Origin of the sequence: Solibacillus isronensis (assembly GCF_900168685.1) — a bacterium.
In the GTDB taxonomy this organism is placed as follows: domain Bacteria; phylum Bacillota; class Bacilli; order Bacillales_A; family Planococcaceae; genus Solibacillus; species Solibacillus isronensis_A.
The window spans coordinates 1-115,343 of the sequence record NZ_FVZN01000014.1 but is presented as its reverse complement, the minus strand read 5'-3'; the positions used below and the strand labels follow the sequence as shown (position 1 = coordinate 115,343).

General features: G+C 39.6%; 109 protein-coding genes, 7 tRNA genes, 1 pseudogene, 2 riboswitches and 1 other annotated feature (1 of these 120 running past the window's edge). Of the genes and pseudogenes, 46 read left to right on the top strand and 71 right to left on the bottom strand.

Annotated features, from left to right (window positions below; genetic code table 11):
* The 6 genes from B5473_RS09335 to B5473_RS09310 form a co-directional block, all read right to left on the bottom strand.
* A protein-coding gene (locus tag B5473_RS09335) for an adenosylcobinamide amidohydrolase (RefSeq protein ID WP_079524614.1) crosses the window boundary here: on the bottom strand, positions 1–1,365 show its 5' portion. Its footprint begins 102 nt before the window's first position; the window shows 1,365 of its 1,467 coding nt (coding positions 1–1,365); its start codon is at positions 1,363–1,365; its stop codon lies beyond the left edge, outside the window.
* Complete coding sequence (locus tag B5473_RS09330; protein WP_079524613.1) at positions 1,365–2,363, bottom strand: FecCD family ABC transporter permease; 999 nt, start codon at positions 2,361–2,363, stop codon at positions 1,365–1,367. The genes B5473_RS09335 and B5473_RS09330 overlap by 1 nt, the downstream gene beginning before the upstream one ends.
* Complete coding sequence (locus B5473_RS09325; RefSeq protein ID WP_079528644.1) at positions 2,356–3,303, bottom strand: ABC transporter substrate-binding protein; 948 nt, start codon at positions 3,301–3,303, stop codon at positions 2,356–2,358. The genes B5473_RS09330 and B5473_RS09325 overlap by 8 nt, the downstream gene beginning before the upstream one ends.
* Positions 3,304–3,443: 140 nt before the next feature.
* A riboswitch (cobalamin riboswitch) is annotated at positions 3,444–3,634 on the bottom strand.
* Positions 3,635–3,738: 104 nt separating this feature from the next.
* Positions 3,739–4,908 carry an acyl-CoA dehydrogenase family protein gene (locus B5473_RS09320; RefSeq protein WP_079524612.1) on the bottom strand — a complete coding sequence of 390 codons (1,170 nt, stop codon included), beginning with the start codon at positions 4,906–4,908 and terminating at the stop codon, positions 3,739–3,741.
* Positions 4,909–5,243: 335 nt separating this feature from the next.
* Positions 5,244–6,911, bottom strand: coding sequence for an arginine--tRNA ligase (gene argS, locus B5473_RS09315; RefSeq protein WP_079524611.1), 1,668 nt, complete (start codon positions 6,909–6,911; stop codon positions 5,244–5,246).
* 2 nt (positions 6,912–6,913) lie between these two features.
* Entirely contained in the window at positions 6,914–7,351 is a 438-nt protein-coding gene (locus tag B5473_RS09310) for a DUF1934 domain-containing protein (protein WP_079524610.1), read from the bottom strand.
* A gap of 194 nt (positions 7,352–7,545) precedes the next feature.
* Between B5473_RS09310 and B5473_RS09305 the strand changes: the two genes are divergently transcribed.
* From B5473_RS09305 to B5473_RS09295, 3 genes are all read left to right on the top strand, one after another.
* A complete protein-coding gene (locus B5473_RS09305; RefSeq protein WP_079524609.1) occupies positions 7,546–8,625 on the top strand; it encodes a GGDEF domain-containing protein in 1,080 nt (359 codons plus the stop codon).
* Positions 8,626–8,659: 34 nt separating this feature from the next.
* Positions 8,660–9,739 carry a GGDEF domain-containing protein gene (locus B5473_RS09300; protein ID WP_079524608.1) on the top strand — a complete coding sequence of 360 codons (1,080 nt, stop codon included), beginning with the start codon at positions 8,660–8,662 and terminating at the stop codon, positions 9,737–9,739.
* 533 nt (positions 9,740–10,272) lie between these two features.
* Complete coding sequence (locus B5473_RS09295; protein WP_254865283.1) at positions 10,273–11,304, top strand: acyltransferase family protein; 1,032 nt, start codon at positions 10,273–10,275, stop codon at positions 11,302–11,304.
* Between the two features lie 45 nt (positions 11,305–11,349).
* Here the strand turns inward: B5473_RS09295 and B5473_RS09290 are convergent, their stop codons facing one another.
* Positions 11,350–12,060 (bottom strand): GDSL-type esterase/lipase family protein, encoded by a 711-nt coding sequence (locus tag B5473_RS09290; RefSeq protein WP_079524606.1) that lies wholly within the window; start codon positions 12,058–12,060, stop codon positions 11,350–11,352.
* Positions 12,061–12,578: 518 nt separating this feature from the next.
* Positions 12,579–13,451 (bottom strand): agmatinase, encoded by an 873-nt coding sequence (gene speB, locus B5473_RS09285; protein WP_079524605.1) that lies wholly within the window; start codon positions 13,449–13,451, stop codon positions 12,579–12,581.
* A 327-nt stretch (positions 13,452–13,778) separates the two neighbouring features.
* On the opposite strand from speB, the gene B5473_RS09280 reads away from it, so the two are divergent.
* A complete protein-coding gene (locus tag B5473_RS09280; protein ID WP_079524604.1) occupies positions 13,779–15,836 on the top strand; it encodes a transglycosylase domain-containing protein in 2,058 nt (685 codons plus the stop codon).
* A gap of 308 nt (positions 15,837–16,144) precedes the next feature.
* Here B5473_RS09280 and B5473_RS09275 read toward each other — a convergent pair whose 3' ends face one another.
* On the bottom strand, positions 16,145–16,657 hold the full coding sequence (locus B5473_RS09275) for a YwhD family protein (RefSeq protein ID WP_079524603.1): 513 nt from the start codon (positions 16,655–16,657) through the stop codon (positions 16,145–16,147).
* Positions 16,658–16,722: 65 nt separating this feature from the next.
* On the opposite strand from B5473_RS09275, the gene B5473_RS09270 reads away from it, so the two are divergent.
* Positions 16,723–16,908, top strand: a complete 186-nt coding sequence (locus B5473_RS09270; RefSeq protein ID WP_079524602.1) for a 2-hydroxymuconate tautomerase — start codon at positions 16,723–16,725, stop codon at positions 16,906–16,908.
* 142 nt (positions 16,909–17,050) lie between these two features.
* Here B5473_RS09270 and B5473_RS09265 read toward each other — a convergent pair whose 3' ends face one another.
* Both B5473_RS09265 and B5473_RS09260 read right to left on the bottom strand, forming a co-directional pair.
* The gene (locus B5473_RS09265) at positions 17,051–18,358 is read right to left on the bottom strand and encodes an HD domain-containing protein (protein WP_079524601.1); all 1,308 of its coding nucleotides are present in this window, start codon (positions 18,356–18,358) and stop codon (positions 17,051–17,053) included.
* Between the two features lie 122 nt (positions 18,359–18,480).
* Positions 18,481–18,705 carry a DUF1450 domain-containing protein gene (locus B5473_RS09260; protein ID WP_008404549.1) on the bottom strand — a complete coding sequence of 75 codons (225 nt, stop codon included), beginning with the start codon at positions 18,703–18,705 and terminating at the stop codon, positions 18,481–18,483.
* A gap of 232 nt (positions 18,706–18,937) precedes the next feature.
* On the opposite strand from B5473_RS09260, the gene B5473_RS09255 reads away from it, so the two are divergent.
* The gene (locus B5473_RS09255; protein ID WP_079524600.1) at positions 18,938–19,579 is read left to right on the top strand and encodes an RsfA family transcriptional regulator; all 642 of its coding nucleotides are present in this window, start codon (positions 18,938–18,940) and stop codon (positions 19,577–19,579) included.
* A gap of 27 nt (positions 19,580–19,606) precedes the next feature.
* Here B5473_RS09255 and B5473_RS09250 read toward each other — a convergent pair whose 3' ends face one another.
* The gene (locus B5473_RS09250; protein WP_079524599.1) at positions 19,607–20,434 is read right to left on the bottom strand and encodes a lipoate--protein ligase family protein; all 828 of its coding nucleotides are present in this window, start codon (positions 20,432–20,434) and stop codon (positions 19,607–19,609) included.
* Positions 20,435–20,599: 165 nt separating this feature from the next.
* Here B5473_RS09250 and hemQ point away from each other — a divergent pair, with 165 nt between their 5' ends.
* Complete coding sequence (gene hemQ / locus B5473_RS09245) at positions 20,600–21,337, top strand: hydrogen peroxide-dependent heme synthase (RefSeq protein WP_079524598.1); 738 nt, start codon at positions 20,600–20,602, stop codon at positions 21,335–21,337.
* 113 nt (positions 21,338–21,450) lie between these two features.
* Here hemQ and B5473_RS20645 read toward each other — a convergent pair whose 3' ends face one another.
* Positions 21,451–21,621: a hypothetical protein gene (locus B5473_RS20645; RefSeq protein WP_176142061.1), complete on the bottom strand. Its 171-nt coding sequence runs from the start codon at positions 21,619–21,621 to the stop codon at positions 21,451–21,453.
* Positions 21,622–21,855: 234 nt separating this feature from the next.
* Here B5473_RS20645 and B5473_RS21075 point away from each other — a divergent pair, with 234 nt between their 5' ends.
* The gene (locus B5473_RS21075; RefSeq protein ID WP_303047313.1) at positions 21,856–21,984 is read left to right on the top strand and encodes a hypothetical protein; all 129 of its coding nucleotides are present in this window, start codon (positions 21,856–21,858) and stop codon (positions 21,982–21,984) included.
* Between the two features lie 48 nt (positions 21,985–22,032).
* Positions 22,033–22,353: a spore coat protein GerQ gene (gerQ, locus tag B5473_RS09240; protein ID WP_079524597.1), complete on the top strand. Its 321-nt coding sequence runs from the start codon at positions 22,033–22,035 to the stop codon at positions 22,351–22,353.
* 933 nt (positions 22,354–23,286) lie between these two features.
* Here the strand turns inward: gerQ and B5473_RS09235 are convergent.
* The 6 genes from B5473_RS09235 to B5473_RS09210 all read right to left on the bottom strand — a co-directional run bounded on the left by B5473_RS09235 (position 23,287) and on the right by B5473_RS09210 (position 27,951).
* Positions 23,287–24,972: a methyl-accepting chemotaxis protein gene (locus B5473_RS09235; protein ID WP_079524596.1), complete on the bottom strand. Its 1,686-nt coding sequence runs from the start codon at positions 24,970–24,972 to the stop codon at positions 23,287–23,289.
* A complete protein-coding gene (locus tag B5473_RS09230; protein WP_079524595.1) occupies positions 24,969–26,165 on the bottom strand; it encodes an amidohydrolase in 1,197 nt (398 codons plus the stop codon). The genes B5473_RS09235 and B5473_RS09230 overlap by 4 nt, the downstream gene beginning before the upstream one ends.
* Before the next feature lie 134 nt (positions 26,166–26,299).
* Positions 26,300–26,680, bottom strand: a complete 381-nt coding sequence (locus B5473_RS09225) for a DUF423 domain-containing protein (protein ID WP_079524594.1) — start codon at positions 26,678–26,680, stop codon at positions 26,300–26,302.
* Between the two features lie 70 nt (positions 26,681–26,750).
* Positions 26,751–27,023, bottom strand: coding sequence for a YwdI family protein (locus B5473_RS09220; protein WP_079524593.1), 273 nt, complete (start codon positions 27,021–27,023; stop codon positions 26,751–26,753).
* The gene (locus B5473_RS09215) at positions 27,020–27,202 is read right to left on the bottom strand and encodes a uracil-DNA glycosylase (RefSeq protein ID WP_079524592.1); all 183 of its coding nucleotides are present in this window, start codon (positions 27,200–27,202) and stop codon (positions 27,020–27,022) included. The genes B5473_RS09220 and B5473_RS09215 overlap by 4 nt, the downstream gene beginning before the upstream one ends.
* Before the next feature lie 65 nt (positions 27,203–27,267).
* Positions 27,268–27,951 (bottom strand): uracil-DNA glycosylase, encoded by a 684-nt coding sequence (locus B5473_RS09210; RefSeq protein ID WP_079524591.1) that lies wholly within the window; start codon positions 27,949–27,951, stop codon positions 27,268–27,270.
* A 162-nt stretch (positions 27,952–28,113) separates the two neighbouring features.
* Here B5473_RS09210 and thiD point away from each other — a divergent pair, with 162 nt between their 5' ends.
* The 4 genes from thiD to B5473_RS09190 all read left to right on the top strand — a co-directional run bounded on the left by thiD (position 28,114) and on the right by B5473_RS09190 (position 31,869).
* Positions 28,114–28,962, top strand: a complete 849-nt coding sequence (gene thiD / locus B5473_RS09205; RefSeq protein ID WP_079524590.1) for a bifunctional hydroxymethylpyrimidine kinase/phosphomethylpyrimidine kinase — start codon at positions 28,114–28,116, stop codon at positions 28,960–28,962.
* Between the two features lie 228 nt (positions 28,963–29,190).
* Positions 29,191–29,541 (top strand): YojF family protein, encoded by a 351-nt coding sequence (locus B5473_RS09200; RefSeq protein WP_008404569.1) that lies wholly within the window; start codon positions 29,191–29,193, stop codon positions 29,539–29,541.
* Positions 29,542–29,554: 13 nt separating this feature from the next.
* The gene (gene bshB2 / locus B5473_RS09195; protein WP_079524589.1) at positions 29,555–30,232 is read left to right on the top strand and encodes a bacillithiol biosynthesis deacetylase BshB2; all 678 of its coding nucleotides are present in this window, start codon (positions 29,555–29,557) and stop codon (positions 30,230–30,232) included.
* A 281-nt stretch (positions 30,233–30,513) separates the two neighbouring features.
* A complete protein-coding gene (locus B5473_RS09190) occupies positions 30,514–31,869 on the top strand; it encodes a YjiH family protein (RefSeq protein ID WP_079524588.1) in 1,356 nt (451 codons plus the stop codon).
* Between the two features lie 67 nt (positions 31,870–31,936).
* Here B5473_RS09190 and B5473_RS09185 read toward each other — a convergent pair whose 3' ends face one another.
* On the bottom strand, positions 31,937–32,686 hold the full coding sequence (locus tag B5473_RS09185; protein ID WP_079524587.1) for an SDR family NAD(P)-dependent oxidoreductase: 750 nt from the start codon (positions 32,684–32,686) through the stop codon (positions 31,937–31,939).
* A gap of 359 nt (positions 32,687–33,045) precedes the next feature.
* Here B5473_RS09185 and ilvA point away from each other — a divergent pair, with 359 nt between their 5' ends.
* Positions 33,046–34,314, top strand: coding sequence for a threonine ammonia-lyase IlvA (ilvA, locus tag B5473_RS09180; protein WP_176142060.1), 1,269 nt, complete (start codon positions 33,046–33,048; stop codon positions 34,312–34,314).
* A gap of 82 nt (positions 34,315–34,396) precedes the next feature.
* Here the strand turns inward: ilvA and B5473_RS09175 are convergent, their stop codons facing one another.
* The 3 genes from B5473_RS09175 to B5473_RS09165 form a co-directional block, all read right to left on the bottom strand.
* Positions 34,397–35,191, bottom strand: coding sequence for an ABC transporter ATP-binding protein (locus B5473_RS09175; RefSeq protein WP_079524586.1), 795 nt, complete (start codon positions 35,189–35,191; stop codon positions 34,397–34,399).
* Positions 35,184–36,224, bottom strand: a complete 1,041-nt coding sequence (locus B5473_RS09170) for an ABC transporter permease (protein WP_079524585.1) — start codon at positions 36,222–36,224, stop codon at positions 35,184–35,186. Before B5473_RS09170 ends, B5473_RS09175 begins: the two co-directional genes overlap by 8 nt.
* Before the next feature lie 100 nt (positions 36,225–36,324).
* Positions 36,325–37,341 (bottom strand): ABC transporter substrate-binding protein, encoded by a 1,017-nt coding sequence (locus B5473_RS09165; protein ID WP_079524584.1) that lies wholly within the window; start codon positions 37,339–37,341, stop codon positions 36,325–36,327.
* A gap of 287 nt (positions 37,342–37,628) precedes the next feature.
* Positions 37,629–37,673, top strand: a riboswitch (PreQ1 riboswitch).
* Between the two features lie 6 nt (positions 37,674–37,679).
* Here B5473_RS09165 and B5473_RS09160 point away from each other — a divergent pair.
* The 8 genes from B5473_RS09160 (at position 37,680) to B5473_RS09125 (ending at position 44,443) form a co-directional block, all read left to right on the top strand.
* Positions 37,680–38,165: a QueT transporter family protein gene (locus B5473_RS09160; protein ID WP_079524583.1), complete on the top strand. Its 486-nt coding sequence runs from the start codon at positions 37,680–37,682 to the stop codon at positions 38,163–38,165.
* 178 nt (positions 38,166–38,343) lie between these two features.
* Positions 38,344–38,558: a binding site (T-box leader), on the top strand.
* 118 nt (positions 38,559–38,676) lie between these two features.
* Positions 38,677–39,660 carry a metal ABC transporter ATP-binding protein gene (locus B5473_RS09155; protein ID WP_079524582.1) on the top strand — a complete coding sequence of 328 codons (984 nt, stop codon included), beginning with the start codon at positions 38,677–38,679 and terminating at the stop codon, positions 39,658–39,660.
* Between the two features lie 5 nt (positions 39,661–39,665).
* A complete protein-coding gene (gene trpD / locus B5473_RS09150) occupies positions 39,666–40,703 on the top strand; it encodes an anthranilate phosphoribosyltransferase (RefSeq protein ID WP_079524581.1) in 1,038 nt (345 codons plus the stop codon).
* A complete protein-coding gene (gene trpC / locus B5473_RS09145) occupies positions 40,700–41,494 on the top strand; it encodes an indole-3-glycerol phosphate synthase TrpC (RefSeq protein ID WP_079524580.1) in 795 nt (264 codons plus the stop codon). Before trpD ends, trpC begins: the two co-directional genes overlap by 4 nt.
* Positions 41,491–42,108, top strand: coding sequence for a phosphoribosylanthranilate isomerase (locus B5473_RS09140; protein ID WP_079524579.1), 618 nt, complete (start codon positions 41,491–41,493; stop codon positions 42,106–42,108). Before trpC ends, B5473_RS09140 begins: the two co-directional genes overlap by 4 nt.
* A complete protein-coding gene (gene trpB / locus B5473_RS09135) occupies positions 42,105–43,292 on the top strand; it encodes a tryptophan synthase subunit beta (protein WP_079524578.1) in 1,188 nt (395 codons plus the stop codon). Before B5473_RS09140 ends, trpB begins: the two co-directional genes overlap by 4 nt.
* Complete coding sequence (gene trpA / locus B5473_RS09130; RefSeq protein WP_079524577.1) at positions 43,289–44,068, top strand: tryptophan synthase subunit alpha; 780 nt, start codon at positions 43,289–43,291, stop codon at positions 44,066–44,068. The genes trpB and trpA overlap by 4 nt, the downstream gene beginning before the upstream one ends.
* Before the next feature lie 144 nt (positions 44,069–44,212).
* On the top strand, positions 44,213–44,443 hold the full coding sequence (locus B5473_RS09125; RefSeq protein WP_079524576.1) for a sulfate permease: 231 nt from the start codon (positions 44,213–44,215) through the stop codon (positions 44,441–44,443).
* 26 nt (positions 44,444–44,469) lie between these two features.
* Here B5473_RS09125 and B5473_RS09120 read toward each other — a convergent pair whose 3' ends face one another.
* From B5473_RS09120 to B5473_RS09070, 11 genes are all read right to left on the bottom strand, one after another.
* Positions 44,470–45,333 (bottom strand): peptidylprolyl isomerase, encoded by an 864-nt coding sequence (locus B5473_RS09120; RefSeq protein WP_079524575.1) that lies wholly within the window; start codon positions 45,331–45,333, stop codon positions 44,470–44,472.
* Positions 45,334–45,350: 17 nt separating this feature from the next.
* Entirely contained in the window at positions 45,351–46,055 is a 705-nt protein-coding gene (locus B5473_RS09115) for a DUF4956 domain-containing protein (RefSeq protein WP_079524574.1), read from the bottom strand.
* An 18-nt stretch (positions 46,056–46,073) separates the two neighbouring features.
* Positions 46,074–46,775, bottom strand: a complete 702-nt coding sequence (locus tag B5473_RS09110; protein ID WP_139377723.1) for a polyphosphate polymerase domain-containing protein — start codon at positions 46,773–46,775, stop codon at positions 46,074–46,076.
* Positions 46,753–48,657, bottom strand: coding sequence for a CotH kinase family protein (locus B5473_RS09105; RefSeq protein ID WP_254865379.1), 1,905 nt, complete (start codon positions 48,655–48,657; stop codon positions 46,753–46,755). Before B5473_RS09105 ends, B5473_RS09110 begins: the two co-directional genes overlap by 23 nt.
* A gap of 170 nt (positions 48,658–48,827) precedes the next feature.
* Positions 48,828–50,072 (bottom strand): sensor histidine kinase, encoded by a 1,245-nt coding sequence (locus B5473_RS09100; protein ID WP_079524572.1) that lies wholly within the window; start codon positions 50,070–50,072, stop codon positions 48,828–48,830.
* Positions 50,065–50,751, bottom strand: a complete 687-nt coding sequence (locus B5473_RS09095) for a response regulator transcription factor (RefSeq protein ID WP_254865282.1) — start codon at positions 50,749–50,751, stop codon at positions 50,065–50,067. The genes B5473_RS09100 and B5473_RS09095 overlap by 8 nt, the downstream gene beginning before the upstream one ends.
* A 110-nt stretch (positions 50,752–50,861) precedes the next feature.
* Positions 50,862–52,475: a long-chain fatty acid--CoA ligase gene (locus B5473_RS09090; protein WP_176142111.1), complete on the bottom strand. Its 1,614-nt coding sequence runs from the start codon at positions 52,473–52,475 to the stop codon at positions 50,862–50,864.
* Positions 52,476–52,748: 273 nt separating this feature from the next.
* Positions 52,749–53,699, bottom strand: coding sequence for an L-threonine 3-dehydrogenase (locus tag B5473_RS09085; RefSeq protein ID WP_079524569.1), 951 nt, complete (start codon positions 53,697–53,699; stop codon positions 52,749–52,751).
* A 395-nt stretch (positions 53,700–54,094) separates the two neighbouring features.
* A complete protein-coding gene (locus B5473_RS09080; protein WP_079524568.1) occupies positions 54,095–54,415 on the bottom strand; it encodes a YolD-like family protein in 321 nt (106 codons plus the stop codon).
* 12 nt (positions 54,416–54,427) lie between these two features.
* The gene (locus B5473_RS09075; RefSeq protein ID WP_079524567.1) at positions 54,428–55,681 is read right to left on the bottom strand and encodes a Y-family DNA polymerase; all 1,254 of its coding nucleotides are present in this window, start codon (positions 55,679–55,681) and stop codon (positions 54,428–54,430) included.
* Positions 55,682–55,858: 177 nt separating this feature from the next.
* Entirely contained in the window at positions 55,859–56,650 is a 792-nt protein-coding gene (locus B5473_RS09070; protein WP_079524566.1) for a carbon-nitrogen family hydrolase, read from the bottom strand.
* 150 nt (positions 56,651–56,800) lie between these two features.
* On the opposite strand from B5473_RS09070, the gene B5473_RS09065 reads away from it, so the two are divergent.
* Positions 56,801–57,985, top strand: coding sequence for a pyridoxal phosphate-dependent aminotransferase (locus B5473_RS09065; RefSeq protein ID WP_079524565.1), 1,185 nt, complete (start codon positions 56,801–56,803; stop codon positions 57,983–57,985).
* A 216-nt stretch (positions 57,986–58,201) separates the two neighbouring features.
* Here the strand turns inward: B5473_RS09065 and B5473_RS09060 are convergent, their stop codons facing one another.
* From B5473_RS09060 to B5473_RS09045, 4 genes are all read right to left on the bottom strand, one after another.
* Positions 58,202–59,392 carry a glycine C-acetyltransferase gene (locus tag B5473_RS09060; protein ID WP_014824784.1) on the bottom strand — a complete coding sequence of 397 codons (1,191 nt, stop codon included), beginning with the start codon at positions 59,390–59,392 and terminating at the stop codon, positions 58,202–58,204.
* Between the two features lie 58 nt (positions 59,393–59,450).
* Positions 59,451–60,068 (bottom strand): YczE/YyaS/YitT family protein, encoded by a 618-nt coding sequence (locus tag B5473_RS09055; RefSeq protein WP_014824785.1) that lies wholly within the window; start codon positions 60,066–60,068, stop codon positions 59,451–59,453.
* A gap of 17 nt (positions 60,069–60,085) precedes the next feature.
* Entirely contained in the window at positions 60,086–60,571 is a 486-nt protein-coding gene (ybaK, locus tag B5473_RS09050; RefSeq protein WP_014824786.1) for a Cys-tRNA(Pro) deacylase, read from the bottom strand.
* A gap of 126 nt (positions 60,572–60,697) precedes the next feature.
* On the bottom strand, positions 60,698–61,312 hold the full coding sequence (locus B5473_RS09045; RefSeq protein WP_079524564.1) for a hypothetical protein: 615 nt from the start codon (positions 61,310–61,312) through the stop codon (positions 60,698–60,700).
* Between the two features lie 275 nt (positions 61,313–61,587).
* Between B5473_RS09045 and B5473_RS09040 the strand changes: the two genes are divergently transcribed.
* A complete protein-coding gene (locus B5473_RS09040; RefSeq protein WP_079524563.1) occupies positions 61,588–62,448 on the top strand; it encodes an EAL domain-containing protein in 861 nt (286 codons plus the stop codon).
* A 67-nt stretch (positions 62,449–62,515) separates the two neighbouring features.
* On the opposite strand, the gene B5473_RS09035 is transcribed toward B5473_RS09040, so the two are convergent.
* Positions 62,516–63,148, bottom strand: a complete 633-nt coding sequence (locus B5473_RS09035; RefSeq protein WP_079524562.1) for a nitroreductase family protein — start codon at positions 63,146–63,148, stop codon at positions 62,516–62,518.
* Between the two features lie 194 nt (positions 63,149–63,342).
* Between B5473_RS09035 and B5473_RS09030 the strand changes: the two genes are divergently transcribed.
* Positions 63,343–64,113 carry an SDR family NAD(P)-dependent oxidoreductase gene (locus B5473_RS09030; protein ID WP_079524561.1) on the top strand — a complete coding sequence of 257 codons (771 nt, stop codon included), beginning with the start codon at positions 63,343–63,345 and terminating at the stop codon, positions 64,111–64,113.
* Positions 64,114–64,276: 163 nt separating this feature from the next.
* Positions 64,277–65,197: an EamA family transporter gene (locus B5473_RS09025; RefSeq protein WP_139377722.1), complete on the top strand. Its 921-nt coding sequence runs from the start codon at positions 64,277–64,279 to the stop codon at positions 65,195–65,197.
* 133 nt (positions 65,198–65,330) lie between these two features.
* On the opposite strand, the gene B5473_RS09020 is transcribed toward B5473_RS09025, so the two are convergent.
* Positions 65,331–65,696, bottom strand: a complete 366-nt coding sequence (locus tag B5473_RS09020; protein ID WP_079524560.1) for a hypothetical protein — start codon at positions 65,694–65,696, stop codon at positions 65,331–65,333.
* Between the two features lie 170 nt (positions 65,697–65,866).
* Here B5473_RS09020 and B5473_RS09015 point away from each other — a divergent pair, with 170 nt between their 5' ends.
* The 3 genes from B5473_RS09015 (at position 65,867) to B5473_RS09005 (ending at position 67,712) form a co-directional block, all read left to right on the top strand.
* Positions 65,867–66,328, top strand: coding sequence for a staygreen family protein (locus B5473_RS09015; protein WP_079524559.1), 462 nt, complete (start codon positions 65,867–65,869; stop codon positions 66,326–66,328).
* A gap of 107 nt (positions 66,329–66,435) precedes the next feature.
* Positions 66,436–66,879, top strand: a complete 444-nt coding sequence (locus B5473_RS09010) for a GNAT family N-acetyltransferase (protein ID WP_079524558.1) — start codon at positions 66,436–66,438, stop codon at positions 66,877–66,879.
* Positions 66,880–66,896: 17 nt separating this feature from the next.
* Positions 66,897–67,712: a murein transglycosylase gene (locus B5473_RS09005; protein WP_254865281.1), complete on the top strand. Its 816-nt coding sequence runs from the start codon at positions 66,897–66,899 to the stop codon at positions 67,710–67,712.
* Positions 67,713–67,759: 47 nt separating this feature from the next.
* Here the strand turns inward: B5473_RS09005 and B5473_RS09000 are convergent, their stop codons facing one another.
* The gene (locus B5473_RS09000; RefSeq protein ID WP_079524557.1) at positions 67,760–68,722 is read right to left on the bottom strand and encodes a helix-turn-helix transcriptional regulator; all 963 of its coding nucleotides are present in this window, start codon (positions 68,720–68,722) and stop codon (positions 67,760–67,762) included.
* Between the two features lie 110 nt (positions 68,723–68,832).
* Here B5473_RS09000 and B5473_RS08995 point away from each other — a divergent pair, with 110 nt between their 5' ends.
* The gene (locus tag B5473_RS08995) at positions 68,833–69,312 is read left to right on the top strand and encodes a GyrI-like domain-containing protein (protein WP_079524556.1); all 480 of its coding nucleotides are present in this window, start codon (positions 68,833–68,835) and stop codon (positions 69,310–69,312) included.
* Positions 69,313–69,403: 91 nt separating this feature from the next.
* Here the strand turns inward: B5473_RS08995 and helD (B5473_RS08990) are convergent, their stop codons facing one another.
* Together helD (B5473_RS08990) and B5473_RS08985 are read right to left on the bottom strand one after the other, a co-directional pair.
* A complete protein-coding gene (gene helD / locus B5473_RS08990) occupies positions 69,404–71,764 on the bottom strand; it encodes an RNA polymerase recycling motor HelD (RefSeq protein WP_079524555.1) in 2,361 nt (786 codons plus the stop codon).
* 306 nt (positions 71,765–72,070) lie between these two features.
* Positions 72,071–72,919: an MBL fold metallo-hydrolase gene (locus B5473_RS08985; protein ID WP_079524554.1), complete on the bottom strand. Its 849-nt coding sequence runs from the start codon at positions 72,917–72,919 to the stop codon at positions 72,071–72,073.
* A 342-nt stretch (positions 72,920–73,261) separates the two neighbouring features.
* On the opposite strand from B5473_RS08985, the gene B5473_RS08980 reads away from it, so the two are divergent.
* The gene (locus B5473_RS08980) at positions 73,262–74,242 is read left to right on the top strand and encodes an SMP-30/gluconolactonase/LRE family protein (protein ID WP_079524553.1); all 981 of its coding nucleotides are present in this window, start codon (positions 73,262–73,264) and stop codon (positions 74,240–74,242) included.
* 154 nt (positions 74,243–74,396) lie between these two features.
* On the opposite strand, the gene B5473_RS08975 is transcribed toward B5473_RS08980, so the two are convergent.
* Both B5473_RS08975 and B5473_RS08970 read right to left on the bottom strand, forming a co-directional pair.
* A complete protein-coding gene (locus tag B5473_RS08975) occupies positions 74,397–75,827 on the bottom strand; it encodes an alanine/glycine:cation symporter family protein (RefSeq protein WP_079524552.1) in 1,431 nt (476 codons plus the stop codon).
* Between the two features lie 264 nt (positions 75,828–76,091).
* A complete protein-coding gene (locus B5473_RS08970; protein WP_079524551.1) occupies positions 76,092–77,909 on the bottom strand; it encodes a helix-turn-helix domain-containing protein in 1,818 nt (605 codons plus the stop codon).
* 145 nt (positions 77,910–78,054) lie between these two features.
* Here B5473_RS08970 and B5473_RS08965 point away from each other — a divergent pair, with 145 nt between their 5' ends.
* From B5473_RS08965 to B5473_RS08950, 4 genes are all read left to right on the top strand, one after another.
* On the top strand, positions 78,055–78,765 hold the full coding sequence (locus B5473_RS08965; RefSeq protein WP_079524550.1) for a DUF5058 family protein: 711 nt from the start codon (positions 78,055–78,057) through the stop codon (positions 78,763–78,765).
* Between the two features lie 19 nt (positions 78,766–78,784).
* Positions 78,785–79,492: a small-conductance mechanosensitive channel gene (locus tag B5473_RS08960; protein ID WP_079524547.1), complete on the top strand. Its 708-nt coding sequence runs from the start codon at positions 78,785–78,787 to the stop codon at positions 79,490–79,492.
* Positions 79,489–80,679 carry an amidohydrolase gene (locus B5473_RS08955; protein WP_079524545.1) on the top strand — a complete coding sequence of 397 codons (1,191 nt, stop codon included), beginning with the start codon at positions 79,489–79,491 and terminating at the stop codon, positions 80,677–80,679. The genes B5473_RS08960 and B5473_RS08955 overlap by 4 nt, the downstream gene beginning before the upstream one ends.
* A 313-nt stretch (positions 80,680–80,992) precedes the next feature.
* Positions 80,993–81,571 (top strand): SET domain-containing protein, encoded by a 579-nt coding sequence (locus B5473_RS08950; protein ID WP_079524544.1) that lies wholly within the window; start codon positions 80,993–80,995, stop codon positions 81,569–81,571.
* Between the two features lie 94 nt (positions 81,572–81,665).
* Here the strand turns inward: B5473_RS08950 and B5473_RS08945 are convergent, their stop codons facing one another.
* Complete coding sequence (locus B5473_RS08945; RefSeq protein ID WP_041865800.1) at positions 81,666–83,855, bottom strand: DNA topoisomerase III; 2,190 nt, start codon at positions 83,853–83,855, stop codon at positions 81,666–81,668.
* A 546-nt stretch (positions 83,856–84,401) separates the two neighbouring features.
* On the opposite strand from B5473_RS08945, the gene B5473_RS08940 reads away from it, so the two are divergent.
* Positions 84,402–84,602: a cold-shock protein gene (locus tag B5473_RS08940; RefSeq protein ID WP_008404655.1), complete on the top strand. Its 201-nt coding sequence runs from the start codon at positions 84,402–84,404 to the stop codon at positions 84,600–84,602.
* 471 nt (positions 84,603–85,073) lie between these two features.
* Here the strand turns inward: B5473_RS08940 and B5473_RS21205 are convergent.
* The 8 genes and pseudogenes from B5473_RS21205 to B5473_RS08905 all read right to left on the bottom strand — a co-directional run.
* Positions 85,074–85,191: pseudogene (locus tag B5473_RS21205) on the bottom strand (LytTR family transcriptional regulator DNA-binding domain-containing protein); the annotation flags it as partial.
* Between the two features lie 128 nt (positions 85,192–85,319).
* On the bottom strand, positions 85,320–86,486 hold the full coding sequence (locus B5473_RS08935) for an aminotransferase-like domain-containing protein (protein WP_008404656.1): 1,167 nt from the start codon (positions 86,484–86,486) through the stop codon (positions 85,320–85,322).
* A 162-nt stretch (positions 86,487–86,648) separates the two neighbouring features.
* The gene (locus tag B5473_RS08930; RefSeq protein WP_079524543.1) at positions 86,649–87,836 is read right to left on the bottom strand and encodes an MFS transporter; all 1,188 of its coding nucleotides are present in this window, start codon (positions 87,834–87,836) and stop codon (positions 86,649–86,651) included.
* Positions 87,833–88,249 (bottom strand): MarR family winged helix-turn-helix transcriptional regulator, encoded by a 417-nt coding sequence (locus tag B5473_RS08925; RefSeq protein WP_008404661.1) that lies wholly within the window; start codon positions 88,247–88,249, stop codon positions 87,833–87,835. Before B5473_RS08925 ends, B5473_RS08930 begins: the two co-directional genes overlap by 4 nt.
* 231 nt (positions 88,250–88,480) lie before the next feature.
* Positions 88,481–89,296 (bottom strand): undecaprenyl-diphosphate phosphatase, encoded by an 816-nt coding sequence (locus B5473_RS08920; RefSeq protein WP_008404662.1) that lies wholly within the window; start codon positions 89,294–89,296, stop codon positions 88,481–88,483.
* Positions 89,297–89,344: 48 nt separating this feature from the next.
* Positions 89,345–91,537, bottom strand: a complete 2,193-nt coding sequence (gene helD, locus B5473_RS08915; protein ID WP_079524542.1) for an RNA polymerase recycling motor HelD — start codon at positions 91,535–91,537, stop codon at positions 89,345–89,347.
* Positions 91,538–91,817: 280 nt separating this feature from the next.
* Positions 91,818–92,372 (bottom strand): NADPH-dependent FMN reductase, encoded by a 555-nt coding sequence (locus B5473_RS08910; protein ID WP_008404666.1) that lies wholly within the window; start codon positions 92,370–92,372, stop codon positions 91,818–91,820.
* Between the two features lie 222 nt (positions 92,373–92,594).
* Entirely contained in the window at positions 92,595–93,401 is an 807-nt protein-coding gene (locus tag B5473_RS08905; RefSeq protein WP_079524541.1) for an NAD(P)H-binding protein, read from the bottom strand.
* Positions 93,402–93,512: 111 nt separating this feature from the next.
* On the opposite strand from B5473_RS08905, the gene B5473_RS08900 reads away from it, so the two are divergent.
* From B5473_RS08900 to B5473_RS08880, 5 genes are all read left to right on the top strand, one after another.
* Positions 93,513–94,547 (top strand): PseG/SpsG family protein, encoded by a 1,035-nt coding sequence (locus B5473_RS08900; protein WP_079524540.1) that lies wholly within the window; start codon positions 93,513–93,515, stop codon positions 94,545–94,547.
* Positions 94,548–94,635: 88 nt separating this feature from the next.
* Positions 94,636–94,824 carry an SE1832 family protein gene (locus B5473_RS08895; protein ID WP_008404672.1) on the top strand — a complete coding sequence of 63 codons (189 nt, stop codon included), beginning with the start codon at positions 94,636–94,638 and terminating at the stop codon, positions 94,822–94,824.
* A 133-nt stretch (positions 94,825–94,957) separates the two neighbouring features.
* Complete coding sequence (abc-f, locus tag B5473_RS08890; RefSeq protein WP_079524539.1) at positions 94,958–96,538, top strand: ribosomal protection-like ABC-F family protein; 1,581 nt, start codon at positions 94,958–94,960, stop codon at positions 96,536–96,538.
* A gap of 620 nt (positions 96,539–97,158) precedes the next feature.
* Positions 97,159–97,560 (top strand): transcriptional regulator SpxA, encoded by a 402-nt coding sequence (spxA, locus tag B5473_RS08885; protein ID WP_008404676.1) that lies wholly within the window; start codon positions 97,159–97,161, stop codon positions 97,558–97,560.
* Between the two features lie 24 nt (positions 97,561–97,584).
* Complete coding sequence (locus B5473_RS08880; protein WP_008404678.1) at positions 97,585–98,010, top strand: MarR family winged helix-turn-helix transcriptional regulator; 426 nt, start codon at positions 97,585–97,587, stop codon at positions 98,008–98,010.
* A gap of 138 nt (positions 98,011–98,148) precedes the next feature.
* Here the strand turns inward: B5473_RS08880 and B5473_RS08875 are convergent, their stop codons facing one another.
* The 6 genes from B5473_RS08875 to B5473_RS08850 all read right to left on the bottom strand — a co-directional run bounded on the left by B5473_RS08875 (position 98,149) and on the right by B5473_RS08850 (position 102,445).
* A complete protein-coding gene (locus B5473_RS08875) occupies positions 98,149–98,715 on the bottom strand; it encodes a TetR family transcriptional regulator (RefSeq protein WP_014824811.1) in 567 nt (188 codons plus the stop codon).
* 101 nt (positions 98,716–98,816) lie between these two features.
* The gene (locus tag B5473_RS08870; protein ID WP_008404681.1) at positions 98,817–99,131 is read right to left on the bottom strand and encodes a DMT family transporter; all 315 of its coding nucleotides are present in this window, start codon (positions 99,129–99,131) and stop codon (positions 98,817–98,819) included.
* Positions 99,132–99,479, bottom strand: coding sequence for a DMT family transporter (locus B5473_RS08865; protein WP_008404683.1), 348 nt, complete (start codon positions 99,477–99,479; stop codon positions 99,132–99,134).
* Between the two features lie 151 nt (positions 99,480–99,630).
* On the bottom strand, positions 99,631–100,176 hold the full coding sequence (locus tag B5473_RS08860) for an RNA polymerase sigma factor (RefSeq protein WP_008404685.1): 546 nt from the start codon (positions 100,174–100,176) through the stop codon (positions 99,631–99,633).
* 210 nt (positions 100,177–100,386) lie between these two features.
* Positions 100,387–101,904: an aminotransferase class V-fold PLP-dependent enzyme gene (locus tag B5473_RS08855; RefSeq protein ID WP_079524538.1), complete on the bottom strand. Its 1,518-nt coding sequence runs from the start codon at positions 101,902–101,904 to the stop codon at positions 100,387–100,389.
* Positions 101,891–102,445, bottom strand: a complete 555-nt coding sequence (locus B5473_RS08850) for a glycerol-3-phosphate acyltransferase (protein ID WP_079524537.1) — start codon at positions 102,443–102,445, stop codon at positions 101,891–101,893. The genes B5473_RS08855 and B5473_RS08850 overlap by 14 nt, the downstream gene beginning before the upstream one ends.
* 272 nt (positions 102,446–102,717) lie before the next feature.
* On the opposite strand from B5473_RS08850, the gene B5473_RS08845 reads away from it, so the two are divergent.
* Both B5473_RS08845 and B5473_RS08840 read left to right on the top strand, forming a co-directional pair.
* Positions 102,718–103,119 carry a YrvL family regulatory protein gene (locus B5473_RS08845; protein WP_079524536.1) on the top strand — a complete coding sequence of 134 codons (402 nt, stop codon included), beginning with the start codon at positions 102,718–102,720 and terminating at the stop codon, positions 103,117–103,119.
* Between the two features lie 62 nt (positions 103,120–103,181).
* Positions 103,182–104,564, top strand: a complete 1,383-nt coding sequence (locus B5473_RS08840; protein WP_008404693.1) for a dipeptidase — start codon at positions 103,182–103,184, stop codon at positions 104,562–104,564.
* Between the two features lie 612 nt (positions 104,565–105,176).
* Here the strand turns inward: B5473_RS08840 and cyoE are convergent.
* Together cyoE and B5473_RS08830 are read right to left on the bottom strand one after the other, a co-directional pair.
* A complete protein-coding gene (gene cyoE / locus B5473_RS08835; protein WP_065216677.1) occupies positions 105,177–106,073 on the bottom strand; it encodes a heme o synthase in 897 nt (298 codons plus the stop codon).
* Positions 106,074–106,244: 171 nt separating this feature from the next.
* The gene (locus B5473_RS08830) at positions 106,245–107,267 is read right to left on the bottom strand and encodes an AbrB family transcriptional regulator (protein WP_065216678.1); all 1,023 of its coding nucleotides are present in this window, start codon (positions 107,265–107,267) and stop codon (positions 106,245–106,247) included.
* Positions 107,268–107,726: 459 nt separating this feature from the next.
* Between B5473_RS08830 and exaC the strand changes: the two genes are divergently transcribed.
* Both exaC and B5473_RS08820 read left to right on the top strand, forming a co-directional pair.
* Positions 107,727–109,247: an acetaldehyde dehydrogenase ExaC gene (gene exaC, locus B5473_RS08825; RefSeq protein WP_014824816.1), complete on the top strand. Its 1,521-nt coding sequence runs from the start codon at positions 107,727–107,729 to the stop codon at positions 109,245–109,247.
* A gap of 65 nt (positions 109,248–109,312) precedes the next feature.
* A complete protein-coding gene (locus B5473_RS08820) occupies positions 109,313–109,639 on the top strand; it encodes a DUF779 domain-containing protein (RefSeq protein WP_079524535.1) in 327 nt (108 codons plus the stop codon).
* 161 nt (positions 109,640–109,800) lie between these two features.
* Here the strand turns inward: B5473_RS08820 and B5473_RS08815 are convergent, their stop codons facing one another.
* Positions 109,801–111,015, bottom strand: coding sequence for a helix-turn-helix domain-containing protein (locus B5473_RS08815; RefSeq protein WP_079524534.1), 1,215 nt, complete (start codon positions 111,013–111,015; stop codon positions 109,801–109,803).
* 134 nt (positions 111,016–111,149) lie between these two features.
* Between B5473_RS08815 and B5473_RS08810 the strand changes: the two genes are divergently transcribed.
* Positions 111,150–112,451 (top strand): S8 family peptidase, encoded by a 1,302-nt coding sequence (locus tag B5473_RS08810; protein ID WP_079524533.1) that lies wholly within the window; start codon positions 111,150–111,152, stop codon positions 112,449–112,451.
* 489 nt (positions 112,452–112,940) lie between these two features.
* Here B5473_RS08810 and B5473_RS21070 read toward each other — a convergent pair whose 3' ends face one another.
* From B5473_RS21070 to B5473_RS08765, 8 genes are all read right to left on the bottom strand, one after another.
* Positions 112,941–114,509 (bottom strand): S-layer homology domain-containing protein, encoded by a 1,569-nt coding sequence (locus B5473_RS21070; RefSeq protein ID WP_079524531.1) that lies wholly within the window; start codon positions 114,507–114,509, stop codon positions 112,941–112,943.
* Positions 114,510–114,782: 273 nt separating this feature from the next.
* A tRNA-Glu gene (locus B5473_RS08795) sits at positions 114,783–114,854 on the bottom strand.
* A gap of 1 nt (position 114,855) precedes the next feature.
* Positions 114,856–114,931: transfer RNA gene (locus B5473_RS08790), tRNA-Asn, on the bottom strand.
* Positions 114,932–114,942: 11 nt separating this feature from the next.
* Positions 114,943–115,019, bottom strand: a tRNA-Ile gene (locus B5473_RS08785).
* Between the two features lie 11 nt (positions 115,020–115,030).
* A tRNA-Gly gene (locus tag B5473_RS08780) sits at positions 115,031–115,104 on the bottom strand.
* 3 nt (positions 115,105–115,107) lie between these two features.
* Positions 115,108–115,183, bottom strand: a tRNA-Phe gene (locus B5473_RS08775).
* Between the two features lie 5 nt (positions 115,184–115,188).
* Positions 115,189–115,264 (bottom strand) — tRNA-Asp (locus B5473_RS08770).
* A gap of 3 nt (positions 115,265–115,267) precedes the next feature.
* A tRNA-Met gene (locus tag B5473_RS08765) sits at positions 115,268–115,342 on the bottom strand.
* Position 115,343: the final 1 nt, after the last annotated feature.

Below are 115,343 nucleotides of genomic sequence, written 5' to 3'. Positions count from 1 at the left end.
CGGCATTTCTTCCCCTTGTTGGGTAGCGGCGATCAATAGACTGTCAGTTGCAGTACTTGTTGCAATCGTATTTGTTACTGAATCTTTTATTTGCTGATCTGCCAATGCTTTCGTTTTTGCTTCTGTTGCCGTAATCATTGCCTGAATAAATGCTTCATCTGTCAGCTTACCATTAATGATTACCCATGTATTAATCGTACCAACATGTGGCTCTTCTTCCCGCAAATATGTTTTCGTAACGTCTACACTGTTTCCTACCCCTGCTGTTACCATGACTAGAATTTCTACATTATTTTTCGAGAAATGCCGAATTACTGCGCAGCTTGTTTCTACTGCTGTCAGCATAACGACCGTATTTGTTGGAGAAAATTTACGCTCTTTTAAAAATTGCTCCGTTTCCTCTTTCACATTATAAATATCGTATTCCGGAGCAATGGAACGATTGAGTAATGTGTCATACCAGCCTATGCCGGCATTATGCACAGCAGAAGAAATTACTTTCAGCGGTGCCTGTGCCTGATATTCGATATAGTCTTCTGTTATTTGAAACTGTTCCATCTGAATTGTCGCAGCTTTTCGTTCCATTTCATTCGTCGGCAGCATCGTAATTTGCGGTTTAGGCAGCTCCGGGTGAGGGTATGTCGCAATTCTAGCCTGATATACATCGGCAATCTGTTCTTGCAACACGACTTCATGCGGCTCACCAAACGCCCGTACTTCACCATTCTCCAATAGAAGGAGTTCATCACAATAAAGTGATGCCAAGTTAATATCATGAAAAATCGAGACAACCGTCAGCCCCTGCAATTCTACTTGCATCCGTATCATATCCAGAATCTGCTTTTGATGGGCGATATCCAAATGGTTTGTCGGTTCATCCAATAGAAGCAGTTCCGAATTTTGTGCAAGCGCCTGGGCGATAAATACCCGTTGCTGCTCGCCCCCCGATAAAAACTCCAAATACTGATTTTTATATTGCGACACACCTGTGCTTTCCATTGCCCGCTGAACTGTCTTTTCATCTTCTTCGTTCCAGGAAGAAAAGAAGCCACTTTGATGGGGGTAACGGCCTAACGAAACCGCATCATATACACTGTTCGTAAATGCACTTGCATTTAATTGAGGCAGAACCGCCATCTTTTTCGCCAATTGCTTGTTATCATAGCTTTTAAGTGGCTTCTCTTCGATAAAAATTTCACCTGTTTCAGGCTTCAGCACACCACTGATCATTTTCAGTAATGTCGATTTCCCGCTACCGTTCGGACCAAGAATCCCGAGAATTCTTCCTTTTTCCACGTGAAACGTCATATTTTTTATAATCGTTTTCCCGCCGTAACCACCTGATAAATTATTTACTTTTAACATTATGCAACAACCTTTCTACGTTGCTTGAAGAAAATATAGGCAAAGACAGGCGCGCCAATAAAGGAAGTAATAACACCAATCGGCAGTTCGATAGGAGCAATAATTGTACGTGAGACTAAGTCGCAAATGACGAGCAGGCTTGCACCGTTCAAAAACGACAATGTCAATAAATGTCGATGGTCTGCTCCGATTAGCAGGCGAATCATATGTGGTACTACTAATCCGACAAATCCAATTGTCCCGGATGCTGCAACAGCCGCTCCTGTTAAAATGGAGCCGCCCGCTAAAATCATGTACTTGCTGCGCTTAACATTTACACCTAAATACTGGGCACGCTCTTCCCCATAAACCATCGCATTCAGTTCACGGCGAGTGAGCCAAATAATTGCAGTACCGATCACCATAAATGGCAACACCATCTGAACATATGGCCACCCTCGCATCGACACACTCCCTAAAAGCCAGCCAATAATTTCTCTAAGCTGTTCACCAGTTAGTGCAACCATTAAGGAAATACAGGACCCTAAAAACGAGCTGAAAATAATCCCCGTCAAAATCAGTGTTTCCATTTTCATCGAACGGTCAACTAGACGGGCAAATGTCAGGACGATGATCATCGTACATGCGGCTCCGGCCATACTGAATACAGGCAATGTGAAGACACCGAGCACCGGTATTGAAATTCCTAAAAAAATTGTCATTACCGCACCTACAGAGGCTCCTGATGAAATTCCTAATGTATACGGATCCGCCAAAGGATTTTTAAGTAATCCTTGAAATGCGGCTCCGGCTATAGCTAATGATGCTCCGATTAATGCGGCTAAGATGACCCGGGGCATTCGGATTTTCCACAAAATACTGTATGCAACCGGATCCGTTGTTTTATCCCATAATGTTGAGAACGGGATATCTACAGATCCGAATGAAATGCCGATCCATATACTGCTTAAAAGCAATCCAATCGATAGTACATAGGCGATTGAATATTTTTTATTCATTAAATACCTCTGGATAAATCGCTGCACCTATTGATTCAATACCTTCTACAATACGAGGACCTTGTCGACTTGTCGTATCGCCATCGACCAATTTCACATTGCCGTTTTTCACTGCATCCATTTCGGCATATGCATCGTTTTTCTCGATTGCCGCCATATCGTTTTCATACGTTACTAAAATGACGTCCGGATTGCTGTTTACAAATTGCTCAGAGCTGTACATCGGCCACCCTAGTTCAGGAACAGCATTTTCTGCATTTAACACGTCCAGCATTTCACTGATGAATGTCTCTTCTCCTGCTGCATAAAGATCCGGATCTGTTCCCACAACGATGAACACGGACTTCTCTTCAAGGTCGGCTACTTTCACTTCAATTTCTTCGATGCCCTCTTTGATTGAGGCAACCATTTTTTCGGCTTCTTGTTCTTTATTTGTCAGCTGGCCGATTTGTTCAATCGTTTCATACGTTTCTTCAAATGTTTTCGCATCTTTTACAACAAATACGGGAATTCCTACTGATTCAAGCTGTGCAATTGCCTGTTCATTGAAGCTGTACATTCCGGATTCATGTGCTAAGACTAAATCGGGTTGCAGGCTGATTATTTGTTCTAAATTGAACTCCATGCCGCCAACCGATTCTTTTGTTAATGCTTCTTCAGGGTATGTATCATTGTCGTTCACAGCGATAATTTCATCGTTCAATCCTAAGCCGAATAAAATTTCCGTATTCGATGGAGCTAATGTAATGATGCGCTCTGGTGCTTTTTCAAGCGTAATTTCTTTGTCCAAAGCATCTTTTAATGTAACCGGAAATTGTGCTGCTTCAGTTACTTCTGTGCTTCCCTTTGATGATTGTTCATCTGTTGCTTTTTCCGAATTACATGCAGTCAATGTTAATGTGAGTAATGCTGCGGAAGAAAGCAGTTGCCATTTTTTCAAAATAAAAACCTCCTGAGATTTCGTTGTATAATTTTCTACAAAAATAAAAAGCTCCCTACCATAAATGAAGGAAGCTTTATATACGCAAATAATATTCAATAAAAAGAATTTATCCGCCATATCCTATCCTCGTAGGTTTAATTTAGGGCATTATAAAGGCAGGTCTCCTGGCTTATGCATAAACGTTGAAAAGCGCCTTCCCGAAAGTTTTTCAGTGGCCTGTTGCTCCCAACTAGCAATTACAGTGGCGGGACCGCATCGGAATTGAACCGATTTCCCTTTTACTTCTTACTCAATCCAACGAGTAAGAACCTTTATCGTCCATATAAAGTTAATAGCTCTATTATAGCGGATATGCGGGAAAAATGTATGCTCATTCGCTAAAATTTCAGATAATTTGTCTTAATTTGTTGAAATCACGAATAAAAGAACTGCTTATTCTATTTCTTTCAAGTTTCGTTCAATTGCCGTTTCGGCTAAACGTTTAATCGTAATGTCATCCATCGGCGGATTGTGCAGACCTGCACGTACATCACGGTAATAGCGTTGAAGCGGGTTTGATCTTTGCAGGCTTTTTGCCCCTACTAGACGCATTGCTTTATCAACAACTTCGATTGCTGTATTTGTCACTACATGTTTCGCAATATTGATTTCATTGACTAATGTCGCCTTTTTAATCGGATCATTATAAAGCCCCGCAACACCGTAAATTGTAAAGCGTGCTTTCGTCAACGCCAAATCCATTTCTCCGATCAGCGTTTGGACATTTGGCAACTGGGCAATTGTTCCTTGAATACTGTTTGGCGAATGGCTATTCGCAAAATCAACCGCGTAATCGCGTGCAGCCTGGGCAATCCCTAAATATGTTGCCGGGATGAGCAGCAGCCAGCCGTTCAGCTTAAATCCGGTTGAATAGTTCGGGATTTCCACTAAGTTTGTTTTATCAACACTTACATGATCGAGCACTAAATCATCGCTTCCCGTACCTCGCATTGATGCAACATCCCACGTATTTTCAACCGATACTCCTTCAGCCGTTTTCGGTACGAGGAAAAATCCTAATTGGCCATCATCCTCAATCCATGCCGATACTAAAAAATAATCGAGGTCCGGTGCACCGCTCGTATAATTTTTACGTCCATTAATTACATAGTAATCATCATCAAGTTTTGCCAAAGTCCCCGGACGTCCGCCTCGTACCGGGCTTCCCATCGCAAACTCGCTTACCGCACGATTAACCGTCGCACCATTTGCGATTTCTTTGCCAAACCAGTCGAGCTTTTGTTCATCCCAATAGCGATTTTCAAAAATTTCGCCTACATTTTGAATTGTCCATGAAACAGCCAGCCCCGTGCTTCCGCAATAACTCGCCAAAGTTTCCTGCAATAGTAGCGCATCATATACTGTGAAGCCATCTCCGCCATATTCCTTTGGCAGCGTTATTTTCGTATAGCCGATTTCTCTCAGCTTTCGGAAATTTTCAAATGGAAATGTCGCTTGTTCGTCTGTTTGCTTAGCATGTTCTTTCACGCTCTCTGATATTGTTTCGAGCTTTTTCAGCCATTGTTGCTGCTCGTCGGTTTGAATAAATAATTCCTTGCTCATGAAAAGCACCACCTCATATTTATTGTCCTGTACTGTATATAGAAGTCAAATTTAATAGTACGTTTCGGAAAATTACAAGTCAATAAATATCCCCAGTTCCTTTATAGGGATTCCATGCGCTTTCTGTCTTATTAATTAGAAGAATTGCTGGTGAATGTAGAATGGTTGCGAAAGAAAAGAGAACTTATTCACCTTAATGTAGAAAACAGCACTGTAAAAGGAGAACCATTACGTTGAAATGTAGAACAAAGCGCTCATTAAGTAGAAACCCCTTCCTCAAAGAAAAAAACACCCTATTTCCTTATATAGAAAATAGAGTGCTTAAAAATATTGAATTACATTTTTTCCGGTGCGCTTACGCCGATTAGTTTCAGTGCATTCGCTAATGTAGTTTTTACCGCTGTAATTAATGCTAAACGAGCTTCTGTCAGCTCTTTGTTATCTTGGTTCAATACTTTTTCTGCATTGTAGAAGCTGTGGAATGCAGCTGCCAAGTCTTGAATATAGTTTGCGATACGGTGTGGTGTGCGGTGTTTCGCTGCATCTGCCACAATTTGCGGGAATGCGCCCACTTTTTTAAGCACATCTTCTTCTTTTTCTGCTACTAGCAAGTTCAGGTTTTCCAATGATGCTTCGAAACCTTGCTCGTTTGCTGCACGTAAAATTGATGAAATACGCGCATGTGCATACTGTGCATAATAAACCGGGTTTTCGTTCGATTGTGATACCGCTAAGTCTAAATCGAAGTCCATATGTGAATCCCCTGCTGTTTTAACGAAGAAATAACGAACAGCATCCAAGCCTACTTCTTCTACTAATTCACGCATCGTTACAGCATTACCTGTACGTTTACTCATCTTGAATTTCTCGCCGTTTTTGTACAGCTGAACCATTTGGATAATATCTACTTCCAATGTACCGCGGTCATAACCAAGTGCTTCGATCGCCGCTTTCATACGTGGAATATAGCCGTGGTGGTCAGCACCCCAAATATTGATCAGCTTATCAAAGCCGCGACGTAATTTATCTTCATGGTAAGCAATATCCGGAGTTAAATATGTGTATGAACCATCGTTTTTAATTAATACGCGGTCTTTGTCATCACCGAATGTTGTTGAACGGAACCAAGTCGCGCCTTCTTCATCAAATACATGGCCATTTGCTTTTAGTTTGTCTAATGCTACATCGATTTTACCGTTTTCATATAAAGATGTTTCTGAATACCAAACATCAAATTCAACACGGAAGTTTTTAAGGTCATTTTGCAGTTTCGCCAATTCCAGTTTCAAGCCATGCTCACGGAAAAATTTAAAGCGTTCTTCATCAGACTTGTCCAAAATTGTTGCACCGAATTCTTCAGCAAGCTTACCGGCAATTCCGATAATATCAGGACCGTGGTATCCGTCTTCCGGCATTTCTGCATCCATTCCTAATGCTTGCTTATAACGTGCTTCCAAAGAATACGCCAGATTATTAATTTGGTTACCGGCATCATTAATATAATATTCACGTGATACGTCAAAACCGGCAAAATCCAATACATTACATAATGAATCCCCTACAGATGCACCGCGCGCATGACCTAAATGCAAGTCGCCAGTCGGGTTAGCTGAAACGAACTCGACCTGTACTTTTTCTCCTGCACCTGCAGTTGAACGACCATAGTTTTCACCTTGTTCAAATGCTGCTGTAACAACACTCGCCAAGAAGTCTTTACGAACTGTAATATTCATGAAACCTGGTCCTGCAATTTCAATCTTCTCGATGTCTGTGCCTTCAGTCGTTAAGTGTTCTAAAATCGCTTCTGCAATTGCACGTGGCGGCTTTTTCGCCAGTTTAGTTAATTGCATTGCGATATTTGTTGCAAAGTCACCGTTTGCTTTATCCTTTGGTGTTTCTAAATGGATGTTGATTTCCGTGCCCGCTTCTACCAGGCCTGCTTGATCGATTGCTGCTTTTAATGCCGCTTTAATCGATTGCTGTAATTGTTCTACTGCATTCATAGTTATACCTCCGTAAATTCAATGTCTAATTTGTAATGGCCAACTGAATTGCCACCTATGATAAGGTCATATTGCGTTTTAAATTGCCCTGACACTTTTTCGCTTTGTACTACTTCAATGGCTAACTGATGTGTATCGGTAACAAGAGGTAATGAACCGAATGGACTGTCATAATGACCATTCTCGCGTAAGTCCGGATTTAAAGGCAATCGCATGTTCACACCGCCTTTTCGCATAATAAACGAATTCGCTTCATTGAGTTTGATCGTCGTTTGAATTTGCAGATCCTCCTGAACTTCCTCATAGCGCAAATAATGACTGTTCCCTTTTTCTACACAATTGCCTTCAAGCCACATTTCATATTGTTCAAGCTCGCCCTCGGTTGGAATGATTGAGGAAACTAGTTTGATTTTGACTGTTTTCCCGCTCTCGTTCGCCATAGCAGTCAGCTCCTATACATATATTTCTATAACCTTTTTATTATAGGATAAGTAACTATCTTTAAGCAACAACGAACTTAACTTTGCGCTTACTCCTTCAATCAACTTGATTTGAACGATTTTTATTTAATTCCACTATTTTTATAGTAATTTTCGTTCAGAACTGTAATGATTAAAGTATAAAGGAGCTTATTATGTTAATCGAAATATTATCTTACTTCTGTATATTATTTACGTTTACACTTTTAATTTATTGGCCATTTATCAACCACTTTAAACAAACACCATTCATCCATCGCACACGCCCTTATGTAATCGGAGTGAAATTTGGTATAACAGGCATTGTGCTGACATTCTCGGCTGTTCACCTTACGAATGATTTCATGATGTACATTCAGTATATTCCGGTATTGTACAGTGGTCTATTAGGCGGGTCATTTGCTATTCTGATCAGTGGTCTGATCATAGGAATCGCACTGTTTTTCCTGCCATATCTGGAATTGGTACCGATGATCCTGAATATTAATTTTCTTGTTCTTGTTGTGACTCTTTTCTTTGTCACAAGAAAATATAAAATGACTAATAAAAATATATTTATATTTTTTTGGGCATGCTTTATTGAAACATTTATCGCATTATTTCTCGGGCTTTGCTTCCATACTAAAAGCTTTGAATATTTATTGCTTTACGGCATATTTACGATTTTTTCATTTTATTTCATTTACATCGTCATTCGCCAAGTAAAACTTGCCAATGATACGGTAAAACAGACAACTTATTTAAAGAAGATCGATTTTTTAACACAGTTGCCGAACAATAATGAGAATGAAAAATATATTAAAAACCTGATTAAAAAGAAATCAGCTTTCAATTTATTGCTCGTAGATATTAAGGATTTTAAAATGCTTAATTTGCAGTATGGTTTTTCTACAGGCGATCTCGTTATTAAACAACTTGCCCAACACTTGATGGAATATGCCAAAAAAAATGGTGCTTATGTTGGCCGATTAGGCGGTGAGGAGTTTCTTGTCGTTTTAAAGGATGTGCCTCCTGCTGTTGCAATTGTAGAGGCCAATAATCTAATTAATATGATTGCCCAACAGCCGTTCGAAGTATCCAAAGATTTATCTTTTCATATTTCCGTTACAGTAGGAATTAGTTCCTATCCAGATAATGGGCAAACATCTTTGGAGCTTCTTGAAAGTTTAGTTATAGCAAAACAGCAGGCAAAAACAAAACTATCTTCTTATTTCCATATAAATAATTTAAAATAACGGGTAGTGATATATTACCAAGGTGGGTGATGCCATGTTTTTTGAGCTGACAATCAACTTTTCGATTCTGTTCTGCTTTACGATTTTAATTTTCTGGCCTTTCATTCAATATGAAGATAATCCTTTCATCCATAAATATAAGTCCATCATCGTCGGTGTGACATTCGGATGTGCAGCCTTTATATTGACTGCATTGGCTACTCCCTATGCTCACGGCATGCTAATAAACAATCGGATTATTTTTGTGCTATTCAGTGGTGTGCTTGGGGGACCTGTTTCAATTTTCATTACAGGTTTTATGATTGTAATTAGTCGGTATGTTTTATTGTACACATCATTATTGTCCTTTATTATCATGCTGAATACTTTAGTAGTGACCGTCGTTGCATGCTATTTTGCATTAAAACGTCCGATTACGTTTCAAAATTTACCGATCTATTTTTTCGTCATAACAATCGAACACATTATCATCCTACTTATTTATGACCGATTTGAAGTAAATAATCTATTCTATTTAATACTTTACTTTGTTGTTTCAACCTTCACTTTTTATGCTGTCCGAAAAATATTAATGCAGCTTGACGATAAAAATAAACAAATTAAACAAATCTATGCACTAAAGAAAACGGATTTGCTCACACAACTACCTAATAATATCGCGATTGAACAGAAGTTATTGTCTTATGTGAATGCAAAAATACCTTTTGAACTGCTTCATATCGATATTCGCCAGTTTCGCGAATTAAATTATATGTATCACTATAAAGCCGGCGATGAAATACTCGTACAAATCTCTCAACTAATAAAAGACCAGCTTCCGGAAAAGACACTTATCGGACGAATAGATAGTGATGAGTTTTATGTTGTGCTGCCACAGATGGCACCTGCAGAAGCGATTACTTTAGCCTATTCAATTAATAAGTCTGTGCAGCAGCTTACTTTTGAAAACTATCCATCCTGTCAACTGACTCTTGCGATTGGAATCTGCTCATTTCCTCAAAATGGACAAACTGTTAAAGAGCTTTACCGCTTTTCAAATAAAGCCTTATTGAAAGCAAAACAACAGGCAAATGTTCCGATCTGCCACTATAATCAAATTAAACAGCGATATTAAAAAGAGTGCGGGACATAAGTGGAATGACCGTTAAATAACAGGAAAGCCTTTGTTAAGAAACGGATATTTTGCAAAATTGATTGGAATGCAGGGCGAGTGTAGCTGACGGCTAGCGCCTTTCGCTACAAGCAAAGCTTCCTGCGGGAATAGCGAAATTTATTTTGCGACGAAAGCGAAGCGTCAGGAGCACTGACGCCTGAGACTACAGGCTCAGGCCACGCCCGCGGAAAGCGTCCCGGAATGGAAATCAATTTTAACGCTCAGCAAAAAAAAGCTATTTTTCTCTCAGAGAAAAATAGCTTTTTTGGGTTATGTCCCAGCATCTTTTTTCTTATTTATCCATTCCTAAGATTTCCACTTTATAAAATTTATGATTTCAAACACACAAGAATCCTTTATATCCGTGATTTCCCGTTTATATAACAATTACATATCTTTACTGTTACATTCCACTATTAACACTAATAAAGGGTATATAATAGCAGCATATTTTTTTAGAGGTGTTATTGATGAACAAAAAACGGATAACGTGGGTGGATATTACGAAGGGATTCCTAATGATCCTTGTCGTCATCGGGCATTTTCCAGGAGAGCTTGAATTTCCACTCGCGAAATATATTTATTGGTTTCATATGCCTGCATTTTTCATATTAAGCGGTTTGTTTTTTAAACAGGTTTTAGATAAAAAGGATATAAAGCTGACAATTTACAAGCGTTTCATGCAATTAATCTTCCCTTACCTATTTTTCCTTGCCAGTATTACACTAGTCCGTTATGGAATGGAGATTTTTTCAGGCAATTGGGATTTAGAATGGTACCTTAATGACTTATGGACACTTGCGATAGGCGGACGTTTTATTCGTGGAGCATATGGTGTTTTCTGGTTTGTAACAACTTTATTCTTCACATATTTATTATTCATGTGGTTGACGACCTACTTCAATCGGGTGAAACAGTTTATAATTCTAGGAGTCTTTTATGTAATCGCACATTTTGAGAGCATTTTCGCTATGAAAGTCATCAGCGGCAAGCCTTCCGAAGCAGCGCAATCGATTCCAATGATTTGGAACATCGATGTTGCGATGATGGCAATCGTCTATTTTGCAATCGGGTATTATTTTAAAGACTTTTGGATGGACATTTCAAAACGATGGATGGGTACGGCCGTGTTGCTGAGTGCGACGGCGTTGTTGCTTGATAGGTTTAATATCATCGATTATCGACTGAGTATGAAGTTTTTACGGTATGACCATTTGATATTGGATTTGGTCATTCCTATATCATTTACCATCGTATTAGTAGGATGCTTCCAGTTGCTTGCAGCAAAACTGTCGCTCAACTGGCTGCAGAAAATAGAAAATCACTCGCTTACCATTATGTATTTGCATATATTTGCAGATATAATTTTAAATGATTATTTCACTTACGGGCTTATTGGTTACACAACGATTGGGATATTCATTCCTATCATTGTTTCGATTTTAATAAAAAAATGGCTACCGAACGGGACAATTCTACTTGGCGGGTTTTCAATCAAGAAAGAAAAGACACCTATTCCGACGTGAAAAAAGCTGGATCTCATTTTTGAGGTTCAGCTTTTTTAATTTATTTTATTTTGAAAGAATCCTATCGACCCAAACTTCATACCCTTTCCCGTTTAAATGAAGCCCATCAACTGTGAATTGCTTATCGAGTTGCCCGTTTTTATCAATTAAGCTTGAATGCAGATCGATATACTCAATCCCCTTATCAGCCGCAATCTGTTTCAAAATTACATTAAACCGCTTCACTTTGTCATTTGTCACTTCATTTCCCAATAACCCGTTATTCACAGGCAGGATTGATTGAATAGCGAGCCTTGTATCTTTTCCTTCGAACGAATCCACGATTTTCTCGACGTTACTTTTAAATACTTCGGCTTCTGTTCCATAACGGATATCATTGACCCCGATCATTAAATACGCCTCTTTCGGATTTCGTTCGACTACTTCCTGTATACGGTTCAAAACACCTTCTGTCCAATCATTTCGTATTCCTCGATTCAGCACAACTTCATAGGGAAAGTACTCCTGGAATTCTCCGTAATCGGAAATACTGTCACCAATAAATACTTTATCTATATTACTGATTGACGAATGTTCAAAGACGCTTTTTTTCGTAAAGTAATAGGCGGAATCCTTATTGGGAGAAGGTGTTGACTGCATTTTTGTTTTAACAAATTCAAGCCCACCGATATTTCTCACCACATAGCTCCCTGTTCCTAACAACAGTACATTTACTAGTAATGAAATTATTAATACAATATGACCCTTTTCCAACATAAACACTCCTATTTCTAACTTGGCTCTATGATGCTACTCCCGCTGAGGTGCCGAACAAAATGCAAAGTTTATTTCGTACTGTTGCAACGCCCTATTTCCACATTTCCTCCAGACCGATTTTACTGGCAGTTGAACCCTGTATTGATGCAATACTCTATGTATAATTTGGGGTTTTCTCGAAGTAATATACGCTTCTTGATTAAGGGGTGCCTCGAAATACGAGATTAACCGATCACTTGTCATGACAGCAGCATACCGTTCTTTACCCGATTAAAATTGAACTGTAACATGGCATATGCTTAAGCATTTGTCTAAATGAAACTTTATGTATTAAGCTGGCTTTGTTTTCTCCCTAAAGAGATGCAATGCTTTTAATTAAACCTTTTTACTTTTCTCCCAGTTAACGATGCATGCTACCTCCAAAATTCAATAAAAAAAGGTACTCCGTCGAGTACCTTTTAATTAACATTAACGGTTAACCCGCAATGTCTTACTATATTTACGTTTATAAATCTCTGCTATTTCACCCAGCCTAAAATCATTTCGCGAATTAATTTTGCAGCTGTATTTACTGTAATTTCTGAGTGGTCATAAATTGGTGCCACTTCTACTAAGTCAAAGCCGACAACATTTACTTCAGAGCGTGCAATTTCATGAATTGATGCTAATAGTTCCTTAGGTGTAATACCGCCAGCATCTACAGTGCCTGTCCCAGGTGCATGTGCAGGATCCAATACATCAATATCGATTGTTACATAAACATTGCGTCCTTTTAATGTAGGCAGCACTTGCTTTAACGGCTCGAATACTTCAAACAATGAAATATGCATACCGTTTTCTTTTGCCCATTGCAGCTCTTCTTTTAAGCCTGAACGAATTCCGAATGAATAAACATTTTCAGGTCCGATTGTATCCGCAATTTTACGAATCGGTGTTGCGTGTGAGTATTGCTCCCCTTCGTAATCTGTACGTAAATCTGTATGTGCATCAAAGTGGATGATTGCTAAATCTTCATACTTTTCATATACAGCTTCCATTACCGGCAGTGATACTAAATGCTCCCCGCCCATACCTACTGGAATTTTATCGTCTGCCAGTACTTGACGGACAAACGTCTTAATTTCTGCTAATGATTTTTCCGGATTACCGAATGGCAGTGGAATATCACCCGCATCAAAAAACGGTACATCTGCCAGCTCACGATCTAAGTAAAAACTGTATTCCTCTAGACCAACTGATACTTCACGAATTCGGGCAGGACCAAAACGTTGGCCTGGACGGTAACTTACTGTCCAGTCCATTGGCATGCCGTATAAAACAGCTTTACTTTCTTCATAGTTTTTGTGGCTTTTAATAAACATATTTCCTGCGTAAGTTTCATCAAATCTCATTTACAGTCACCTATACCTTTCTCTATTTTAAATTGCGTATTATAAATCGATTTCTTAATTTAGAATGCATAGCGATAGAAGATTTTGCTCATACTAAATCTAACATATGAAACTTTTGATTCGCTATTTTCGTATAATTAAGTGCAACTGACATAATTCGACATTATGGATTGCTTTTGTAATAGCTGCATATACGACTAAATTCGTAAGATGCGCTACGAAAAAGTATAGTTGTTTTCATTAAAAGTGCAATAGAATTTTCATTACTTTTTGTAATTCATTAAATTTATATTGCTCTCTATTAAATAAGAAATGAGGTGGAAAAACTTGAAAAGACAGCAATATAAAAAACGAAAAAAGCGAAAAAATTTCGCAAAAAAAATCGGACTCTTTATGATTGCCCTTTTATGTTTTTTCGCTGTTATGTTCCTTTCATTACGTATATATGCACAAGTTGCCGGAGCACCGCCACTTACCGTTCCGAAAGCTTCAATTTTTTTAGATAGCGACCATAATCAGATTGGTGACTATTTTACAAAGGAGCGTCGTTATTGGACAGACCTTGATGAAATTTCACCTTACTTAATTGATGCTACTGTTGCGGTAGAGGATAAAGATTTCTTCGAGCATAGCGGTTTTGACTTTTCCCGGATTGCAGGTGCCATTTTGGCAGATATTAAAGCCGGAAGTAAAGTGCAAGGTGCCAGTACGCTGACACAGCAATATGCACGTAACCTATATTTAACCCATGAAAAAACGTGGAACCGGAAATTAAACGAAGCCCTATTTGCATATCGGTTGGAGTTATTTTACTCAAAAGAAGAAATTTTAGAAGGCTATTTAAATACGGTTTATTACGGACACGGAATGTACGGTGCCGAAGCAGCAAGCCGTTACTTCTACGGCAAATCTGCAAAGGATCTGACATTGGCCGAAGCTTCAATGCTTGCGGGCGTGCCAAAAGGACCGACGTATTATTCACCGCTTAATAACTTGGAAAAGGCGACAAATCGCCAGCAAGTTATTTTGCATTTAATGAATGAACAAGGGAAAATTACAGACGACGAAAAAACTCGTGCTACATCAGAGCAGGTTGCCCTGAAAAGCGATGAGTGGATTGCGACAAAATCAATTGCACCTTACTTCTTGGATGTTGTATGGGAAGAAGCAAGCGATATTTTAGAAGAGAAAAACTTGAGTATTAGTGAAGGTGGCTGGACGATTCAAACAACACTCAACCAGGCACATCAACGCGCAGCAGAAAATGCGATCAAAACGAATATGCCAAACAGCGAATTGCAAGTTGGCTTTGTAAGCATGGAAGCTGATACTGGTTTTGTAACAGCACTTGTCGGCGGGCGTGATTACAGTGTAAGTTCGTTTAACCGTGTTGCTTTAGGTAACCGTCAGCCGGGTTCTGCCATTAAGCCAATACTGTATGCGGCAGCACTGGAAAAGGATTTCAATCCGATGTCCTTCCTGGATGTGAGTGAAACAACCTTTACGTATGATAGTGGACGAGCAACTTATACACCGCAAAATGTCAATAAAAAATACGCTGATCACGAGCTTTCCATGGCACAGGCATTGGCGATTTCCGATAATATTTATGCGGTAAAAGCACTGGAAAACATCGGCTACCGATCTTTCCGGGATGTGCAAAAACGTTTCGGACTTAACTATTCCGAAAAAGATATACCGTCCATAGCACTCGGAACTGCAGAAAACTCGCTGTATGATTTAACAAACGCCTATAACATCATTGCTGCGGGCGGAGAAAAACGACAACCTACTACTGTATTGTCGATTACAGATGCAAAAGGAAAAGTCGTTTACAAATATAAGAAACCTGAAAAAGAACAAGTTATTTCCAAACAGGATGCATTCATTTTAACGCAAATGATGACAGGTATGTTCGACCCTGTATTCAGTGATTATTCTCCGGCAACCGGGTTATCATTGCGTTCACGTATGAGTCACACATATGCAGCCAAATCAGGAACGACAAACAGTGACCAATGGATGATCGGCTTTACACCGAGCTTAACAGCAGGTGTATGGAATGGCTATGACCAAGGCAAAACATTATCTGTTCAGGCAGATATGGCCGCATCGAAGCAAGTGTGGATTGATTTTATGGAAACAGCACTTGATGGAAAGTCGAACGAAACATTTACAATGCCAAGCGGTGTAGAGCCCGTAACTGTCGATATTCGTACGGGTAAACTGGCGCACGAGTCATGTTCAAGCCAGCGTGTTATTTACATGAAGACCGAAGATGTACCAAAAGAATCTTGTGCATCATTTGATCTCTTCAATCAGGATTCATGGGGCAATTTCTTTGAATCATTGCCTTTTGAAGCGTTGCGCAACTTTTGGGAATAAATATAATTAAAAAAGCTCTTTTGTATCCGGTACTAGTCCGTGACACGAAAGAGCTTTTCTATTGTGGTGAATGAAAGGTTGAGAACCATGGGGCATTCGGCTTGGGAAGGTTCAAATGCCGCATACTGCTCAACCTGTTTCATTTCCCACATGTCCTAGCCTACTATTTCGCAAGCTTTAAAATCAGTTTACTTTCTTTTAGAACCAGTTTCAACCACGGATTTTTGTAGTTTTTGAATTGTCACATACTGTTCACTGAATTGCGTGATATTTCTTATAAAATATAGATCCTGTTAAAGAATGCAGTATTATGCTAAATCCCGTCTCAATTTCTCTTCACTGTTGTTCCACATTTCTTCATTGTGACTTTTCAGGAAGTCTGCCAGTATCTGCTTTGATGGCTCATCCATATGGTCCACAATAATGTGGCGCTTCATCGATTTATCCATTTTGTTCACATGGTCAGCCAAAATTTTGTAGCCACGGCGTTTTTCACGGTTTACAACCATTTCACAAGCCGTTACACCAGCAAAATAAGCACCGGACTCTTTATGGTCAATCGTTACCCATACAAGCCAGTAATCTTTTCCGCCTGCTGAGTCTTCACGGTTCATCGTAAACTTAATGCCGCGCTCTACTTCACTTTTCGCATGCATTGCTCCGATGTCAACAACTGCAGTTCCTTCCGCGACATCAACCATGACCGGCGAAACGTTTTCCAAAGAAAGCGAACCAATTCCGAATCCTTTATGCCCATCGGTAGGATCATTTTTTATTATTGTAAAACCCATTTTTGGTTTCGGTTTTTCTTCATTTGCCATTGTAAATCCCTCCAAATACGCTAATATAAATACTATACACTATATTTTAACTAGGAGGCGACTATATGCCAATCGTTACAATTAAAATGGTTGAGGGCCGTACAGATGAACAAAAACGCGCGCTCGTAGAAGAAGTTACACAAGCTGTTTCTAAAACAGTAGACGCACCAGTAGAAAATGTATCAATCATCATTGAAGAAATGTCTAAAAACCACTTCGCAAAAGGTGGCGTACGCTATAGCGACCAATAATGGTTGAGTAGCACAGAATTTCAGTAAATTAATAAATATGAAACACCTCAATTTTCTCCAAATTGAGGTGTTTTTAATTTTGTCAGTATTTTATTTCTGTAAACAAAGCGGAATCTTCCCCGCTATGACTCCTCTGCTTACATTAAACTTCTTCAATGAGCTGCTTAATTTCGTTACGCAATGCGGCTGGAATCCGCTCGTCTGTAAAAAGCTCTTCCGGATAATACACTTTATGGTCAACCTTAATACGACCGGCAATTGCTTCAACGATTTGACTTTCCTCTGATAGTTCACGCTGCTTTCCGTCCTGCATAAGCAGATAAATCGGCTTCTTCGTCCCTTCAATACCTGGGCGGTAAAAGTCATATGGTAAATCCGATGTAGAATCATGGACTAAATAATACTCCGGGTCAATCCCCGCCTGTAAAAATAGACGTTGCAGTTGTGCATATACTTCCGGCTGCTTGTAAGGATTCAAATTCGTATATTGGAACAGTTTCCGGTTGACGAATCTTCTGCATAGATCCCGTAAAATCTCATCGTCTTCTTCCATCCAAAATTGGAAATATGCCATCATGATATTTTCATCGAGTGCTATATAGTCTTCCAATGTGACATTCCCTCTGAAAAAAGATACGAAAGGCGTCGGCTCATATTTAAATGGATAATCGTTTTTGCACAGCACTTTCACCCGTTTTAAAATATGATTCAGCACGACTTCCGCACTTCTTGATACCGGGTGGAAATATATTTGCAAATACATTTGGTAGCGGCTCATGATGTAGTGCTCGACCGCATGCATTCCGCTTTCTTTTATCACGACGCCATTATCACGCGGACGCATAACACGCATGATGCGCTCCATATCAAAATGGCCGTAACTGACACCTGTATAATACGCATCCCGTTGCAGATAGTCCATACGGTCAGCATCGATCTGACTGGAAATCAGGCTGACAACCAATTCATTTGGATATGTTTTTTCGATTACTTGCGCAACTTTTTCCGGGAAGTCCTCTGCCACTCGACGGAGTACGGCATTGACCTCTGTATCCCCCAACAGAATCTGGCGCGTAAAATATTCATGGTCTGTTTCAAACACATTTTCAAATGCATGGGAGAACGGACCGTGCCCTAAATCATGCAGTAATGCGGCACATAATACGAGTAACCGCTCGGATTCATCCCATTCTTTTCTTCCTTTAAATACATCATCCACAATACGACGGACAATTTCATAAACTCCTAATGAGTGATTGAATCGGCTATGTTCAGCTCCGTGGAACACTAAATACGTCGTACCAAGCTGCTTGATACGGCGCAGTCTTTGAAATTCTCTTGTTTTGACCAAATCCCAGATGACTTGATCCCGAACGTGAATATAGCGATGGACAGGGTCTTTAAAAACTTTTTCCTCTTGCAGTTTTGTTTTTGCATATGTCATCAACATAGCCCACCTCCTTATCTCTTAACATCATTATAAGTGAGTTGTCATTGAAATAGAAATGAATCCGCCGAAAACGCAAAAAGGACGTGTTCTGAAATATTTCAGAACGCGTCCTTTTTACGCTGTTACTTTTTCAATTTGTCGAGTACCTTTACCATTAACTCCTCTTCAGTTAATGCGGCAACTGGACGGTTATTTACAAAGGTAAATGTTTTTTTGCGGCCGGGGCCACAATATGAATGACAGCCAATTTCAATCGTTGCTTCTGGATCAATTTCCTTTAATTTTGGAATTAACGTCTTTAAATTAACGGCCTGACATTCATCGCAAACGTGGAATAAGTTTGCCATAGTGTCAACACCTCTCTATGAGCTATTTTCGCTGTTTTAACCTATTTGCTATTGTATCTCATTTTGCTTATTTCATTCAAGCATTATCCTAGCAATTCCGGTCAAAGTTCTGCTAGGAACATATTTCTCATCATTCTAGCAACAATTTACGATATATTGAATAAATGTTTTCCCCTTTGGACATGATAGATTTACAACAACAAAACTATTATTAATTCAGGGGGAGTTTTTGATGACAAAAACAAGACAAGATGCATGGGTGAAAGAGAATGATGAGCTGTTAGCAGAGGCTGTTTTACGCCATGTAAAAGAAGGAAGTACACAATTAAATGCATTTGAAGAAGCTGGAGATTTACTGAATCGAACAGCAGCAGCTTGCGGCTTTCGATGGAATGCTGTAGTCCGACGCATTTATGAAGAAGATTTGGCACAAGCGAAAAAGGAACGCAAAGAACGTATGCGCATGATGAATACGGCTACAAAACGCAGAACAACACCAGTATACTTACTGCCTTCAAATGAAAATCAGCCAACATCGATTCCATTATCGGCATTATCACTCGATATCGTCATTGCATACTTAGTACAACTGCAGCATACGAATTCAAATGAGCAGGATCTATTGAAATGGCGCAAATTGACATCACTATTAACAGAACAGAAAAACCAGCTCGAGCAACAGCTTGCAGCATTGCAAAAAGAGAATAAAGCGATTAAAGAAGATTACGAGCAGTTTGTTTCTATTATGAACCGCGCAAGACGACTTGTAGCACTAGAAACAGATACTGAAGCCACGCCAACATTCAAAATGGAGCGTAACGGCAACTTGATTTCCCAAACATCGTTAAATGATTCAGGCGAAGCGCTATATTAGCACCTCGCCTTCTTTTTATTTATTTACTTATTTACTTAACATCGATTCATTGCGCTTGAACACGCGGTCTAAATAGTAGGTATACAATTCCGTTTCCTCTTCTTGCAATGGAAGTTCAAACAGCTGGCCATTCTTTTGGCTCAATAGATTGCGAAGTCTTTCATTCACTTCGGTTACTGTCACGTTTTGTCCTGTCAATTGTTGAAGTGAAGCCATGACTTCCGGCTTGATATCCGGATACTCGAATTTCGTTTTCTCGCCTTGCAGACCATTTTCATAAAAACGTTTAATCAGTTCCGCACGCTCACTGCCGCTGCCTTCCACACATAAATAAATTTGAACAGCAATCCCGTTTTTCATGCGACGCTGTGAAATACCGGCAAACTTCTGACCACCTATACTTAAATCATATGAACCTGGACAATAAGATCCAACAATTTCATATGCTTCTATTTTCGTTGCAATTTCAGGGAATAACTGACGAATCAATGCAACCATCATTTCAAACGCATTATTAATACTTAGTGGCTTGTCCTCATTTAGTACAATCGAAATATTTAAAACTCCCGCATCCAATACAACCGCCAGCCCTCCAGAATTGCGGACAATCGGCTCATAACCACTGTTCTTCAATGTATCCATCCCTTGCTCAATATAAGGTAAGCGGTGATCTTGGATTCCGAGAACGACTGCGTCATGATGAACCCAAGTACGGATTGTCGGATTGGTCATTTTCTGTCCGACAAGATGACATAGTGTATCATCCATCGCAAAGGATTCTAATGGCGAGCGTTTATTCGCGCTGATTGACTGATCGATAAAACGCCACATTGTTTGCTGCAAAATATCATTCATATTTTTTACTCCTAGCCTAATTTTTCCTCACTTTAGCATACCGTATTTTAAAGTCATGTCAAATTGGTGAATTGACGGAATTTGCAGCTTTGAAATGATATTTTTTCCTAAAACTATGCTACACTAATTGTGAATCATTTTCATTTACAAGGAGTGTTTGAACAGATGAATGAAGCAGCAATTACATTAGACGGCTGGTACGCATTACATGATTTCCGCTCAATGGACTGGGCATCATGGAAATTGGTTTCGGCTGAAGAACGCGAAGCCGCTACAAAAGAATTTATCGCATTTTTAGAAGATTTAAATAAAGATACAGGTTCGAATGCTTTTTACTCAATTATTGGCCAAAAAGCAGATTTCATGATTATGACTTTACGTGAAACTCCTGAAGAACTAAATGAAATCGAAACAAAATTTGCGAAATTGGCGATTGCCGACTTTACAATTCCAACGTATTCTTACGTTTCTGTAGTCGAATTATCGAACTATTTAGCAGGTAAATCAGATGAAGATCCATATCAAAACCCGCATGTTCGTGCGCGTTTATATCCTGAACTGCCAAAATCAAAATACGTATGCTTCTATCCTATGGACAAAAAACGTGAAGGCAATGACAACTGGTACATGCTTTCAATGGAAGATCGTAAAAAATTGATGTATGATCACGGTCTAATCGGCCGCAGCTATGCAGGTAAAATCAAACAAATCATTACAGGTTCTGTTGGTTTAGATGATCATGAGTGGGGCGTTACATTATTCTCTGATGATATGCTTCAATTCAAGAAGATCGTTTACGAAATGCGTTTTGACGAAGTTTCAGCTCGTTACGGTGAATTTGGCGAGTTCCTAGTAGGAAACTTGCTGGACAATGAAAAACTAGAAAAACTGTTAGCGATTTAATGACTTATAAACCCGTTCCTCCTTGTGATTCGATTACCCAATCATCCAAGGTTGAACGGGTTTATTTTTCCCTAAAACGTAAAAAGATGAGTCGTTATATTTCGACCCATCCTTCACGTATGATCATCCTGCATTTTTAAAATTATTATGACTGTATTAATGAATAAACCGATGACGATTAGAAGTACCAATAAATACCAATGTATCGGCTGTTCGTAAAAAATTGCAACCGCATAGGACAATAATGCGCTAATTATTATGCCTAACCAAACCCCTATTTTCATGATGTTCCACTCCCGCGCTTTTCGTCAACACCGGCAACAATCTCTTATTTATTTACTTTATCTTACCCATTTCATTGAAATTTATTACATATAACTAAACTAGATATCCTATTGTATGTTGCATGGTCAAAAAACAACACTGCTTTTTTTGGTGTTCATTTTTTTTATTTATGCATATACTAAATCGAAAAAGGAGGTCACATCGAACGCCTAAACTTCAAATAAAAGGTTTACATGCCGCCCTTCTTTCTCGGTTACAGTGCGGCAGAAGGTGATGCAAGTGCCCTGCTTAATGTGAAAACAGAGAAACAGCAGCCATTTCTTCGTTTACTGTTTCTTGTGCCGATGACTGCAGTATATTAAATTTCTTTATGAAAGGATGCAAAATTGACTTATTATTGGACGTCTCCAATGCAACAGATGAATCCTGCGACGGTTCCGATGCCTACAACTATGCAAGGCATGCAAGGAGTAGGCTTTCCACGTGAGGAATCCTATATCGAGAATATTTTACGATTAAACAGAGGGAAACCGGGTACGTTTTATTTTTCATTTGATAATGCGGTAGCTGGCAGTAATACACGGGCGGTTCGTGGGGTTGTAGAAGCAGCCGGCCGGGACCATGTAATTTTACGCGATTTAAAAAATAACCATCGCTTCCTGTTCCCGATGATTTACTTCGACTATGCGGAGTTCGATGAAGAATTAAGTTACTTTACACAGCAACCATAAAAAAACTAAGGCGCCTTCATCAAGCGCCTTTTTTTGTTGCAGAAAAACGACATAATATCAGTTGAGACCTAATCCCAAAATAGGTTGCCAGAAATAGAGGCGGGAAAAAGTCTTGCCGTAATTTTATTAGAACAATTGAGTAGTTTATTAGAACATTCGAGCGTGATATTAGAAGAAATTAGTGTGTTATTAGAAGAACCGAAGCGGATATTAGAAGATGGCTGAATTAGCATTGTACTGGAGCAGGGGTTGCCCGAAATTGAGGCACGAAAAAAGTCTTGCCTTAATTTTATTAGAACAAATGAACAGCTTATTAGAACAAGTTGGTGTGATATTAGAAGATTGAGCACCGATATTCGAACATTTCAAAATGATATTAGAACAACTGCACGATATATTAGAAAATCGCAATTTTATTAGAACAAATCAGTTTTTATTAGAAGAAAAAATTTTTTATTAGAAGAAGTACTCTTTTATTGGACGAAACAGCCTTCACCAGTACAGATCAGCTTTTATTAGAACACCCCCCGGCAATTCGCCCTTCTCCACAGCGCTTTTTTGTTATAGATTTACAGCACACATAACAAGAGACCTAATCCAAAAAACGTCATTTTTCTCTAAGAGAAAAATGACGTTTTTTTGCTGTACGTTAAAATTGATTTCCATTCCGGGTCGGACGCTTTCCGCGGGCGTGAGGCCAACAGGATGTTGGTCACAAAAGCGTTGCCACAGGACGTGGCGTTCTTAGCTTTTGTTCCAAGTCTCAGGCGTCAGTGCTCCTGACGCTTCGCTTTCGTCGCAAAATAAATTTCGCTATTCCCGCTGGAGTCGCCTCCCCTCCATTCCAATCAATTTCACAAGATATCCGTTTCTTACTAAGAGTCATTAACTTTTCCAATCAGTTTTCCACTGATTTCAACCTTACTGAATAAGTTATACCTTAAACTGCTGAATTTCCTGTTGGAGTGTTTGTGCATTGTCGCTTAGTGATACGGCTACTGCATTTACTTGTTGCATTGTAGCGGTTTGCTCCTCTACTGCTGCCGCAATCATTTCCAAATTGCCGCTTGATTCATTTGAACTTAGGGCAATTTCATTAACCGATGCTGTCACCTGCTCTGCACTTGCAGAAAGCTCTTCGGAAGTAGCTGAAATTTCCTGAATTTGCATCGACATTTGTGTCACTGCATCTACAATCGTTGTAAATGATTCCCCGGCATTTGAAATAATCTTCACGCCGTCTTCCACAGAAACTAACGAATCTGATACGGCACGTTCAACATTTTCCGTATCTGCTTTAATTTCAAGTGTTAAGTTAACAATTGAGTTGGCGGATGATTTCGATTGCTCGGCCAGCTTCCGCACTTCATCTGCTACAACAGCGAACCCTTTTCCATGTTCTCCGGCGCGGGCGGCTTCAATCGCTGCATTTAATGCCAATAAATTCGTCTGATCCGTAATCGATGTGATTAGTTGGGAAATATTATTAATTTCTTCTGTTTGTTGCGCCAGTTTTTGCACTAGAGCATTTACAGAGTTTGTTGATGAACTGATAATACTCATTTGTTGTTGGGCATCATAAATAATTTGCCCACCGTCTTTAGCTGTCTGTGTCGCATCAACTGAATTTCCAAGTAATTTTTGCGTTGATTCAGCAATTCGTTGCACACCTGCTGCTGTTTCTTCCATTGCACGGGCACTTTCATTTGATGCATGTGCAGAAATTTGTGCTCTTTCAGCTGTATAATTTACGCGCCCCGTCACATCTTCTGTCGTCGCCGATATTTCTTCAGTACTTGCAGAAAGTTCCTGTGCTGCCGCATTTACTTGCTCTGAATTAACCTGAATATTTTTAATCAGGTTCGATAAATTATTTTTCATCGAATTGAACGCATTGCCTAACTGGCCAATTTCGTCCTTTGTCTTCACTTGAATATCTTGTTGCGATAAATCCCCTGCTGCAATAATATTCGCTTCATGTACAATACCATTTAATGGAGAAATAATTGTTTTTCGAATATATACCATAACAAGTATGCCTATAAGAACACTGATTGCTAAAGCGATACCGGCAACTAAAACTGAAAAGGCAATTGCTTCATCAGCTTTTTTATTAATCGCATCGAGCTTATTTTCCTGATACTCGACCATCTGAGCTGTTGCATCGAACATTCCGTCATTTGCCGCGCGCAGCTTTGTATTTATAAAACCGTTTGCGAGTATTTGATCTCCCCGTTCGAAAGCATCCATCATATCAAGATAACCGTAATTAAAGTCATCCCGGTTCTTAACGACTTGTTCCATCAGTTCTTTCATCGTTCCGTTTGATACTAGTTTATTTAAATATTCAATCTCCTGATCCAGCAATTCGTTGTACTGTTTAAAGCTTTCGGCAGATTCTTCTTTTCCATCAAAAACAAGTGCCCGCACATACATTCCTTGCATCGCGACATTAAAACGGATTTTGTCTACGGAGCGAATTTGCTCCACACTGTAGTCGAGCGCTTCATCCATATTTCCCTGTATATTTTTCAAACTCATATAATTAAGTACTACAGTAATCATAATTAATATAATCATTATAACTAGTGCAGCATTTAACCTTTTCCCTACACTCATGTTGATTCCTCTTCTCGTTGTTCATTTAAAAGAAATTCCAATGTTGCCTGTCCTAAAACTTTTGCGGCAATGAGCATTGCTCGTTCATCAAAATCAAACCGGGCATGATGATGCGGATATACCGTTTCCCACTCGGGGTCCTTTGCTCCTGTAAAGAAGAAAGTTCCTGGAACATGCTGCATATAGTAGCCGTAATCTTCCCCAATCATAAACGGAGGACAAACTGTAACCTTTTCAACACCAGGTGTTTCGTTTGCTATTTGAGCAACAAACTGTGTTTCGGCTACATGATTGATTACAGGCGGGTACCCATCAAAATATTCAAAACGATAGTCAGCATGCATTCCTAAACATGTCGCTTTCAATAATAATTCGATTTCCTCTTTCATCTGTTTTCGCACTTGTTCATCAAAAGCACGTACAGTCCCTTGAATTTTCACTGTATCCGCTATGACATTGAACGGATTGACCGCTTCAAATTGCCCGACCGTCACTACACCCGATTCAAGCGGTGCAACACGTCGCGAAATAATTGTCTGCAATTGGGTGACAAAGTGTGCACCAACAACGATTGCGTCAACCGAATGCTGTGGTTCCGCACCATGCCCGCCCTTTCCTTGGATCACAATTTCAAATCGGTCTGCCGCTGCCATAATGGCTCCTTCTCGTACAAGCACTTCTCCTAAAGGAGTAGGTGCCCATAAATGTGTTCCGAAAATTACGTCCACACCGTCTAAACAGCCATCTTCGATCATTGCTTTTGCCCCACCTGGAGCAAGCTCTTCTGCATGCTGATGGATAAACATGATATTGCCGGATAGATGTTCCCGCATTTCTGTCAAAGCTTTCGCCAAAATGAGCAAAGTTGCCGTATGACCATCATGGCCGCATGCATGCATCACTCCATCATTTTTTGATTTATAAGGGAAATCATTTAGTTCCTGAATTGCCAATGCATCAAAATCCGCACGTAAAGCTACCGTCTTTCCTGGTTTTGCACCTTTTAATGTGGCTACAACTCCGCGCCCTCCTACAAATTCCCGTACTTCCAAACCTAGTTCACGGTGGAATTTTGCAATATATGCAGGTGTATGTACTTCGTGATGGGATAGTTCCGGGTGCTCATGTAAATAGCGTCGGATAATTACCATCTCTTCAAAACTTTCTTCTAACTTTAATAATAATTGGTCCATTTTCCTTACCCCTTTACTCTCTTACTTTATAACTATACAATAAATTCAAATAATTTAGATAAAAGATTTGATTTTCCTAATAAAATAATAAAAAAAGCATATACTTCCATTTTAAGAAGTATATGCTACGAATTTTATTGAGTCTTTTTTACTACTGCCGTTATAACCATAATCCAGCCCACTAAAAAGAATACCCCACCGATAGGAGTAATGGCACCTAGTACACCGATTCCTGTCAAGGCTAATACCATTAAGCTTCCTGCGAAGATTATAATACCTGCATTAAAGCAGAACATCGCAATTTTTAACTGCTTCATTTCACCGAAAATTGCTTTTGACATTAAAATTCCGACCAAAATAAGTGCTGTTGCATGAAACATTTGATACTGGATTGCTGTATCCCAAATGCCGGCACTGTAATCATCGAGCATATCTTCCAGTGCATGTGCTGCAAAGGCGCCTAATGCAACTGCTAAAAAACCGTGGATTGCGCCAGATATAATTGAACCTTTCATTTCTTTTACCTCTTTCTTTTTCTATTACAGATTTCATCCATATGAGACTTCGAACGGGCGTATTTCTCTGTTAAAAATCAAACAATGAGTCGCCGTTTGCATCGTCTTCTTCAAGTTTTTGTGCTGGAATTGCGACCGGTTGCGTGTATGCGGGTGACGAGATCGTTGCACTCACGCTATTTATGGAAGCAGGTTTTGGCGAACTGATTTTTTCGTCTAAAACGACATCACATAGCGCACGAATTGCTGCAAGTTTTTCACGGGCTTGTTGTTCTGTTGCCGCATGTGCTGCTTCTGTTGTCAATTTTTCAATTTGCTTAACAATCGATTCATACGTAATCATCGCTTTTGCCCACCTTCTCTATTTTTCGGTACAAATTTTAAGCAGTCCATTCCCGAAGACTGTTTTACTACGAGAGATGGCAGCTGCTTCGTTTTAAAGCCATATGCTGTGCAACCGCGCGGATTAAACTGATCCCATGTCACACGAAAATGCTGGCATTTAAAGCAATCTACTTTCATTTGCCGTTCCCTCTCTTTCTATCAATACTTTACCATGCTTTTAGGCAAAAGTTTAGCTTGTTTCCCTATTTCTTCGCTAAGCACCAGTCAATTGGCTGTTGCCCTAACGACAGGAGTGCTTCATTTGCTTTTGAATATGGTTTGCTTCCGAAAAAGCCGCGGTGTGCGCTTAACGGACTCGGATGTGGTGATTGCAAAATAATATGGTTACTTGAAATTCGTTCAATTAAAATCCGTTTACTTTGCGCTGGTTTTCCCCATAATAAAAATACAATTGGCTGTTCACGTTTTGCGAGATGTTCAATAATAGCATTCGTAAATTGTTCCCAACCTTGGCCTTTATGGGAATTGGCTTTACCTGCCTGTACAGTTAAAACAGTGTTTAATAATAATACACCCTGCTTTGCCCACGACGTTAAGTCCCCATGCTCCGGGATTTCGCAGCCAATGTCCTGCTGCAGTTCCTTCATCATATTTTTTAGACTCGGCGGCAATTTTTGCCCTTTTTCAACTGAAAAACTTAAGCCATGTGCCTGATTCGGACCATGATACGGATCTTGTCCTAATATGACTACTTTTACATGATCGTAATCTGTTAACCGGAGAGCATTGAAAATATTCTCCTTCTTCGGATAAACTGTTTCTTCCATGTATTGTCTCTCTAAAAATGTCTCAAGAAGTTTATAATACGGTTGCTCTGCTTCTTGGGCCAATAAATCTTTCCAACTATTCGTCAACTGTTCCATCATAATTTCCACCTCATTTTAAACGCTATTGAATTTGCTGCAGAAGTTCAAGTGATTTTTCTGGCATTATAGATTTTTCGTTTTCTGACTATTTTTATATAGTCAGCCAAGCGTTATACTTAACCTAATTATAATTCGAATTTTCACTTTAAGGAGATATGCTATATGACACTTAAAAAAACTTTAACAATTGCCGGTTCTGATACTTCTGCAGGAGCAGGAATGCAGGCCGATTTAAAAGCTTTCCAGGAACATGGCACATACGGAATGGTCGCATTGACAGTTGTTGTGACAATGGATCCGAAAACTTGGAGCCACTCAGTCACACCACTACCGACAGAATTACTACAAAAGCAAATCGATACAGCCCTTTCAACAGGTGTCGATGCCATTAAAACAGGTATGCTTTCAACTGAAGAAATTATTCAAATGGCCTCAAAAGCGATTCAAGCTTCCGGCACAGATAAAATTGTCATTGATCCTGTAATGGTCTGCAAAGGCGAAGATGAAGTACTAAACCCTGGCAACACGACAGCAATGATTAAATATTTATTACCCTATGCAACAGTTGTCACACCTAACCTTTTCGAAGCAGGACAGCTGGCAGGCACAACAACGCCGAAAACAATCGAGCAAATGCAAGCTGCCGCTGTGAAAATTTATGAGCTTGGCGCAAAAAATGTTGTAATTAAAGGTGGAAAAGCCTTAGTACATGATAAAGCCGTTGATTTGTTCTATAATGGAGTAGAATTTAAATTATTAGAAACAGAAAAAGTTTCTTCTACTTATAATCATGGGGCAGGCTGTACTTTTGCAGCGAGTATTTGTGCAAACTTAGCAAATGGTCTTTCTGTTGAGGAATCGGTTATTGAAGCGAAAGAATTCGTTTCAGCGGCGATTAAACACGGATGGGCTTTAAATGAACATGTTGGACCAGTAATGCACGGGGCAAAACCACGTTTCGGTGCACCTGAAGTTACTGTTACAACAATTCCAAATTATGTTAAAGCATAATGCATAAAACTTCTACAAGTAGAAGTTTTGCCTCCGGCGGATGTCACAGATTCGGCAAGGAATTCTTTGCGTCAACGCAAAGCCGAATCCGGACGCAATTACGCTGAGGCGTACTTGATATAGCTGCGTCACACAAGAACTCATTTCTTGTGTGACTTTTTCGTTTCACAGTCGAATATATTTGACTATACTATTAATAGAAAGATTCGAAAGGAGTTAATAAGAGTGATGAAGGAAGTAAATACTAACGAGCTCCAGGAGTTAATTAATTCTTTTGCGAACAAAGACGTTTTTATTCATCTAGAAACTACAAACGGCTCTTATGCAACACATTACAATGAAGGCTTTTTTAATGCAGGCGCATTTATCCGCAATGTACAAATACGCTATGAATTAGGAAAAGTTGTAGGAGACGCCCCACACCGTGTCGGACTTAAAATGCCGCATGGCTGGGTTTACGCACAAGGAATTACACATTTTGAACTGGACGATCAGGGCCGATTACTAATGGCCGGTTTAGATAATACTGGAAAGCTGGCGGTTGCATTAGAAATCAGCGAAACGCCATTCGCCTATTAAGGAGGTCGCTTATATGACATTACAAGAAGAACGTCACGTTTTAGTCGTTTATCCGCACCCGGATGATGAAGCCTTTTCAGTTGCAGGTACATTACGCTTATTCCACAACATGGGAGTTCCTGTTACATATGCTTGTTTAACATTGGGCGAAATGGGACGTAACTTAGGAAATCCTCCATTTGCAACGCGCGAGTCATTGCCGGAAATCCGCCGAAAAGAGCTGATGGAAGCGTGTGAGGCAATGGGTATCGGTGATTTGCGTATGATGGGTTTACGTGACAAAACAGTTGAATTCGAAGACGATGAAAAAATGGTCAAGCTCGTTAATGATTTGATTGTCGAGCTGAATCCATCGCTAATCTTCACATTTTTACCTGGCTTTGCTGTGCATCCCGATCATGAAGCAACTGGACGTGCTGTTGTCGAAGCGGTACGCCGTATTGATAAACAGTATCGCCCTCGTATTTTAGCTTGTGCATTTGCGAATGACACAGTCGAGAAAAACGGTGAGCCGGATGTTACAATCGAAATCTCGTCTGTCAAAGCAGATAAGTTAAAAGCTTTAAAAGCGCATGCTTCTCAAACTGCCTGGATGATTCAAGACGCAGAAAAACGAGTAGATACCGGTGATGTTTCGCTAGATAACTGGTTAAGCCACGAAAGATTTTATACTGTAACATTCAATGATTAATGTATATTTATAATTTCAAGGACGTTTGCATATTTTTGGATTTGCAGGCGTCTTTTTTTCTCTTATTCATCTCTTGTATTTTTATTCGTTTCAATTTTAGCTTATTTCTTCAAAAATATGATGTTTATTACGTTTAAACCTTTCGCCTGCCTAATTATATTCATTTTTTAATCGGTATAGTTTTCAGAAATATTAATCTTTATGTAAAACAGTAGACAAATGAATAAACACGTTTTATAGTGTATAAATATTCAAACTAACAATCAAAGAGGTTATCATATATGAAAACAAAATTTTCTTCTTATACTTGGTTTCTATTTATTGCCCTTTCTGCTCTTGGTGTCTTTCTATTTATTACACCGATTAGTACAGAAGACGGCATAAAAGTACCGATTGCGATCCTTGCGAACTTTTTGGCAGGTAAAGTGGAGCCATTCATTCACTGGTTTGCATTCATCGTATTTATTATTGCGGCGGTAGGATCTGTCGTAATGCAGTTTATTCCGCAAAATAAAGAGCAACGTACACTCGTTGATTCATTATTCCGTGTAAACTGGTTCTGGACAATTATGCGTGTATTTGCAGTTGTATTTGCAAGTATGTATGTGTTCCAAATCGGACCTGAGAGTTTAACAAGTGACGTTACAACAGGCGTGTTACTTGATCCGGCATCCGGTCTTGTAACTTTCATGTTTGTACTGTTTTTATTTGCCGGTTTATTGTTGCCTTTATTAACAGACTTCGGTTTACTCGAGTTCTTCGGTTCAATGATGGTGAAAATTATGCGTCCCCTATTCAAGATTCCAGGACGCTCAGCCATTGACTGTCTCGCTTCTTGGGTTGGTGATGGCACAATCGGCGTATTGCTTACAAGCAAACAATATGAAGAAAAAAATTATACAGGCCGTGAAGCTGCAACAATCGCAACAACTTTCTCGGTCGTATCGATTACTTTCTGTTTAGTTGTAGTTGAAACAATCGGCATTGGTGATTACTTCATCGAGTTCTATGCTTCTGTCATTATTTGCGGATTAATTTTAGCATTCATTATGCCTCGTATTTATCCGTTAAAACAAAAAGCAGATACTTTAATTGATGGCCGTGAAGCTCCTACAAACCGTGAAGATGTAAAAGAAGGTTTTAATGTAGTAACTTTCGGTTTACACAATGCATTAAACAAAGCCGATTCTAACCGTAACTTAGGTAAAATGATTAAAAACGGTTTTATTAATGTACTGGAAATGTGGTTTGCGGTTACACCGATTATTATGGCGTTCGCAACAATTGCATTAGTGTTAGCAGAGTTTACAAGTTTCTTCCGTATTCTAGGGATGCCATTTGAGCCTATTTTAGCGCTTCTGCAAATTCCTGAAGCCGGTGAAGCTGCACAAACGATGATTGTCGGTTTTGCGGATATGCTGTTACCTTCAGTTTTAGGTGCCGGCATTGAATCAGAAATGACACGCTTCTTCATCGCGACAGTATCGGTTACACAGTTAATCTACATGTCGGAAGTCGGCGGACTGATTTTAGGTACGAAGCTTCCATTAAAAATCTGGGATTTATTTATCATTTTCTTAATCCGTACAATCATCTCGATTCCAATTATCGCAGCAATTGCGCATCTTTTATTTTAATTAAAAAGTTAAGGGCTGCCAGAAAGTCAGATTTACTACTGACTTTCCGTGCAGCCCTTTTTATTGTTTATTTCGTGCTAGTGAAGCCGCCGTCGATACGGATAACTTCCCCATTAATATACTCGGCTTTTGAAGTTAGCAGGAAGGTTACAAGCTCTGCTACTTCCTCTGGTGTACCTAAACGCTTTTGCGGGATTCCGCCTGTAGCATTTTCCTTCATTTGCGGGTTTGCTTCATAAAAGGCTTTTACCATTGGTGTTTCAGTCGGACCTGGAGCGATTGCATTAACACGCAGCCCGTCTTTTGCGTATTCTGCTACCATACTTCTCGTTAACCCAACAATTCCGTGTTTCGTTGCCGAATATGTAACAACGGAATCCTGTCCAATTACACCGGCACTTGATGCAGTATTAACAATGGAACCGCCACCGTTTTTCAGCATTACTCCGGCCACATAGCGTACGCCATAAAGTGCCCCTAGCAAGTTGATACCGACAATTTGTTCGATTTCCTCAATCGTAGTATCTAAATAGAATTTACCGCTGCCGGAAATCCCTGCATTGTTAAAGAAGTAATCAATTGAACCGAAATGCTTCACTGTTTGATCAACATCGTTTTTTACTTCTTCAGCTTTTGATACATCCGCTTTAATGAAAATAGCGTCTACGCCATGTGCTTTTACTTGTTCAACTGTTTCGTTTCCGCCTTTTTCACTGACATCCACTACCACAATATTAATACCTTCCTGAGCCATACGAATTGCAGTTGCCTGTCCTAACCCGCTGCCTCCACCTGTAATAATCGCTGTTTTAGTCATCGCTATTCCTCCTGATATATAATTTTGGACGTTGCCAATAAGTTTTTCCTATCCGCAAAATTGCCCTGCCACAATAATTTATTTTTCCCCTTTGTTTTTCAAATAAACATTGGGAGGTGACTTAAGACTTGGTTCATACATAAGCTTTTCCTGTTTCGTTTATTGATATGCACTTCAAAAAGATATAGTGCGTGTTTCAGTTTGAAGGAAATCTTGTCTAAATCAATGCACGTTTTCTCTATTAAACCGCTTTCATTATGGCATATTGATGAATTTTCATAATATACAGAATTTTTACGCCATTACGACATAAATTTATGATAGAATAATATAATCTTTAATCAGATGACGGAGGTTACATGGAAATGGGAGTTACTCAACCAACTACGATTGCAGTTGAAAACGTATTAATCGCACATCATTTTTTAAAAGATGTTGTTGTACATACACCCCTGCAATTAAACGAATATTTATCAGAAAAGTATGGGGCAAAAATTTACTTTAAGCGTGAAGATTTGCAGCATGTTCGCTCATTTAAATTACGTGGTGCCTATTATAAAATTAAAAAAATCGAAACTGAGGCTCGTGCTTCAGGTGTTGTCTGTGCAAGTGCTGGCAACCATGCACAAGGTGTTGCCTATGCGTGCGCAAAGCTGGAAATTAAAGCGACAATTTTTATGCCGAAAACGACACCGAAACAAAAGATCGATCAGGTACGGATGTTTGGCAGAAGCTTTGTGGAAATTGTGCTGGCAGGAGATACTTTTGATGATTCTGCGGAAAGCGCACTTGCCTATTGTGAGCAGGAGAACCGCATTTTTATCCATCCATTCGATGATGCAGATGTAATGGCTGGCCAAGGTACAGTCGCAGTCGAAATTATGAATGACATCGAAGAACCGATCGATTATGTATTTGGCAGTATCGGCGGTGGCGGCTTAATGTCAGGTGTCTCTTCCTACATCAAAAACTTATCTCCATCGAGTAAAGTTATCGGTGTTGAGCCTGCAGGTGCAGCCAGCATGAAATCTGCTTTTCAAAACGGAGCAGTGGTTTCACTGGATACGATCGATAAATTCGTTGATGGGGCTGCTGTTAAATGTGTTGGGCATGATACATATGAAGTATGCCGTCACTATTTGGATGATATTATCGCCGTTCCGGAAGGCAAAGTATGTACGACTATTTTAGATCTTTATAATAAGCATGCAATTATTGCAGAGCCTGCTGGAGCATTGTCGGTTGCAGCACTCGACTTTTACGCAGAGCAAATTCGCGGAAAATCGGTTGTCATCATTATTTCTGGAGGAAATAACGATATTGGACGTATGCAGGAAATTAAAGAGCGTTCACTGATTTATGAAGGGCTGCTGCATTACTTCATCGTTAGTTTCCCGCAGCGTTCAGGAGCATTACGCCAATTTTTAACGGAAGTGCTTGGGCCGAATGATGATATTACAACATTTGAGTATACGAAGAAGAACAATAAAGAAAGTGGTCCAGCATTGGTCGGCATTGAGCTTGCAAACCGCGAAGACCATGCAGGATTAATTGAGCGTATGCGCGCAAACGGTTTTGAATACAAGGAAGTAAATAACGACAGTACACTGTTTGCGTTACTAGTATAAAATATATTCATTTAAATATAAAAAACTCGATTTTCTCTCAGAGAAAGTCGAGTTTTTGCTTTATCTGTCTGGAACTTCTCATTTATCCTAATAACGCGCGGTCTGAATTCATCTTTTCGCCGCGGATTTGTTCGAACTCGTGCATTAAATCCGGAATCGTCAAGTCCTGTTTACGGTCTTCACCGACTTCCAAAATGATTTGCCCTTTATCCATCATAATGAGACGGTTCCCCAAATCGAGCGCCTGCTGCATATTATGCGTGACCATCAGTGTCGTCAGCCGGCTTTCCTCGACAAGCTCTTTTGTCAGCTTTGTAATAAGTTCAGCGCGTGATGGATCAAGTGCTGCTGTATGTTCATCAAGCAGTAAAATCGAAGGCTTCGTAAATGTCGCCATTAATAAACTTAATGCCTGACGTTCCCCGCCTGATAATAATCCGACTTTAGCCGATAAACGGTTTTCCAAATTCAAATGGAGTTTTTCCAATGACGTTTTAAAAAACTCACGACGCTTTTTATCAACTCCGAAACGCAATGAACGCTTCGTGTTACGTGAATAAGCAATCGCCAAGTTTTCTTCAATTGTCATCGTTGGTGCTGTTCCTGCCATCGGATCTTGGAAAACACGCCCGATATGGACAGCACGCTTATATTCCGGCAAGCGGGTTAAATCATTGCCGTTAATTTCGACAGAGCCGAAATCTGGTGTTAACGCTCCAGAAATCATATTCATCATTGTCGATTTTCCGGCACCGTTACTGCCGATAATTGTAACGAAATCACCAGGAGCCAAATGCAAGTTAATATTGTCCAGCGCAATTTTTTCATCGGGTGTTCCTTCGTTAAACACTTTATTAATGCCATCTAATTTAAGCAAGGCTCTTCCCTCCCTGCTCAATATCTACTTTAGCCTGCTGTAATGCGAGTCGTTCTTCCAAACGTTTTGCTTTTCTCTTTTTCTCTTTATATTTCCCTACGATTTGCGGGATTACTAGCGCTAAAATAACGATAACCGCCGTAATTAACTTCATATCACCTGAGTCCAGCCATTTTACACGTAACGCCAATGCGTAAATCATTCGGTAAATTATTGCCCCGGCAATAACTGCAAATGTGACACGAACAATCGACTTTGTTCCGAAAATTGCTTCACCGATAATTACAGATGCTAAACCGACAACAATCATACCAATACCTAATCCGACATCGGCAAACTTTGTATATTGGGCAATTAATGCACCCGATAATGCCACCATACCGTTTGAAATTCCCAGGCCTAAAATGACTAATGAATCGGTATTTGCCGAAAAGCTGCGGATCATTCGTTTATTGTCACCTGTTGCACGGATTGCCAGACCGATTTCTGTTTTTAAGAACCAGTCTATTACTAGTTTAATAATAGTTGTTACAACAACCATTAAAATTAATATTCCCCAAGTTGTTGGAACAGAAGCCAAGCCCATTGATTTCAGTACGTTCGTAATTACTGTATCAATGCCTAAATTCTCCCAGAAAGAACCGAACGTCGAAAAAACTGTTTCTGAATTTAATAGTGGAATATTTGGTCGTGTTACACCGGTATCTGAACTTAATCCCATAATTCGAAGATTAATCGAATAGAGTGCGATCATCATTAAAATCCCTGCAAGCAGCGGATTAATTTTCCCTTTAGTGTGTAAAATTCCTGTCATACATCCAGCAATAAATCCAGCAACTGTTGCGACCAATGTTGCAAGGAGCGGGTTATAGCCAAGCACGATCATCATCGCTGCCGTACCTGCCCCCGTTACAAAGCTTCCATCAACCGTTAAATCCGGAAAGTCCAGCACACGGAATGTTAAATAAACCCCAAGTGCCATAATTGCATAGATGATCCCTTGCTCCACTGACCCAAACATAGCTGTAAACATCTCGAATCATCTCCTGACTTTTTTAAAAGTTTTAAGCAAGTCAGCCTAAACATTTTATACCTGTTTAGGCTGACTTGCTTTTTGTATAAATAAAAATGAATTATTGTACTTCTGCTTCCCATTCAGGCTTAATTTCCAAGCCTAAGTTTTCTGCAGTAGCTTTATTGATTACTAGTTTTAAGTTAGCCGGGTACGCAGCCGGTACTTCTGAAGGTGTTTTGCCTTCTAATAAAATTTGTGCTGCCATTTGCCCTGCTTCATAGCCGATATCGTAGTATTCGAAACCGTATGCTGCTAAACCGCCGCGCTCTACTGAATCAAGCTCACCAACAATAAGCGGTAATTTGTTTGCATCTGCTACTTCGATTACAGATTCAAGTGCCGATACGACCGTATTATCTGTAATAATATAAAATGCATCTACTTTTCCTACTAGTGATTCTGCTGCCTGACGTACTTCAGATGAAGCAGATACCGCTGCTTCCACAATCGTTACGCCTTCTTTTGCTGCAATTTCTTTTACTGCCGCAATTTGTGCAACTGAGTTTTGTTCACCAGCGTTATATACCATCCCTACATTTTTTGCTCCTAATTCTTTTAGGTAAGCAACTGTTTTCGGCATTGTTTCCGGATGTAAATCGATCGTACCTGTTACGTTAGCACCAGGTGTTGCCATTGACTCGATCAATTCTGCACCTACTGCATCCGTTACCGATGTAAAGATAACCGGAATATCAGAAGTTGCGCTTTTTGCAGCCTGTGCTGAAGGTGTAGAGTTTGCGAAAATCAGATCTACGTTTTCTCCGACTAACTGCTGGGCGATTGTCATGTTCGCACTGTTATCATTGTTCGCAGATTTATCTACATATTCTGCTTTAATACCTGCATCTTCAATTGCTTTTTTAAACCCTTCTTTTGCTGCATCTAATGATGGATGCTCAACAATTTGTGTTGTTCCGATTTTAAAAGTTTTTTCGCTATCTGCTTTAGCTGTATCTGCAGCCTCGCCATTTGACGACTCGTTTGAAGATGTCTCGCTCTCTTCCCCGCCACAAGCAGCTAATAATAAAAGAAGCCCGAATAATAAAAAGGACAGCTTCATTAAATTTTTTCTCATCTTATTTCCCCCTAGTTAACTTTATCGATTTAAAGCGCCGAACTTCATTTGGATGAAGTGTTGAAATAATATTACCGCGTCATATTTAGATAGTCAATAACATTTAGAATGTTCTGAATTTATTCTAGGTAATGTGCCTCATTTTGGAATTTAGTTAATACACTTCAAACCGCTAAGCAACGCGGTTTGTTAAACTTTTTACTCTTGATAAATTTTTTGAGGTTTTATTGAAAAAAAAGTCCTATAAATCTTTACTTTTATTTTCAATATTGCTATGATTGCAGTTGCTTTGCGTGGTTCGTAACCATCCCACGTTAAAAAACTAGGAGGAGTTTCATATGAAGGTCAAGTTTATTGCAGCGAGTGCCATTATTGCAGCTTTATATATTGCTGTCACAATGCTTGTTGCGCCAATTAGCTTTGGGCAAGTACAGTTCCGTATTGCCGAAATTTTTAACCATTTAGTCGCATTTAACCCGCGCTATATGTTAGGTGTTGTTTTAGGTGTATTTATCTCCAATTTCCTGATGTCTTCGATCGGTCCAATCGACTTAGTATTTGGTGTCGGACATACGATTATTACACTGGGAATTTTCATATTCATTTGTAAGTTTGTGAAAAATATTTGGGCTCGTCTGATTATTAATACAACGCTATTTACGTTTACAATGTTTATCATTGCAGCACAGCTGAATATCGTGCTTGGCTTCCCGTTCTGGGAAACTTGGCTGTTTGTAGCATTTGGCGAATTTGTTGTATTGGCGGTTGGAGCACCGATTATGTACGCTTTAAATAAACGATTGGATTTCAAAAAATTGATTTAATATCGATTGTTTCGCCAGCTGACTTTTTTACGTCAGCTGGTTTTTTATTTAGCAGAAATATTTTAGAATTGTTTGACATTTCGTTTTTCAGTGTTAGAATAAAGCATATTCAAATTGTTATTTACGGTAGCAGGTTGCGGGAGCGTGACCACCGTTTTCGTTTAGTTGAGCTTAGTTGAGTAAATTGTTGAATAAGAAGAGTAGCATTTATCGTTTTGTCCAGAGAGCGTATGGCTGGTGAAAATACGCCAAAAGGTAAATGTGAATGGGCCTTATGAAAGCTGCTGGCGTTAGTCGGCGGACGGTACCCTGCCGTTATCAGGTTTAAGTGGAAGCAAGGTTTTTTTGGTTTGCTTCAAACGAGGTGGCAACGCGGTGCAGATCGTCCTCAGCAAAAGTTAATTCTTTTGCTGAGGGCGATTTTTTTATTCAGCAAAGCTTTAAGTTAATTACAAGATTGCTAAATCTAAATCGTAAAGGCGTAGTTTATTTCAAAAAAGGAGTGTTTCAAATGGTAGTTCAGCAACATTTTCGTACATCAATGAAAAAAGTAAATGGGGATTTACTGACACCGATTTCTATTTTCCAGCGACTGCAAGGTGAACGGAAGTTTTTATTGGAAAGTTCCTCTAAATATGATGGCAATGGACGTTATTCGTTCATCGGTGTCAATCCGCGGAAAACGTATATCGGGACAGAAAATCAGCTTTTAGATCGTGCGCATCATTCCAATAAAGCCTACACATATGAAGGCGAGCTGATCCAACTATTAAAGCAAGTGATGCCACGTATTTCATCACATACAGAATATCCGTTTACAGGTGGCGGAATCGGCTATATTCACGCATTGCAAAAGCCATTACCTGAACTGCAGTTTCATGTTTACGATACACTCGTTATTTTTGATCATTTAACAGATGAAATCGCTGTTTTCCATACAAATATTGAAGCAGAGCAAGTAGAACCAAACATTGACCAATTGATTGAACAGCTGTTTACAACACCAACACCTGAACAGTCTTCCTATACATTACAACATGTCGAAAAAGAGGAAAATGGACGTTATCGCGCACAATTTACTGGAGAGGCCCTTTCCCTTTATCGAAAAATGCGTGTCGAACACGCTGCACCATATATGTACTATGTCGAATTTGATGATTGCACAGTAATCGGCACATCAAAATCAAACTACATGCAAGTACGGAACGGGAATATTTCCGTTACAAATGACGCACCGTCAATCGAACGCTATAGTACAGAAAATTCGGTGCAGCAGCTTGCCAATATTACAACAAGTACTTTAAGCCCTACCCTTCATGCCATCGATGTCGTGAAAGGGCTATTACCAGCACAAGGCTTGATCGGCTACATCGGCTTTAATGGTCAGGTCGATTTCACGACACCTGAACAAACGATAATAATTCAAGGAAATGTCGCACAGCTTCACTCGGAAGCAGAGGAAGAAGCGCCATTCCACTCTTTACTGAAAGGATGATGAACATGTCTTTACTTCCATACATTGAACAGATTGAGCGAAAAGAGCACTTAGTTTTTGAGGAAATGCAGCAGGCAGCACAGCTTATTTTTAGTGAGCAAACACCGAAAGAACAGATTGCCTCATTTTTAACGGCGATGAGTACAAAAGGAGAAACAGCACATGAAGTTGCTGGCTTAGCTTCTGTTATGAAATCACATGCAGTTGCTGTCGACGTACCCGAAGGCATTTATATCGATAATTGCGGTACAGGCGGCGATGGACTTCAAAGCTTCAATATTAGTACGACTTCCGCTTTTGTATTGGCAGGCGGCGGCATTTCAGTAGCAAAGCACGGCAACCGAAAAGTATCGAGTGCTTCAGGTAGTTCGGATGTGTTGGAGGCACTTGGCATTACACTGCTGCCAAATATCGAGCAAACATCCGAGTTGCTCAAACAGCACGGTATCGCCTTCTTACATGCTCCAAACATGCATCCGAAATTAAAACGGATTGGTGAAGTACGACAGGCAATCGGCAAGCCGACGATTTTCAATTTAGTCGGTCCCCTAACAAACCCTGTTCCGCTAAAAACACAGTTTGTCGGCATTAACCGACCGAACTTCACGACCGATTATGCGGAAGTGCTCCATATGCTAGGACGTGAACGTGCAATCGTCGTCTCTGGCGCACAAGGAATGGATGAAGCATCACTGGATGGTGAAAACACTTTTGTACTGTTAGACCGCGGAGACATGATTCCATTTAAACTTCGTGCTGAAGATGTCGGCTTAGCCGCACAGCCCCTTTCTGCAATTCGCGGCGGCACTCCTGCAGAAAATGCGGACATTATGCGTGACTTACTAAAAGGAAAACAAAGTGTGTATTTTGATACGGTTCTTTTAAATGCCGGCATTGGATTCTTTGCATACGGACTTGCCGAGACGATGAAGGAAGGTATCGATATGGCGAAAGACAGTATTATGTCAGGACGCGCTTATGAAAAATTAGAAAATATCGTTGCTTATAGCCAAAAACAGATGCAGGAGGAACCCGTAAAATGACGATTTTAGACCGTATTATTGACCAAAAAAAGACTGAGCTGCCACAATTGCTTTCGACAAAGCCTGTGTTTTTAACAATTGATAAGGCCCGCCCTTCTTTATACGAAACACTGATATCGGCCAATTCATTGCAAGTAATTTCGGAAATGAAGCGTGCCTCCCCTTCTAAAGGCAATATTGCGACGGAAGTCGACCCTGTTGAGCAAGCCTTACAATATGAAGAAGCAGGTGCTGCCTGTATTTCCGTATTGACAGAACGCGCATTTTTTAAAGGGAGCTATGCGGATTTAAATGCAGTTGCAAATGCTGTGGACATACCGGTTTTATGTAAAGACTTCATCATTCATGAAGTGCAGATCGACTATGCGAAGGCTGCCGGCGCATCAGTTGTCCTGTTGATTGTCGCAGCATTAACAGATGATCAGCTGAAATCCCTTTATGCCTATGCGACAGAACAACAGCTAGAAGTGCTTGTTGAAGTACACGATGCCGATGAATTAAAGCGTGCCCTTGCCATTGGAGCAAACATCATCGGAGTGAATAACCGGAATCTGAAAACATTCGATGTTTCACTGTCGGCAACGCTTGAAATTGCACAGCTTCTTCCTCCATCACCGATAGCATTTATTAGTGAAAGCGGAATTTTAGGTCCGGAAGATGCACAGTTTGTGGCGAATGCTGGCGCAAAAGGTATATTAGTCGGCGAAGCATTAATGCGCAGCGGCGACGTCAAAAATTCACTTAAAGCACTAAAAATCGACATAACAGCAAAGGTTGGCGAAAATCGATGACAAAAGTAAAAATTTGCGGTTTAAAAGAAATTGAACATGTAGAAACAGCTGTTAAAGCAGGTGCTGATTTTATCGGATTTATGTTTGCGCCCAGTAAACGACGCATTACGGTAGAGGAAGCAGTGGAACTGGCAAAGGCAATTCCGGGTACGGTCAAAAAAGTCGGGGTTTTTGTCAATGAAGAGCCAGCCACTATTCGTCAAATTGCAAAAGAAGTCGGACTCGATTATATCCAATATCACGGGGATGAAACGCCCGAACAGATTCAGGTAATCGGGCTGCCGGCAATTAAAGCATTCTCGATTCGTAGTGAAGAGGATGTGACACGTGCGGCGACATATGATGTGGACTACTATTTGTTCGATGCGCCTGGAACTGACTTCCGTGGAGGAAGCGGAAAGTCCTTTGACTGGATGCTGCTTGATAAAGTGAAAATTCCGCTTGAAAAGGTCATTTTGGCAGGTGGGCTAAATGAAGAAAATGTTGGACTGGCGATTATGCTTGTCGAGCCATTTGCAGTAGATGTTTCAAGTGGTGTAGAAGTAGATGGTCGAAAAAGTTCAGCAGCGATTACGAATTTTATTGAAACAGCAAAAGGAGAGTTGATTTTATGACGACAGTAAAAGGACGCTTCGGGCGATTCGGCGGTCAATTTGTGCCCGAGACATTGATGACTTCACTTGAGGAATTGGAGCTTGCCTATGAGGAAGCAAAAAATGACCCCTCTTTCCAGGAAGAACTTGATTATTATTTAAAGCAATATGTCGGACGTGAAACTCCCCTTTATTTTGCGGAGCGTTTAACGAAAAAAGTCGGCGGTGCGAAAATCTATTTAAAGCGTGAAGATTTAAATCATACTGGCGCACATAAAATAAATAATGCGATCGGCCAGGCACTTTTAGCAAAACGTATGGGGAAGAAAAAAATTGTTGCTGAAACAGGTGCAGGTCAGCACGGTGTCGCAACAGCAACTGCGTGTGCATTGCTTGATATGGAATGTATTGTTTACATGGGAGCAGAAGATGTACGCCGTCAGCAACTGAACGTTTTCCGTATGGAGCTGCTCGGGACAAAAGTTGTTGCGGTAGAAAAAGGCTCCGCTACATTAAAAGATGCAGTTAATGAAGCATTGCGTCACTGGGTTACTCATATAGAAGATACACACTACATTTTAGGGTCAGCACTTGGGCCACACCCCTTCCCTACAATTGTCCGTGATTTCCAGCGTGTCATTGGGGATGAAACACGTGCCCAAATTTTACAGCAGGAAGGACGTCTTCCGGATACAGTTATTGCTTGTATCGGTGGCGGCAGTAATGCAATCGGAATGTTCTACCCGTTTGTGGAAGATCAGGATGTAGCATTGTATGGAGTGGAAGCTGCAGGTTCAGGTGTCAATACCGACAAACATGCGGCAGCAATTCATGTTGGGAAAACAGGTGTCCTTCACGGTGCGTTTATGTACTTATTACAGGATGATAACGGTTTTGTACAAGAAGCACATTCTATTTCAGCGGGACTGGATTATCCTGGAGTTGGACCGGAACATTGCCATTTACATGAAACAGGTCGTGCTGCCTACCCTTCTGTTACAGATGAACAGGCACTTGAAGGTGTGAAGTTGTTATGTGAAACGGAAGGAATTTTACCGGCATTAGAAAGCGCGCATGCCGTTTACTATGCAAGTCAATTTGCCAAAAGCCGACCTGCTGATGAAATTGTTGTCGTTTGCTTATCAGGACGCGGAGACAAAGACGTTCATACATTAATGGATAAACTAGGAGGTGGCGTAAAATGACATTGCAAAAACAGCTTGAAAACGTATTAGCTGCAGGGGATAAAGCATTTGTTCCTTATATTATGGCAGGCGATGGCGGGATCGAAACGTTAAAACCTACTATATTAAAGCTTCAGCAAATCGGAGTTTCCGCAATTGAAGTTGGGATTCCATTTACAGACCCTGTAGCAGATGGACCAACAATTGAACAAGCCGGCGAACGTGCGCTTGCATACGGTGTGACATTGAAAAAAGTACTGGATGAACTGCAAAGCTTTGCACAGGAAATCCATATTCCGCTCGTTGTCATGACGTACTTAAACCCGATTTTAGCTTATGGGATTGAAGCATTTGCAGAGGATGCAAAACTTGGTGGTGTTCAAGGACTGATTGTACCGGATATGCCTTTTGAAGAAAGTGCTTTATTGCATGATGCTTTAAAGGAAAACGGCATTGCGCTTGTACAGCTTGTATCATTGATGAGCCCTCCTGAACGTATAAAAAAATTAGCTGCTGCAAGTGAAGGCTTTGTCTATGCCGTTACGGTAAATGGTATTACCGGTGAACGTGCAAGCTTTGCCACGGAACTTGCCGGGCATTTTGCAAACTTGAAAGCAGCGAGCAATATTCCCGTGTTAGCAGGCTTCGGTATTTCAACAATTGAACATGTAAAAAGCTTCGGTGACATTGCGGATGGAGTAATTGTCGGCAGTAAAATTGTTACGGCACTCGTTGAACGGGACTGGGCAACAATAGAAGCGCTTGTTCAGGCTACGAAGAAATCGGCCGTAATTTAATCGCTATTTATTAGAGGATGCAACAACTTGATAATTGTAGGACCCCTTCTCTTTTCATATCTTTGCATCCTACTTTCTTCTATATATATTATGTTTCCTTTATATGGTATCCTTTGATTAAATCATATTAAATGGAGGTTAAAGATGAGTGTAAAGGATTTTTTTGCCGGTTTGTTTTTTCTTGGGCTTGCGGGATATTTTACTTACGCATTAGTCGATAATATGCCGAATCTTTTTATTGAAAGTACAACCGTTTGGCAATATTTCGTTGCTTTCTTTCGAGTTGCGCTGATCATTTTCCTCTTTAATCTTGGCCTGACGATGATTAAACGCTTTTTAAAAGGCAATACAGTTAAAAACGGGAACGCTCGTTAATATGCGTTCCCGTTTTTGTTTTTCATTTACTCTTCTTCATTTAATGTTGCGCTAAATGCATCTTTAAAATCAGCATCTTTAATTGTAACATTGGCTTCTTTTAACAAGCGTGCTTCTACTGTTTCCCACTCAGTATTCGCAACAATCCGCTCTTTTAATGTCTTTTTAATTTCTTCTTTTTGCTCTTCCAGTGAAGCATAGTCTTTCACTTCTCGTTTATCTACTAGCTGAATAATTTCATAGCCTAAGGTACTTTCCACCGGCTCTGATACTTTTCCAGTTTCTAACGCATACGCTGCATCTGCAAATGTTGTCTCCATATCAGCAATGGACAGCCAGTCTAGATCACCGCCGTTTTCAGCTGTCTCGCTATCCTGTGAGCTCTCTTTCGCAACCGTTTCAAAGTCGCTGCCTTCCGAAATCTGTTCATACAACTGCTGCGCCTCTTCTTCCGTCTCGACTAAAATGTGGCGTGTATAAAGCTCATATTTCCCTTGCTCATAATAGGTCTTGATTTCTTCTTCTGTTACCTCAACATCTTCCATCGCCTTTTGCTGGAGCAATTGGAAACGTATTGTATCTTTGAATGTTTCTTCTGTATAGCCATTCGTCGCCAAAGCCGATTCAAAGCTGTCTCCGTACATTTCTTTATACGTTTCGAGCTGTTCCTCTATTTCTTTGTCCGACACTTCATACTGATCTGTTAAAATTTTATCAACTACAACTTGTTCCAAAAGAGTTGTTCCGGCTATTTCTTTCATTTGCTCATAAAATCCCGATTTTGTAATATCCCCGTAAGCCGTTGTTGCAACAATCTCGTTATCTGTATTTCCACATGCCGCCAACAAAAGTGAAGCTGTCAATGTGATACCGATTATAGTTTTCTTCATTATTACACTCCCTGTTTTTATGCTGTGAAGTTGCCGTCATAGCTTAACATTACTGCTGACGATACACCTTCTACTTTTGATAATGTTGATACGAATGCAGCATCATTCCCTTTTAAGCGTACTTCATAGGTTACTTCCATTTGTTCATCATTCATTACCGATTTGGATTTTAATAAATAACGTTTTGAAGCTTCTTTCAACAATCTTTCAATTACTGTATTTGTTTCTTCATGCTCAAAACGTACTACAACTAAGTACGGGTTTTCGATCACAATTTTATTTTGGAAAACAATAATGACTACTCCAATAATGACTGAACCAATTACCGCTAAAGGAATAAATCCTGCACCACATAAAATTCCGACTACTACTGACCAAAACAGGAATATTAAATCCATCGGGTCTTTAATTGGTGTACGGAAACGAACGATTGATAATGCACCGACCATACCAAGTGATAATAGAACATTTTGACTGATCCCCATAATGACTAATGCTGTCGCCATAGCCATAATCATCAGCGAAATGTTGAACGAATGTGAGTACACAACCCCGTTAAACGTTTTTTTATATATGAAGTAAATAAATACACCTAATAAAAAGGCACTTGCCAATCCGATCAATGCGTCGATTAAAGAAAAGCTGGACGTCTTTTCTAAGAAACTCGATTTGAAAATATCATCAAAATTGGTGATATTTGTTGCTGCTAATAATGTAAACACTTAAAATTCCTCCTATTTTTAGCCGAACATGCGGCTTAACTGATATTTTGAATACGCTTCATGACGCGTATGAATGCCCTGCAGCAGCACTTTAATGACTGTCGGCAAGTACTCGTCATACTTCACTTCCAAAATGACTTCATTTTGATCTAGTACATCGACCATTGGTAAGTTTTTGTCGAACATATCAGTATTGCGCAAGCTTGTCTGTACTTTGCAATCGAATGTTATACGCACATTGCCATGCTCATATAAGTAAGCTTCACGTTCATAGTCGACAACGGTCGTTGGTTTCAGGTGATATAGTTTGATATCTTTATACAAATCTCGAATTAATGATCGCTCATCCTCTTTCATCCATTCGAAATCATTTACACGCAATCGCTCAAATTCTTTTTTTGTCAGCGGACATTTAGATTTATGTGTCTGGTTATTGCGCTTCGACTTGCGCTCAAGGTGAATGACCGCATCACTTTTGTTGTAGATGCGTACCCGGTATTTATCCCGGTTTAAAAAGCCTTCCTTCTTTTCGTTCATTACCTTATTGTCGAAGTTGTCGAAATAACATGAACGGATGAGATAACGCCCGTTTGCATTTGCATGCGGATCGAGCTTCATCATATGACGCAGCTTCATTCTTAAAATTTGGTAGTCGATATATGTAATTCCAAATTTCATTTCACTGCGGCCATTTGGATTATAGGATGTTTGTTTTGTCACCTTGCTCACCCCTTTTATATTTTCTTCTGCTTAGGATTGCAACAACACCGATTGCGGTAATTACTGCTGCAAAGGAAGCTGCCAATATGATGATCGTCTGTTTTGAATTGCCTGTTGCCGCGTCTTTTGTACGTTGCTGGCCCGGCATGCCGTTCATTTGAGGCATGTTCTCAAAGTTCGGCATTTCTCCGTTCATTTCCGGCATGTTCTCAAAGTTCGGCATTTCTCCGTTCATTTCCGGCATATCCTCAAAGTCTGGCATCTCTCCGTTCATTTCCGGTGGTCCACCTTGTGCTCCATTTTCTCCGTTCGCGGGTAGCTGTCCATTTCTTTGTGGGCGATTACCGCGCCCTTGGTTGGCATTCCCTTGCCCGCTGTTCCCGAATTCCGGTGGGGCTTGCCCGTTCATTTCAGGCATTTCGCCATTCGTTTCACCACCCGGACCTCCGCCAAATCCTGATCCTGCACCTGAGACACCTTCAATTTCACCGACAAGCTGCTTTAGGATCGATTCGCTGCGCTGTTTTGCAAATTCCGGCAAGCTTTGTTCACCGCTCACTCCTGCCAGAAATTGCTCTGTCGTTGCAAATTTGGACGGATCTTCATCTACTGCTTCCTGCAGCAAATCCTGCAATTTCGTTGTAATCGCAAGTACATTTTGTTCTGTTAAAATTTCAGTTGCGATTTTTTCTAAATAACCGTCATATAACGCCCGCGCCTCTTCGTCCTCTAAAATAATTTTCAATAATGGACGTGCATCAACAGTTGTTCCGGATACAGGCTCCGTAATACTGAAATTAATATTGGAGTCGGTTATGATCGTTTCGTTAAGCATCATACCGCCGCCCCCCATACCACCGTTCATCTCCGGCGGATTATTTGCAGGTTCTTCTGTTTGTGCTTCACTATTTTGCCCGCCATCAGTATTAGCATTCGCTTGCCCGTCCGGACGACCGCCCCCGCCGCCAAATCCGCCGAATGCCATGTTATAATCCCATGGAATAACCGAGAATTGGCCATTTCCATCTTCATATAAATAGTAGTTATGCTTGAATGAGCCTTGATAACTGTCCATGCTGACAAGCGCCGTATTTAATGCGAAATAACGGGCTACCTGGTCAATATCAACCGAAGAGGTGTCACCCTCGCTAATTTCTTTCATCATGTTGATAATATTCGAATTTTTTTCAGCAGTTTTTTTGTTCATTTTTATTTCATCAAAAATTCCGGCGTAATCATCTGTATCATCCGATTTATAGGCTAAATCACTGCCATCGCCTTCCGGTTTAAAAATAAACCCTTCTGTCGAACCAAAATTTGTTTTCGCAAAGGCTTCCCCGATTTCTTCAACGGCAAGCATCAGTCCGTAATATTCACCATTCACAAGCACCTTTACATAAGAGTGTGCTGGTGTCGCGATTCCCAATTGTTCCATCAGTTCGTATGAGACAAATTCCTTCATTTGTGTTGTATCTGAAAAGTTATTGTTTAAATTGATTTTCTCCAAACCGTAAAACGTCTGGTTCGTATCATATTGGGCAAAATCCACCTTTAGGCTGTAGCGCTCTGAATCGCTGTTCGCCACACTTGATAATGAGGAGTTCCCTTTTGCACGAACACCTACATTGTCATATGCTTCACCGTTAATCATTACTGTTGCTTCCACATATTCCTCGGCAGTTGGATTGTCCAAAATTTTATTCCAGTTGCTGCCACTCACCGTTATTTCTACGACTCCGAGTTCATCTTCATTAAATAATTGTTCTTTATAGTCATAGCCTGCTGTTGATTTCTCTACGTTAAAATACTTCAGCCCATAAACTGCTACTATCACGACGGCAACCGTTAAAATAATTGGTACAACTAGCCATCTTGTACGCACTTTCAAAGTCATTCCTCCTTACAAAGGATACAATACAGAGGAAAAATGAAATGAAAATGAAAAAACGGTTCGGATAAATAAAAAAACTCAATTTTTCTCCAGAAGAAAAAAATTGAGTCTATAATTCATATATTTTGTTTTGTTGCGGAAGTTAATCAGAAACTCATCGCCTACTTTTGAACAATCGGCAATGCAACAGTAAATGTTGTCCCTTCGTCTAGCTCGCTTTTTACTGTAATTTGCCCGCCATGCAGATCGGTAATGACTTTTGCGATGGCAAGTCCAAGCCCCGTTCCAGATTTATTTCGTATTTTATCTGCCCGGTAAAACCGTTCGAAAATGTGGGGTAAATCTTCTGCTGCAATGCCGATACCGGTATCCGCCACTTCGATTTTCACGAAGCTTGTTTCCTTATATGCGCGAACATGAACCGTACCTTCCGTTGTATAGGTCACTGCGTTTTTCAGTAAAATATAAAGCAGTTCCTCTACCAATATTTTATCCGCTTCAATCGTCAAATCATCCTCAATATCGAGCTGAAATGATAGGTGCTGCACCGTTTTGGCAAAGCGACGTGTTCGTTGAATAAGTACATTCGATAAATCCACTTCACTGATTTTCAGCTGAATTTGATTTTGATCCGATCGTGTTAGCGTAAGCAAACTTGAAAGCATATCATTCATATAATTTGCTTCATTTTTCATATCATCCATCGTATCAGTCGGATAGCCTGTTTCCTTTTGTTTCATTTGCGTTTCGAATAATTCCAGCGAGCTGTACAGTACGGCAAGCGGTGTCCGGAGCTCATGGGAAGCATTTGCCACGAATTGACGCTGTTGCTCATACGACGTCTGGATTGGTGCCATCGATTTTTTCACTAGGAAATAACTTAAAATTGCGATGCCGATACTTGAAACAGTCAGCAGCATGATCAGTAAAATGAGTACATTTTGTAATAGTTCTTCGTATGTCGTGACATCCTGACCAACTGCGATATAGCCCAGTGTCTCCCCTTTCATGCGCACAGCCTGTGTCATGACGAGCAATGTTTCGCCTTCGTAGTCATATCGTTTAAACTGTTTCGTTTCTACCGGCGTTAAATTTTCCTGCAATACCTCATTGAATCCCGCATGCAGCTCTTCGCCGTACAAAATGTCCAGATCACGGTTAACGACATAAAAGAAGCTCACTTTATCGACTTCAAGTTCAAAACGCTGAGGAGGCTTTGGCGGTCCGTTATATATATTGAAAAACTTATCGATATTGTTGGCCGCATAGCTTTCGACCATATTTTCCTGTACTTTGTTCAATATTTGCGCAAAGGATATATAGAAAACAGTTAAAAACAGCACGAGAAAAACAAAGTAGCTGATGGCATTCATCCATGTGAGGCGCATTTTTATTTTTCTAAACATCGCTGTCCCTCAACTTGTAGCCAAGTCCGCGAATGCTTTGAATATAGGACGGCTCATCTTCCATATCGATTTTCTTGCGTACTAGGCGAATGAGTGCTGCCAGCGTATTCGTATTGGCATTATCATCAATATCCCAAATATAGTCGATCATCTGTTCATGTGTCAGTAATTGTCCCCTGTTTTCTATTAAGTATTCAAGCAGCAGAAATTCATTTTTCGTCAGGCTTACTTCGAAATTCTCAATAAAAACGGTCCGCTTGTTTTTATTAAGCTTCAGTGCCCCTACGCTGATCTCCTCTTCCACCATTTTGTTTTTCCGACGCAACAATGCCCGGACTCTTGCGCGAAGCTCCTCCATTTTAAATGGCTTTACCATATAGTCATCCGCGCCATTATCCAATCCTTCGATAATGTTTTCCGTTGCATCTTTTGCCGTCAGCATTAAAATTCCGCCATCAAATCCTTTGCTACGTGCATACCGGCAAACCTCAATTCCTAAAGCTTCCGGCATCATCCAGTCGAGCACGAGCAGATCGTATTGATAGTAATCAATTAAATCCTTCGCTTCCGCTCCATCAAATACGGAATCAACCGCATAAAAATCGAGCTTCAATATTTTCGCGATGTTTTCACACAATGTATGATCATCGTCCGCTACTAAAATCCGCAATTTCTGCACCTTCTTTAATTGAACTCAGCTTGCCATTATTTTTGCACACCTTTCCTTTTTATTCTAGTAAAAAATAAAAAGGAACGCCCGGTGATACAGAGCGTTCCCATTATTTCAAATTATATTTGTAGCTGTGGATAAATTTCATTCACATTTTCACGCAGCTTTGCCTTTAAGAATTTCCCGACAGAAGTTTTTGGAATCTCAGTTAGAAATACGATATCATCCGGCAGCCACCATTTTGCAAATTGACCTTCCAAAAATGCCGTCAGCTCTTCTTTAGTTGCATTTGCGCCCTCTTTCAGGACAACACATGCCAGCGGACGTTCTTGCCATTTCGCATGTGGAATGGCAATCACTGCCGCTTCAAATACTGCTTCATGCGACATAAGCGCATTTTCCAAATCAACGGACGATATCCATTCACCACCGGATTTGATCAGGTCCTTTGTTCGGTCTGTTATTTTAATGAATCCCTCTTTTGAACGAACCGCGATATCTCCTGTATATAGCCACCCATCAGAAAATGCTTCCGCTGTACGTTCATCTTTATAATATTCCGCCGCAATCCATGGACCACGCAGACGCAGCTCACCCATTGTTTCACCATCCCAAGGTACTTCACCATTTTCATTGACGATGCTTGATTCAATCCCCGGAACCGTTAAACCTTGCATCGCGCGTGTTTCAATTTTTTCATCCAATGACCAGTCATCCATATGTGACAGATCACGTGACATCGAAACAATCGGTGAAGTTTCCGTCATGCCGTATACCACAATATAGTTGATGTCCATTTCTTCGTACTTTTTAATAAGTCCTTTTGGTGAAGCAGATCCTCCACAGAAAATCTCCTGTAATGTCGATAAATTACGTGCTCTTTTTTCCTGTTCCTGCAATGCACCGAGCCAGATTGTCGGGACGCCTGCTGTTTTCGTTACATTGTATTGCTCAATGAAATCCAATATTAATGCCGGTTTAAATTGAGGGCCGATCAATACTTGTGTCGCCCCTACATTCACTGCTGCAAACGGCATCCCCCAAGCGTTTACATGGAACATCGGAACAATCGGTAAAATCGTGTCACGTTCTGAGATTGCCATCGTATCCACCATTGAAATTGACATGGAATGCAGCACGAGCGAACGATGTGTATACACGACCCCTTTTGGGTTTCCAGTTGTTGCGCTTGTATAGCACATGCTTGCCGGCGCATTTTCATCCAAATCTTCCGGGAACGCAAAGTTTTCATCTGCTTCTTCCAGCAATGCCTCGTATGACAGTACATTCGGCAAGGTTGTTTCCGGCAGTTCCCCATCCGCCATAATGATGTAATGTTCAATTGTTTTCAGTTCCGACTGCACTTCTTCAATGAGCGGCACTAAATCTTCATCTATTAAAATTATTTTATCTTCCGCATGATTAATAATGTACGCAATATGTTCCGGTGACAGGCGGATATTGACCATATGCAAAATTGCACCTGTACATGGGACCGCAAAATACGCTTCTAAATGGCGGTGCTGATTCCAGGCAAATGAAGCAATTTTGTCGCCGCGCTCCATGCCCAGCTTTGTTAATGCATGCGCCAGTTTTCTTGTGCGTTTCACCCATTGCCCGTATGTAAGGCGATGCACCTTTTCCTCACTTGTACGTGAAATAATTTCTTTGTGTGCATAATACGTTTCTGCACGCTTGATCATGTCCGTTAGAACGAGTGGTGTTTGCATCATCATTATATATTTCCCCCTTTTATGAGGTGTTCTCTTTTACCGGCAATCCCCATTACCGATAAAACACCTCCTAATTTCTCCCACAATAACATTCTAATATAATATACTGAAAAATGAAAATATTTCGTCAATAATGCAAGAATTTCATTTTACAAGAGCAAGCGGATATTATAGAATTTCGCTTTTAGACCTCCTCCACCGAAGATTTCCGCAGCCACCTATACAAAAAAAACGAGTGAACTGCTTTTCAACAGTTTCACTCGCTTCTATAAATTAAATCGCGTTTTGCGCTAATCGTACTTTTAGTTTTTCCAGCATATCGACCGTCATTTTTTCCAGATCGTAGCTTGCTTTAAAACCCCATTCCTCAATCGCTGCTGATGAGTCGATTGCATTTGGCCAGCTGTCGGCAATTGCTTGACGGATCGGATCCACATCATAATCCATTGTGAAGCTTGGAATATGCTTTTTAATTTCGGCTGCGATTTGAGACGGCTCAAAGCTCATCGCCGAAATATTGAATGCATTGCGGTGCTCAAGCTTTGCCGGGTCTGCTTCCATTAAATCAACAATGGCCTGCAGTGCATCGGGCATATACATCATATCCATATACGTACCTTCTGCAATATACGATGTGTAGCGGCCTTCCGCAATAGCTTTATAATAAATATCTACCGCATAGTCCGTCGTTCCTCCACCTGGTGGCGTCACATAAGAAATCAATCCCGGGAAACGGACACCGCGTGTATCCAGTCCAAAGCGTGTGTAGTAGTAGTCGCATAATAACTCGCCTGCTACTTTATTGACACCGTACATCGTTGTTGGACGCTGCAGTGTATCTTGTGGTGTATTGTCCTTTGGCGTAGAAGGACCGAATGCGCCGATTGAACTTGGTGTGAAAAACTGCATATCCAGTTCACGTGCCACTTCAAGTGCATTCATTAAACCGCCCATATTTAAATTCCAGGCGAATACCGGATTTTTTTCTGCTGTTGCCGAGAGTAATGCAGCCATGTGTATCATCGTGTCTGCACCAAAATCATGGGCAAGTGTGTGCATGCGTTTCCCATCTGTTACATCCAATACTTCAAATGGACCTTCATGCTGATCAATCTTTCGAATATCTGTTGCCAATACATTATCTGTGCCATACGTATGGCGTAATTTCTCTACTAATTCCGAACCAATTTGACCTAAAGCACCGGTCACCATAATTTTCTTCAATCTGAAGCCTCCCTATCCTTTAAAAGACATATTTCCAGCCTGTTACCGCTGAATATACCGTCTATTATTTCTCATCTATTAAAACAAATGTCCTTGTGGAAAATACATAGAACCATCCGCAAAACTTGATGTTCAAACATTTTCATGAAATTCATTATAGGATGTTCTTTTGTAAAAAACAATATGTTAAAAATATTCTTTTTGAGCAATACATTTGTACGTGTGAAATATTCGAATAGTAAAATTGCTTCTATACGGGTGGTTCTCGTTATTAGATTAAGAGAAATTTAATTTCTTTTTCTAACATGGGGTTGCTTTCCATTCCGGGTCGGACGCTTTCCTCTGGAGTTGCCTCCCCCATTTATCGTCTACTTTTTATTGGACAATTGGAAAGTCTACTCATCCAAGAGTGCTTCATAAATATGGTGGAACTGAATTCTTTCGCTGTTTATCAGTTTTACGTATTGTTCGTGGATGTTGATTTTTTGGATTGCCCCGGAAACTGTATAGAGGCCTGTTTGCTCCCATACTTTTAGTTGGATCGGGCAATGTTCTGTGTAGGCTCGCTGCAGATTGATGTTAATTTGTTCTAACTGGGCTTCGTCGAGTTGGGGTTGGGTAACAATTGTGTCCTCTTCTTGCCATTCACGCAATAGTTTGACATGCTCCGGCAGCATCATTGCGCTCCATTTAATTGTTCCTCTATCTTTGTTCATCGCCTTCACTCCTTATTGTTTATGCCCGCCTACTAATTTAGCCCGTGTCAGTGCAGTACCAGCTTCCGTATAGGAAACCGCACGCAATATCGCTGTTGTGCCGTATTTTGTACGTAAACGGTCCATCGTTTCTCCAAGCTTACGGTTGCGCCAACGCATTTCATCGAACAGGCTGAGCTGCATCGAATATTCGCTTTCAATATTGCTTAATGTAATCGTAACTTTGCGTGCCGGTCGTTCGGCGTAAAATTCGTCGAGCAGCTGCTTGCACACTTCGAAAATTTTCAGCGTATCGTTTGTCGGCTCATCGATTGTGCGTGAACGGTGAAATCCGCCCCCGAAAGCATCTTTACTGTAGCTAAGCCCTAATGAAATCGTCCGACCAATTTTTTTCGCTTCCCGCGCCCGTCTTGCCACGTCTTCACACATTTCCAGCAATACGACTAAAATTTCCTTTCGACTGCGATAATCGCGCATCAGCATCTGACCTTTACCGAAGCTGATTTGCCCTTGCATAATCGGCGCACCGACTGTCGAATGATCGATTCCCCAAGCATGATAATAAAGCTGATTGCCAAGAACTCCGAAGCGCTTTTCAAGTAACGTTAAATCGGCATGCGCCAAATCGTAGACAGAATAAATGCCCATATGATTCAGCGTTCTTTCCGTACGGCTGCCGATGCCCCACATCGTGGACAGCGGCATGATCGGCCACAATTTTTCCGGTACATCATTATATGTCCATTTTGCAAATCCCGTCTTTTTTGCTTCGATATCGAGCGCCAGTTTTGCCATTAACATATTGGGACCGAAACCGACTGCACATGGAATTTCAAATTGGTTGTAAACGAGCTGCTGAATGTATTTCGCTGTTTCTTCAGGCGGTCCCCATAATTTTTCGGTTCCGGTTAAATCGATAAAACTTTCGTCGACACTATATACATGAATGGCCTCTTTTGGAACGAACTCGTTGAACAGACGTGTAATTTCCATTGATATGCGTATAAATAATGACATCCGCGGCTCAAAAAGACGAATATCCGGATGTGGCGGGATTTCGTATAATCGTGAACCTGTGCGAATATTAAAGCGCTTTTTCATCGGAGGGGACGCTGCAAGTACAACACTCCCCTTTTGCTGAAAATTTCCGACAATCGCAATCGGGACTTCCATTACATTTAAATTTTCAACCGATGCAATACAGCTTGCATAAAAACTGCGCATATCAATACAAATAATCGAACGTTCCGGCGCATTTTCATACATAGAGCTCATCTCCTTATATCGAACATTTGTTCTTATATTAAAATGAGACGTGTGAGATGGCAAGTGGAAAGTAGTGGTTGTTTTGGTTGGGAGGAATTTTTTTGTTTTATCAGTGAGTTAATTTGCTGCTTAATGCAAAAAAAGCGCACCGGCATTTATCCAGTACGCTTTTAACCTTTATTCTTTTATTACTTTTTCATAAAGACCCGGACGGCGATCTTCGTATACAGGGATGCGGCCGCGCACTTCATCGACTGTTGAAAAATCAACGTCAATGATCGCCAGCTCCTCATCTTCTGCTCCTGTCCAAAGCACCTCACCCCATGGTCCGATAATCATTGACTGACCATTGAAATTTTCCACTTTACGGGCAATACGATTTACCGCAACGACAAAGCACTGGTTTTCAATTGCTCGCGCCTGCAGTAATATTTTCCAGTGATCAATACGTGGTGTCGGCCATTGTGCTGGTACGAACAGCACCTTAGCACCATCCAGCGCATGAGAACGCAGCCACTCCGGGAAACGAATATCATAACAAATCGCTCCGCCTGCTTCGAGCTCACCTAACGCGAAACGATTCATGTCACTGCCGGATTCCAAATACAAATGCTCATCCATTAAGCGGAATAAATGCACTTTACTGTACTCGCCGACTAACTCACCATCACGATTGTACGTATACATCGTATTGTAAAACTTATCATCACGCTTCACCGATACCGATCCACCTACAATATGTACCGCCAATTCTTTTGAAAGACTGCTTAAAAATGCTTTCGTACGTTCACCATTTTCGTCTGCCAGCTCTTCCAGTTTTTCGAGCGCATAGCCCGTATTCCACATTTCCGGTAATACAACGATTTCAGCACCGCCTGCTACCGCTTCGCGAATAAATTTCTCCGCGCGTTCATAGTTTTCATCTACCTTGCCAAAACCAACATTCAACTGAATACAACCAATTTTCATAAATGCCACCGCCTTAAAATTCCGTGCGAATCTATTTTCGCATATTCGTACTCATTGTAACATCTCACTTCAAGTTGTCAAAATCTTCACTTTACTTAAGTGAAGTTTTAGACTAACATTAACCTTACTATTTTTCAGAGGTGATAAAGAATGATTGAATTCTCGAAAAAGCTGCAACAGTTACCACCACAGTTTTTCGCAGCACTTGTAAACAAAGTAAATGAAGCGCTTGCTGAAGGGCGCGATGTGATTAATTTAGGTCAGGGAAATCCGGATCAGCCAACACCGGCACATATTGTTGAAGCACTGCAAAATGCGGCAAATGATCCACAAACACATAAATATTCCCCGTTCCGTGGTATTGCAGAGCTCAAGCAAGCAGCTGCAGATTTCTATAAACGTGAATATAATGTCGACATTGATCCCGCTTCAGAAGTGGCTGTTCTTGGCGGAACGAAAATCGGTTTAGTCGAACTTCCGCTTGGACTCCTGAATCCAGGCGATTATATGCTCCTCCCAGATCCGGGTTATCCGGATTACTTATCCGGTGTCGCACTGGCAGATGTAAAGTTTGATACGATACCGCTTCAAGAGGAAAATCACTTTTTGCCGGACTACGAGGCATTGTCTGCAGAAATTAAAAGCCGGGCAAAATTGATGTATTTAAACTATCCGAACAACCCGACTGGCGGTGTCGCAACGCATGAATTTTTTGAACAGACCGTACAGTTCGCTAAAGAGAATAACATTGCGGTTGCTCATGACTTCGCTTACGGGGCACTGGGCTTTGATGGTGAACGCCCGCCAAGCTTCCTGCAGGCACCCGGTGCAAAAGAAGTCGGCATTGAGCTTTATACATTGTCCAAATCGTACAATATGGCGGGCTGGCGTATCGGCTTTGCTGTCGGTAATGCAAAAATGATTGAAGCGATTAATATTATTCAGGACCATCTGTTTTGCAGCCAGTTCCCTGCTATTCAGCATGCAGCGGCCGTTGCACTGAACGAGGAGCAAGCTTGTGTACAGGAACTTCGTGCATTATATGAGCGTCGCCGCAATGTACTCGTTGAAGAGGCTCATAAAATCGGCTGGGAAATCACAGCTCCGAAAGGCTCGTTTTTCGCATGGCTCCCTGTACCTGCACCATATACAAGCGAGCTATTTGCCGACTATTTGCTGGAAAGAGCGGATATTGCCGTTGCAGCCGGTAATGGTTTTGGTGAATACGGCGAAGGCTATATTCGTGTCGGACTGCTCGTCGATGAAGAACGTTTGCGCGAAGCAATGCAGCGTGTCGCGAAGCTTGGTCTGTTTGAGGAGACGGTTTTGAAATAACTTTTGATTATTCTTTATCGGAAATGCGGTGTTTTATTCGCCGCATTTTTGTTTTAATCCTCAGTTTTGACTCAGTAATCCTCAACCATCACTTAATAATCCTCACTTGCTCTCACATAATCCTCAGTTCACTATTTTATAATCCTCAATTCCATTTTTAATCCTCAAATCACAAAAAACTCAGCACCATAAAAACAGCGCTGAGCTTAACATCTTTTATTTAATTACTTCTAACTCGCGGCCTACTTTTTCATAAATCGCTAGTGCTTCATCGAGCATTTCTTTCGTATGTGCCGCTGTTGGCATATTGCGCACGCGGCCTGTTCCTTTTGGTACTGTCGGGAACACGATTGCTTTTGCGTACACACCTTCTTCGAGTAAACGTTTCGAGAATTGTTGTGTCAGCTTTTCTTCGCCGATAATACATGGTGTAATCGGTGTTTCCGAATTACCGATATTAAAGCCAAGTTTTGCTAGGCCGTCTTTTAAATACTGACCGTTTTCCCAAAGCTTGTCATGCAGCTCAGTTGATTCCATAATCATCTCTACAGCACGTGTAATAGCCGCAACATCCCCTGGTGGTAATGCTGTTGAGAATAAAAACGGACGAGATCGAACTTTTAGCCAGTCGATCAGATTTTTCTTCCCTGCCACATAGCCGCCGACAACACCGATTGCTTTTGACAATGTACCGATTTGGAAGTCGATATCATGTTGCAGACCGAAATGCTTCACTGTTCCGGCACCTTTACCTGTAACGCCTGAACCGTGTGCATCGTCTACATACGTAATCAAATCAAATTCTTTTGCGATTTCCACGATTTCCGGAAGCTTGGCAATATCGCCGTCCATCGAGAAAACGCCATCTGTAATGACCATTACTTTATTGTAAAGGCCTGATTCTGTTGCGTCTTTTGCTTTTGCGCGTAAATCATCCATATCCGCATGCGCAAACGGAATGATTTTTGCTTTAGATAAACGGCAGCCGTCGATAATTGAAGCATGGTTTAATGCATCCGATAATATTGCATCATTTTTGTCCATAACAGCCGAAATTGCCGCCATATTACAGTTGAAGCCTGATTGATAGCTAATTGCTGCTTCTGTACCTTTAAACTTTGCTAATGTTTCTTCCAGTTTTACATGTAGATCAAGTGTGCCGTTAATTGTACGAACAGCACCAGCACCGACACCGTATGAAGCGATCGTGTCTTGAGCGATTTTCTTCAGCTCATCGTTCGTCGCCAAACCTAAATAGTTGTTTGAAGACAGGTTTACAAGCTGTTTGCCTCCAACTTTGATAATCGGGCCGTTTGCTCCTTCTACCGGATCGATTTCGTTGTATAAACCTTGTGCTTGTAGTGCCAGTAAGTTTTCATCTAAAAAGGTATTTAATACGTTTGACATGCGCGTTCATCCTTTCGATATCTATTTCCACTATATTTTAGCATAGAGGGGGAATTTTTTATGTAAGCGGCTCTCCGATTATTTCCTCAAGCTTTCTTTTAAAGAAAAACAGTGAAGGCTGAATGACATAACCTGTGCCGAGCGCTAAAATAACCGTCCCAAAACCAACAGGACCACCAAGCAGCCAGCCGGCGCCAGTCGCAAATACTTCCATAACAAGCCGCCCTGTTTTCACAGAATAGCCTTTACTCGCAATAATCATCATAATCGTGTCACGCGGGCCTTCGCCAAGACTTGCCGCGATATACAGCGCGCAGCCAATGCTCATCACAAAAAAGCCGGCTGTAAAATACGTAAGTTCCAGTACAAAAATACCTGTCTCTGGCAGGAGCCAATTGAACAAATCGATAAATGAACCAATGAACAGCATATTTAAAAACGTCGCAAGCTTCGGAATGCGCTTTAAATAAATCGATGTCCCGATAATAATCGTCAGACCCGTTAAAATGGACCAGGAACCGATCGTCAACCCAATTTGCTTGTAAAGACCAATATGGAATACATCCCATGGTGCGGTCCCGACAACATTCCCTTTAATCGTCATCGTGATACCAAGCGCCATGATCATCATTCCTACAAAGAAACTTCCCCATTGCCACTTAAATTTTTTCGACACAACAATCCTTCTTTCTATCAAGAAACAATCGATGCAAATTGCCCGTTCGTTGCCTGTTGTAAATCTTCCGGTGCAAGCTTAATCTGCATCCCGATTTTTCCGGCACTGACAATTATATAGTCAAGTGCAGTCGCCGCTTCCTCAATAATTGTTGGAAACAGCTTTTTCATCCCGATCGGCGAGCAGCCTCCCCGAATATAACCGGTCAAACCGAGTAGCTCTTTTACGGGCAGCATCTCAATTTTCTTTTGCCCTACCACTTTTGCGGCAGCCTTTAAATTCAGTTCCGCATCGACCGGGATAACGAAAACAAAATAATTGCCCTTTCCTGCAGTGGCGACCAATGTTTTATAAACATGTTCGACAGGCTGGCCAATTTTCCCGGCAACAGTCAATCCATCCACCGCTTCCCCGTCATTGATTGTATACTCAAAAATTTCATGTGCGATTTTTTTTTGCTCAATTAAACGAACTGCATTCGTCTTTGCCTGCTTCTTCGCCAAAAAGACCACTCCAAATTCTAAACTTTGGAAATATTATACCACTGAATGATTTACTAAGTGCTGCTTAATGCAATTTTGTAATTTACTTAAATATAAAAAACCCACTCCATATGAGCGGGCTTATTTTCATGCAATTTGGGAAAAAACCGATTCCTCTGTCAAACGGTAACCGTTATTCACCATTGCAATATGAGCGCTGTATTTTTGTGCAGCTATGTTGAAGGAACGCTGAAATAACCACTTTTCCAACTCTTGACCAAATACGGTTTGCTCATCTGGATTACGTGCAAAATCTTGTTGGAACTTTTCAGGTATCGTAAAAGAAAGATTTTCGTTCGACAACGGAATTGCTTCGTCTTCTTGTTCTTGCTCTGTAAGTTCTATTTGAGTGTTTGCGGGCTTTTGCGGAATGGAGGTTGAAACATTTGCTGCTGTAAGTAAATCTTGAGATGAAGGGACAGCTGATGCTAGATGCACATTATCCGGTGTTGATGTTTGTGAATACGTGATGTCAGTTGGCACTGCAAGGTTTTCTGCCTGATTGGCATTGTCGTTTTCCAGCAAATCTTTTTCTGTTTTACCGGAAAGCAGGTTTTCCAGCGCTTTTAGCAGTGGATTTTTCTTTGGATCCGTATATTGTGCATGCTTTTTATATACTTCGCCTGCCTCTTTACGAAGCTGGGAACGTCTTCTTTCATCTAACTCTGAACTAAAGCCTCGTGCCAAGCTAGAAATCTTCATATCTTCTTCACCCCTTTTGTAAAAGTTGCATTAATTTTTAATTAATATATCAACATATACCGCTTTTATATAGAAGATATTCAACAATTGTTCATATTCAGAACTTTCCTACCAACCTGTTCTGCATTATTCACCTATAAATTGGACTATCTGTTCATTAATTTTAAGTACCCATTACCCATAATGAAAAACCAATCTTTACACCGCCTTTATAATGCCAAAACAATTGCTGTTTACAATTAAGAATCATAAATAACTTCAGGTAGGAGCATTCCATGAAAACATTCGTAAATTCAAAGCCGAACAATTCAATTGACTTCAAGGAAATGATGCAGCGGTTTCTGTTAAAGAATAATATGATCCGCCATCTATCCCAGTCAATAGCATTGAAAAATATCATTGCGCAAGAAGCGATGAATACATATTTCCAGCCTATTTATGATGTGAAAAGCAACACGACATTTGGCTTTGAAGCATTGAACCGCCCGATTGCGCTGAAACTTTTTCAATCGGCGGATATTTTCTATGAATTTGTTGGGCAAACGGATAAAGTATTTTTGTTTGAATGCTTTTGCCGGAATCTTTCGCTCGTACGCTATCATAAAAAATGGCTCAATTACAATAAGAAGAAGGATTTCACATTGTTTATCAACATCCATCCAAATGTTTTACTCGATAAAAATTATCATAGCGGTGAAACGAGAGCTTTACTGGAAAAATTAAATATATCCCCTGAACAGGTCGTATTTGAGCTGACCGAGCGCAGTGCTGTCGGAGATTTCGAGGAATTTGCACGGGTACTTTCCCACTACCGGTCACAAGGCTATCGCATTGCGGTTGATGATGTCGGTTCAGGCTACAATAGTTTAAAAACATTAATTTACTTAAAGCCGGAATTTATTAAACTGGATCGCTCACTTATTCAAAATATCGATCAGCATAAAGCACAGCAGCAGCTTTTAACAGTCATTTTAAATTATGCGATTGAATCGGGGACAAAAGTAATTGCTGAAGGCATTGAAACAAAGGCGGAATATGAATTCATCCAATCAGTCGGCGTTCATTATGCGCAAGGCTATGCAATCGGGCGCCCTTATGAGGATTTAATAGAAGGAAGTAATCCTATTTCTGGATGAATACCGGAAAATATAATAGGCGATTGAATATCCCTTATCGGATGCTCAGTCGCCTAAATTTTATTGGTTAATACCCATTGAAATTCACAAATTCACCGACTGGTTTCCGGTAGCCTCGTGCTCGCACTTTCTCTACGCTTTTCCCAATCGTAATCATCATAACCGGTTCTAAATGATCTGGTATATTGAACTCTTTTCGTAATTCCTCAACATTATGGACATGCATCGGACATGTATCAAACCCGTAATGCTTGGCACTCATCATAAAGAGCATGGCATGAATACCTGCATTTCGCATCAGTTCTAAATTTAATTCGTGCGGATTGTCTTTTAACCCGTCACTATACCCTTTAATTAATTCCATCGTCATGTCGTATTCGACTTCATCCATCATCTTCAGCATTTTTAATGGACTGTAGATTTTTTCAACTTCCGGCATTTCAATGCTGTTTTTATTACCCATAACAATAACAACACCGCTCGCTGTATGTATCTTATATTGGTTGTAGCTTAATTCTTTTACTCTTTCCTTCTTCTCCAGATCTGTAATAACCAAGTAGTTCGTAAACTGCAAGTTGTATGCACTTGGAGCCAGCTTTGTCAGCTCAAATATATTTTTAAAATCCTCTTCTGTCATTTGTTCATTTTCAATAAAGTTTGTAGCGGAATGGCGAGACTTTACTAATTCTTCAAAGTTCATATTGTGTTACCTCTTCCTTGTAATTTATTTCAAATTAAAGTATCTTTATTTCGAGATAAATTTACCATATTATAAATTTAGTTGTCAATAATTTCATTTCTTTTAGTCGATTGAGAAATAATAGAAAGTCCATACTTTCTATAGGGAATTCAATAAGTTATAAAATTATTTTAAAGAAACAGGAGATGCAGAATATGAAATTTGAAAACAAAATTATTATTGTCACAGGTGCTGCAGGAGGTATCGGTAAAGAGATTGTAAGAAAACTGGTTAATGAAAAAGCAAAAGTTGTATTGGTCGATCTAAACGAAGATGCGATTAAAGCTGTTCAAACAGAACTTTCACTTACAGATGAAAACAGCTTAATTGTAAAAGCTGATGTGTCAAAAGAAGACAATGTAAAAAACTATGTAGATCAAACAATCTCGAAATTCAGCCGAATCGACGGCTTTGTAAATAACGCAGGTGTTGAAGGCCCGGCAAAACCTCTTGAAGAAATTACAGAAAAAGAATTCGACTTTGTATATGGCATTAATGTAAAAGGTGTTCTTTTCGGCCTAAAATATGTACTGCCGGTAATGAAAGAACAAAAATCCGGTTCTATTGTCAATACTTCATCAGTAGCCGGCTTAATCGGTTCTCCAAGTATGGCACTATATAATTCATCTAAACATGCAGTAATGGGTCTTAATAAGGTGGCCGCTTTAGAAGCAGCAGCGTATAATGTTCGTGTAAATACGGTAAATCCAGGTGTGATCAATACACAAATGATGCGTAAAATTGAAGCAAATGTTGCGCCGGGCGCTGCAGAGGCAGCTCAAGCAGCATACAATGATGCTGTACCGATGAAACGCTATGGTGAACCGGAAGAAGTAGCAAATGTTATTGCTTTCTTACTTTCTGATGAAGCTTCATATGTAAGTTCTTCTTCTTTCACGATAGATGGCGCATTATACAATGTTTAAATTTAAAGAAAAGAAAAACCAAAAGATCCCATTCTTTTGGTTTTTCCCCATTTCAAATACAAAATTTTTTTTAGCTCCTTCATAACCCGTCACCCCTGCCACTGCAAGTTATATATGTTAATATAAAATCGTTATTCTCAAGCATTATCGGAGGTTTATAGATATGAAGATAAATAAAGGAGTATTCTTTGTACTGCTAGGTGCAGGATGCTTTGGTTTTACACCTGTGTTCGCTAAATTAGGGTTTGGGCACGGTTACTCACTTGGGCAAATCAATCTTGTCCAAATGGTCATTTCCTTTCTGCTGTTATGGTCGATCACTTTCCTAAAAGGGGGCGGGTTGAAGGGGCTGACTAAAAAGAACATCCTTCCAATTATGATTACCGGATGTTTTATCGGTTTAACAAGTATTTTTTATTATGGTGCGATGCAGTATTTACCTGCTTCACTGGCCATCATTTTAATGTTCCAGTTCATTTGGATCGGCATTCTGTTCGAATGGGTTTTCAATAAAATTAAGCCCGCGCCGATTACTATATTTGCAATTGTGCTTATTCTTGTCGGTGTATTTTTTGCATCGAATATTTTAACTGGCGATATGCAAGGCCTTCCGATTAAAGGGTTTGTTATGGGCATATTATCTGCCTTTACATATGCTGCCTTTATCTTTTTCAGCGGGAAAGTCGCCGTTGATGTCAATCCATTAACCCGTACCGCTTTAATGGTGACAGGTTCAACGATTTTAGTATTTATCCTATTTATGAAGGACATCCCTGCTGTATTTCCCCTTGAAGGAAACTTGGTGACGAGTGCTGCTGGGGTTTCATTGTTTGGAGCAGTATTGCCGCCACTGTTTTATGCAGTCGGTGCACCACTCATTTCAGGAGGTTTGGCGAATATATTAACTTCTGTTGAACTGCCTGTCGCGATTTTATCGGCGAGCATTATTTTGGCCGAAACGGTCACACCTTTGCAATGGATCGGAATTGTGCTGATCCTCATAGCGATTGTATTAAATGAAATCGGCCCGAACATCATTCGGATGAGAAAAACGTACAAAGAGAACAATTCTTCATCAGCATAATAAAAATTAATTAGGATGCTAATCAACTGTGCAAACAGCCGTTGGTTAGCGTCTTTTTATTTACAGAAACAAAAAAGCTTATCAATAATTTTCTATTGATAGGCTAAATTGATATTTCGAGTTTTATATTTAATTATCTGAAGAGATTCAGCATTGCGCCTACTTGTCTCATTGTATTAATTCCATTCGTTAATGTCCCTACATGGCCCATCACTGTATTTAAATTATCCGATAGACCGCTAAAGCGAGATCCTTGCTGTTGTTGCTGTTGTGGAAAAGGGTTGAACTGCTGTTGCTGCTGTTGTGGATAAGGATTAAACTGCTGTTGCCCCTGTCTAGGATTAACCGGATATGGGGGATAAAAGGCTTCCCTCGGTCTTGCAAATTCATTGGATCGAGGCATTCCCATCTGCTGTCTGCCCATTTGCGGTGGAGGACCAAATTGTTGTCCATTTGGCGGAAACATCCCCGCCCTAGAATTTTGCCCAAAAAATGGCATATCATTCACCTCCCTACTAAGTTTGACCTCTAACCTAGTATATGTTCATGATTTTTCGCAATATAGACATTTGAAATACTTGGATGAAACGTTAATTACTCATAGTCACGCCCCCTTCACCCCCAATAAAAAGAATGCATATGAATAAAGAAAAAGATTGGAGCAATGACATGAACAAATTTAATCCCGAAAGGCTGTCCGTTGAATACAGGGATGTTGTTACCGCAACAGAACCTGTTATTTCAAGACACCATACACTCACCCATTCTGATGACACCGGAGAATTATTTTTAACAATTGGAACACAGTTTGCGTGGGACAAAGTGAATAAGAATATGAGAGATGAAGTAATTGGCGAATGGAAAACGAATGGGTACTATATATGTTACAACGCCTATGTAATGGTTAACAAAGAAGGTCAGGATTTTAATACAGCTATGCGGCGGTATGAAGTATTCCGGCGCGAATTGCCGCTTGCATTGACGGCGATCCGTTATGGTGACCGCTTTATATTCGATGTCTATCCAGCTTTGGACATTGGATTAATCATTGTAAACTTTATATCCACATACCCCCAGCTAAACACACAAGAGATTTTTGGGACTTTCAGCAGTTATTCCACTTCCTTTTAATTTGATGGAATGCGGTAAAATGTAATATTTAAATCCAATCCCTTTTATGGTATTAATTGTTAGTGCGTAATGCACAACACTTCACTTTACATGAGAGAGGGAAAAAAATGCTGCATTTAAAAACGATTACAAAAGACAATTGGATAAAAGCGATCTCGCTAAAAGTACGGGAGGATCAAGTAAAGTTTGTCGCCTCGAATGCGGTGTCACTGGCACAGCTGAACTTTCTGGAAAATTTCCATGCGAAAGGAATTTACTATGGTGAAGAAATGATCGGTTTCACGCTTTATGGTCTTGATGAAGATGACCATGAGCACTGGATTTACCGAATGATGATCGATCAAAAACATCAGGGGAAAGGTTATGGCAAGGAGGCGGTTCGGCTCGTTATAGAGGATATTCGAGCAATGAAAGAGCCTCACCATCAAACAATTACCCTTTCCTATGAGCCTGACAATGAGCATGCAAAGCGCATCTATGAAAAAATGGGCTTTCAGGAAATAGACGGCCTTGTTATTGAAGGTGAACAAGTAGCACGCTATTCGTATTAGGATAGGAGAAAATAGCGATGCGAATAATAAAAATTGTGTTACTGGCGATACTTGCAATTCCAGCGTTCTTTATTTTAATACTCACGTTTGCTTCATTTGACTATTTTTACTACCCGATTATAGGCTACAAAGCGGAAAATGCCGCTGAAGCTTCTCTTGAAGAAAAATATAACGAAGACTTTGTGATTGATGAATCAACCTATTCCAAACCATTGGGCGATGATTTCGGGGACTACCATATTATTGCTCATCCAAAGAAGAATCCTGATCTGGAAGTTACGGTTTCGGTTGGTGAGGATATGGAACCCCTTTACGATACGTATTTGGAAATGCATTGGCGTGATGAACTGAACACGCAATTTGGGGTGCTGTATGAAGAACTTTATGGAACTGTTGAAAATTACTCCTATATGGTAAATGTGACGTTTCCCGATGAAATCGAAGCACAATATGACCATACCGACACGTACGAAGAAATTTTGCAAAAGGAAGCTGACGGTATCGGAAATATTGTCTTTGCCAATGTTATTCTGGAATCATCCAATAATATAAACGATCAGCTGGGGAAAGCCTATGAGATGATCCAGCACTTTAAAGAGCAGAATTTAAATTATTTCAGCATTGAAATTGTGTTCTTTAATGAAAATCTGCAAAAACAGCTGACGAAAAAGGAACGCAAACTTCCCTATAATGAATTTAACTTCGAACACTTGGATGATAGAGCTGCCCGATTTTATTTTTCTTATAAATCAGAGGATGCGGAGTCTGTAAAAGAACTGAATCAGCTAAAATCACCCGCTGATTTGGAGCAATATGTTAAAGATATGAATTGAAATTTGTCTTCAATGATAAAACCCACTTATCAGTTTAAGTGGGTTTTTCAACGGCAATATACAGACACGCTCTCTTGTATCCCTTTTAGCACTTCTCCCGGCAATTTTCTAATTGTTATATCCGCTCCCAAAAATGGCAGCCAATTCGTTATCTCTACTATATCTTCCTCGTTTTCAGTATTGATAACAGCTTCTAGAATGGCTGTCGTTTGGTAAGGATTTGTATAGGAAATAGAAAGTTTTAAAGGATGATATTTTTTGAACTGTGCGATTGCCTTTGGACCAAGCTCAAGTACAAGGTTATTCTCTTTACTCCGTTCACTAAGCTTTTCTAAAATCTCTTTCTTACTGATTCTATTTTTCCCCTCGTCCGGTTTTACATCGATCAGATTTGATACAGGAAAAATCCGATTCTTTTCCTCACCTGCGTCAAAGCCTTCTATCAGCCAGTTCCCCTTTTCATGATGAAGGTGCAAGAGATAAATTGAATACATTTTTGTTAACTTCCCTTCTTTGACTATAATAATTAAATAGCGGTCAATCAGAAGTGTTTGTATAAGCTTTTCAATCACAGGATCAGGTAAATCGGATAAATCCAGCAACTCCGGATTGTGAGGGTTCGTTCCTTCAAAAAGCAATATTTGATTTAACAGCACAAGGTCGTCTTGCTGGTTTTCTGAAATTAAACCGAGTAACTTCTCTGCTAATGACTGACGACTTTTTAAATATGGAAGTTGTTGATTTCTTGTTGCCATAAAGGCAATAAAAAGAGCTTTAATCTCATTATCTGTAAAGCGAACAGCGGGGAGCACAGAATTATGTAAGACACTATAACCCCCTTCTCTTCCAACTTCAGCGACAAGCGGCATCCCGATAGCTTCAATTTCTCTGATATCTCGTAGAGCCGTTGAACGCGAGATATTAAACTCTTGCATAATTTCAGAAATGGTAAAGTGGGCACGGTTGTTGATATACCGCATGATTGTATTAATTCGTTCAACTTTTTTCATTGGCGCCTCCGAAAACAGTATCATATTTTGACATGATTTATGGCTATTATAAACTTATCAAGTAAAAAAACAAATCTTGATTAAACTAAAATTGAAAGAAGGTTTTTACTATGGCAAATTACATGATTGAAGAAAAGGACAGCTTTGTTGTTTTAGGTTTTGGAACAGAACTAAAGAGCGATTACACAGACTATATGGGGATAAATAAAGAAAAGGCCGATTTTTGGCATGCGGTCAATGAGGATGGAAGACTGGATGCATTAAAGGCTGTAGCTACAAACGACTATATTTTTATCGTGAATGAAGCAGTGAATAATAAGATGATGCATTATGCCGGGGTTCTGACTGATGAAACATTACCGGAGGCAACTAGAGTCATCCAATTTCCTAAAGGAGAGTACGTAGTTGTTAAAGGTGAAGCTTCTACCGCAGAAGAGCTGGCCAATACTGTTACAGGGATCGCCTTCGGACAAGTGTTACAAGAAGCAACAGATTACGCCTATGTAGGAGGTCCAAACGCAGCAGTTATAATGGGTCAACAAAACGGTCAGTTATACGGGGAAATGTGGATTCCGGTTATTAAGAAATAACAGGTAAGATGGATTCTAGACCCAAAATTAAAACGGAGCCCGGTACACTCCCGGACTCCGTTTACTTTAAGTTTTAATGAAACAACTGTGTTTACCTAATGCTTTCTGAATTCAACTCAAGTTGTACAAAATTTCCATCCAAAGCCTTTTGCATAAAAGGACTTGGTTTCCCTACGCTGTACAATTGCAGCACGTGCATTGCTCTTGTGCAGGCTGTATAAAAAATTTTGCGTAAACTTTCGTCTCCATATACGCTTTCAGATGCATCGTAAATAATGACCGCTTCAAATTCGATCCCCTTCGCTAAATAAGAAGGAATGACTACAACTCCTTGCTCAAATTCCGCTGTACCACTTTTTATAAGCTTAATTCCGTCAATTTTAGATAACGCCTCAAATGCTGTCTTACTTTCTTCTGCTGATTTACAAATAACTGCGATACTGCCATAGCCTTCACTTTGCAATTTCGAAATGTTAGACATAATGCGCTCGTGCAATTGTGTATGATTTTCCAATTGGTTTAATACCGGCAGCTCACCGGCACGCTCAAACGGAATGATTTTTTCTCCATTTGCAATGAGACTCCGTGTAAATTCAATAATCGGCTTCGTCGAACGATAACTTCGTGTCATGTTGATAACTTCCGTCTCTTCTTCTCCATAGAGGTGGTTAAGCATTTGAAAATCTCCTACTCCACTTGCATGAGCAAAAATCGCCTGATTAAAGTCACCTAGCACCGTCATTTTGGCAGAAGGGAATAAACGCTTCAAAAATTCAAATTGAAACGGCGAATAATCCTGCGCTTCATCAATGAGAATGTGCTTGATCGAACGGTTCGTTTGAAAGCCTTGAATCAATTCCTGAAGAAATAGGAATGGTGTCGCGTCTTCATAATACAGCGTCCCCGCTTCCATCATTTGAAGTGTGTCTTCGCATATCGCTTCCCACTCATCTGGTACTTCCACTTTTAATTGCTGCTGCATTAATAATGGATCTGTAAAAAGCTGTTTATAAATGCCTTCTAAATTAATAAAGTCGAGTGTTTGAATTTGTTTTCTCACTGCCTTCAGTTTCAGGCGGACGACTACTTGAATAAGCGCATCATGATCCATTTCATAATCTGCCTGTTCTTCTCGTTCAAAGCCATTTTTCTTCGCTAAATATTTGTGAATTTTATGATATGTCTCATCGCTTAGTAGCTCAATTTCCTCCTCTACCCATGGCTGAGAACGTTGAACTTTTTCTATTTCTTTAATTTTATTCATTAGCCAGTCTTTCAGTTTTTCAAGTCTGCTTTGGAAACTCAGTGAAATATGTTCTCCATAAAACTTCTCTGACAATTGCTGAGCTGATATGATTGTTTTCCCTCTGAATTTTATATCCTTAAATAACAGGTCCGATTTTTCCAAAGTTTCTCGGTATAATTTAATCGCTTCAACATATTTAACGGATGCTTTAAATTGAATGCCTTTAATCCTTGCGTTATATGAAGGGTTATTTGCTGCAGTAAGCACATATTCCAATTGATGAAATGGATTTTCTAAGTGAAAATCTTTACTTAAGCGGTGATCCAAATATTCCTGAAATGTAACTTGCTGCATATTTTCTTCCCCAAGCTCCGGAAGTACGTTGGAAACATAGCTATTAAACATAGCATTTGGTGAAAACAATATAATTTGGTCGGCTTTAATGCGATCCCGGTATTTATACAATAGAAATGCGATTCTTTGTAATGCAGCAGAAGTTTTACCACTTCCGGCTGCACCGTGCACAATGAGCATACGACCTTGATCATGGCGAATAATACGGTTTTGATCCTTTTGAATCGTTGCTACGATGCTTTGCATATACTTATCCGCGCCTTTTCCAAGCACCTTCTGTAAAATTTCATCACCAATCGTGAGACTTGTGTCAAACATAGATTGCAGTTTCCCATCACGAATAACGTATTGCCATTTTTTCTCGAGATCACCGTAAACCTTGCCCCCAGGCGTTGTATACTGTGCGGGACCAGGTTCATAGTCATAATAGACACTTGAAATCGGTGCTCTCCAGTCATAAATAAGGAAGTCCTCACCACTTGAATCCATCAAAGATGAAATTCCAATATAAATTTTCTCCTGCTCTGAAAAACCTTCTTCAAGAAAATCAATTCGCCCAAAATAAGGGACCGACTTCATCCGATGCAAGACAGCTAATCTTTTGGATGCGTGATGATGCGTACTTTCACCAACAGCTAATACCTGCGCTTCTTGTCTTAAATTAATAACGGTTTCCAAAAAGTCATCAAACGAATCCGTATTCACTTTGATTTCATCCCAAAAATGCTTACGAGTATTTACTACTTCATTTCGGAGCTTTAACGTTTCTGATTCCAGTTGAAGTGTTTGATCATTTATTACGTTCACAACACTATTTAACCTCTTTTGTTCGTTCAGAAAATCTGCTTTCATAACATTCACTCCTTGAAAATATTTAAGAGTTGACTAATAAAGAATTTTTATATATACTTAGAGTAAGGGATAATATACGCATAAATATTATTTTTACGCATATCTATATAAATTTACCACGTGTCAGCATTTTTTACAATGCATTTGGCAGGTGTATTTTTTTGTTTAAATAGGACCAATTTAAATACGCTTCATAACAGAAGAAATTATTTACGATTCATTTCTTATTGCACCCATAAAAAGAACCGCCTAGTTGTTCATCAACAACTAGGCGGTTCTTTTGAAATTTAATTACGAAGCGATCATTTAATATCCATTTACAAAATCGGAAATGGTGTCTAATTCATCTTCGGTAAGTTCCCTATTTACATAGTCTTCGTATTTCTTCACTATTTTCGGCTGATCCCCATTACAATCCTCTGTATATTTCGCAATCGTTCTAAGCATAGTAACTTCTTTATTGAAATTTTCTTTTGAAATTGGTTGTTGGTGTGAAGGAATGTAGGTTTCTGCGTCAAATGAGTCCAATAGATCTAATACTCGTAACGTTTCACTAATTGTATAGTGTACTTTTTCGGCATACAATCTCGGATAAATGCAGTCCCCAAGGAACAGAATCTTCTCTTCTTTAATATACACAATGACAGAATCTGCAGCATGGTCCCCTCCCACATGTTGTACGACACAAGTTACTCCACCTAGATCTATCTCTGCTCTATTCTCTATTGTAATATCCGGCAAAGTAATGTTAATGTTCCGGTGATTTTTGTATTCTTCCTTAATTGCTTTCGCGCAAAATTCAATTTCCACGCCTTCTTTTACTCGTGCATCAATGGCTTCATCTGACCACGAAAACGGGATAAGCTTCTCCATTTCCGCTTTAGTCTCTGTGGACGCAATTGAAACAGCATCAGATAATGCGGAAAGGCCAAAAATATGGTCCCAATGCCAATGCGTTAAAACAACTAAATCCGGTTTAGAAATTCCCCTTTTTTTAAGTTCCTCCAGAAAATAATTCACATGTTCTTCCGAGTTGCCTGCATCAATCATTAATGTCTTTTTACTGCCAACCACCATCCCTAAAATCGGACGGTCAGTCAACGATACTGGAGTGATATACCAAAAACTTTCCCCTAATTTGTGTATAGCGTGCATAAGGTCGCCCCCTTCTAATTATATTTTGAGACAATCGATGGTTCTATTCCTCATATTTCATTATAAAGATGGAATCTAACAAACAGGGTTACTATTTTATAAATCACCATCTTTATAACACCTACAGTTTAATTACTTAGTAATTATATTGTCTTTTCGCTTAAATAATAATCCAAATTTTCAGTATAACAAATAAATACTATTCTAAATAGATAAAATTACTACTTTATATTAGTTTCATTCGAGTACTTTTTCTGCTATTTAGACCGGCGAACAACTGATATGATACTAAGAATATAAGCGCTTATATTCTAAAATAGTCTAAAAATAAAGGTGGTATTTATGAAGTCTAAAAAAGGTGCACTTACATGGACATTGGTTCTTGTCCTCTCCCTTATAACAGTCACATTCGCTGGTGCAAAGGCATTGTATGAAACAAAACCCGTGCCCGCAGAAGACAGACATGACATTTCTGAAATTATTCATCAGAGTAGTAAATGGGAAAAGGTTGCTACTGGTAGTGGATTCATGGAAGGTATTAACTTTGATCGTAAAGGAAACATCTGGTTAGTCAGCCCAACGACTGGTGAAATCCTAACTATTAAAGACAACAAAGTTAAAACAGTTTTAGGAGATAAAGATAAATTAATGCCAATTGGGGCAAAGTTCCACAAAGATGGTCGCTTATTTATTACGGACGGTAAAGGAGAACTTTATTCTTACAATCCCGCTACTGGTGAGCGCAAAACCATTGTCAATTCTTATGATGGAAAACCTTTAAACGGTTTAAATGACCTTGTTTTTGATGAAACAGGCGGACTTTACTTTACTGAGCCAATGGGTTCTAGTGCTACTCATCCAACAGGTCGCGTCTTCTACTTACCTCCTGGCGAAACTGAAGCGATCCTCTTCTCAGAGAATATTGCCTATCCAAACGGAATCGCAATTTCAGCAAATGGCCAGCGTGTCTATATTTCAGAGTTTGACAAAAATCAAATTTTATCTGTGCCTTCTGTAAATGCTGAAAATTCTCCTGAATCACCGTTTGTTTTCGGTCGTTTTGAAGGTGGAATTGGTCCGGATGGATTAGCTGTAGATGCTGAAGGTAATCTGTACGTAGCCCATTTCCAAGCTGGCGAAGTTGTAGTACTTGACGCCAATGGTTTTAAATACGGAACCATTCGCCTTCCTGAAGATGCAGGAACATTCGCAACCAATCTAGCTTTTTATGATGGATACCTCTACGTAACAGAATCATCAAAAAATGAAGTTTGGCGTATTCAAGTGAAAAAGAAGGGTCTACAGCCGTACGGGTTAAACTAGACTCGCTTCCAATAATGTTTCTTCGAATTATATAACCTTCCTCTCTCCAGAAAAACCACCTAATTGTTGTATATCAACAATTAGGTGGTTCTTTTCAAGTATTAATATATTTTTTGTAACGTGCGCCATCCATTAATAGTGGCGCCACTTCAATTTAACGTTTTCTTTCTAATTCTTCATCTTCTCCCCAGCATTCCACATCACCAATATTAGGTACGTTTTTCTTATAGAAGACTGGATCTTTGCCTTGCTTGCGCTGATTTAAATAATCATTAACAACCGGTTTGGCCACTTTCCAAAGTTGAAGAACAGCAATTAAGTTGATGATTGCCATAAAGGCCATAAATAGATCCGCTAAATCCCAAACAATTTGTACTTTTGCAATTGAGCCGAACATAACGAAAAGTACGACAAAAATACGGAATACCAATAAGCCCATTTTTGATTCTTTTATAAAACTAATATTCGATTCACCATAATAGTAATTGCCAATAACCGTACTAAAGGCAAACATAAATACAATGATCGCTAAGAAGCTTCCTGCCCAATCGCCTAAATTACCAACTAAAGATGCTTGCGTTAAATTAACTGAAGTTGCGTCAGATTGAAGGTATGCATCGCCTAATAATACGATTGCTGCTGTTGCAGTACAAACGACTAATGTGTCTATAAATACACCAAGAGCTTGAATCAACCCTTGCTTAACTGGATGGGAAACATCCGCTGTTGCTGCTGCGTTAGGGGCAGACCCTATCCCAGCTTCATTGGAGAATAATCCGCGTTTAATACCATTCATAATTGCCGCCCCAATCATTCCTGCAAAAGCTTCTTCCAATCCAAAGGCAGACTTTATGATAAGGAGAAATACACCCGGAATTTCGGAAATATTGAGGAATACAACAATAAGTGCGATTATAATATACAAAATTGCCATAACAGGAACCACTACTTGAGTAAAGCTAACAATCCTCTTTAGTCCACCAAAAACAATAATCCCTGTTAAAGCAGCCAATACTAAACCTACAACTAAACGATTGGCACCAAAACTCTCTTCAAATGCAATGGAAATCGTATTTGCCTGGACGGAATTAAAAATAAAGCCATAAGTAATAGTAATAACAATGGCAAAAAGAATGCCCATCCATCTTTTATTTAAACCTTTTTCCATATAATAAGCAGGGCCGCCACGAAACAACCCAGTACTATTATCTTTAACTTTATATACTTGTGCTAGTGTACTTTCAATTAACGCAGATGCTGCACCGATAAGCGCAATCATCCACATCCAAAATATTGCACCGGGACCACCAAGAGCAATTGCCGTCGCAACACCCGCAATATTACCTGTTCCGATGCGTGAAGCGGCAGATATTGTAAAAGCTTGGAAAGAAGATATCCCCTTTTTTCCTGACTTATCTGTTGGCGCCGCTTCTGTTATAAGTTTAAACATATCTTTGATTAATCGAAATTGAATAAACTTTGTTTTGAACGTTAGAAATATACCTGTCCCTACTAATAAAATTATTAGTACATATGAATATAATATTGTATTTACTTCACCTAATATATTGCCAAACCAATCCATTGTTTCACATCCTCTATTTTTTCAACTTTTTTTGTTGGTATGTAGATTGCCCTACTTCGTCAACTATTAAAATTCTGCACAACATCTCCCGAATACAAAGTTACTTCCCTACGCAAACCGTTAGTCAACATATTTTTTCAATATAATTTCACTACCAAATGCTGACTTGTCCTATTTTATACTCACTTGAAATTTTAGTATACATTTTTATTGAGGTGTATTAATTTACCAGAAGTACAGTTACCCTCCCTCGCCCATCTAAATTTACTCTCTTTTTTCTGCAGGTGTTAAATAATTTTCCTTCAAATAACACGCTAACTGTATTTTTAAAGCATCCTCCTGTATTTGCAAAGAGATATTTAGCATCTGCTCAATCCGGTTTAGGCGCTGGTACAAGGTGTTGGTATGAATGTGTAAATGCTGTGCTGTCTGCTGAATGGAACGGTTAAATTTAAAATAGACCAGCAATGTTTCATATAGGTGAGTTTTGTTCGACTGAACTAATAACTCACCGATCTGTTCATGAATGAAGTTTGCCAAATCTTGTGGCGGGATTTGTAAAACTAGCTGATTGAGTCCGATTTTATCATAGCTCGTAATCGTCCAATCATCACGAACATGTAAAAAGCGCAATGTTTGCAGTGCTTCCTCGAAAAGAGCGGAAACGGTCTGAAGCGTTTTATACTGTTTACTGATTGCACAACGGAAAAGCGGCTTATGCTGTAACTGCCACTTTTTTTGAAGCCTCGAGAACGTTTCGTTTAATGTAGTAAGCGTTATTGGCGACGGCACACCAATTAACAGTGTAATTTTGTTTTTTTCATAAAACAGTAATTTCCGTTCACCTGAAAATTGTTCTTTTAGGAGCGAGATGAACTGATGTAAATGTTGATCAATTGATAACATTTCCGTCGATTGTTTGAACTCGATTATACATAACCGGTAGTAATCCTCGACATCCAAATCCAAGTGATACGCCGTAGATGCAATTGATTTTTGATTCGGTGCATCGATAATTTGATGGAATGTTTCCTGGATTCGTTTGTTATGGAGTTCTTGAATATTTTTGTTTCGTAAAATTTGCAGCGTTAATATATTGGCCCCCTGTTCCAGTGTTTGCTGATCTTTGTAGGAAATGATGCCTTTCTGTTCAATAATCATGCTCCCTAAACAAATATCCAAATTATAGAGAGGATAAACAATAAAGCTGCGGTCATTTTTAAGTCGGTATTCAAATGGACTCATTTTAAATAGTAATTGTTTTTTTATTTTTGTTTTTGTGTGATGGGGAATTAACAGAACCTCTTCAAAAAACACATCATCATTTGCATCATAAAAACCAATTGGTAATTGCGTTAAATTTTGCAGTTCCTTTAAAATGACGGATATTGATTCGTTTTGCAATAGCAATTGATTTAATCTAGCATGCACATCATAACGTTGTTTAAGAAGCGTATGTTTTGTCTCTAAGGCCAGAGATAATTCGTGCGCTTCTTTTACTTTTTCAATCATCTGTTCATAATACTGGGCTTTTTGAATTGCCACCCCTACCTGATCGGCAAAGGCTTGGAAAAATAATAGATCTTCTTGTGTGAGGTCTCTTTTCTTCTGGAGTTGGTGAAGGATCATGATGCCAATCGGCTTAGTATCTACGGTTATCGGTACACAAAGCGCCGCCTGCGGAACATGTGCACTTTTTAAAATTGTCCGTAAGTTACGGGGGCTTACATTTTGATGGTACATAGCAGCCATAATTTCATCGTAACTGTTAAAGAACTCACCGATTCCTGTCGCAAATACACGACCAGTGATGGCCTCATTTGGCTTTGTTTGAAATTGCTCAATAAGTGGAGGAAAATGAATATAGGTTTTAGGAATAAGACATTGCTTTTGTTCATCAAAAAGCATTAAATACCCCGCATCCGCTTCAGGAATAACATCCAGTGCATGACGCATGATTGTATGTAATACTTCATCAATATGGAGTTTGGAAGTGATTGTCCGAATACTTTCCACGAGGATAGATAACTGTTTATTGGATAGTGTTAATTGACGTAGAATTGCTTCTTGTCCATCTGACATAGACATGCCCCTCTCTCTTAAATATATAGAATATTACATAATTTTATTTATAAATATAGAGGATTACACATTGTTTCGCAATAAGGAAACAAAGTATAGTGTAAAAAAAAACTGAATTGTTAGTCAATTAAAAGGAGGGGTCATATTGATCATAGCATCAGAAATTATGGATCATCCGGTTTTATGGATTATAGCATTTGTCGTAGTGCTCATCGTGATTTTCCAAGCTATTGTCTTTATACGTATTTCGAAAAAAGTTGCACCGGAAGTCGGCTTAACGAATAAGGAAGTGTCTTCGATTATTCGAACAGGTGCAATTAGTTCACTCGGTCCGTCATTTGCCATTATCATTGTTGCCATTTCTTTAATAACTTTAATTGGTGAACCAACAACAATGATGCGAATTGGTATTGTCGGATCCGCACCAATCGAAACAGTAGGAGCTAGTCTCGGGGCCGAAGCGGCGGGTGAACAGTTAAGTGATAAAAGCTTCTCAGCACAAGCGTTCACAGCAGCAGCGTGGACAATGTGTTTAGGTGGCATGGGCTGGTTGCTTGTAACAGCTTTATTCACCAAATCACTTGGCCGTCTTCAAAGTAAGTTAACGAGCGGTGGCGGCAACCGTGCAAAGTGGTTAAGTGTCGTTTCGACTGCAGCAATGATTGGTGCTTTCGGTTATTTTGGTGGAGGCCAAATCGCAAAAGGCATGAATGAAACGATTATTTTTTTAGTCGCTTTATTGGTAATGCCAGCTATTATGTGGGCAGCACATCGTTTCAACCAAAACTGGCTACGTGAATGGTCGCTTGGATTAGTTATTTTGATTGGTATGAGCGTCGGGTATTTCTTAATTTAATAGAAGGAGGAAGATTAAAATGGTCGTTTTAGAGCGTCACACAACAGTTGCTTCACCTACAAAGAACGAGAAAAATTTTGCAACTTTCCATAGTCAAGCACATTTCTGGGGTCGTCTTACTATTTGGGGTGTCATCATTTGTACGATTGCCCTTCCCCTCTATTTATCATTTGGTCTTGGGTACCATCCAGGATGGTCTGTAATTTTAACAGGTTTTTTAAGTTACGGGGCCGTTGTAGCAATCATCTGGTTTGTAGAGCCAATTAGCTACTACCCTATATTAGGTGTGTCGGGTACGTATTTGGCCTTTCTAACAGGTAATATCGGGAATATGTGCTTACCTAGCGCATCTATTGCCCAATCCATCGTGAAAGCAGAGCCAGGAACGCGCAAAGGGGAAGTTACAGCGACATTAGCGATTTCTGCAGCTTCAATTGTGAATACAACAATGCTAATTGCTGTAATTTTAGGTGGTTCTTACTTAATTAATGCGCTGCCGGAGTCAATCCGCGCGAGCTTCAGCTTTGTATTGCCTGCTATTTTTGGAGGAGTGCTCGCACAGTTTGCCCTTAAAAAGCCTGTTTGGGGAATTGTTGCAATTGGATTAGGTGTTTTCGCGGCACTTGGCCCAGTACCACAGTCGTTCCAAACATTTATTTGTATTGCAGGAACAGTCATCTTTGCCATTATTCTTGAAAAAATGAAAGCGAGTGAACAAGCATCATGACAATTAAACAACAGTTAATGGATAAGTTAGCAGCTCGGAACGATGAGATGATCGCAATTCGCCGTCATCTGCATGAAAATCCGGAACTCTCATTTGAAGAACAGCAAACGGCGCAATATATCACAGATTTCTATGAAAATAAAGACGTAACAATTCATCGAAATGTCGGCAATGGCTACGGAATTATTGTAGAAATTCAAGGCAGTCATCCGGGGCCTGTCATCGGAATACGTGCAGATTTTGATGCTTTACCAATTGAAGAAGAAACAGATGTCCCATTCAAGTCGAAAAAACCAGGTGTCATGCACGCTTGCGGTCATGACGGTCATACCGCATATTTGCTTATTTTAGCGGACTGTCTTATTCAATTAAAAGATGAACTTCATGGAACAGTAAAAATTATTCATCAGCATGCAGAGGAAAAACCCCCTGGTGGTGCCAAAAGTATGATGGCATCCGGCTTACTCGATGACTGTAAAATTATAATCGGAGCACATTTATTCCCAACATTTAAAGTCGGACATATCGGCTACCGTGCTGGGGCTGCAATGGCAGGCCGCTCATTTTTCAAACTGGTTGTCCATGGTACAGGAGGGCATGGTTCTTCCCCTCACCTGGCAAATGATGCGATTGTTGCAGCCTCAAATTTTGTAACGACAGTACAAACGGTTATTAGTAGACGGTTAAACCCGTATGATATGGGTGTTGTCACAATCGGTTCCTTTGATGGAAAAGGCACGTTCAATGTTATTAAAGATGCGGTAACACTTGAAGGTGATGTGCGTTATATGAACGACACTGTTCACGCTACGATTGAAAAGGAAATCAAACGGTTAGTAGACGGTTTAGAAGTCCAGTTTGGTGTTACTTGCATGCTCACTTACGAAAAGGATTATCCACCGTTAGTTAACGATAAGGACCTGACAAACTTTGTCGTTGAAACATTGGAAGCTTCGGAACAGGAAGAAATCATTGTGATTGAAGAAGCACCGTTGTTTTCAGGGTCAGAGGATTTTGCGTATTATGCACTCGCAAAGCCGTCCACTTTTTATTATATTGGCTGCCAACCAACGTACTTAGATGTACCTTATATGAACCATCATCCAAAGTTCGATATTGATGAACGGGCATTATTAGTTGCAGCAAAAGCTGGTGCAGAAGTCGTTGCTAAATATTGCTTAAAATAAAGTTGCCTAAATGCCATTATTCTCTAAGGAGAAAATGGTATTTTTGATGTGTTTAAAATTAATTCCCCTTTATTCTACAGGTCATACATACCCCCATCAAAAACATCCCTATCCTCATGATTTTGTAATGAAATGAAATTCTCCCTCTACAATAAAATCCAATGCATCAAAGCATTATAAATACTGACTAAAGCCTATTCCAAATAGAAAGTAATGACATAAACATATTAAAACAATCTGATTTTAAGGAAATAACTTGTCTCTTATTCAATAGAACATTTGAATAGGTTTTACTTTTAAGGAGGAATAACAAATGATGCATCCACATACAGAAATTCAATTTGTCAGTGAGCAGGTAGGCGTCGGTGTCTTTGCAACTAAACTAATCCCTAAAGGGACGATTGTTTGGATTAAAGATGGCCTTGACTTGATGCTGACAGAGGAGTTTATCGAAAGCCTTGGTGATTTGCAAAAAGCGGATGTCTATAAATATGCGTACTTAGAAACTGACGGTATCTATGTCCTTCATTGGGATCACGCAAAATATATGAATCACAGTTTCAAACCAAATTGTGTCGATACAGCTTATAATTTTCAAATGGCCGCAAAAGACATTCAACCTGGCGAGCAATTAACATGTGATTATGGAACTTTAAAAGGTGTTGAGGATTTTGAGTGCATCTCTGAGGAAGGCACATCGAGAACTAAAGTAACGGCAAATGACTATTTAACCTATTATGAAGAATGGGATGAAATGGCACGGGATACATTCAAATATTTCAATGCCGTAGAGCAGCCGTTAAAGTATTTAATCAACAAGCAATACGTTAACAAAGTGAATGCCGTTGCGAATGGTACTGCGCCAATAGATTCGATTCTTACGCTATATTAGATTAATTTGAAGAAACTACGGTACCCATTTAAAACATAAAAACCGCACTTGTTAAAGTACGGTTTCCGTTCCTGCATTTAATCAATAAAGCGAATTACTCATCAAATTTCATGCCTTTTAACAAATCCGCAAATGCGTTATTAATTGGCTCTACTTCTTTTTCTTGCTGCTTCAAATATTTTTGAACACTGCGTTTATCAACTTTACCGCCGCCTTCTTTTTTACGGCGCGCTTCGAATGCGGATAATTTTTCGCGGTAACCGCACTTACATACGAAAATTTGGCCTTCACCTTGTCCGTGCAGCTCCAGCTTTTTCTTACATTGCGGACAACGGGCATTCGTTACACGCGAGACATTTTTGCGGTGACCGCACTCACGGTCCTGGCATACGAGCATTTTTCCTTTTTTCCCGTTTACTTCAAGCATTGGCTTTCCGCAATCCGGGCAGGACTTCGTTGAAATATTATCATGCTTGAACTTTTTATCGCTGTTTTTAATATCGGCAACGATTGCTTTTGTATGCTGCTTCATTTCATTAATGAAGACATCTTTTTTCAGCTTGCCCTTAGCAATTTGCTCAAGCTTTTGCTCCCATTGTGCCGTTGTTTCCGGAGATTTTAGTTCATTCGGTACCAAATCCAGCAGCTGGCGGCCTTTTGACGTAATATGAATGTCTTTTCCACGCTTCTCGATAAGGAACGAATTGAACAATTTATCGATAATATCGGCACGTGTCGCAACAGTCCCTAGCCCACCTGTCGATTTTAATGTATCGGCAAGCGCTTTGTTTTGCGTGTTCATATATTTCGCCGGATTTTCCATCGCTGTCAGTATTGTCGCCTCTGTAAAACGCGCTGGCGGTTTTGTTTGTCCAGATGTTTGGGCAAGCAATGTCACGTTTAGCACTTGTCCTTTTTCAAGACGCGGCAACAGCTGTTCCTTCACATCCTCTGAAGTTTCCTCGTCATCAAAACGATTCGAGTATACTTCTTTCCACCCAGCAGAAATAACCGTCTTACCGCGTGCGATAAATTTCTCTTTCCCGATTTCGGCTTGAACTGTTAATTGCTCATACTCATGTGCAGGGAAAAGAACTGCAAGGAAACGTTTTACAACCAGATCGTAAATTTTACGCTCTTTATCATTGAAGTTCGCAAAATTCACATATTCTTCAGTCGGAATAATCGCATGGTGATCGGATACTTTACTATCATCAACAAACGATTTACTTGCTTTAATCGGCTTTGTTAGTACTTTGTTTGCTAACGTACGATATTCCCCTACAGAACAAGCTTTCAAACGCTCAGGTAATGTGCTGACAATATCGGATGAAAGATAACGTGAATCCGTACGCGGGTATGTGAGCACTTTATGTGATTCATATAGCTTTTGCATAATATTCAACGTTTCTTTTGCTGAATATCCGAATAGCTTATTCGCATCACGTTGTAATTCAGTTAAATCATAAAGTCCAGGAGAAAATGTCTTTTTCGGTTTACGTTCAATATCGATGACTTTCGCATTTTGCTTATCTAATGTATGAACGATTTTGTCGATCTTTTCTTTATCAAAACTGCGTGCATTGCCGTTTTGATCCTGCCATGTCAATTTCAGCTCTTTCGTTTGAGCTTCGATTCCGTAATACGTTTGAGGTTTGAAATTCTTTATTTCATCTTCACGAGCGGCAACCATTGCAACAACCGGTGTTTGTACACGACCTGTATTAAGCTGTGCATTAAATTTCGTCGATAATGCGCGACTTGCGTTCAGTCCGATATACCAGTCAGCTTCACTTCGGGCAACCGCTGCATAATATAGATTTTCATATGCTTTCCCTGGCTTTAAATTCGCAAAGCCTTCTTTAATCGCTTTATCGGTAACCGAAGAAATCCATAGACGTTTAACCGGTTTATTTACTTTTGCGCGTTCAATAATCCAGCGTGCAACAAGTTCTCCTTCACGACCGGCATCTGTTGCAATAATAATTTCATTAACATCATTACGTGTAAGCTGTGATTTTACGGCATTGTACTGTTTGCTTGTCTGCTTGATTGTTGTTAGTTTCAGACGTTCGGGCAGCATCGGTAAATCTGCTAAATCCCACTTCTTATATTTCTCGTCGTAGCTTTCCGGATCTGCCAGCGTTACTAAATGTCCTAAAGCCCATGTGACGATATATTTGTCTCCTTCTAAAAATCCATTACCTTTTTTATGACACTTCAGCACATTCGCAATATCCCGTGCAACTGAAGGTTTCTCTGCTAGTACTAAGCTTTTAACCATTGTAAACAATCCTTTCGTAACTCTTTGAACCAACTATACCATACATCAATAGTACCTAGACGTATTTGCTTTACGTCCGTTTTTGAAAAAATATAATTGAATGTCACAATAAATTTGTATAAGAATATAATATGATGTTTAGCTTTTGAAAGGACGGGTATATTAGTTTTAAGCAACAAAATTATTCAAAAATGATTTTGGGTAGTTGATAACGAATATTTTTTAATAAAAGGTAAAAAAAAATTTAAATACATAAATTTTTACTTATTATTCCTTTTAAACAATATAAAAGCACTATTATATCGGTATATTCAACTCATACTATCCCTTCATTTGTACGAAAAATCAAAATTCTCTACTGTATTTCGAGAATTTTTAGTAGACATTTGGATAATGTTGTTATACAATAAACTTAATTAAATTGCTTAAGCTGTTTACGATCAATTCACATATTAAAAAAGTGAACGTGTACGCTCCCTTTTTTAATGTGTGAATTTTTTATACATTTAGCAATTCAATTAATTAATTTTTTGGAGGTTTTCTCTCATGCAACAAGGTACAGTAAAATGGTTTAACTCAGAAAAAGGTTTCGGTTTCATCGAAGTTGAAGGCGGTAACGATGTATTCGTACACTTCTCAGCTATCCAAGGCGAAGGTTTCAAAACTTTAGACGAAGGTCAAAAAGTTGAATTCGACGTTGAAGAAGGCAACCGTGGCCCACAAGCTACTAACGTAACAAAACTTTAATTCTAACGAATTAAGTTCACATAGTTAGTTGCAAGAAGCATACTCTATTGGGTATGCTTCTTTTTATAGTTTCATAATGATGAAAAAAATAGCCGTGCCGGAGATTAACTTTCGGCACGGCTATTTCTATTTTTTACACCTATTCATGTTTCGTTCGTTTCTTGAATAATATAATCGATTTGATAAACAGCTATTACTGCCCAAATCGCGATGATGGTAAATGTACTTATTAACTCCGGAAGGTCCCCCTCCTGCTTGTGAAAGTTCTGCTATTTGCGATAACTGTGTGCTTGGCAACCATTCAACCACTTTAAAACGAGTACATTTAATGAAGAAAGTTGATGAAGGCATCATATCGACGGTGAAATGTCGCAAATTGAAATTATATAGTGTAAATCGATGTATCGTATACCCTATTTCCCAGGAAATCCATTATAATCCGACAATCTCTTTTAACTCCGTAACTTTTGTTCATGATAACGGCACTTCTAATTTATTTGTACTTTGAAGGGATAAGCTGTATGTAAATATTGCGTGTGCATGTAATTATTTCCCTTACTTTTTGCAAATTAACGATAGAGGAACGGTGTTAGTGGAAAAAGCAGAAATGGTGCAACGGTTTTTTAAGATTACATATCCTTTTATCTTTGTATAAATACACAGAATAAGAAAAGCTATCACTCGAATTTCTCCGAGCAATAGCTCCCCCACATTTTCTTATAATATTTCTGCTAAACGTTTAATACCCTCTTCGATCGTTTCCGGTGTTGCATTTGTATAGTTCAAGCGTAGTGTGTTAACTGATTCTTTATCCGTGTAAAATGGATTTCCCGGCACGAATGCCACTTTTTTCTCCATCGCCTCCGTAAACTTATCAAGCGCATTTACTCCTTCCGGAAGTGTGACCCACACGAACATACCGCCTTCAGGTTTTGTATATTTCACATATGGTGGGAAATATTTTTCCATTGCCGCCAGCATTGCATCTGCTTGTGTTTTGTATAGCGCTATAATTTTTTCAACATGCGCTTCATATTCATTATTCGTTAAATACTGGTGCAAAATATATTGTGCAAAAATATTAGTATGTAAATCCGTTGCCTGCTTCGCAGTTTCGACATGATTTAGTAGTTCATGGTTTTTCGTCAAAATATAACCTAGGCGCATACCTGGTGTAACCGTTTTTGAAAACGAACCTAATACGACACTGTTCGTCATCTTCCCTGCTGCGATATACGGCAAGTGTTCACCAGTAAAACGAAGCTCGCCATATGGATCGTCCTCGATAAAAATGACATCTTGATCTTTTACCGCCTCAAACACTTCTTCACGGCGCTCTTTCGTATACGTTAACCCAGTAGGATTTTGGAAATTTGGTACTGTGTATACCATTTTCACATTTGGCTGTTTTAGCGCATCCTTAAACTGTTCAACATTCAGCCCTTCTGTTTCCAGTGTGACACCGTAGAAACTTGGTTCACGTAATGTAAAAGCCTGGATCGCGCCTAAATAGCCTGGCTCTTCAATAACAACGCCGTCCCCTTTGTTCAGCAAAACTTTGGAAATTAGCTCCAATGCTTGCTGGGATCCTGTCGTAATAAGGACATCCTCTGCTGTATAATTTAAATTCGATTGCTTGTTATTAAGCTTGTCTGCAATATACTGACGTAGCGGCAAATAGCCTTGTGTCGTAGAATATTGGAATACCTTTGCACCATTCGCATCAATCGCATCATTTACCGACTGTTTTAACTCATCAATTGGAAATGAGATTGGATTTGGCAAGCCTCCCGCAAATGAAATGACGTCATACGCATCCGTTACCTTTAAAATATTGCGGATGAATGATGACGGTGTTTTTAAAATACTATCAGAATATTGCATAGTGGACTCTCTTCCTTTTTGTAATTTTCAAAATTTTATCACTTTTCAACTAAATACACAATAAGCATGTACCATTTTAGAAGATACATGCTTATTGCTAGTAAGATCCTGACATGAAGTTGTTATTCCGATTATTTACCTAAACTGATAAACTGTCATAACTTACGCTAGCCTTTGCTTTCTTCCTACTAATAAATAGTAAAGCGGGATACAAATAAGAATTAGCGGAATCATGGAAACGAAGATTGTTCGGTATGTTGTATGGGGTTCGATCATTCCAAGAATAAAAGGCCCTACCCCTAATCCTAAATCGTACAAAATAAAATATGTCGATGTTGCTAAGCCAAATCGATGAGGCTCCGTTACTTTAACCGCAATTGCTTGAGCAATGGAATTGAAGTTCCCGTAGCCAAAACCAATTAGGACAGCTGCTACTAACAGCATCCAGCCTGCAGATGCCTGGCTAAACAGCAGCATTCCTACTGCGAATACAGCAAGACATGGGTATACAATCACGTTGGGACCGCGAACATCCATTAATTTCCCTGTAAACGGGCGGGAAATAATGACAATTCCTGCATATGCCAAGAAGAAATAGCTTGCCGCTTCCACTAAGTTGATTTCTCTTGCATAAAACGTAATAAACGTCATGACGCCAGAGTACGCAAAACCGATTAATAAGGCAATAAATGAAATCGGAAGCGCTTTTGGTTCAATAAATTTTTCGATAAACGATAACTTCTCTGTCTGTTGCCCATTTTGCTTGTTCACTGGTGGTAAAGAGATTTTAACAAAGAAATAAGCAATTAGTAACATAAGCGAAAGACCGGTGTTCATATAGAAAATGACATCAAAGCCATTTTCAAGCTTCAGCATGAACATGCCGACGAATGGACCAATGGCTGTTGCCAGAACCGCGCTAAGACTAAAGTATCCAATCCCTTCTCCTTTACGTGAGATCGGTAAAATCATAGCAACAATCGTACCTGTCGCTGTCCCGATCGTCCCGACTGCAATCCCTTGCAATAGGCGGATGATCAATAAATAGACAACGCCCCACTCCATTAAATAGAGTGTTGTTGTAAAAAAAAATAAGACAAGGCCAATTAAAAGCATCTTCTGTGGCCCGATATTGCCGATAAGACGCCCAGCCCCTAACCGGCCGATCAATGAACCGATAATAAAAATACTCGAAACAAGCCCCGCAATACTTGTAGAAACATGGTATGTATCTACTGCATAACTTGAAATAGTCACCATTAAAAGAAAGAACATTAAAATGGATACAAAGTTAATGATCGATACAATAATAAAATCTTTCGTCCATATAGGTTCTTTTATTTCCTTCATTCTAGCCCTTCTTTCAATATTTTCTCCATATCAGACAGCGCTTTTTTGAAAAGCTCCTGTTGTTCGTCTGTCAGGTTATTTAATAGCTGATCTTGTAGAAATTTAATTTCCGGGGAAATATTTTCATACAATTTTTCTCCTTTTTCCGTCAAACTTATATATTTTTCACGTCTGTCATTGCCTTGTTTCAGTTGGATAAGCTCTCGTTTCGTCAATGTCTTAACATTTGCAGAAACAGTTGGCTTCTCGACATCCCAATATTTCGCGATTTGACTCATTGTAGCCAGCTCTTCATTCGCCAAATATTGCATCAAAGACCAGTTGGCATTGGAAAGTTCATGCCCTGCCAGCATACTAGTAAGACGCTGCATATAACGTTTATGAAAACGGTGCAATTGTAAAAAGAAAGTCATAATTAGAGTACCTCCCTTTATTTTCTATAATGGTTAGTTAACCTAACTAATTAAATAGAACTCTACTTCATTTGTCAATCTTTTTTTGCTGAACGCTATTGAATTGGCATTGCATGATGCTTTTAAAAAGGATCAGTCAAGTTATGCATGCATCTGCATTAGCTCCTCCTTCTCCTTAAAACAAATAAACACGCTTCATAGCCTTAAAGACTACGAGCGTGTTCATTCGTTTTAAAAGAATATTAATAATAAAATACCTACTAAAAAGCAGTAATACGTGAAGTAGTGGAGCTTTCCGTTTTTCATAATCCCCATGAACCATCGCATAGCGAAATATGTCATAAACAATGTCGCAAGGAATGTAACTGTATACGGAATGGCTAAATCCATTTTGTTTGGCTCATCGAGGAAGTCCGTAAACCCTAATACGACACCACCTAAACTTACCGGAATATACAGCATGAATGAGAAACGCAGTGCCGTCTCCTGTTTCATTCCAACAGCAATTGCGGAAATAATTGTTGCACCTGACCGGCTAATTCCCGGTGTTAATGCTACAGCCTGCCCAAAACCTACTAATAAGGCATCCTTTGCTGATAAATCCCCATCACGTTTCGTTCCGCGTAAATTTCGAATTAACCATAAGGCAATACCTGTCACAAACAGCATAATCGCAATCGTCGTCATGCTCACACTATCTGCAATAACATCACTCAGCAAAACACCTAAAACACCTGCTGGAATCGAACCGATAATGACATACAGTGCAAAATTAAAGTCTGTACGGTATCGCGCATTTCGTGTTTTAATATACAGTAAAAATCCAGTAATTAATCGAATAATATCTTCACGGTAAATAAACATAATCGCAATCAATGATGCCGTATTCGTTAGAATCGCGAATGTAAAGCCCTGTTCACCCATTCCCAGAAGTTCACTTACAATCATGACATGCCCGCTTGATGACACCGGAATTGGTTCAGTTAAGCCTTGGACAATACCGATAATAAAATGCTTTAACACTAAAATTAAATCAAAATTTTCCATTTGTATCTCCTAAAAAAGTAGTTCTCCTCTGTTAGACGCAAAAGACGCCTAAATGTTCACTTCCTTACGATAATACTGTTCTTTGATGTGTGCAAGCGCTTTTGGCATTGTTCCGTCCGTTACTAAAAATAATTGGCGGGTCGCTCGAGAAGCAATTGTATACAGTAAATACGCATCCATCTCTTCCCGGTATGCATGGGCATTGGCATCTGCTACAAGAACAGTTGTAAATTCAAAGCCTTTCGCCATATAGCCTGGCATGATGAGCAGCCCTTTCATATAAACTTTCTGTTCTTCTGTAACGAGCTGAAGCTGTGGAAGAAGCGGTTTTAATTCATTGTATAATTGTTCGCATGCCAGCTTATTTTTGCATAAGATGACGAAGCTTTCCTCTTCTTTATAATGCGAACCGACAAGAAGAGCAATTGTTTCACCCACTGATTTCGTTTCGATCATTTGTGGCTTATCTCCAGATACACCAAGCGACTCGGTTGTCGTGTTGTTTAAAATCGCGCTCATAAAATCGGTAATTTCATTTGTCGAACGATATGATTTATTCAGCTCGACAGCTTTGAAATGCTTGGACAATGGACCTGCCAGCGAATCCTTCATTTGCGGATGCACAACCTGATTTTTATCACCCAGCAACGTGTAATGCGCTTTTGGATGCATTGCTTTAATCGTCAACAATTGCAAATACGAATAGTCTTGGATTTCATCAATGACAATATGTTTAATTGTATTATCCGTATACAAGCCTTTTACAACCGCTTGCATATACATGATTGGGGCCAAATCTTCGTAATATAATATGCGCTGTTTCAGCGTTTCAGTCGTTACAGCCTGAATCATTTGTGTTTTTAAATTATCGTTTTGGAATGTTAACGAATGAAGATACATTTTATTTAAATTCACAAAACCTAGCTGATGAATCGCATTTTCAAGTTTGCCGTACTTTTTTTGCAGCTTTTCATTTGCCTGTTGCTCGATTTCCTTATCTGTGCCGATATACGTATTGACCGCCTTTAATTCCTTCATTAATACTTTGCGGTCTTTCTTTTTTTCCTGCTCTATTTTTTCGAGCAGTACTGTACGAATTTTTTTTAGGCGAAAATCTATATCCAATGTGCCGAACTTGTCATAAAACAGATCGGTCAGTTTTTTAGCGGAAACAAACAGCTTTTCTTCCACCTTCAAATTATAAAATGGCATGCCACTCTTCTTTAGACTTTCAATATATTTCAGCAGCTGCTTTACGTATGCATGCGAGCCTTTGAATGCATAGTGCTCGCGTTCCTCCTTGCTCCCCTTTTGAAGACGTTCAATATTTTCGTAGCTTGTCTCTGCTTTGTAATAAGATAATTTCAAATCGCGCAATAAACGGTAATACGTCGTATGTTGAACATTATCCTCACCGAGCTCTGGCAATACATTAGAAATGTAGTCATTGAACAAATCGGACGGCGAAATAAGCAAAATACTACGTGCATTCATTGTTTGGCGGTATTCATACAGTAGATAAGCAATTCGCTGCATCGCAACAGATGTTTTTCCGCTGCCGGGTGGTCCGAGTACGATTAAATTATCTTTATTTGATGAACGAATGACGATATTCTGGTCACTTTGAATCGTTGCGACAATCGATTTCATCTTTTCTTTTGCCGTATCCGACAGCAGGCTTTGCAGCACTTCATCGCCTACATAAATATCCGCATCCAGTACTTGCAATAGCTCATCGTACTTTACTTTATACTGACGGCGGCCTTGTATTGTAACCGGAATATATTCCCCGTCTGGAATTTGATAGCGCGCCTTTCCGACTTTATTTTCATAAAAAAGGCTGGAAATCGGTGCTCGCCAGTCATAGATCAGCACATCATCCGTTTTAGGTTCGCGGAAAGTCGATAGGCCAATATATAAATGTTCACGTTCGCCTTCTTCATTTTCAATTGAGATACGCCCGAAATACGGACTTTTATATAAAATTTGCATTTTGCTTAATTGTTCGCTTGCATTCAGATACTCTCGTTCACGCAATTGCATCGTTTGCAGCATTTGCGAAAACTGGATGGCACTTTCTCCTGACACATCGTTAAACTCCGAAGATGCTTGTGAGCGTTCCTCAACAATGTCGCCTTTTTGCTTTTTTAAATGATTGGACTGAATCTTTATTTGTTGTTTTAGAAGTGCACTAATTTCCTTTAAATGTGTCTCTTCCTGTTGCCATATCGTTTGTTCCACTATCGGTTCGCCTCCAAATGCTCCGGAAGTAAAATCTTCTCTTTACATAAATATTCATGGTACTTCAAAATGACGTTGGATTCAATTGAAACTATTTACGAATCCTCCTCATTACAAATTTTAACAATCCTATTATAGCATCTTCCTAATCCTAAATTATGTTGAATAAAGAAATATATTATACGCAAGTTTATATACATGAATTTTTGAGGAGTTATGATGCATTTGCTGAGGGTAATAAAAAAGAAGCTTCCGTATTTAAACGGAGGCTTCTTAATGGTTATTGCATATCAACTGCTTGTTTTGATAATGTTTTTGTCATTTCGCAATATTGAACGAATACGCGTGCAAGTTCGCGCAGGCGGTTGTGTACATCTTCATCAATAATTTTATTTTCTTTATCGAAGTGGTCCGCATGTGTGTATACATAGTTTGGTGTAACTAGGCAGCGGAAGTAATCAAGAATCGGACGCAGCTGGTTTTCCAGTACTAAATGATGCTGGTATGTTCCGCCATTGCCGATAATTGCTGCCGGCTTGTAGCGTAACGCTTTTGGTGGAATCATATCAAAGGCATTTTTCAGTACGCCTGGAATTGATGCCTGGAAAATCGGCGACGCGAAAATGTAAGCATCTGCTTCTTCAAATTTTTGAATCATTTTTTTCATATCATCATTTAGCGGACTGCCATCTAAAATTTGATGCTGTAATTTCGAGAAATATAAAATCTCCAATTCTAGCGAAGGGTTGAAAGCTTGAATATATTGTTGAACCTGTTCCAAAAGAACGCCGGTTTTACGACCAAAAATGGTTCCATCGACAAGTAATATTTTCATAAATGTTCCTCCATGTAAATCATTGTACTCATATTGTATCAGAATAACATTGCTTTTTAATAGGTAGTTGCTTAGTTAAGTTCAATTTCAGTCTTTCGTCTTACATTGTTATATCGGGAAAGGGATTAGGATAATTTCCCACTAGCATTGCTAAGTTTCGTTACGGTTTCGTTTCTTGACCGGTTTAAGAAATAGCGGATAAGATTAGCCTTATAACCAGCATTACTCCCTATTATTTGGGTTTTCGTTTTTCCGATTGACCTCTTCGTCCTCAATACCTACTGGCGATAGCACTTCTTCTTTGTATTTATCCCAGTTAAAGCTCACTTCTTCCTCTTCTAAAGCTTCTTTCTCTTCAATAATGGGCATTTGCATTTCCAGCATTTCATCGGATAAGTATATCGCCACTTTTTGCTTTTTCCCGTGTAGTGCAATTACTTTCATTGCCAATGCAATTTGCGTTGCCGGAATGGAATGCATCTTTTTCAACGGTCCGACTAAGATTGGGTTCAGCACCTTTAATACTTTATCGCCTATTGTTTCTCCTAGACGGAATTCTTGGCGATCTCCTGTAATAAGTGATGGACGTACGATGGATAGTCGCGGGAAATCCATTTTAATAAGTTCTGCCTCCAATTTTCCCTTTACCTGACTATAATAAGCAAGTGCCTTCTCATTTGCTCCCATTGCGGAAATAACAATGAAATGACCAACTCCTCGGTTTTTTGCGATGGCTGCAATCGTTAATGGATACTCAAAATCGACCTTTTCAAATTGTTGCTTTGACCCGGCTTTTTTCATCGTCGTTCCTAAACAACAAAATACCTCATGAGCAAATTCAATATCCTTATCTGCAATCTGATCAATTTCACATAGCTTTACAACTAATTTTGGGTGCGTAAAATCAAGCGGTCTTCTCGAAAGGACATTGACAGCTGCATACTCCTCACTCTCGCATAATAACTTCACAAGGGAAGAACCGACCAATCCTGTTGCACCTACGACCAACGCTGAACGCATGGTTTTCATATGTTTCCTCTTTTCTTTATTTTGATGTATGTATATGTAGAAAGCTCTTTCATTCATAATTTCGGCAATCCCACCATATTTTATAGAGATAGTGGAAAGGATGGGATTTACGTGCAAAAAAGAAAAATTATATGGATTATCGAGCATTGTGAGATTAAAGGAACATATCCTTTTGAGCGTGCAGTAACTTTGGCAAATCTGTTGCAGGATGAAGAGGTCATTCTCTTTGTAAAAACTGCAAACGAACAGCTTCTTGATAAATTGGCCCAAACAGGCTTAAATATTGTAAAGTTTGATCGTTTTATCGAACTTAAAAAGAAAATGCGTGAATTGGAGCCTCATTTAATTATCCATGAAGGTAAAGATACCCAAGTTGAACAAATTGAAATGATTAAACCGTTTTGCTCGACGATTGTTCATTTTGACGATTTTGGCATGGGTGCACAGCTTAGCGACTGTCATATCGTTTCGTTGTTTGGGGAATCCCATGAAGAGCCGCATACACATGAACTGGCAGGCAGCTATGCGTTTGCCGTCCCGCCAAATTTAGAAGAAGTCGCACACCAAATCCTTGAAAAACCTGACAGCTCGATTAAAGATTCGCTACCCCATATTGTTGTCGCATTTGAAGATGGGGATAGCAACAACCTGACTTACCGGACTTTACGCCACTTAACACAATTGCAAATTCCATTAAAAATTTCAGTCGCTATTGACGATGAATACCATCATGACATCGATAGTCTAAAAATGATGGCACTAAGCCGGAAGAATACTGTCATCGTTCAAAAAGCTGATGCCCTGCTCGAGTTGATGCCGCAAGCTGACTTGATTATTTGCAATGCCAACTATACACCATACAAAGTGGCAGCAGCCGGGATCCCTTGTATTACAACGGCCCAGCAGGATAATGAGCTGAACTATGCATTCACACGCGAAATGAACGGCTTTATCCATATTGGTCTAGGTCGGAAAATGAAGCAATCCATTATTCAAAATGCCGTGATGGAACTTTTACTCCATGAGCAGCGCCGTGAACGAGCTGTACGCAAGCAGCGCAGTCTTGAAATTTTAACAAATAATGAAATCCTCAAAAACCTGCTGCTCGATTTAGCTTATGCCCGTCATAATATGGCCCATATTTAACTAAAAAATTAGGCTTTCCCCATCACATAAATGTATGCATTATGTTACAATATGAAAAGATTAATTTCCGAAAATAAAGGAGTAATTAATGATGCTAACAAAAGACCAGCTTCAGCAGCAAATCGCCGAATTAAAGAATGATTACATCAATCTTCAAGGCGACATGGAAAAGCTAGAATCACTTGGCCATGCAGACTCAGTAAAACAAGCGCTCGCACGCCTTGAAAATATGGAAGCACGGCTAGCAGAACTAAACAAACAGCTCGCAGCACTTTAATGTTGCGGGTTTTTTAATGGATAAATTTTTCAGAAGAATCTAGTTGATTGGAATGCAGGCGGTGAGTAAAGCTTCCGCCAAACAAAAATCAACGTTATTAGTAGCAAACACTTAAACACTCGGAGGATTATATATGGCAATATTAACTGTTGAAAATTTAGGTCATTCATTTGGTGACCGTACGTTATTTAAAGATGTTTCGTTCCGTCTTGTTGAAGGCGATCATATCGGACTTGTTGGTGCAAACGGTGTTGGGAAATCAACATTGATGAGCATCATTACAGGGCAAGCAATTCATGATGAAGGAAAAGTGGAATGGCTGCCTGGCACACATTACGGTTATTTGGATCAGCATACGGTTTTAACTGCCGGCCGTTCAATGCGTGATGCATTACGTGACGCGTTTGCACCTTTATATAAGAAGGAAGAGCGTTTAAATGAAATTTCTGTGGAATTAGGCGAGCCTGATGCAGATTACGACAGCCTATTGGAAGAAATGTCTGAAATCCAGGATGCATTGGATGCAGGTGACTTCTATAGCCTCGATATGAAAATTGATGAGATAGCTCGTGGTTTAGGGTTGGATGCAATCGGCCTGGAGCGTGATGTTGCCGCATTATCTGGTGGACAGCGTACAAAAGTTTTACTTGCTAAGCTTTTACTTGAAAAGCCAAAAGTATTATTACTGGACGAGCCGACGAACTATCTTGATGAAGAGCATGTTACTTGGCTGAAAAACTACTTGAAAAACTATCCGTATGCATTCCTGTTAATCTCGCATGATACGGAATTCATGAACAATGTTGTCGATGTGATTTTACATTTAGAATTTGCTAAAATGACGCGTTACACTGCCACATATGAGAAATTTATCGAGCTTGCTGAAATTAACAAGCGCCAGCATATCGATGCATATGAAAAACAGCAGGAATTTATTAAGCAGCAGGAAGATTTCATTGCGCGCAACAAAGCACGTTACTCAACAAGTGGTCGTGCAAAATCACGTGCGAAGCAGTTGGATCGTATGGAGCGCATTGATCGCCCGGAAACTGCCCTAAAACCGGAGTTCAGCTTTAAAGAAGCGCGTACACCTGGCCGTTACGTAGTGGAAGCGGAAGGTTTGGTAATTGGTTATGATAAAGAAAAACCATTATTGCCGCCACTTACATTCCAAATCGAGCGCGGTGAAAAAATTGCGTTAGTCGGCATGAATGGTGTCGGGAAATCGACTTTACTGAAAACAATGTTAGGCAAAGTTCAACCATTGGACGGTAAAGTGATTTTAGGTGACTATTTGGAGCCATCATACTTCGAACAGGAAGTAAAAGCAGATAAAATCACACCGATCGATGATGTATGGAATGCATTCCCTTCTATGGAACAAGCACAAGTTCGTGCTGCATTGGCACGTGCCGGTCTAAAAACGGACCATATTACTCGCCCACTGAATTCTCTTTCTGGTGGTGAGCAGGCAAAAGTACGTCTTTGCAAGCTGATGATGGATCAAACAAACTGGCTGATCTTTGACGAACCAACAAACCACTTGGACGTTGATGCGAAAGAAGAGCTTAAACGCGCCATGAAAGAATTCAAAGGTACAATCGTTCTTGTATCGCATGAACCGGAATTCTATGAGGGCTTGGCTACGAAAGTGTGGAACGTGCAAGATTGGTTCACGACGCGTGAAACAAAGGAATTAAACGAATTTAAATAATTTTTTAATGAAGCAGCGCACTCTTTTACGGAGTGCGCTGTTTTGAGTTTCGGTTTGTTTTACTCAGAATAAATGTGGCAAATATTTGAAAATTACCTTTAGTTTTCGGAATTTTCCGCCAATATAATAGCGCTTGGCAAGGACTTTTTATTATAACTAACGAATATATTAAATGTTCGAGCATTTATTAGAAACACTGCCAATTTTGTTGAAACAAATGCTGTTTTATTGGTATTCTCAGTTCAATATCCTCTGAATGTCAAAAAAATTTTTTTACAGAAAGTTCTATCTTGCATAATTCAGGAATATATTAAAAAGTCGCGGTATTTTAGAGCACTCTCCAACTACATATTAGAATAATTTCCTATTTAAAACTCACCGCGCCCAGTAATCCCCTCCCTCTTCTAATTTCTACTTTACAAAACTGTAATATTAAATTAGAAACTTTTTATAGTTTTATACGTATAATTTATTAGAAGAATGGGTAAACAGATATAGGGAAACATATAATAAACTTGTTGCATTACTAATAGCTTACTGGTAAGATATTATTATAAGTAAATGTCTTACAACTAAGCTATCACCAAATTATTGATTATGGGAAAGCGAGGAAATTAATTATGACAGTAACAATCTATACACAATCGAGCTGTTCCTCATCACGAAAAGCATTGAAATGGCTAAACGAAAATAATATTACTTATACTGAAAAAAGAACAACTTCTCAATCTTTGACTTTAGCAGAGTTTAAACATATTTTAAGTATGACTGAAGATGGTACGGATGAAATTATTGCGACAAACTCGAATGATTTCAAAAATCTGGACATTGATATTGATCAGTTATCCATTCAAGAGTTGTACAACTTAATTCAACAGCATCCTCGTATGTTGCGCAGCCCTATTTTACTTGATGAAAAACGCATTCAGATCGGCTATAACGAAATGGACATTCGTCGTTTCATCCCTCGTAAAGTGCGTGCATTTGAATTAAATGCCCTTCAAAAATTAGCCGTAGAATAGTGATAATATTTGGAGTTGACACTGATGAATGAGCATAAACGCGAGCAGTTAACCGAACTTTTTGAACAGATGACATCGTTGGAACGCAAAATTGCTAATCAATGGAACAGTCAAAATCAGTTAGGCTTCTCGAAATCACATATTTTAATTTTGGCTTATTTGCATACAGACGGACCAAAGCGCCCTTCTGCCATTGCAGAAAAGCTGAAAGTGACAACAGGTGGCGTGACTGTTTTGACGACGAAGCTCATTAAGGCGGGGCTCATTGAAAAAACACAAAATGAAACGGATCGCCGCGCTTCGCAAATTCATATTACCGAAGCAGGAATCGAAGTACTCGAACGCTCTCAACAGCAAGTAGACAATCTTTTCGAAAATCTGTTCGGCATGTTAACAGAAGATGAAATTAAAACTTTAACGGCAATCTTTGAAAAATGTACGAAGTTTTAAAAAAGCGAGCAGCTCTTTGCTCGCTTTTTTCTGTTGAAACAAAATGTTTGTTGCTCTGACTACAGTTTAATTTCTGCTTTATCAACTTATTTACTAGAAAAATCCATTAGTCTTATAGATATAAAATAAAAAACGCATCTATTTCAATGCGCTTTTCGTAAATTTAACAAGTTCCTCATATTGGGCCTGAATTTCTTCAGTTGTCGTAGAATCGTATAGATATAATTGCTCCGCTGTCGACTCGAATAAACCGATTAAAATTCGCGATGTACGTGAAGCATCAATAGTCGAACGAATTTCGCCATTTTGTAATGCTTCATTCAATAAATTATACACCCACTCATAAAACGGCGCATATATTGATTCCCATTGTTTTAAATGTTCACTTTGTGCAAGACCTGCATATAAAATAGCAAACAGCTCTTTTTTCTGCTCATTAATTTGGAACACTGCTTTAATAAGTTGCTCAATTTTTTGGTCAAAAGACTCATCTAAATTAACATTTTCTTCGATACTTTTCATAATTTCATCTACAGCATATTTAGCAATTTCAGGCATGACTGAAAATTTTGAAGGGAAGTACAAATAAAATGTGCCTTGAGCAATTCCAGCGGCCTTAACTATATCTGAAATTTTTGTGCCTTCTACACCTTTATTTATAAATTGCTCAATTGTTGCTTCAATAATTTTTTGTTTTTTATTCAATACGCCATCCCCTATCTTGTTGAATGAAGTTCATTCAGAAACTACTTTCATGATAACGAAAGTTCAAAGAAGAAACAATGTACCAAAACAATAATATTATGCTATGAAACATATTTTAATCCGGAAACTCCAATAACAATCACAAACACAGCCACCATTCTTCCTATGCTCCTTGACTCGCCGAAAAAAAGCATATTAATAATGACTGCTGCTGTTGTTCCAAGACCAATCCAAACAGCGTAAGCAATACTTACCTGTAAATATTCAAAAGATGCATATAAAAAGTAAAAAGCACTACCGAAACCCGCAACAAGTGTTACTAAATCTTTCGGCTTCTTCGAGGTACTAAATTTCTTAAGTCCAATAACTCCAATTGTTTCTAATATTGCAGCTAAAATTACAAAAATCCATCCCAATTATAGCGCCCCCTTTTCTACCTTCCGTTCAGACAATGTATCCGCTATATTTAACATCATCACACCTATTACAATGATACTTATGAATACAATTTTCAATGTTGTAAAGGATTCACCAAATAAATAAACATCCATCAATGCCGTACCAATTGTCCCAATGGCAGCGAAAATTGCATAAACTGTTCCAGTCGGTAGTCCTTCACACGCTTTTGCTAAAAAATAAAAATCAACAGTGATAAGTGGGATAATAATTGCCCAATGCCATGACGCACTTGCTACATTGAAGCCGTAAATCCATAATAATTCGCACAAACTTGTTAACCCTACATAAATCCATGACTTTTTCATCTCTTACCTCCTACAATTAATGACTGACGTTCATTCATAATTTATCATATTATATTATTGAAAGCAAATCACGTATTAATAAAGGGTTGATCTCCAGGCAATCAAAAAAAGCTACGGCAACTTTCTGCCATAGCTTTCGTCCTATCTTTTACTAAGCCAATACTGCTTCTGCGACACCATTATCGGATAGTAAAATTTCTTTTAAGCGTGCTTTTGCGCGGAATAGACGAGATTTCACCGTACCGATTGACACTTTCATCAATTCGGAAATTTCGGCTAATGAGAATTGGTCCACGTAGAAATACCATAATGTTTTTTGGTAAATGCTATCAAGCTGTGCCATTTTCTCCTGCACGATTTTTGTGATTTCTGTTTTTTCCACAAGTTCTTCTGTCGTAAAATCATTGTTGGGAACCAAATCTAAAATCGGTACGTCTAATTGTTCAGGTTGATTCATCATGTATTTACTGCGGCGTACATTTTTGCGATAGCGGTCGCGGAATGTATTCATCGTAATTGTTGTAAGCCATGCTTTTACATGGTCTACTTTTGATACTGATTCTTCATAGCGTACAACTTTTACCCAAACTTCCTGCATTAAATCTTCTGCTTCGTTTTGATTGCGTGTAAGCTTTAAGCAAAGATGGTAAATGTAGCGGTTGTATTCATCATAAATAGTCGTTAATAATTCATTCATTTGAAAGTCCTCCGATAGATTTTATATGAAGTGCGCCCTTGGCATAATTACATCGTATGTGTATGTTAAATTTCCTTATGACCTTATTGTGCCAAATTAAACAATTACACTCTATCGGATTGGCTTTCAATTACCTTACAATGCTGTAAGATTGGTTGTAATCATTTGAACGAAATAAATGTTTCTGCATCCCCCGCATAGTCCTCCCCCCTACAAAGTTTCCATTACATAAGTAAGCAATTCATTTAACTTTTTAAAATCTTTTTCAAAATTCGGTTGGATTGTGCTTATTTGAGCGATATTGCGTTCTCTTAAATATGCGCTGTCGCCATGCAGATAAAAACCATTTAATTCGCATGCAGTAAGGATTTCAGCCATTTTTGGGTGCTCCCATGTAGCGATCATCGGATAAGTTGCTGTTACATCAAGCGTTGAATTCTTAATTGCCTCCATCCGCTTTTCCAATACTTCAAAGCGCTCCGGATACAACTTTAGTACATCGATTACTGCCTCTACAAAACTATGCGGCAATGTGAACGGAATTTGCTTCTCAATATAATAAGGCAAATTCAAATACAGTGGTGCATCACTAGAAATCGGTTGTTCCTTACAGAAGATGAAAGCAAGTCCCGCCACCGTGCCAAGCGCCTTCCCGCTGACTGCTGTAGCATAGTGAAGCCCCTGCATCGAAAATGGTATGGAACCAAACGAACTAATACAGTCCGCACATAGCTTTATCTCATATTTTTCCGCCAACTTCCCTAACGAGGCAAGCGGATTTAATGTACTGTTTGATGTTTCGCCATGCACAAATAAAATGTATCGATACCCCGCCTTTTGTAAATACGCTTCAATTTCTGCAATATCGAATGGATTTCCCCATCCAACATCAATCTTTTCAATATGTAGTCCCCACTGTTTGGCCTGGTTATGAAGACGTTGACCGAATTCCCCATTTACCAATACTAGTCCGGTTTCAAGAGGAAATTCACTTTTCAGCTGGCCGAGCATCGCATCATTAGCAAGTGTCCCTGTACCGACAAGTGGTATAACGTAATTTGCCTTTGCAAGTTTACATAACCCGCTTTTCATATCATCAAGCTCCTGCTGGAATTTTACGGAGCGATGGGAAATGGTGGATGGAATCAGCGGATTTTCCAATGCAACTGGTCCCGGAAAAAACACTCTATTCTGTTCACGCAGACGCTCACGGAAAACCGCGCTGTCCTGCCGTGTTAAAACCATCGGCAAATACCGTGCTTCCTCTGTTCCAACAGCTGACGCAAATTGCCTGAACCCCATTTGCGTATACATTTTCTCTTCTCGGACCGTACCGGAAATGACGCATGCTGTATATCCTACATCATAAAAATAACGGTAGATCGCTGTTGTAAGCTTCGTAAAAACACGCCCGTTCCGGTGATTCTTTTTCACCGCGAGCAGCCGGATTTCACATAAATGTTCGCAAACATCTGCATCCAAGTATTTTTCTACATTACCGATTTTTCGATCGATTGAAAATGGTCGTGTATCGCGGAATGCAACCATACCGACCATTTCGGTATTTTTATAGACGATTACATACACATTTTCATCATGAAATTTATCGATAAGCCGACGCAGCGGATTGTGCTCATGCTGAGGAATTTCCTCTACAAAAGTTTCATAGTTTAATGCTGCGATTGCATCAAATTCTTCATCTGTTGCTGCAATTTTACTCCAGTACATTTGGTTTCACCCTTTCTACAATACTATGACGCTGTTTCCAAATAACGAGAACAAGTGCGATTGTTACGATGAATCCTGCTTCTATATATACACTCATAATTATTCCATACAAGATAAACCCGCCTGTCATACTAAGTGTTGCACTTTTTGTTACGAGCAGGCTCAATAAAAAGCCAGCTAAAAATACGAAAATCAATAACGGTGAAAAAGCGACCATTGCTCCAATTACCGTTGCAACTCCTTTTCCACCTTTTCCGCGATTCCAAAACGGGTACAAATGGCCAAGCACTACAGCAATAACAGCAAGTGCAATCGTCAGTTCAGGAAGCTCAAGCATTCGTCCCACAACCACTACAAGAAGCCCTTTTAAACCATCCCCTACTGCCACAAAGATAAAAGCCCACTTCCCTAATGTACGGCCGGCATTTCGTGCCCCAAGATTACCGCTATTCGCATGCTGAAGATCAATTCCTTTTACTTTCCCTAGAACGATCGCAAAAAGGATTGTACCGAGTAAATAACTTAGCAGTATATAGAACATTTTAATCACCCTTTTTGGATTTATTATTTTTATCGTAGCGTATTTGAGCAGAAGTTGCACCGATTGCTTTCCATATTTATCAAAAACACAATACAGTATTTCTTAACTTTAAATGGGTTTATAAAATGATTATTCGCAGGTACTCCATATAATCATTTAGAGAACAATTGAAAAAAGTGTACTTTTATATTTCCTGACGGAGCGTGCTTCCCTCTTTTTTCTAAAAATCATTTATACTAACTATTATCTATTCAAATTTGTTAGGAGTTTATATGAAGAATTTCGGAGGATTTATAGGCTTTATTTTTATCGGATTACTATTTATAGCGATCATCGGAATCGCAATTTCTGTGGAAGTAGGCATTTTACTGCTTGTCGGAATTGAATTTGAAGGTTGGGGAAACTTAATTTGGTTCATTCTAATTTATGGAGTCATTGAATTTGCGTTTGTTATGTTTTCTGATGTCCTGATTGAATTAAAAACAACGCAAAATCACCGGTTCCACAAATACTTTGCGCACTTACTTATCTCCTTTACGCTTTTAATGACAATTTCACTCATAATGGAATCCATTTACTTGTCTTTATATGGCGGAATTGTCTTTGCCATCGCGACAGCGACAATGTATTGGGTGTTTGATGCAGGCTCAAAAAAAGGAAAGATGAGAAGCTGATTTCCAGATGTTCTATGCTATAATTATTTCTACAACCGAAATAAAGGGAGGCACTCAACCATATGAGTCATTTAGAAAAGTTAGACGGTTACTTTACGGAAAACCGTGAACGTCATTTAGCGGAGTTAAACGAATTTTTACGTATTCCTAGTATTTCTGCTCTATCTGAGCACAAGGCAGATATGTTGTCAGCGGCAAACTGGCTGGCGGACCACTTAAAATCATTAAACATCGAAAACGTATCAGTAGATGAAACAGCTGGTCATCCGGTCGTTTATGGGGAATGGCTTCATGCTGAAGGTAAACCGACAATTCTGTTCTACGGTCATTATGATGTACAACCAGTTGATCCATTAAACTTATGGGAAACACCTCCTTTTGAACCGGCCATCCGCGACAATAAACTGTTTGCACGTGGTTCTTCGGATGATAAAGGACAAGTGTTCATGCATTTAAAAATGATCGAAGCGTTATTTGCGACAGAAGGTACATTACCGGTAAACGTGAAATTCATTTATGAAGGTGAAGAGGAAATCGGCAGTCCGTCTCTTCCGAAGTATACAGAAGACAATAAAGAAAAATTAGCAGCTGACTTAATCGTCATTTCCGATACAGGTCTATACGCAAAAGGAAAACCTGCAGTATGCTATGGCTTACGCGGACTAACAGGTGTGCAGATTGATGTGCGCGGTGCAAAAGGTGACCTGCACTCTGGCCTTTATGGCGGTGGTGTTCAAAACGCGATCCATGCACTTGCAGAAATTTTAGCTTCTTTCCGTGATGAGCACGGTACAATTCAAGTGGAAGGCTTCTATGATTCAGTTCGTCCCCTATCTGAAGAAGAGCGCCAAGCTTACCGTGATTTGAACTTTGATGAAGAAGCATTAAAAGAAGAAGTCGGTGTGAAAGAATTATTCGGTGAAGCTGGCTATTCTTACTTGGAACAAACATGGGCACGTCCAACATTGGAAGTAAACGGTGTATTCGGCGGCTTCTCTGGTGAAGGCATTAAAACAGTTTTACCTGCTGAAGCGGGTGCAAAAATTACATGCCGCTTAGTACCGGATCAAGACCCTGAGGAAATCGTTTCTTTACTGAAAGCGCATATTGAAAAGCATAAACCAACTGGTGTCGAAGTAACGATTTCTGAATTTGATAAAGGAAAACCTTACTTAACACCATTCGATCACCCGGCAATTCAGGCGGCAGGTCGTTCATATGAAAAAGTATATGAAGTACCTACAGCTTATACGCGCGGTGGCGGATCAATCCCGATCGTTGCAGCATTCGATGAAATTTTAGGTTTGCCTGTAGTGTTAATGGGCTTCGGTCTTTCAAGCGAAAACTTCCATGCACCAAACGAACACTTCCATCTTGAAAACTTCGACCAAGGCTTGCGAGTACTTGGCGATTACATGCATGAAGTAGCAACAATTAAATTTTAAAAACAAAAGTGCTAAAGCGCCAGTCCAACTCCTAGTGGGCAAAACGCCACGTCCCTGTGGCATGCCCCCCAATGACTCACACCGTGTGAGCCTCTTTTGGAGGGACCGAAATGTCCGAGGAGTTGGCGCTTTAGCCTAGCCTGGACGATAAACAAAAAAGACGCCAATGCTCACTACAGCATTGGCGTCTTTTGGAATCCGTACGGGACCATATAAAAATAGGGGGGTTATATGTTGTCGAAGTCATGTACGAGATTTATGAGTAACATAGCATATCAATGAGTGAGCAAGTTTGCCTTCCATGCACACCGCTCTACTTGATAAACCAATGATAGCATGTCTCCTTCAAGCAAAAAATACGTGGGCTATCATTGTCATATTATGCTCACATTTTCTGTTCACAATTTCTCAACAAGCGGATAGAAAATAATAATATTTTGATGTTTCTTAATTGATTTTTGACGAAATCCTATATTATATAAGAAAAGTCTATTCCATATAAGCATTTATTACTAAATAAAAAAGAAGATTATACATGTGCTTAACCTATATAACAAAAAAACTCATTCATTTTCTCTATAGGAAAATGAATGAGTTTTTACTTCTACAACTTTAAAGCGCATTTAAAATCATGCCAACTGTTGCATAAATAAAGACTGTCCCAAATACAGCCATCATATGGAAGAGCGAATAGCCGAACATAATATTCGCCCACTTCTTCTCACCTTGTTTTTTTGATGCAGCAATACTCATGCATAGCCAAATGACACCAAGGACAAGTGAAACGATTGTTAAACCTAAGCTAAGCGGTAAAAACAAAAAGCTCGATAAAATTAGCAGCACGAGATAAATATTCGACTGAATATATGTGCGCTTTTCCCCTTTTGCTACAGGTAGCATTGGGATATTCGCCGCGGCGTAATCCTCTTTTTTACGAATGGCAATGGCATAAAAATGAGGCATTTGCCAAATGACCATAATTAGAAACAGCGCCCATGCAGCCGGATGCCACAGATCCGGAGCGACGGCTGCCCACCCAATGAGTGGGGGCATAGCGCCTGAAATACTACCAACTTCTGTATTCCAGATTGTACGGCGTTTTGTCCACATTGTATAAGGGACAACATAGAAAAATACACCTAAAAACCCTAACATAGCAGCTAACGGTGATGCTAAATAAAGCGCCGTACATCCTAATATTAATAAAATCGTCGCAACGATTAGCACTAACTTCGCAGAAAGTTCTCCAGTAACGGTTGGACGAGTTTTTGTACGGGGCATAATTTGATCAATATCCCGGTCATAGACGTTATTATATGCACCTGCAGCAGCTATAACTGCTGCCGAACCAATAATTGCATAAATAATAGCGGGAATATGATCAATAAAATTTAATTCATACGTATACAGGGCGAGCATTAATGCCGCGATCATCGGAATTAAGTTAGATTTTATAATGCCGGTCTTCACTGCTTGCGCCCACAACTGTCGATTCGATTGCGTTTGCATGTTCTTAATCCTACTTCCTAATTAATCACTTTCTCTAGTATAACCTAATCGGGACATAAAGGGTTAGCATCCAGGCTTTTTTTCTCATTTTTCCATTTAAAATGTCGTGATAATCCTGTCACAATTAATGATTGGATTGCTGGACAGACAATTAATGAAACGGCTTATCATTCATTGTTGTACAGACTCTTCCCGCTCTCGGTAAACCCACTTAATAATAGGTAGTACACATAAGAATATAAACAGCAAACGAAACAGCTGGAAAACGGTTACAACGGAAATATCTGCCTTTACCGCAGCCGCTAAAAGCCCCATTTGATCGAGTCCACCAGGTGCCGTGCTTAAAAAGCTTGTCGCAAAGCTCAAATCTAAATACCGGGCAATGAGTAAGCTTGTGCCGTATGTGAGAATAATCATCGCAACCGTACTGGCCATCCCACCGATCAAAACATTCAATGGAAGACGCAATGTTTCAGGCTTTAATAACAGTCCAATATAGGCACCGATTAAAATTTGCGCAATATGAAGAACATCACTCGACATTGTCGGTGCTTCAATTCCAAAGAATTTTAATCCGATGACAACGATGATCGGTGTTAAAAAGTGCGCGACAGGGAGCTTTAATTTTCTGCCAAGCGGGACGGCAACAGCAGCGAGCAAAATGACCAGACCCACTTGCCATACATCCCATGTCAATGGAATACTTGCTCCCCCAACAACATGACCTGACACTAAAAACGGGATGAGCAGCACGACCCCCAATACACGGACAATATGAAAATACGTGACCGCTGTTAAATGGACATCCCCTTCCTCTTCCGCAAACAATACAAGCTGGGATAACCCACCCGGAACATTGGCGGCGACGGCCGTTTTAAATGTAAGACCCGTTGATCGAGCAATCACCCATGCAATCCCTAAACAAAATGCAAATAATAGAACATTGACGATGACCATAAAAAACAGCAAGGATTTGAAATCGGAAAATAGCGAGAAATCAAATTGCTGACCAATTGCGACACCAACGATTACAAGTCCTGTATTTCGCAAAACAGCCGGCCATCGCAGCCTATCTTTAATGAAAAACTGTGCAACCAGCACCGAAAAAATAGGACCGATCAGCCATGGAATCGGAAATGAAAGCGTGGAGAATAGAAGTGCCCCAATAAGTGCAATGACGAATACAAGAAGCATAATTTCTCCCCTTTCCTTTTAATGAATACGTTCATTTTAACTTAAATTATTTCGTAATGCGAACAACTAATTAAACTGGTAATATAATAGAATGTGTACAATTCCAACTTTATAAAGCCACTAATTAAATAGAAAATATAACATACAATAAAAAATATTTATAAATATTTATGATTTTTTATACATATAGTTCCACTGTATATTTTTGTTATATAATAACCACTTATTATAATGATATAAGGTTTAATCCACTTTTTTTCATCACCTCGCCCACCTAATACCTCTGTATCAGTACATAAACAATTTCACCAAAAATGATTTTTCCATGCGATTTCATTTTACAAATATAACGACATAACTAAGTATGTAAGCATTTTCATTTGCTATTTTACGTACTTAGTGGCATAATGAGGACATAAAGTTACTATAACTTTAAAACAATAATAGAGGTGTTAATAGATGATCTATGCAAACCCTAATACTGCTGGTGCAGTAGTTAACTTTAAAGAAAAATACGATAACTTTATCGGTGGCGAATGGGTAGCTCCTGTAAAAGGACAATACCTGGATGTAAAATCACCTGTAACTGGTAAAGTATTTACTTCAGTTGCACGTTCAACTGAAGAAGATATTGAATTAGCATTAGACGCAGCACATGCAGCTAAAGGTGCCTGGGCACAAACTTCTGTTGCATACCGCGCGAATATTTTAAATAAAATTGCAGACCGCATTGAAGAAAATTTAGAAAAAATTGCTGTTGCTGAAACTTGGGACAACGGTAAAGCAGTACGTGAAACATTAAATGCTGATATTCCTTTAGTAGTGGATCATTTCCGTTACTTTGCTGGTGCGATTCGTGCACAACAAGGCGGAATTTCTGAAATCGACAACGATACAGTAGCATACCACTTCCACGAGCCAATCGGGGTTGTCGGTCAAATTATTCCTTGGAACTTCCCATTATTAATGGCTTCTTGGAAAATTGCTCCGGCATTAGCTGCTGGTAACGTAATCGTGATGAAGCCTGCTGAACAAACACCAGCTTCAATCATGGTATTAATCGAATTAATTCAAGACTTATTACCAAAAGGCGTATTCAACGTTGTTAATGGTTTAGGTATTGAAGTTGGTAAACCACTTGCTACGAACCCACGCATTAACAAAGTGGCGTTCACTGGTTCTACTGGAGTAGGTCGTTTAATTATGCAATACGCTACAGAGAATATTATCCCTGTAACATTAGAGCTTGGCGGTAAATCACCAAACGTCTTCTTCCCAGACGTAATGGATCATGACGATGAGTATTTGGATAAAGCTATCGAAGGTTTAGTAATGTTCGCATTAAACTCAGGCGAAATTTGTACTTGTCCTTCACGTGCATTAGTTCACGAATCTATCTATGACAAATTCATGGAACGTGTATTAGAACGCGTTAAAGCAATCAAAATCGGTAACCCGTTAGATACAGAAGTAATGATGGGTGCTCAAGCTTCAAATGAGCAATTACAAAAAATCTTATCTTACATCGAAATCGGTAAAGAAGAAGGCGCTGAGCTACTTATCGGCGGCTACCAAAACCAATTAGATGCTGACCAAGAAGGCGGCTACTATGTGGCACCAACAGTATTCAAAGGTCACAACAAAATGCGTATCTTCCAAGAAGAGATCTTTGGTCCAGTTCTTTCTGTAACAACTTTCTCTACTTTCGAAGAAGCTATGGAAATCGCCAACGACACTGAATTCGGTCTAGGTGCTGGTGTATGGTCACGTAACATGGATACAGCTTACCGCGCTGTACGTGGTATCCAAGCTGGTCGTGTTTGGACAAACACTTACCACCAATACCCTGCTCACGCTGCATTCGGCGGATATAAAAAATCAGGTATCGGTCGCGAAAACCACTTAATGATGTTAGATCACTACCAACAAACAAAATGTATGTTAGTAAGCTACAACAAAAACGCTCAAGGTTTCTTCTAAGCCCAAGCGGACTATTAGAGGATGTGCTTTTACAGTACATCCTCTTTTTTATAGGAGGATGCTTTATGGAAAAGTTAGTCGCGACTGAAAAAGCGGTTGAGGTTATCGAGCTGTTGAAGGCAAAGCATGGAAACTTGGTGTTTGAGCAGTCTTCCGGTTGCTGCGATGGTACGGTGCCAATGTGTTTTACAAAGGACGGGCACTATATTAGCAGCCAGCTTGTACTTATCGGGGAAATTTCGGATGTTCCGTATTATATTGATAAGCATCAGTCGGAGTATTTGAAGCATATGCAAGTTCTTGTTGATGTAATGGAAGGTCAGGGCGCATCTTTTTCATTGGAGAGTGCAGAAGGATATGCTTTTTTGATGAAATCAAAGGTAATGAAATAATGTAAAACGCCATCCAGCAGCTTAAATAAAGCTTCTGAATGGCGCTTTTTATTAAGATAAAACTGGGGGATAAATTGGGATAGACAATGTCACCAATGCCACACTTAATAATAATAGCGATAATTTAACGTTTTTCTTCATATTCCTCGTCTCCTTTATAATTAAATGAATTGGATTGCTTTTTCAAATTTCTTTTCTTGCCTGTAGTACTCGCCCAGTAAATAAGAAAACTGCTGGTGCATTTCTTTAAACTCTTCACTGTTTGCCGTAAACGGAATTAACCTCCCCTCCAAAAATTCCATTGCTTTCTTTTCTTGTCCACCTAGCAAATATAAATAAAAAGAAGCAAATAAATTAAAACTTAATTTTCTCTTACTTTTTGCTTCTTCCTTTAACATAGTAAAGGTTTTGAAACTTTCTACTTTTTGATCAAGGCGAAATTGCGTCATGCCCAAATTATATAAACAAAATAAATAGTTATCGCTGTTATTTTCCATTAACGAAGCACTTTGCTCAAAATAAACGAGGGCTCTTTCATATTCGCCTCTCATTTGATATAAATCCCCAAGGTTATGATATATAGCAGGCAGTAACTGCTGTTGCTGCATCAGTTCCACATTTCTCAGGAGATGATCATAAATTTCGATTGCTTCATGGAATACTTTCCCCTGCGCGTAATAAAGAGCGAGCGACATGGAAGTATAAATAATCCGCTTAAAATTAAACTGATCCTTATAATAATGCAGTGCTTTTCTCCCATAAAGAATCGCCTGGCTCGGTTCATCCAGCCGGCCTTTTATTAACGAAAAGTGATAGTAAAACTCCCCTTCCAGTGACCCAAGTTCCGAGCTTGTCTTAAGTATATTAGTTAGTTCTCCAGCTGCTTCTGCATACTTACCCCTTGTTATTAAAACTAATGCATAATAGTAAGAATGTAAATATCTCTCATGTTGGGAAAAATTCTGACGGTGGGCATTTAGCCACTTCAACTGAAGCTCCGCCATTTTGTAATCGTTAATAAACACGTAGTAACGTAATTTATAAAGTTCATATAAATAGACTGATTCTGTAAAACCAATGATCTCTTCATAATCTTTTAATAGTCCCATTGTCGCAATAGCTTTTTCATTTTCTAGGTAATTGATCTGTTTTTGTAAGTCTTTCAATAACTTTATGATATGGTGTTCGCTATTTTCTACATCACGGCTATTAATATTTAAACGTTCCAAGAGTAGTCGAATTGTCTCGCAGTTTGCTTCTTTATTGTTATTCTCGATTTTACTTAAATGTGGAATCGAGCAAATTCCCGCTGCAACCTCATTTTGAGTCATTCCAAGCTTTGTACGGTAGTACTTTATTAAAGAACCTATTTTCATTCAATTACCACGCCCCTTTAAATAGTTAGATAGTTTATCTAGTATACTTAATATTTTCCCAATAATCAAAAAACTAGTATTGTGATAAATTCAATATGTAATCCAAAAATATACTTTGAAAAGGGGTCAGGAAAATGAAAAAAGTGAAGAGTACGTTATTCAGTCTTTTGATTGCAGGATCATTAATGAGTCCGGCACATGCAGCAACATTGGATAGTGAAGACAATTCGTTAAACAATGTCGGCCAAGAAAAATTCCGTGTGTATATTGAAGCAAACAACCAATCTGCAAAACAATCTGCAAAAGCACAATATTCTGCACGCTGGGAATTAACAGAGAACGGATTTTCAACAGAAGTAAATGAAAAGCAATTCCAAGCATTGCAAAAGAATAAAAATTTCACAGTCACAAAAGTTCCTGTCGTCTCATTAGATCCGATCAATCTGGAATTGGGCGAGGATTTTACAACAGAAGAAAGAACACCGGATGCATCTGCTTACGCAAGAGCTTCCCAGCAAGTACCATGGGGAATTAAAGCGATTTATAATAATAGTTCATTAACATCTACATCTGGAGGAAGCGGCGTAAATATCGCTGTATTTGATACAGGAGTTAACACTTCCCATCCTGACCTTGCCAATACTGTGGAGCAATGTAAAGACTTTACGACAGCGACAGCCGTTGTAAATAATAGCTGTACTGATAGAAACGGTCATGGTACGCATGTTGCCGGGTCAGCACTGGCTGATGGCGGAAGCGACCGAGGCGGTGTTTATGGTATTGCTCCAGATGCAGATCTTTGGGCATACAAAGTATTAACAGACAGCGGTTCTGGCTACTCGGATGATATTGCTGCTGCGATCCGCCATGCTGCTGATCAAGCAACATCTACTGGTACAAAAACAATCATCAACATGTCATTAGGTTCTTCAGCGAACAACAGCCTAATTTCAAGTGCTGTCAATTATGCATACAGTAAAGGCGTACTTATTGTTGCGGCAGCCGGTAACTCAGGTTATGCACAAGGAACAATTGGCTATCCGGGAGCATTACCGAATGCTATTGCTGTAGCAGCATTAGAAAATGTACAGCAAAACGGAACTTACCGTGTAGCTGACTACTCTTCACGCGGGTATGCTTCAACGGATGGCGATTATGTTATACAGCAAGGTGATATTGAAATTTCAGCTCCCGGTTCAGCAATTTATTCTACATGGTATAACGGTGGCTACAATACAATTAGCGGAACATCGATGGCTACACCTCACGTTTCAGGTTTAGCAGCAAAAATCTGGGCTCAAAACCCGTCTTGGTCTCACACGCAACTGCGCTCAAACTTACAAACACGCGCAAAAGCTGTAGATATTAAAGGCGGATACGGTGCCGCTACAGGCGATGACTACGCTTCAGGATTTGGGTTCGCCCGTGTTCAGTAATATAGAATGTAATAAAAAACGAAACACCGGCCGTGGCTGCTGGTGTTTCGTTTTTTCATTTAATTTGTTCTCCCCCTTTGCTTAACGGTATACACTTTTTAAGGTTGGTCGCAGTGTTCTAATATGTTCAAGAATGTTCTAATATAATTTTATTTATTCTAATAAAGTTGCAATTTTCTAATATAACTGTGAGTTGTGCTAATAAGTATCCGCTTTGTTCTAATATCCCCTTTTGATTAGCTAATATCTCTCGAACTTTTTCTAATATCCGGTCCAATTGTTCTAATAAAAACCTGATCGCATTACAGCTTCGCGAATTCAACCGCATACGAGATTAAAAAATAGATGAAACCGGCGCAACTTCTAATACCCTTCTGATTTCTTCTAATATCGCCTCAAATTCTTCTAATATCCCGCACCATTGTTCTAATAAAAACGCCCAATAAAAAAACAGCTTAAGTAAATATCACTTAAGCTGCTTCACGTATATTATAATTCACAAGCCCAGCCATCTTTATCGCCGTCTCTTGCTGTTGCGTAAGCAGGATGCGATGAGCTGACACCTTTCGGATAATAAACCCGCATTTCTGTACAGTTTTTAAATGCAGTCGGTGCTCCTGGAATGACATATGTCCCAGAATTCACATCACCTTTTGGATTTTCAGGTGTCGTATTCGGCACGATGAACTCTTTCGCACTAATAGAGTAGGATTGACCGTTCGTTGTCACAACAATTGTTCCATCCTGTGCAGTTGCGTAAGCTTTTGTACCAACCGTTTTAATGTTTGAAAGCACTTCTTTATGAGGATGGCCATAGCTGTTGCCTTCTTCATAACTTAAAATAACCGCTTTCGGATTTACTTCTTGTAAAAATCCAAGCGAACTACTTGAACTTGAACCGTGATGACCCGCTTTTAAAATCGTTGCGGAAACATCATATTTCTTCGCAATTTGCTCTTCGATTCCTGCATCCGCATCGCCCATCAATAAGAAAGACATATTTTGATACGTCAGTTTTAATACGATGGAAGCATCATTCATATCACTTGCTTGTGCATTGACAGCTAAAACTTGAGTTTTCACATTTGAATCCAATGAAATCAAGTCTCCCGCTTTCGGCTCTGTATAAGGAATTTTTTTATCGACTACCATCTGCAGTAAATTTTCATATGTTACCGTTGTATGGACTTTCCCGCTGTTAATAAACTCGCCAACCGTAAAGCTTTCCAGTACTGCAGCTAATCCACCGATATGATCGGCATCTGGATGTGTTGCTACTACGTAATCAAGCTTCTTCACATTTTTAGATTTTAAATAAGCAACAACCGTGCTGCCGTATTCTTTCGTCCCTGCATCAATAAGCATTGTTTTTCCATTTGGTGCTTGAACTAAAATCGAGTCTCCTTGTCCAACATCTAAAAAGTGTACGTTCAATTTAGAAGATGTTGAGCCTAAACCTTCCTGATATTTCACTGCACGTGCTAAAAATGCAGAAATATGAGCACGCGTTAAATTATTCGCAGGCTTAAATGTACCATCCTCATAACCAGTTGTAATATTGGCTGCAGCTAATTGGCTCACTGCTTCATATGCCGTATGCCCTTTTTTCACATCTTTAAAGGTTTTCGTGCCATTCGGTAAATCAAATGCACGTGCAATAAATGCAGCCATATGACCACGTGTCACTTTTGTCGTCGGCTTAAATGTACCATCCGTATAGCCGTTAATGATACCGGCTTCCACAGCTGATTGAATATACCCGCTGTTTTTATGAGACTTCGGAACATCTTTAAACTTCGTAGCTCGCTGTGTGCCGTCAAGACCAACAGCCTTTGCGACCATGACAGCCACTTCTTCGCGTGTCACAATGTCCTTTACACCGTATATCTTTTTATCGGCGCTAATAATACCTTTATCCAATAAAAAAGCTATATCCTGATAGTTACTATGCTTTGGCGATACATCGGTAAACACTTGTTCCGCACTTGTTGGTGTAGCATATAACATCGAGGATATAATTAGAAGAAACACTAATAATAGACTAAATACTTTTTTCATTTTCTAACCTCCCTTATTTATTATAGATTTTTTAATAAAGAAAGAAAGTTATTTTTGAATAGTATTTAAATTATCTTTTTGGTAGTAATGGATTGTTCATCCTTTTCATGACCACTCAAAATTATAGTTGGGATTTGTCGCTTCTCCCCTTTTTCACAACAACCTCTATATCGTTAAACTAATATTCTATTTCAAGAAGGACTACGGACTATAAGAAATTTAAAATCCTTTACAAATAAAAAAAGCATGCAGCTTCTGCTACATGCTTAGAAATGACCCGTACGGGATTCGAACCCGTGTTACCGCCGTGAAAGGGCGGTGTCTTAACCACTTGACCAACGGGCCATGGCTCCGAAGGCAGGACTCGAACCTGCGACCTGCCGGTTAACAGCCGGATGCTCTACCAACTGAGCTACTTCGGAATAATTATATATGGTGGGCCTAAATGGACTCGAACCATCGACCTCACGCTTATCAGGCGTGCGCTCTAACCAGCTGAGCTATAGGCCCTATTTAAAAACTGGAGCGGGTGATCGGAATCGAACCGACAACATCAGCTTGGAAGGCTGAGGTTTTACCACTAAACTACACCCGCATATGGTGGGTTTGGACGGAATCGAACCGCCGACACTTAGAGCTTCAATCTAATGCTCTACCAACTGAGCTACAAACCCACAAATGGCGGTCCCGACCGGGATCGAACCGGCGATCTCCTGCGTGACAGGCAGGCATGTTAACCGCTACACCACGGGACCATTTGGTTGCGGGGGCAGGACTTGAACCTGCGACCTTCGGGTTATGAGCCCGACGAGCTACCACTGCTCCACCCCGCGA

Bases quoted from the DNA above. Each gene is read 5' to 3' on its own strand.
- B5473_RS09330 (WP_079524613.1), bottom strand. From the start codon at position 2,363: ATGAATAAAAAATATTCAATCGCCTATGTACTATCGATTGGATTGCTT.
- B5473_RS09320 (WP_079524612.1), bottom strand. From the start codon at position 4,908: ATGAGCAAGGAATTATTTATTCAAACCGACGAGCAGCAACAATGGCTG.
- argS (WP_079524611.1), bottom strand. From the start codon at position 6,911: ATGAATGCAGTAGAACAATTACAGCAATCGATTAAAGCGGCATTAAAA.
- B5473_RS09310 (WP_079524610.1), bottom strand. From the start codon at position 7,351: ATGGCGAACGAGAGCGGGAAAACAGTCAAAATCAAACTAGTTTCCTCA.
- B5473_RS09305 (WP_079524609.1), top strand. From the start codon at position 7,546: ATGTTAATCGAAATATTATCTTACTTCTGTATATTATTTACGTTTACA.
- B5473_RS09300 (WP_079524608.1), top strand. From the start codon at position 8,660: ATGTTTTTTGAGCTGACAATCAACTTTTCGATTCTGTTCTGCTTTACG.
- B5473_RS09290 (WP_079524606.1), bottom strand. From the start codon at position 12,060: ATGTTGGAAAAGGGTCATATTGTATTAATAATTTCATTACTAGTAAAT.
- speB (WP_079524605.1), bottom strand. From the start codon at position 13,451: ATGAGATTTGATGAAACTTACGCAGGAAATATGTTTATTAAAAGCCAC.
- B5473_RS09275 (WP_079524603.1), bottom strand. From the start codon at position 16,657: ATGGCAAATGAAGAAAAACCGAAACCAAAAATGGGTTTTACAATAATA.
- B5473_RS09270 (WP_079524602.1), top strand. From the start codon at position 16,723: ATGCCAATCGTTACAATTAAAATGGTTGAGGGCCGTACAGATGAACAA.
- B5473_RS09265 (WP_079524601.1), bottom strand. From the start codon at position 18,358: ATGTTGATGACATATGCAAAAACAAAACTGCAAGAGGAAAAAGTTTTT.
- B5473_RS09260 (WP_008404549.1), bottom strand. From the start codon at position 18,705: ATGGCAAACTTATTCCACGTTTGCGATGAATGTCAGGCCGTTAATTTA.
- B5473_RS09255 (WP_079524600.1), top strand. From the start codon at position 18,938: ATGACAAAAACAAGACAAGATGCATGGGTGAAAGAGAATGATGAGCTG.
- B5473_RS09250 (WP_079524599.1), bottom strand. From the start codon at position 20,434: ATGAATGATATTTTGCAGCAAACAATGTGGCGTTTTATCGATCAGTCA.
- hemQ (WP_079524598.1), top strand. From the start codon at position 20,600: ATGAATGAAGCAGCAATTACATTAGACGGCTGGTACGCATTACATGAT.
- B5473_RS20645 (WP_176142061.1), bottom strand. From the start codon at position 21,621: ATGAAAATAGGGGTTTGGTTAGGCATAATAATTAGCGCATTATTGTCC.
- B5473_RS21075 (WP_303047313.1), top strand. From the start codon at position 21,856: ATGCCGCCCTTCTTTCTCGGTTACAGTGCGGCAGAAGGTGATGCAAGT.
- gerQ (WP_079524597.1), top strand. From the start codon at position 22,033: ATGCAACAGATGAATCCTGCGACGGTTCCGATGCCTACAACTATGCAA.
- B5473_RS09235 (WP_079524596.1), bottom strand. From the start codon at position 24,972: ATGAGTGTAGGGAAAAGGTTAAATGCTGCACTAGTTATAATGATTATA.
- B5473_RS09230 (WP_079524595.1), bottom strand. From the start codon at position 26,165: ATGGACCAATTATTATTAAAGTTAGAAGAAAGTTTTGAAGAGATGGTA.
- B5473_RS09225 (WP_079524594.1), bottom strand. From the start codon at position 26,680: ATGAAAGGTTCAATTATATCTGGCGCAATCCACGGTTTTTTAGCAGTT.
- B5473_RS09220 (WP_079524593.1), bottom strand. From the start codon at position 27,023: ATGATTACGTATGAATCGATTGTTAAGCAAATTGAAAAATTGACAACA.
- B5473_RS09215 (WP_079524592.1), bottom strand. From the start codon at position 27,202: ATGAAAGTAGATTGCTTTAAATGCCAGCATTTTCGTGTGACATGGGAT.
- B5473_RS09210 (WP_079524591.1), bottom strand. From the start codon at position 27,951: ATGATGGAACAGTTGACGAATAGTTGGAAAGATTTATTGGCCCAAGAA.
- thiD (WP_079524590.1), top strand. From the start codon at position 28,114: ATGACACTTAAAAAAACTTTAACAATTGCCGGTTCTGATACTTCTGCA.
- B5473_RS09200 (WP_008404569.1), top strand. From the start codon at position 29,191: ATGAAGGAAGTAAATACTAACGAGCTCCAGGAGTTAATTAATTCTTTT.
- bshB2 (WP_079524589.1), top strand. From the start codon at position 29,555: ATGACATTACAAGAAGAACGTCACGTTTTAGTCGTTTATCCGCACCCG.
- B5473_RS09190 (WP_079524588.1), top strand. From the start codon at position 30,514: ATGAAAACAAAATTTTCTTCTTATACTTGGTTTCTATTTATTGCCCTT.
- B5473_RS09185 (WP_079524587.1), bottom strand. From the start codon at position 32,686: ATGACTAAAACAGCGATTATTACAGGTGGAGGCAGCGGGTTAGGACAG.
- ilvA (WP_176142060.1), top strand. From the start codon at position 33,046: ATGGAAATGGGAGTTACTCAACCAACTACGATTGCAGTTGAAAACGTA.
- B5473_RS09170 (WP_079524585.1), bottom strand. From the start codon at position 36,224: ATGTTTACAGCTATGTTTGGGTCAGTGGAGCAAGGGATCATCTATGCA.
- B5473_RS09165 (WP_079524584.1), bottom strand. From the start codon at position 37,341: ATGAGAAAAAATTTAATGAAGCTGTCCTTTTTATTATTCGGGCTTCTT.
- B5473_RS09160 (WP_079524583.1), top strand. From the start codon at position 37,680: ATGAAGGTCAAGTTTATTGCAGCGAGTGCCATTATTGCAGCTTTATAT.
- B5473_RS09155 (WP_079524582.1), top strand. From the start codon at position 38,677: ATGGTAGTTCAGCAACATTTTCGTACATCAATGAAAAAAGTAAATGGG.
- trpD (WP_079524581.1), top strand. From the start codon at position 39,666: ATGTCTTTACTTCCATACATTGAACAGATTGAGCGAAAAGAGCACTTA.
- trpC (WP_079524580.1), top strand. From the start codon at position 40,700: ATGACGATTTTAGACCGTATTATTGACCAAAAAAAGACTGAGCTGCCA.
- B5473_RS09140 (WP_079524579.1), top strand. From the start codon at position 41,491: ATGACAAAAGTAAAAATTTGCGGTTTAAAAGAAATTGAACATGTAGAA.
- trpB (WP_079524578.1), top strand. From the start codon at position 42,105: ATGACGACAGTAAAAGGACGCTTCGGGCGATTCGGCGGTCAATTTGTG.
- trpA (WP_079524577.1), top strand. From the start codon at position 43,289: ATGACATTGCAAAAACAGCTTGAAAACGTATTAGCTGCAGGGGATAAA.
- B5473_RS09125 (WP_079524576.1), top strand. From the start codon at position 44,213: ATGAGTGTAAAGGATTTTTTTGCCGGTTTGTTTTTTCTTGGGCTTGCG.
- B5473_RS09120 (WP_079524575.1), bottom strand. From the start codon at position 45,333: ATGAAGAAAACTATAATCGGTATCACATTGACAGCTTCACTTTTGTTG.
- B5473_RS09100 (WP_079524572.1), bottom strand. From the start codon at position 50,072: ATGTTTAGAAAAATAAAAATGCGCCTCACATGGATGAATGCCATCAGC.
- B5473_RS09090 (WP_176142111.1), bottom strand. From the start codon at position 52,475: ATGATGCAAACACCACTCGTTCTAACGGACATGATCAAGCGTGCAGAA.
- B5473_RS09080 (WP_079524568.1), bottom strand. From the start codon at position 54,415: ATGAACAAAGATAGAGGAACAATTAAATGGAGCGCAATGATGCTGCCG.
- B5473_RS09075 (WP_079524567.1), bottom strand. From the start codon at position 55,681: ATGTATGAAAATGCGCCGGAACGTTCGATTATTTGTATTGATATGCGC.
- B5473_RS09070 (WP_079524566.1), bottom strand. From the start codon at position 56,650: ATGAAAATTGGTTGTATTCAGTTGAATGTTGGTTTTGGCAAGGTAGAT.
- B5473_RS09065 (WP_079524565.1), top strand. From the start codon at position 56,801: ATGATTGAATTCTCGAAAAAGCTGCAACAGTTACCACCACAGTTTTTC.
- B5473_RS09060 (WP_014824784.1), bottom strand. From the start codon at position 59,392: ATGTCAAACGTATTAAATACCTTTTTAGATGAAAACTTACTGGCACTA.
- B5473_RS09045 (WP_079524564.1), bottom strand. From the start codon at position 61,312: ATGAAGATTTCTAGCTTGGCACGAGGCTTTAGTTCAGAGTTAGATGAA.
- B5473_RS09040 (WP_079524563.1), top strand. From the start codon at position 61,588: ATGAAAACATTCGTAAATTCAAAGCCGAACAATTCAATTGACTTCAAG.
- B5473_RS09035 (WP_079524562.1), bottom strand. From the start codon at position 63,148: ATGAACTTTGAAGAATTAGTAAAGTCTCGCCATTCCGCTACAAACTTT.
- B5473_RS09030 (WP_079524561.1), top strand. From the start codon at position 63,343: ATGAAATTTGAAAACAAAATTATTATTGTCACAGGTGCTGCAGGAGGT.
- B5473_RS09025 (WP_139377722.1), top strand. From the start codon at position 64,277: ATGAAGATAAATAAAGGAGTATTCTTTGTACTGCTAGGTGCAGGATGC.
- B5473_RS09020 (WP_079524560.1), bottom strand. From the start codon at position 65,696: ATGCCATTTTTTGGGCAAAATTCTAGGGCGGGGATGTTTCCGCCAAAT.
- B5473_RS09015 (WP_079524559.1), top strand. From the start codon at position 65,867: ATGAACAAATTTAATCCCGAAAGGCTGTCCGTTGAATACAGGGATGTT.
- B5473_RS09010 (WP_079524558.1), top strand. From the start codon at position 66,436: ATGCTGCATTTAAAAACGATTACAAAAGACAATTGGATAAAAGCGATC.
- B5473_RS09005 (WP_254865281.1), top strand. From the start codon at position 66,897: ATGCGAATAATAAAAATTGTGTTACTGGCGATACTTGCAATTCCAGCG.
- B5473_RS09000 (WP_079524557.1), bottom strand. From the start codon at position 68,722: ATGAAAAAAGTTGAACGAATTAATACAATCATGCGGTATATCAACAAC.
- B5473_RS08995 (WP_079524556.1), top strand. From the start codon at position 68,833: ATGGCAAATTACATGATTGAAGAAAAGGACAGCTTTGTTGTTTTAGGT.
- helD (WP_079524555.1), bottom strand. From the start codon at position 71,764: ATGAAAGCAGATTTTCTGAACGAACAAAAGAGGTTAAATAGTGTTGTG.
- B5473_RS08985 (WP_079524554.1), bottom strand. From the start codon at position 72,919: ATGCACGCTATACACAAATTAGGGGAAAGTTTTTGGTATATCACTCCA.
- B5473_RS08980 (WP_079524553.1), top strand. From the start codon at position 73,262: ATGAAGTCTAAAAAAGGTGCACTTACATGGACATTGGTTCTTGTCCTC.
- B5473_RS08975 (WP_079524552.1), bottom strand. From the start codon at position 75,827: ATGGATTGGTTTGGCAATATATTAGGTGAAGTAAATACAATATTATAT.
- B5473_RS08970 (WP_079524551.1), bottom strand. From the start codon at position 77,909: ATGTCAGATGGACAAGAAGCAATTCTACGTCAATTAACACTATCCAAT.
- B5473_RS08960 (WP_079524547.1), top strand. From the start codon at position 78,785: ATGGTCGTTTTAGAGCGTCACACAACAGTTGCTTCACCTACAAAGAAC.
- B5473_RS08955 (WP_079524545.1), top strand. From the start codon at position 79,489: ATGACAATTAAACAACAGTTAATGGATAAGTTAGCAGCTCGGAACGAT.
- B5473_RS08950 (WP_079524544.1), top strand. From the start codon at position 80,993: ATGATGCATCCACATACAGAAATTCAATTTGTCAGTGAGCAGGTAGGC.
- B5473_RS08945 (WP_041865800.1), bottom strand. From the start codon at position 83,855: ATGGTTAAAAGCTTAGTACTAGCAGAGAAACCTTCAGTTGCACGGGAT.
- B5473_RS08940 (WP_008404655.1), top strand. From the start codon at position 84,402: ATGCAACAAGGTACAGTAAAATGGTTTAACTCAGAAAAAGGTTTCGGT.
- B5473_RS08935 (WP_008404656.1), bottom strand. From the start codon at position 86,486: ATGCAATATTCTGATAGTATTTTAAAAACACCGTCATCATTCATCCGC.
- B5473_RS08930 (WP_079524543.1), bottom strand. From the start codon at position 87,836: ATGAAGGAAATAAAAGAACCTATATGGACGAAAGATTTTATTATTGTA.
- B5473_RS08925 (WP_008404661.1), bottom strand. From the start codon at position 88,249: ATGACTTTCTTTTTACAATTGCACCGTTTTCATAAACGTTATATGCAG.
- B5473_RS08920 (WP_008404662.1), bottom strand. From the start codon at position 89,296: ATGGAAAATTTTGATTTAATTTTAGTGTTAAAGCATTTTATTATCGGT.
- B5473_RS08910 (WP_008404666.1), bottom strand. From the start codon at position 92,372: ATGAAAATATTACTTGTCGATGGAACCATTTTTGGTCGTAAAACCGGC.
- B5473_RS08905 (WP_079524541.1), bottom strand. From the start codon at position 93,401: ATGAAAACCATGCGTTCAGCGTTGGTCGTAGGTGCAACAGGATTGGTC.
- B5473_RS08895 (WP_008404672.1), top strand. From the start codon at position 94,636: ATGATGCTAACAAAAGACCAGCTTCAGCAGCAAATCGCCGAATTAAAG.
- abc-f (WP_079524539.1), top strand. From the start codon at position 94,958: ATGGCAATATTAACTGTTGAAAATTTAGGTCATTCATTTGGTGACCGT.
- spxA (WP_008404676.1), top strand. From the start codon at position 97,159: ATGACAGTAACAATCTATACACAATCGAGCTGTTCCTCATCACGAAAA.
- B5473_RS08880 (WP_008404678.1), top strand. From the start codon at position 97,585: ATGAATGAGCATAAACGCGAGCAGTTAACCGAACTTTTTGAACAGATG.
- B5473_RS08865 (WP_008404683.1), bottom strand. From the start codon at position 99,479: ATGAAAAAGTCATGGATTTATGTAGGGTTAACAAGTTTGTGCGAATTA.
- B5473_RS08860 (WP_008404685.1), bottom strand. From the start codon at position 100,176: ATGAATGAATTATTAACGACTATTTATGATGAATACAACCGCTACATT.
- B5473_RS08855 (WP_079524538.1), bottom strand. From the start codon at position 101,904: ATGTACTGGAGTAAAATTGCAGCAACAGATGAAGAATTTGATGCAATC.
- B5473_RS08850 (WP_079524537.1), bottom strand. From the start codon at position 102,445: ATGTTCTATATACTGCTAAGTTATTTACTCGGTACAATCCTTTTTGCG.
- B5473_RS08845 (WP_079524536.1), top strand. From the start codon at position 102,718: ATGAAGAATTTCGGAGGATTTATAGGCTTTATTTTTATCGGATTACTA.
- B5473_RS08840 (WP_008404693.1), top strand. From the start codon at position 103,182: ATGAGTCATTTAGAAAAGTTAGACGGTTACTTTACGGAAAACCGTGAA.
- cyoE (WP_065216677.1), bottom strand. From the start codon at position 106,073: ATGCAAACGCAATCGAATCGACAGTTGTGGGCGCAAGCAGTGAAGACC.
- B5473_RS08830 (WP_065216678.1), bottom strand. From the start codon at position 107,267: ATGCTTCTTGTATTCGTCATTGCACTTATTGGGGCACTTCTATTCTCC.
- exaC (WP_014824816.1), top strand. From the start codon at position 107,727: ATGATCTATGCAAACCCTAATACTGCTGGTGCAGTAGTTAACTTTAAA.
- B5473_RS08820 (WP_079524535.1), top strand. From the start codon at position 109,313: ATGGAAAAGTTAGTCGCGACTGAAAAAGCGGTTGAGGTTATCGAGCTG.
- B5473_RS08815 (WP_079524534.1), bottom strand. From the start codon at position 111,015: ATGAAAATAGGTTCTTTAATAAAGTACTACCGTACAAAGCTTGGAATG.
- B5473_RS08810 (WP_079524533.1), top strand. From the start codon at position 111,150: ATGAAAAAAGTGAAGAGTACGTTATTCAGTCTTTTGATTGCAGGATCA.
- B5473_RS21070 (WP_079524531.1), bottom strand. From the start codon at position 114,509: ATGAAAAAAGTATTTAGTCTATTATTAGTGTTTCTTCTAATTATATCC.